The sequence below is a fragment of the Mycolicibacterium chengduense genome, from assembly GCF_033741155.1.
Classification (GTDB): domain Bacteria; phylum Actinomycetota; class Actinomycetes; order Mycobacteriales; family Mycobacteriaceae; genus Mycobacterium.
Window position 1 is genome coordinate 336,456 of the sequence record NZ_JAWQNH010000006.1, and the last position, 113,459, is coordinate 449,914.

A 113,459-nucleotide genomic window follows, 5' to 3' on the forward strand; every position below is an offset into this window, starting at 1 on the left:
TTCGACCTCGCCTTCCACGTTCGCCGGGTGGGCGCACCCGGCGCCGGTGACCTCGCTGCGGTCCTGGAATTGGCCCGGGTAGCCGCGATGGCAGATTTCGACCCGGCGCGTCCGCTGTGGGAAGCAACGCTCATCGAGGAGATGGCCGGTGGGGGAGCTGCGCTGCTGTGCAGGATGAACCATGCGCTGACCGACGGCGTGGGTGCCGTCGAGATCAGCCGGTACCTGTTCGATGATCCGCGGCAGATCGGTTGCCGGGGCCGGTCTGTCGTCACCGCCCCGGCCGAAGCCGCCTCGCCTCAGGTGCGGAGCCAACTCGGCGAGGTTGTTTCCGCCTCGGTCGGTGCGGCTATGCGGGCACTTCACGGTTCGGTGCGCACCATGCCGGGGCTGCTCCTGCACGCCACCCGGCATCCCGCCGGCTCGGTACGGTCGGCCGGCGCGACCGCCACATCACTGTGGCGCGCCGCCGGCCCGCACCGGCGTGGATCACCGTCGATGTTCGCGCGCAGCAGCCTTCGCGCGGTCTTTGTGCACGAGGTGCCGACCCAGGCGCTGCACCGGGCCGCGGCGGTCGCCGGTGGCTCGCTCAACGACGCCTTCCTCGCCGCCGTCACCGCGGGACTACGGGGCTATCACGCCGACCGTGGCATGGTCGCGGAATTCACGGTGACCATGCCGATCAATCTGCGGAACGCGACGGATCAGCCAGGCGGAAACCGAACAACGTTGATGCGGTTCCGCATTCCCGCCGGACCGGCCGGCCCCGAGGTGCGCATGCGTAACATCCACCGGTTGGCCGGTGCCCAGCGCGCGGAGAAATCACTGGCCTATACCTCAGTACTGGCCGGCGCGGTGAGCCTGGCGCCGCGGTGTTACATCCGGTCCCAGTTCGAGAACGTCGACTTCATCGCCAGCAATGTACCGGGCCCCACGGCGCCGGTGAACCTGGGCGGTGCCGCCGTGCAGCGTCAATACGCCTTCTCGCCCACGCTCGGGTCGGCATTCAACGTCACGCTGCTGTCCTACGATCAGGTGTGCGGCATCGGATTCAACGTGGATACCGCAGCGATACCGGATGTCGAACCGTTCCGCGGGCACCTGATCGCCGGCTTCGACGAGGTGGTTGCGCCATTCAGGTGAGCTTGTGCCGTGGCGGCGGTGGACGCACGACGGAGTGCTTCACCACGGGCCATACCGAGGTGCGATGAGCACCGAGCAGTGCAGGTCGGTCAGCGCGGCGTAGAGGCCCGGGTCGCCGACTTCGATCAACTGATGGGTGGTGTCGTGCCCCAGCACGATCAGTCCGACGGTGTCGACGTTGTCGGCCAGGTAGTTGATCGGGTTGCCCGCGACCGCGACCGCCTCGATGTCGACTTCCGGATACAGCCGGCGATACCGGGCCAGCGCACGCTCCAGGTTCAGTTTGGCGTGACTGTCATGGATGTCGGTGAACCCGGGGCGCCAACCGGTCGCGACTCGCAGTGCGGCATGGCGCAGTCGGGCTTCGTCGACCGCGTGTCCGAGAACGGTGGGACATTCCGGGGAATCGGTGAATCCCGTGACGACGGAACTATCCCGCTGTCCGGTCTGCTCTCCGTTGATGACGGCGACCAGGCAATGGGATTCGTCGAGCAGTTGGGCAAGCACCGCGCCGCGGTGCATGTCCGGAGTTTCGCCGACGCAGCCGGAATGGACGCAGACCATGGCGGCAGACTGCGATGCCTTTGCCAGTGCGGTGAGCAGGCGCTCGTAGACGATTTCGACCTCGATCTTCACCGGGCGGCTGGTCGATTCGATGGCCATTGCCGCGTGCCGGACGGCGCTTTCGGCGACGGCGAAATCATGGGCGGTGCAGAGGCTGTCGAGCCGCACCGTCTCATGCGGCTCGATCGCGTACAGGAGTCGCAGCGGAAGGTCCCTGACCAATGCCTCGTCGACGGCCCAAAGAGCGACATTGATAGCCCGGCGGGATCCGTCGATGGCGACGACGACGGCCGTGGACGGGGGTGCGATATCGCGCATCTGGAACTCCGTGGAGGGCTTGCTGGTGCTTGCCCTTGAACCTAGATTCTGCGCCGCGGCGGGACGAGGGCCGAAAGTCCCTTCGAGGACGCCGTCGAGCACCGCGCGGCGGCATCAACGGGTGATTGAGGACTTTGGTCCCTCGCCGCCTCGCGTGCCGGGGACCAGAATGCTCCTCAAACCTGCCCGCGCCGACCGAAGGTGCTCGTCATGAATCTCGCTGATCAAGTGAACGGGAACCGGTTCGGCGTCATCGTCGGAGCCGACGGATCGCCGGCGTCGCGGGTGGCGGTGGACTGGGCGGCACGCGAGGCCGAGTTACGCCGCAGCCCACTCACCGTGGTTCATGTGGTCCCGACGGGCACGATGGTGTCCTGGATGGACGTTCCGATCACCGAGCGCTACTGGGCCGACCGTGACCGACGCGCCGAGCAAGTGATCACCGACGCCCTGACGCTGGTTGCCGACGCGATTTCGGATCGGCCGGCCATCCCAGTTGCGCACCGCATCATGGACGCTCCCACCGTTCCCACATTGGTCGAGATGTCCGCGACAGCCGAGATGGTCGTGGTCGGTTGCCGTGGTGAGGGCGGCGTCGGCCGACTGCTGCTCGGTTCGGTCTCCACCGGCTTGGTGCACAGGGCACATTGCCCGGTCGCCGTCGTGCGCGATGAGGATCCGTTGATGCCGGATCCGGCGCATGCGCCGGTGGTGGTGGGCATCGACTGCTCGTCGGCTTCCGATCGCGCGACCGGGATCGCGTTCGACGAAGCCGCTTGGCGTGGCGCGCCTCTCGTTGCTGTGCATGTCTGGAGTGACCACATCGACGACCTCGCCGATTACCTCTGGACCGATGCCGAGCAATCGGCCCGACGTGCACTCACCGAGTACCTCGAACGGTGGACGCATCGGCACCCGGAGGTGACGGTGCGCGTCGTGGTGGAACGCGATCACCCTGCCCGACGACTGCTCGATCATGCCGACAAGGCACAGTTGCTGGTGGTCGGCAGCCATGGCCGGGGCGGCTTCGAGGGCATGTTGCTCGGTTCGGTGAGTTCTGCGGTCGTGCACGGCGCACGGATGCCGGTGATCGTCGCCCGGGGTTCGTGACCTGCGCGTGCCTTCCGCGTTCAGCTATCGTCGCCGTCCTGCCTGAAATCGTCGGTCCGCATCTCCTCGTCTTCCTCATCGACGGCTGTCCGCTGTTCGAGCACATCGGCGGGATCGGCTTCGAGGTCGGCGGTCGGCTCGTCCGTGAACAACGTGTGGGTGATCGCCCCGTCCGATTGCTCGGCGAGGTCGGCATCGTCGGCGCGCGGGATCGCTGAAACGTGGTTCATGTCGTCCGCTCCGTTCTGCATGGCGGTGTGATGCCGCTAGTCGTTGCGTGCAACGATCAGGGGGGTGTCGATCTCGTGGGCGATCACTGAGCTCACCGACCCGAGTAGCATGCCGGCGAAACCGCCGCGACCGTGACTGCCGAGGACCACGAGCTGGGCCGTCTTCGCCTGCCCCAGAAGATGTTCGACCGGGTGATCACGCACGATGATCCGATGTACGGTGACGTCGGGGTAGCGCTCCTGCCATCCGGCCAGCCGTTCGGACAGGATCTCGCCGGCCTCGGCTTCGACCGCTGACCACGGGATGGGCACCACCTCGGGCCACTCCACATCGCTGAAGGCGTGCAGCGCGATCAGTTCGGCATGGCGCCATGAGGCCTCGTCGAACGCCAGCGCCGTCGCGCGCTCGGATGCGGGTGATCCGTCGACACCGAGCACCACCGGCCCGTTCGCGTGCTCTGCGGCGACACTGCCGCGGACGATCGCGACCGGGCAATGTGCGTGGTGCAGCAGCGCGGTGCTGACCGATCCCAGCAGTGCCCGGCCCAACGCGCCCATCCGCCGGCTACCGACCACCACCATGCCGGCCTGCTTGGTCAGGTCGATCAGTGTCGGTACCACCGCGGCGACCGGTGTCTCGGTAGTGATGTGCAGCTCGACGCCGGGCACGCTTTCGCGGGCGATGCGCACCGAGTCGGCGATGACTTGGTCGGCTTGCTGTTGCTGCCAGAGGCCGAATTCCTCGCTGATCGGCGAACCGAACATCCCGGGGCCGGACCAACCGGCGCTGAGGGTGCTGATGACGTTGACGATGGTCAGGTCCTGGCCGCGCCGGGCGGCCTCGGCGGCCGCCCACCGCACCGCGTCATCGGAAGCTTCCGAACCATCGACCGCGGCGAGGATGCCCTGCTGGAGTGTGGTGTTGAGGCTCATGAACTGTTCCTTTCATTGTTGGGATCGATGGTGTTTTCGCTGGACGTCAGCGCGGATGTCACCGCACGACCAAAACCGAGCAACGGCCGTGCGGGAGAAGTGAATAACTTTGTGGGCCAATCACTGTCGTTACCTTGTCGGCGTCGTCCGCGCCGAGCACGGCCAGTTGAATCTGTCCGTCGGCGTTGTCGGCGAGAAACCGGGGCAGGTCGGCCAGTGTCGGCACCGGGTAGACATGGACATCGGGGTAGCGCTGCGTCCACTGCGCGACGGTCTGTTCAAGCTCCGCGTACGGGGTCTTCCCGAAGTCGTCCTGCCAGACTCCGACCGCGATGAGCGCCACGTGCCGATTCCTGGCTTCGTCCAAGGCCGCACGGAACACGGCATCGTCGCGCTGCGCGCGTCGGAAGCCGACCACGATCACCCCACCGTTGCGGTCCGCCGTGACGGTGTCGCCTTGCCGTACGACGGCCACCGGGCAGTGCGCGTGTTCGGCCACCGCCTGGGCCGTGGAACCGAGCACCTTGCCGGCCACCCAGTCGATTCCGGTCGATCCGACAGATACCAGTGCCGCATCGCGCGATTCCGCGATCAGCGCGGCCGCGGGATGTCCGCGGCGCACCACGGGATCGGCGGCGACCGGTTTGCCCGTTGCAGCAATCGCTTCGACGGCGCGGTGCAGCGCCCGGTCGGCGAATTCGTTGTCGACCTGGGTATCGCTGTGCACGGTTCCCGGCAAACGTTCGTCGTCCACAACATAGATCAGTCGCAGCGGGGCATCCCGCCTGATCGCTTCGTTGACGCTCCACAACGCCGCATGTACCGCGGCGTCAGATCCGTCGATACCCACGACCACCGGCGGGTTATCGGAGCGCCGTTGCATCAGCAACTCCTGTACTCCTGTTGCAGTTGGCGACTCGACCGACATCCAGGACGGTCACCGGCCTCGGAGGCTCGGTGCGGTGGTCGCCGCCAGGGTGCTCACCATCGGCCGTCCGCGGCCGGTGATGGGCGTGGTACAGCACCGCAATGCCCACGGCTGCCATCAGGCCGGCGAGAACGGGACGTTGTCTGCCCATTGTGACCCCACATCCGTCTTACTCCCATTGGCGTTCCGCCACATCCACATTCGACCACCGCGAGCAGTGCCTGACTAGGGACCGAAGTCCCTCGTCTGGAGGCCATTTGTCGAGCCAATCGGGACCTCGATCGGTTGGGATGCGTTGCCGCACCGCAGCGGCGTACTCGCCGGTGACCTTCGGCCCTAACGATGCGAGCGCGTACGGCGTACCAACAAAGACATGACCGACGGGCCACGGGCCGTACCTGCCATCGAAATCGAAGTTGAGATCTCCACCGACGGCGACTTCGCAGATGTCGCTGACTACGCGCGCACCCAGCTGGGAAAACTCGCGCGGCTCACCCATGTGCCGGTATCACACGCTCGGCTCAGGCTGAGCAGACACCGCGATCCGGCTGTCGACCATCCTGTGGTTGCGCAGGGTCGCCTCGACGTCGGCGGACAGGTGATCTGCGCGGAGACCGAAGCATCGACAGCGGGCGCGGCGATCGATGAGTTGGAATCACGGTTGCGGGTCCGGCTGATGCGCGTGTTGGACGCCAGGGGCTGGCGGCACCGCGGCGAGGACACCCAGCCGTGGCGGCGACCAGCCGGGCACGTCGGGGCAGCTTCGGAGGCGGTTTCGAACATCGTTCGGCGCACGTCCTTCGCGATGGCCCCGTGCACCGTTGATGTCGCCGTGGGTGAGATGGAGTTGCTTTCCTACGACTTCCACCTGTTCCACGAGATCGGTTCCGGCACAGCGGCGCTCGTATACCGCGGTGGTCCCACCGGCTACCGGTTGGCATTGGTGGCACCGGAGCTGGCTGCGCAGGTAGCCGAGTACCGCGGGCTGGTGACCATCAGCCCCCATCCGCTGCCGTGCCTGACCGAGTGCGAGGCACGCGATCGCATGGCGCAGCTCGACGTCCCCTTTCTGTTCTTCATCGAGGCCAGTCAGGGGCGGGCCTGCGTGCTGTACCGCCGCCACGACGGCGATTACGGACTCATCACCCCACCGGCCCCGGCGCAGCCGGTGGTCTACAACACGAAAACACCGATGACGAAACGGAGTGACTCATGACCAATGCGCGGGCTCTGGGCGGACATCAGCCCAGGCGAATGTTTCGGGATCGCCGCGAGGCCGGTCGAGTCCTCGCCGAGTTGCTGGGTGGATACCGCGGCAAGGAGGGCGTCGTCGTGCTCGGCTTGGCCCGTGGCGGTGTGCCGGTGGCATGGGAAGTCGCCGCCGCACTGGGTGCTCCGCTGGACACGTTCATCGTGCGGAAGTTGGGCGCGCCCGGGCACAACGAGTTCGCGATGGGTGCGCTGGCCACCGGTGGTCGGGTGGTGGTCAACGACGACGTCGTCCGGGCACTTCGGGTCACCCCCCAGCAATTGCGTGATGCCGCGGAACGGGAGGGCCGCGAACTCGCGCGGCGTGTCAGCGCTTACCGGGCCGACCGTCCACCGGTGGAATTGGCAGGTAAGACGGTGATCCTGGTCGACGACGGTCTGGCGACCGGGGCCAGTATGCTGGCCGCCGTCGAGGCGTTGCGCGAGATGGATCCCGCCGAGATTGTCGTAGCGGTACCTGCCGCCCCCGAGTCGACATGCCGCGAGTTCGCGGCGTTGGTGGACGATCTGGTCTGTGCGTCGATGCCCACGCCGTTCCTCGCCGTGGGGGAGTCGTTCTGGGACTTCGAACAGGTCACCGACGACGAGGTGCGTGAGCTTCTTGCCACACCGACCGTGGGTATTGCCACCACCAGGCTTCGGATCGCCGAAACACCGGCAGAGGTCATCGCCCGCTGCGCTGTCGATGCGCCTTCGGGTATGCCGCCGATCGAGGCGCTCGAGGAAATCGTCGGTGACGCACGGGTTGTCCTGATCGGTGAGGGCTCACACGGCACCCGCGAGTTCTACGAGGCGAGGGCGGAGATCACCAAATGGCTGATCGAGGAGAAAGGCTTCTGTGGAGTGGCCGTCGAAGCCGACTGGCCGGACGCGTATCGGGTGAATCGGTACGTCCGTGGCTACGGCGGCGACACCTCTGCAGACGAGGCCTTGAGCGGATTCGAACGCTTCCCCGCCTGGATGTGGCGCAACACCGTGGTGCGCGACTTCGTCGGATGGCTTCGTCTGCACAACAACGAGAGTCGGGCGCAGGGCCGCCGCCAGACCGGTTTCTATGGGCTCGACCTTTACAGTCTGCACCGTTCGATGGAGGAGGTGATCAACTATCTGGAGAACGTGGATCCGGATGCCGCGCAACGGGCCAGGGACCGATACGCCTGTTTCGATCGCACCTCTGGCGACGACGGACAGGCCTACGGTTTCGCCGCCGCCTTCGGCGCCGGTATGTCCTGCGAGCGTCAGGTGGTCGAGCAGTTGGTCGAGCTGCAACGCACTGCACTTCAGTACGCGCATCGAGACGGGCTGTTGGCCGAGGACGCGCTGTTCTACGCGCAGCAGAACGCGCAGACCGTCCGCAATGCCGAGGTGTACTACCGGGCTATGTTCGGCAGTCGCGTCACGTCGTGGAACTTGCGGGACCAACACATGTTCCAGACCCTCAAGACGTTGCGTGCCCATCTGCATCGACACGACCACGACGAACCGGTCGGGATCGTGGTGTGGGCACACAACTCGCACGTGGGGGATGCCAGGGCGACCGAAGTCGGTGCGGACGGTCAGCTGACGCTCGGTCAACTGGTGCGGGAAGGTTATGGCGAGAAATCCCGACTGATCGGCTTCACCACGTACAGCGGCACGGTGACCGCCGCCAGCGAGTGGGGCGGGGTCGCCGAACGCAAGACGGTCCGGCCGGCCCTCAACGGCAGCGTCGAAGAACTCATGCATGAGGTCGACAGGCCCGAGTTCCTGGTGTCGGCACTGATCGGTCGCGACGCCACCGGTCCGCTGGACACCCTCCGTCTGGGACGGGCGATCGGCGTCATCTATCTGCCCGCGACCGAGCGGCAGAGTCACTACTACCACGTACGGCCCGGTGACCAATTCGACGCGATCATCCACATCGACCGGACCACCGCGTTGGAGCCCCTTGAGCCCACCAGCACGTGGGTTGCCGGGGAAACACCGGAAACCTATCCCACCGGTCTCTGAGGGATACCGGTGATCCTCACCCTGACGATGAATCCTGCTCTCGATGTCACCGTCGAAGCTGATCGCGTCCGTCCAACTGACAAGATCCGTTGCCGCGCAGAGCGATACGATGCCGGCGGTGGTGGCGTCAATGTGGCGCGATTCGCTCACGCGATGGGCGCCGACGTCCTCGCCGTGCTGACTGCGGGTGGGCCGACGGGGACACACGTCGTGGAACTGATCGACGCGGCACACGTGCCCCATGTGCCCGTCGCCGTCGAGGGGATCACCAGGCAGAGCCTCACCGTCAACGAGTGTGCCACCGGGCAGCAGTACCGTTTCGTGCTACCCGGACCCGTTCTCACGGCAGAGGAGCAGCGGCGGTGCCTCGACCTGATGGTGGATGCCGCAGCGCCGGCGGACTTCGTCGTCGCCAGCGGCAGCCTGCCGCCCGGCGTGCCGCCTGACTTCTATCAGCGGGTGGCCGACATCTGCCGCCGGCGGAATGCCCGCCTGGTCGTCGATACGTCCGGTGGGGGATTGACACACCTCACCTCGGGCGTGTTCTTGCTGAAACCGAGCGTGCGGGAACTGCGCGAATGTGTCGGTCGCAGGCTTGACTGCGAAACCGACCAAGTGGCTGCGGCACGTGAACTCATCGATGCGGGTACGGCCGAGATGGTTGTGGTCTCGCTCGGCGCGGAGGGCGTTCTCGTGGTGACGGCGCGAGACAGTTCACGGCTGTCCGCCATGCCGGTCACCGCAGTCAGCGGGGTGGGTGCCGGAGATGCCTTGGTCGCGGGTACGGTCGTCGGGCTGGCCCGGGGATGGCCGCTCCCTACGGCGGTGCGCTATGGAATCGCGGCAGCGACGGCGAAACTGCAGACAGCGGGTACCTCGGCGTTCCACCGGGCCGAGGTCGACTGCCTCTTCGACGGTTTCGACGCTACAGTGGGGCGCTGAGCGCAATCGCCGTCACGACGTCCAGCCAAACCGCCGGAACGTTGTGGAGGGCGGGTTGCCCTGTGCAAGCGCCACATCCGGGCAGGGCTTGGGCAATCGGGGGGTCATGGTGCGCCACGTGGTGCACCACCGCTCCGGTGCTGCGGATCATCAAGCCGCCACGGCGACATCGATCGACAGGGCGTCGGCCAAGGCGTGCGCCGCGGCCCAGTTGCCTTCACAGACGGTGCGAGCGAAGTCCGCTGCTATCCCGCTGTGCACCCCCAGCTGTGCCAGCCAGAGCGCTACCGTCGTGTCGAGCTGATCGGCCGACACACAGACGCAACGTTCCTGGTGCAGTCGATCGGTGAGAACATACTTTGCGGCCGAGGCCGTGCTCTTGCGCCGGCTCCGAGCGTTGAGAGTTCTCATCGGTAGCTCCTCGGTCGGTGTGTCTCCTCAATCACATCAAGTCGGGCCACCGCCGAATACGGTCGTATATCCCTGTCTTCGAGTGTCTTTGGTCCCCAGCCCGGTCGACCAAATGCCGGATGAACCAGTCTCGTGCCAATTGCGCTGCCCGCTCCAGAGTGCCGGGCTCCTCGAAAAGGTGGGTGGCGCCGTCGATCACATCGATGCGGCATTCGGCGGTCATCGCTGCCTGAGCGCGGCGGTTGAGTTCCAGCACGATCTCGTCCCGTCCACCGACGATCAACAAGGTCGGCGCGGTGACATCGGCCAGTCGCGGGCCCGCCAGATCGGGACGACCTCCGCGGGATACCACGGCCGCGATGTCGATCCGCTCGTCGGCGGCGGCCGCCAGCGCCGCACCGGCTCCCGTGCTGGCGCCGAAGAAGCCGATCGGTAATCCGGCGGTACCTGGTTGGCTCGTGAGCCAGCCGGTGACGTCGACGAGCCGGTGCGCCAACAGCCCGATATCGAAGACATTGGCGCGGTCGGCTTCCTCGGTCGGGGTGAGCAGGTCGAACAGCAGCGTTGCGAATCCTGCGTCGTTCAGGACTCCTGCCACGTACTGGTTGCGCACACTGTGCCGGCTGCTACCGCTGCCATGCGCGAAAACGATTGCACCGTGTGGATGTTCTGGGATGGCCAGCAGACCGTTGAGGTCGGCGGTGCTGGTTGGCACCCGCACCGGCTCGGTTGTGACAGCGTGGGACTGCAGCATGTGGGTGCTCCCTGGTAATGCCCGGTCCAACCGGGGTCATTCATCGACCACAGGACCTTGGTCGGCGTTCTCGATGACGTGCACAGCGGCCTCCTCCGCAGACGCCGCTCCACCACAGATGCCGACGTCAGTCGCGATCAGCTCCGCTTCGGTGTCCGCACCGAACCCGCGGTCGGGGGCGACGAGTCGTCCGGCACGGTCGCGTCCGACCTCCTCGTGCCGGGGAAATTCGGCCTCCTGCTCGGCGGCATCGGATCGGCGCACTTCGGCCTCGTCCAACGGAACGTTGATGCGTGCTGCCGGATCGGGCTCCTCCTGCGCAAGAAGACGATCCACACCGCCTGACGGGATGAGAGCGTCCGTTCCCACCGGCCGTTCTGCCGGCGAGAACCCCTCGTCGAGCGCGTCGGGGACGCCGCGATCCACCAGCGTGTCCTGGGGCTGCAGCTGGTCCTCCATGTCAGAGGTGTCTGGACCGGTGACGGGAGCGCCTGCCAGTTGCGAGTTACTCATCTGCTGTTCCTCGTATGTCAGCGTCAGTGACTGGTTATTTCCCCATTCTGGGTCGTCGGCGAGGCGCCCCTCTAGGGTCCTTAGACCCTCGATGGGTTGACCCTTGGATACCGCAACAGAGCCGCCACCCCGTCGGCGAGCGGCGGTCCGTCGTGCACCTGCACCACCGATGCGTCCGAGGACAACGCCAGGAACGGTAGGACCTCATCGGCCGGCGCTACCACCTCGGGTGCTTCGCCGAACTCGGAGAGCGAATCGGCATCCGGTGCGACGATCGTTAGGTCTTGCCCGCTGACCACCGTGGCGCTGCCAAGAGTTCCGACGATCAGTGTTTCCACGGCACCGTCGGACAACGCCGCGCACACGTCCGGTAAACCCTGGACTGCCATCCCAGACCGGCGGGCGGCCTCGAATCGAGCCAGGGTGTCGGCGGCCCGGTCATGTTCTAGCCGTTCGAATTTGGGACGCTGCGCGCAACGGCACGTTGCACGGTGGCGATCACGTCCGCGGATACCCCGTTGTCCTCCAGTGCCCTGGCGATGACCGTCCAGCGGGCATGTGCCTGTTGTTGTGCGTCGGGTGTCTCGTGGCTGTCGTCGATGAGCAACGACACGAACGGCCCGCGTGCCTTGGTGAGTGTGTGCAGGGCGTTATCGGTCATGTCCGGCCTCCTTCGGTTGCGTCGCCCGGTCGAACTCGGCGAACTGCTCGATCCCGAAGCGTGCGAATACCTGTCGGCGTCGGCCAGGCAGCGCTTCTGCAGCTTCGGCACTGTCGATGACGTGTGGGTTGACCACCTCGTAGCGTTCGCCGCCGGCAGTGACGGTGGCAGTCCCTGCGGTGCGGGCGTTGCGCAGCCAGTCCGTGTCGGCGCCGTAGGGCAGCGGGATGAGCAGACCGGTCGGGGTGGGGATCGCCACGAGCGGGGTCCGATGAACCTTGCCCGTGTTGCGCCCGACGTGCTCGATCACCGAGGCGTACCAATGCCTGCGGCCCGCAAGTTTCAACATCAGCGGATTGAGCAGATGGTTGTTGAACCTGCGCAGCGTGCGATGGGCCGGGTGAGTGGAGTTGTTCGGCATCTCTTGATGGTGATAGAACCGGACTCCGAGGCGCAGGGGTAAAGAGCACGCACCGTTGAGGACCAAAGTCCCTTCGGTGCACCGGTGACTTTGGCCCCTAGGCGCGGATCGCCGTGCCGGCAGACCATGAATCAGGACATTCCGGAAGGAGTGACATGGGTTCCATGACCACCCGCCCCTGCGCGACCCGACGCCAGCTCGACAATGTGGCGTGGCAGTTTCTTCGGTCGGAGTTCACCGGCGACGTCTACGCACACTGGCCCATCGAACGCCGGCTCGAGACATTCCTGCCGCATCGCGGCTACCGGCATTTGCGCGACGACGGCACGGCTTTCAGCGACCTGCTCGACCGCGTGATGGCCAATTTGCCGGTCGCCATCCAGATCGGCGTACTACCGGCACATAACGCCCGAGCATCATCACCAAGGACGCCCACGATTGGCCCGTCACCCGCGCGGCCATGACGGGCACGTTACCCGGGGATGCGCTCTGAGCTGGGCATTTGCCGAGATATTGACGGCCGTGACTCTTTTCCTCTGGCTGAATTGATGGCAGACTCGGGTAAGGAGCAGTCCAGCCCGGGGGATCGGATGACGGAGGACAATGGACCGAACTCGGCCTTCGCGCGGCGGCGGCCGGATGAACTGAGGCGCATCCATGACCAGCTCGACGAGCTGGCGGCCGATCGCGATCAAATGGGATTGCTGCTCCAACTGGCCATCGAGATCAGCTCCGACCTGGAGCTGGATCCGACGCTGTATCGGATCATCCGGGCAGCGCTCACCCTCACCGGTGCGCGCTACGGCGCGATCGGCGTGTGGGGTCCCGAACACCTGCTCACCTCCTTCGTGCACGAGGGCATGGACCCGGGCACCGTCGCGCACATCGGTCACCTACCGGTCGGTAAGGGCATACTCGGCGCGCTCCGAGAGCGGACCGATCTACTGCGCCTCGATGACCTGACCAAACACCCCGCCTCGGCCGGTTTTCCGGAAGGGCACCCGCCGATGAGGTCGTTCCTCGGCATGCCGATCCGGATCAGGGGCGCACCGTACGGCAGCCTCTATGTCGCCGATGACCGGCCGGAGCACAGCTTCACCGCCACCGACGAGTTGACGGCCCGGGCGTTGGCGTCGGTGGCAGCGGTCGCGATCGACAATGCGCGATTGTTCAACCAGATGCGGGTAACCGCGTCGTGGACGAATGCCAGCCGCGAGATCACCGCTGCAGTGCTTTCCGACGAGTATCCCGAGCTGTTGCGACCATTGAGGCTCATCGCCGAGCGCGCGCTGGAGCTCACCGAAGCGGAGCAGGCCATCGTGCTGGTCCCTGACGATCCGGATGCAATCGACGACGGGGTGGAAACGTTGGTGGTGTCGGCGGCCGTGGGTAGCTACGCCGATGACGTGCTGGGCCAGCGCATCCCGGTCGCCGGGTCCACCACCGGGGAGGTGTTCCGTTCCGGCGAGCCGCTGATCACCGAGACGTTCCGCCGTCCGATCGAGTCGTTCACCGGCGCCGGGGGACGACCGGCGATTGTCGCCCCGTTGTGCGCCGAGCAGCGCACCATGGGTGTGATCGCGTTGGCGCGCAACGCTTCTGATCCGCCTTTCGACTCTTCATATCTCGATCTGGTGCGTGACTTCGCCGGCCACGCGGCGGTCGCGCTCACGATTGCCCGGGCCCGGCACGACGCGGCCCAACTGACCCTGCTTTCCGACCGGGAGCGCATTGCCCACGATCTGCACGACCAGGTGATCCAACGTGTTTTCGCGGTCGGAATGGACCTGCAAGGGGTCATCGCCCGGATGCGAAACCCTCAGTTGGCGCATCGGCTTTCCCGTTCGGTCGACGAACTGCAATCGGTGATCACCGATATCCGAGCCACTATTTTCCATCTGCAGAAGTCGTCAGCTGCGCACGAGGGCTTTCCTTCGCGAATCCACGACCTGTTCGAAACCTTGACCGAAAACACCGACGTGACTGCGACGCTGAACGTGAGCGGTCCGCTGAGCGTGGTAACGGCCGAGCTCGCCGACCATGCCGAAGCCGTTCTCACCGAGGCACTGAGCAACGCCATCCGGCACTCCGGGGCCGCCGAGATCAGCGCGAGCATCACCGTCGCCGACGACCTGTCCATCGTGGTCTCCGACAATGGCAAAGGCATACCGCCGGACAACCGGCGGAGCAGCGGGCTGCGTAACCTCGCCAGCCGCGCCGAATCAGTGCAAGGTCGGTTCACCGTCGCAGATCGCCCAGGCGGTGGCACCGAAGTGGTCTGGAGTGTGCCCCTTACCGTGGAATGACGTGCTGTGACCAAGGTCCCTGCGCGCAGAGACCAAAGTCAGTCGTGACGAAGCCCCACGCGGCCATAGCCTCAGGTGATCACTGACTTATTCGGATGACCGAAGGTCTTGCCCATGGACGTCTGTACTCTGCCGGTCGTTGCGTACGTCGATGGATCATCGTCCTCGAACGCCGTTGTCCGATACGCAGCACGGGAGGCGATCGGCCGTGGCACCGCCCTGTTGCTGCTAGCCGCGGTGCCACTTCTGGACGGATCTCCTACCGCCCACGAACGCCGGGCGGCCGAGGCGCTCCGCTCGGCAACGACCGAGGCCCTCGATGCGGTGGGCACCGACCTGCAGATCGGTACGCGCATCGATGCAGGCGGTGAGGCAGACGTTCTCGTGGCCGGATCGCGCTGCGCTGAGCTGCTCTGCCTCCCGGCGCGTGGTGCCCGAGGATCAGCGGTAGTGGGTCGGGCGCGATCACCGCTGCTGTTGGTGTGGAATCCGCAGCGGCAATGTGGGACGTCAGAGGACGGGTGGGTGGTCGCGCTCAGCGCAGCGGAAGCGGTCGCAGGGCGGGTGCTACACGCGGCGATAACCGAGGCGCGCCTGCGGGGGAGCGCCGTGATGGTGCTGGCTCCGCACGGAGCCGAGCTCGATGAGTATGTGCGCATCACCGAGTCGGTCTGTCCGGAGCCCGATCTCGATGTGTGGGTACTGCCGGGACCACCCGACCTGGCCGCGATGGTCTTGCAGCATCCCGACCTGGATCACCTGGTCGTCACCACAGCCGATGACACCGCACTGCTGGTGTCGCTGCTCGGAAACCGGGAATTGGACACGCTGCAGGCTCCGCTGGAGACTGGTCCTGCCACCGGACAAGGTGTCTAGGCCGGAGGTGACATTCGGCCCTGTTCGGCCCGACCGCAGCGCGATTAATTTGCACGACAACCGGATAGGAGGGCTGCGGCGATGAACGATTCGAACCCGCAGGGCAGAGAATGGGCCGTCGGCGTGTGCGTCGACGAGCATGATGACCACACCAGGGTCACCGCATGGTTGGTCGGTGACACCCGTGATCTGACGGGAAGCGTTGTGGCCCGGCGCAATCCGGTCGACCGGGATGTGCCGGCGATCGGTGATGAGCCCGCGGTGGCACGGACCCTGCACGACCTCGCCGAGAAACTGCTCACGGCCACCGCCGGTGATATCGAGGATGTCACGTTGAAAGCCGCGGTAGCGGACGCCGACAAGTACCTTGCCGGGGAATCGACGGAATCGGCCGGGCAATGACCGCCGATGGTGCGGTCGTCCGGTCGGGGTTGGCTGTCTGAGTCCAGACGAGAAGTCAGCGTGAGCGCACCACCAGGACCGGTGCCGTCGCTGCCTGGGCGACGGTGCCGCTGACGGAGCCCAGAAGGGCTCCTGCCACCGCTCCGTACCCGTGGCTCCCGACGACGACAAGCTGCGCGGTATCGGACAATTCGACCAACCGACGGCCGGGCTGGTCGCAAACCACCACGCGGTGCACGTTCACCCGAGGGTAGCGGCGCTGCCAGGAGGCCAGCTGGCCGGCCACCTCACCGTCGACGTCGGGCCGCAGTTGTTCCCAATCGAATCCGGGTAGTTCGAAGGCACCCGCAGACCACCACGCACGCAGGGCGATCAGGTCGACACCGCGGCGACCAGCCTCCTCGAATGCCAGAGTGGTCGCTTCCTCGGACGCCGCGGACCCGTCGTAACCCAGCAGCACCGGAGCGTCGGAATCCGGTGGTCGGTGACTGTCGTGGATCACCGCCACCGTGCAATGGGCGCGATGCAACACGGCGGTGCTGACACTGCCGAGAACGGTGCGGGTGAGCGCGCCGCGGCCGCGCGAACCCACCACGACCATTCCCGCCGTGCGCGACGCGTCGGTCAACGCGGCGGCCGGCGCTGCGTGCGCGTACTCGGTGACCATCTCGACCGATCCGTCGGTCATCTCGTGCACGGTGCGGGCGGCCGCGTGCAGGATGTCCTTGCCGCGATCGCGCAGCCATTCCAGATACCCGTTCGGAGCCGGGGCCACCGGCCACGCTGCGATCGGCGGTGCGGCAGCGTGCAACAGGACCAGTGTTGCACCGTGTAGAGCCGACTCGCGTGCGGCCCACTCCAACGCGACGTGTCCGGATTCCGAGCCGTCCACGCCGACAACGATTTTCTCGAACTTCACGTGGTGTCCTGCCGTTCTCTGTCGGTTGCGGGAACGAGTGGCTGCCCAGGACTCTAGTGGTAGCGATCGACCGGGCTCCAGTGCCATATGTCCCTACCTGCGGCCACGCCCGGCAAAGGACTTCAGGCCCTAGTGGCCGGGTCGCACGGGGTGATGTGATTCCCCGACATCCCGCGACACGCCTGGGGCGAGTGGACGGCGATTGGACGGCGAGTGGACAAGGAAGTGAGCTGATGGATACCTCGACTGGCGTCTCGGCAGGAAAACCTGTGTCAGAGCGGCGCGGCGGAAGCCCGGTGTGGCTCAACTGGCTGTTGGCGCTACTGACCGTGCCGGTCGCGATGGCGGTGATGTTGTTCGCTTTCGGCGCCGTGATGGGACTTGCCCGCTGTACCGAGGGGGCGTGCCCCCATATGGGCCCCGGGGAGTTCTGGTTCGGGATTCTCGGATACGGGCCGCCCTTCGTTGCCGTGGCGGCAATCGTTGCGTCCTTGTTCACCGCATCACGCAAGCACGGGGTCTGGGTTCCGGTGGTGGCACTCGGGTTGCTGGTCACTGATCTCGCCGTCCTGGCCATCACCTTCCGGACATAAGTCCTTCGTCCCGACAACTTCCGGCCCTGACGATGCCGCATATCGAACGCGCATCGTCGAAGGGCATCACGACTCGAAGCAGAGGTATCGCCCCATGTCCCGTTATTGTCTCGACGCCGAAACGGCGAACGCCGCGTTGTCCTTGGCAACGCGGGCGCCGTCGATACACAATTCACAGCCCTGGCGCTGGCGAGTGGGGCCGCACAGCGTGCACTTGTTCGCCGAGCGGTCGTTACGGCTGGAGCACACCGATCCCGACGGACGTGAACTCCTCGTCAGTTGCGGTGTCGCGTTGAACCATTGCGCCGTTGCCCTGGCGGCACTGGGCTGGCAGACCAAGATTCATCGGCTGCCCAACCCGGAGCAGCCAGATCACCTCGCGTCGCTCGAGCTGCACCGGAGCCCGGCCGGCGAGATGGACATCTCCCTGGCGTCGGCGATCCCGCGCCGCAGAACAGACCGGCGGCACTTCAGCGCGTGGCCGGTACCGCCCGGGCACGTCGCCATGATGGGTGCCCGTGCGGCGAGAATGGGTGTGACGATGCGGCGCATCGATCCAGACGAGGAGTTCCGCGCGATCCTGGAGTGGGCGCGGCGTCGGCATGGTGACGACGCCGGCTACCTGAGCGAACTCGCCGCGTGGAGTGGGCGTTACGGCGCGGTGGCCGGGGTGCCGGCGCGTAATACCCCGGCACCGGACCCGGGCGCTCAGGTTCCCGCGCGCGTCTTCGCGGGCACGGCCCTGTCTCAACCCGAGGACTCGACCGCAGCGGACGACCACGGCGTCCTGCTGGCGCTCGGGACCGCGGCCGATGATGTGGTGGCACGTCTGCGAGCCGGTGAAGCGACCAGTCAGATCCTGTTGACCGCGACATCGATGGGGCTGGCGAGCTGCATCCTCACCGAACCGCTTGAGCTCGTCGAGACACGTGAACAGTTGCGGGACAAACTGTTCGGCGGCAGCCATTGCCCGCAGGTGCTGCTGCGCATCGGTTGGCTGCCGCCGAACGCCGACCCGTTGCCTGCGACACCCCGGCGTGCGCTCGGTGACGTCGCACGACGGCTGGACGGTGAGCCGCTGGACTAAGCCGCCTGGTCGAAGGTCGATTCAGCCGGTGACCTTGGACCCTAAGTCTCTCGGTCCCCATGGGACATGCTGGGAACATCACCACCGGGCGGCTATCGGAGGAGCGGACGTGGACAGTTTCATCATCGGTCTCGGCGGTGCCGCCGGAGCCCGCTTGCTCAGCCGTAATCCGCTGGTGCGGATCAGCGACCGAATCGAGGATCTGGCAATGGTTCTCGCGATGGTGTTCGTCGTCCTGGCCGCACCGGTTGCGGCGGCCGTCGGCACCGCGGTGCACGACACCCAGGCGCACCGCTACGCCGACCAGGCGGCGACCCGCCACCTGGTTCAGGCCACCGCCCAAGACGACACCACGGTCGTCATGCAGCACACCCAGAGCACGTACACCGTCCGGGCCCGCTGGACCGCCGCGGGCACCGACCATCTGGACGTGGTGCCCTGGCCGGAACCGGCCAAAGCCGGAGCCAAAGGGGATATCTGGGTGGATGCAGAGGGCCTGAACACCACGGCGCCGACCGATGCCCGCCAAGCCGTGGCCGATGCGGTGGCGGTCGCCGTGCTGCTGTGGGGCGGTGTCGCCGCCGCATCGGCCGGCATCGTCTGGGCGGTGCGTCGGCGCCTCGACCGAGTCCGACATGCGACCTGGGATCGGGAGCTCGCCGCGGCGCTGGACGGACCCGGCGGTCGCGCACCACATCGGTTCGACAGCTGATGAGTCTCACCGTCGCGGTCCACCTGCCGGAACCGGCACTGCTGCGGGATGAACTGGACGGCTTGGTATCCATGTTGGCGACGAGGTTTCCCGGGCACTCCCGGATGGAGATCACCCAACTGGTGACGACGACGTATCACCGGCTGGCGGCCGACGCGCGCATCACGGCCCATCTCATTCCGCTCACCCTCAATGTCACCCGGCGCATGCTGACCCGGCAGCAGCGGTCACCGGCGTGCTCACCGGATATGGATGGACTGCCCCGACGCCAAACGCTGAACGTGGCCCCGGCACTCGACCTCGATCGCGGGCACCCCCGTGGGATCGGCGGTGACGTCAGCCTCCCGTCCGCTGATCACCAGATGTAACCGATGGCCGCGATACCACAGTGAGCACGTCAGCTGACCTTGAGCCTTCGGCCACATCGGGCCCAGCACCAAGCGGTCGCCCCGGGTCTCCAAGCCCGTGAAGCAGCGCTGCAACAAATCGACACTGCCCGCCATGGCCGCCAGGTGGACGCCTTCAGCCGTCGAACCGTGTTGAACGTCGGAGATGTCGGACTTGAGCACTTCGGCGAAGTAGCGCATGGCTTGATCGCGGTTGCCGCGCGCCGAGACCCAGGAATGCACGACAGCGCTCAATGTGGACCCGTGTGACGTGCGGGCCGCGTAATACGCGACGGTTTCGGGTATCTGCCGCGGTCGGAACCGGTAGCCCAGCCGGGCGAAGATGCCACGGAGCTCATCTGCGGACAACAGGTAGAAGAGCATCAGCACATCGGCCTGCTTGGCAACCTGATACCGGTTCACATCGTCGTTCTCCGATTCCAGAATGCGGTCCAGCCGGGCGATATCACCGTAGCGTCGGCGGTAGGCGGACCAGTCGAGCTCGGCCAGGTTCTGATACCCCTCGAATTGGCTGATGACACCGTCATGAAACGGAACGAACATGCGCCTGCTCACCGCATCCCACTGCGCCAATTCCGCTGCGGTGACGTGTATCCGGTCCAGTAGATCTAATCGGTCCGGCAGCGGTAGAGCGTCGAGCGCATCGAACGCGCGCAGGATCACCCACACCGCCATGACATTCGTGTAGGCGTTGTTGTTGATGCCGTGGCCGGGTGCATCCGGGTAGCCGGAATGGAATTCGTCGGGTCCGATCACACCGTCGATGACGAACCGGTGCCGCTCGCCGTCGTACCGGGCCCGGCTGGCCCAGAATCGGGCGATCTCCACGATGATCTCGGCCCCACGGTCGATCAGGTACTGACGGTCACCGGTGATCTGGTAGTGGTGCCACGCGGTGTAGGCGACAGCGGACCCGATGTGGTGGGCCAGGTGACTGCTGTCCGGAATCCAGCGTCCTGACAGCGGATTGAGGTGTAGCCGCTGGCTCTGCTCGCTTCCGTCGCTGCCGGATTGCCACGGGAACATCGCACCCGTATATCCGGCGTCGTGCGCGGCCCGGCGAGCCTGCGGCAGCCGCCGGCTGCGGTAGGCAAGGGCGCTGCGCGCTGCCTCGGGTAGACGCAGGCTGAGCAGGGGGATGATGAACAACTCGTCCCAGAATATGTGGCCTCGGTACGCCTCGCCGTGCAATCCGCGCGCGGGTACCCCGGCGTCCAGGTCGGCGCCAGGGCCGGGAACCGACTGCAGAAGGTGCATGATGTGCAGGCGCAGTATCGTCTCGGATTCCGTTGCGGCCGGCATGCCGAAATCGAACTTCTGCCAGAGCTGCGTCCAGATCGTGCGCTGGTCATCGAACAGCTGGGCGTAGCGGCCGAGATGGGTCAGCCGCTGACCGGCGGCCTCCCCAGGAACCGATATCGCGCGAGCGTGACCGGTGACGATGACGGCGCACTTCTCGACGGTCAGCGGTCGGCCGGCGACGACATCGGTGGTGAAGTCGTGCCCCGCGCCTGACGGATCGTTGCGGAAACGTGCCGTGACCTCGGCGGCTCGGTCGAGCTCCCACAGGGTAGTGCGGGCCGCGACCGCGATCGGTATGTGCGACTGCGTCGTTCGGGCCTCGACAAGCACCGCATCTCCGGGAAGTTCACCGATCGAGACGGTTTCGAGATGCCGGCCGGACAGCGCTCGGTACCGCGCCACGCCGGAATTGGTGGTGGTCGAGTCGATGGTCGAGCGGATATCGATGCTGCCCGACCAGTTTTCGGCGACCAGCGTCATCTGCAGCGCACAGACATGAGGGTCGTGCATGGAAACGAACCGTCGTTGGGTTATGGAGGTGCGACGGCCCGCCTGGTCCTGAAACCGTAACTCACGCAGGCATTCCGCAGTCCGGATATCGATTGTTTGACGATAGGAGAGCAGCTCGGCGGTGTCCACGTCGAACCACCGCCCGCCATCGATGCGGAAGGTCAGGGGCAGCCAATCGGGCAGATTGACGATGCTCTCGTTGCTGACCGCTATGCCGTCGACGACATCGGTCAGCCGGTTGTAGACACCTGCGGCATAGGTGCCGGGGTAGTGGGCGGCCGAATCACCACCATCCGGTGCTGCGGCACGGCTCGCCAGAGCGCCGTTACCGACGGCACACAACGCCTCATGCAATCGCTCCGCCTGCGGGTGGTACCCCTCGAACGAGAGGGACCAGCCTTCGGTGACCGACTGTGCGGGGGACAACGCCTTTGTCAGGCGGGTCAGCAGCCTGGTGGTGCCATCGGTCCCGTTCAGGGTGAAGTCGGCGGCGGTAGCGCGATCACCGTCTCGAGACCGGACCACGATGCCGATGCCGTCGCGTCGGATGGCGTCGAAGGCATCCTCGTCGGCCAGGTTGGCACCAATGTAGATCGGCAGAAGCCTGCGATCTGTGGTGAGTTGGCCGACGAGGCAGCGCACCGCGTCGCCCCTGCCCCAGCTGGCATCCGGGCCGTGGTTGATACCGTTGCGGTGGAGGAGGCCGTCGGGGTCGAGCACTGCCAAACCGTGTGAACCGGCGTACCACAACCCGGGTATCCCCACCGTGGCTCTGATATCGGACAGGGTACGGCCGCTGATCACCGCGACGGGGCAGACGGCGCTCAGCGCACGCACCGCCCCGGCGACTCCCGGCGCCAACGTCACGGCGGTCGGATCTGTGCCTGCGCAGGACAGCGCCCCGTCGAGATCGAGGAGCACGACCGGCGTTCGGCCGGCGAGGACCGAATCGATCTGGTCCAGGCTACCCAGGGCGTCGGGCAGCGTGCCGATACGGCGATCGGCCCGGTCGGTGCCGATGCGGGGGGCCTCAGCGATCACGCCGCCGGCTCCCGCGGCGGGTAACTCTCGGTCATGACGGCTGTGCTCACTCCCGTACGACGATCACCGGTACCGCGGAGAGCTGTGCCACGGTGGAACTCACCGAGCCCAAGAGCAAACCGGAGAAGCCGCCCCGGCCGCGGTTCCCGACGATCACCAATTGCGCCGTGCGGGATTCGGTGACCAGCCAGTGCGCGGGACGGTCACACGGCAGTCTGCGCTCCACGTGGACATCGGGATACCGCTCCTGCCAGCCGGCGAGGCGTTCGGCCAGCGTCTCGTGTGCTTGCTCTTGATAGAGGTGCCAGTCCATCTCGACCGCCGGGAACACCTCGGTATCGCTCCACGCGTGCATGGCCACTAGGTCGACCCCCCGCAGCGACGCCTCTTCGAAGGCGAGCCGGGTCGCGGATTCTGACGTGGGCGATCCGTCGACCCCCACGAGGACGGGGGCGCTGGTGTCCACGTCGACGCCGGCGCGAACGACCACAACGGGGCAGTGGGCATGATGAAGCAGCCCGGCGCCCACCGATCCGATCGGCAGGTGCCGGTGCGGGCCGGTACCGCGATTTCCCACCACGATCATCGTTGCGTCCTTCGACACCTCGTACAGGGTGGGGATGACCGGCGAGGGCGCGGACTCCGTGCGCACCGGGGGAGCATCGGCAGCACCGGTGGCGGCGTGGAAGATCTTCGCCGCCTGTTCGAGGACCTGCCGCGAGTTGTCGTCCTGCCACTCGGCGATCTCCAGCTGTGCCGTGGTGATCGGCCATGTCACGATGAGCGGTGCGATGACATGGAACAGGGTGACCGGAATATGGCGCAGTGCGGATTCCCTTGCGGCCCAAGCCACGGCCGCATCCGACGCCGGTGATCCGTCGACGGCGACCAAGATGCCGTATTTCGTTGTGGACGTGGACATCGGGGTGCTCCTTCGCTGAATGTTATTGACGCTCATCGTTTCGCGGATCCGATACCGGCCGATAGGGCAAAAAGTCATCACCGCGAAGCGGTCGTCGTGTGCTGCAGGAGGGTGAAGTAGTTCTCCTCTTCGGCAACGAAATGCACGGCCAGCAACTCATCCAGGCCGTACAGGCAGGCAACCAGGTCCTCGTGCTGGGCTTCGCCGATCGCACCGCGCTCGTCGGCGACCGTCACGTGGGTGTGTAGTCGGCGCACCAACCGGTCGATCTCGGCGTGCATCCGGCTCATCGTCGCGGTGGCTTCCGGTCCACCCAGCGGGGCTGCCAGTGCCGGATAGAGGCCGCGGTCCTCGGCGTGTTCGTGCGGGAGGATGACCTGTTGGGCGAAGGCGTCGGCGCGTCGCACCAGCGGCAGCGCCCCGGTGAGATCGCCGTCGGACAGGCGGTGTGCGGCCGCACGGAAGACCCCCAACTCCCCGCGCATGCGGTCGTGTTCCTCGGAGAAGCGACGAAGCAGTGCTTCGGTGTCAGGCGCCAAGACCGGTCCACCGACACCAGGTGTGCGCAGCGCCCGCAGTGCGTTGAGGATGACGGCCAGATCGATCATCTCCTGCAACAAAGCGCCGATGGTTGGCGGCAGCAGCCCCACCGCGGCCACACACATGGCCAGCAGGGACAACCCCATACCGATGCCGGCGCTCTCGATGGCGATGCGCCGTGCCCGACGCGCGATCAGCATCGCATCGGCCAGCCGGTCGATGCGCCCGGTCGCCAAGACGACGTCGGCCGTCTGTGAGCTTGCCGTCGAACCGAATCCGCTGAGCGCGATTCCGACCGAAGCCGCCGCGAGGGCCGGCGCATCGTTGACGCCGTCACCCACCATGGCCGTGACGGCTTTGGCCCGTTCGGCCCGCACGCCTGCCACCTTGTCGGCCGGGGTCTGGTCAGCCCGCAGTTGGTCGAGCCCCAGCACCGCGGCGATGTGTTCGGCAGGGGCGAGGCGGTCGCCGGTCAACATGACCATGCGGTCGATACCTGCCGCACGCAATCGGCGAAGAGTTCGGGGTGCGTCCACCCGCAGCGGATCCTGCAGCAGGATCGCGCCGACCAACGCATCATCGGCCGATACCCACGCAATGACCGATCCGTCGAATGCCGCGCGGGTCACTGCATTACCTGCCCACGCTGGTGGGTTCGGCGGCAGCGACCGGTTGCCGACCGTCACACGTGTCGCCTCTACGGTGGCCGTCGTGCCGGTCCCGGCGTTCTCCACGACGTCGTGCGGCATACCGAGGACGATGTCGCGGCCGTTGGCTGCCTCGACGATGGCCTGGGCCAGCACATGTGGCGAGAACCGGTCCGCGGTGGCGGCCAGCCGCAGCACGTCGGTCTCCGTCCACCCCGGTGCGGTGAGGACGTCGGATCCGATCGGCCGGCCGGTGGTGAGTGTCCCCGTCTTGTCCAGCACCAAAGTGGTTGTCCGCCCCAGGTTTTCCAATGCGCCACCGCTGCGGACGATCACGCCGATTCGAGCTGCCCGCGACAATCCCGACACGATCGCCACCGGAGCCGCGAGCAACAGCGGGCACGGTGTGGCGACCACCAAGACGGCGACGGCACGTTCGGCCGATCCGCTGAGCAACCACGCGGCACCGGCCACCGCGAGTGTCAACGGTAAGAACCAGGCCGCCATCCGGTCGGCCAGGCGGACCACCGGTGCGCTCTGGGCGGCAGCTTCCTGGGCCAACCGTACGATGCCGGCGTAGGTGCTGCGCTCGGCGGTGGCCGTGGCCCGGATTTCGATTGCCGCGCCGGCGTTGACAGCCCCGCTGCGCACCGCATCACCGGATCGGCGTTCGGCATAGACGGATTCGCCGGTGAGCACCGACTCGTCCAGTGTCGCCGCGTCGGAGCTGATCAGTCCGTCGACGGGGACCACCTCGCCGGGACCGACGATCAGCCGGTCGCCGGCGACGACATCGCGCAGCGGCACAGTCGTCACACCATCGGTGTCGATTCGTCGCGCGTGCGGTGGAACCCGGTCGGTGAGGGCGGTGAGGTCGCGGCGGGCCCGCCGTTCTGCCGCGGCGTCCAGCGCACGCCCGGTGGCAAGCATGACGGCGATCAATGCACCGGCGAGGTGCTCACCGATCCCAAGCGTGCCGACCAGGCTCAGCACGGCGATGATGTCGGCCCCGAATCGGCGACGCTGTATCGCGGTGATCACCCACCACACCGCCGGTACCAGAGCCACCAGGGTCCCTGCGCTCCAAAGCCGCTGGGCCAATAGATGTTCGCCCAACCACCAAGCGAGCCCACCGCTCCCCAGAGCGACGAGCGTGATCACCAACAGCGTGGCGGGACCGCCTCGGGCAGCCCGGTCGGCTAGCGCCTTCCAGCGCATCGTCACGGCGCGGCCGCGCCCGCCGCGGCGGGCTGCGTCGATTGTTGTTCGGCAGCATGTTTGACGGCCAGCAACAGTCGGCGATTGAGGGCTGAGATCAGCGGGCCGCCCAGTGCGGTCACAAGGAACTCGGCCGGATGCCGCAATCCGACCCGGGTGCGCACGAGCAAGCGGCACCGGTCATCCCAGCGTGGCACCAGGTGGATGGACCACACCACCTCCCACGGGGCCGATGGCGGGGCTCCGCGCAGCACGATCTCCGCATCGGGGGTCACGTCGACCACCGATAACGCGATACCGTCGCGCGAACCGTACCGGCCGGGCGGGACCAGCCAGGTCACGTCGCCGACCGCGAGTTTCCCGGCGCCGTCGGCGCACAGCCGCCGGGTCACCGACGGCCACACCTGCTCCACGGGCCGGTCGACCCACACGCCCTCGGTCGTCGTCACCCGCGGGGCGTGCAGCCGTTCGTCACCGGTGAGTGCCGAATCGCACTCGTCCTTCGTCGTACCCCAATTGCGCCAATAGCGCCGCGCCCCGTAGAGCAGCACCGCCAACGCTCCCAGTCGCGCCACGTTGATCCTCATGCTTACACCATGGCGCGCCGGGCCGGTCGGCCACTAGGGCCACTGGTCCCACACTGGAAGCCTCGCCGGGAAAGGACTTCTTTCCCTAGTGCCCTCGCAGCGGGTGTAGTCGGATAGAGCTATGAATCCTTCCGGCGCGTGGTGCCCACACACCGATGGCGACGATGGTGCCAAGCACTGGACCATCGACGTGTGCTTCGACGAGTACCAGGGACAGACCCGCGCTCGTGCGGAACTGCACCGGCTGGGCAAGATATCGACCGGTGTGGGGTTCAGCCGGGTCGGGAACCGTAATCCCAGGCTTGTCGCCATCGACGACGAGCTGGCTGCGGCACGAGCCCTGGCCGATCTGGCGAGCCGGTTGACGGCCGCAGGTGCACATGACCTGGATTCGGTCACCGGCACACCGTGATTCCCGTGGGATCGGCGGACGCCGATTCGGGGTCGTCGTTGCTGGGCTGATCCAACGTGGAGACGAACACCGCCGCCTGGGTGCGGCGTTCCATCCCCAATTTGGTCAGCAGTCGGGACACGTAGTTCTTGACGGTCTTCTCGGCCAGGAACATCCTGGCGGCGATCTGTCTGTTGGTGAGCCCTTCACCGATCAGTTGGAGCAGCACACGCTCCTGCTCACTGAGCTTCGCCAGGGGATCGGCGCGTTGCGCCGTGCCACGCAGTTTGGCCATCAGGACGGCGGCCGCTCGATTGTCCAGCAGCGAACGGCCCGCCCCCACATCTTTGATCGCCTGGGCCAGTTGCATGCCCCTGATGTCTTTGAGCACGTAGCCGCTGGCTCCGGCGAGGATGGCATCCAACATGGCCTGATCGGAGGTAAAGGACGTCAGCATCAGGCAACTCAGTTCGGGCAGGTCCGAGAGCAGATCGCGGCACAGCTCGATGCCATTGCCGTCCGGTAGGCGCACGTCGAGGACCGCCACGTCGGGCCGGGCGGTGGGTACCAATGCCATGGCTTGTGCCACCGAACCGGCCTCGCCGACGACGCGCAGTTCGGGGTCGGTGCTGAGCAGGTCGATCAACCCGCGCCGGACCACCTCGTGATCGTCGACGAGGAAGACCCGCAAGGCCCCCGACTCTGCGGCGTTGCCCGCACTCATGGTGCTGACGTCAGCGGGCTCTCGCGGGCGTGGCGGCGGAATATGGCAGGCGGTGATCATGAAGGGTTTCCCACTCAGCGGACCGAAACTCGTTCGCCGGTCACCAGCTGGATCTCCGACGCGGTCGCGGCGTAGAGCTTGCCGGCGATATCCGACAATGCCCGTGCGATGGCGAGATTCTCGCCGACCTCCGCGGGAAAGTGATCTTCCGGGTCCAGGGTGGTCCGGCCGCGACCGATCAGTTCGCCGTCTTCCCAGTCCATCCGGGCGACTGCCGTGGTTCCTTCGCCCACCCGATCAACGTCGATCTTGACGGTCAGATTGTCGAGGTGTTTCTTGGAATGTTTGTGGCCCATGCCATTTCCTTTCGAGTGACTGGCCCGTGGGTTCAGCGATTGACAATCAGGACTTCGGCCAGCGGCCGGCGCGGGGTCGGGGGAGGAGTTTCCTCATCGGTGGGTACGCTGCCCACCCTGATCAATATCTCGGGCAGCGCACGGCCCGTCAGCGAGCTGACGATATCCCTGCCGGCCGGGGTCTCGGTCAGATGGGTCAGTGTGCACGTCGCGAGCCCGTCCATGGTGGCCGTCAGCAGCAACGCGGAAAGCGCTTCGCCGCAGCGGAGTACGTCTTGGCGGGTGTCGTCGTAGGCGGACAGCACCAGGATCAACGAGCGGTCTTCCGGTACCTCGCGCCGTTGCTCTTCGTGGTGGGTGACCGGGAAGCGGCGGCCGAGCGCGACCCGGTCCCGTTCGGGAGCCGAGACCAACGCGCTGTGGGGTATACCGGCGGTCGGGTCGAGAGAAGAAGTCCACCAATCCAATTCGGCATGGTAGGCGGAGTCGTACAGTCGCGCTGCCTCGGTTCCGGCCGCGGCTTCGACGAGAGCCGGTCGGGCGTCGTCGCCGAGGACATCGAGAATGGCGGCATCGGTCACGGCTTGCCGCAGTGCCGTCTCGACGGCAGCGGGATTCTTCGGGGCGGCGAATGGGAGCCGATCCGTGCGGCGCCGGCCGATGGCCTGCGCCCGCCGATGGTGGCCATCGGTGACGTATTCCATCGGGGCGAAGTCGATCGACGCGAGATGGCGGTGGTCGTTGGGGTTGGGGAAGCGGTCCACGAACGATGCCCATCCGGCGGCTGCCATCGCCACTTGCAGGTGGTCGAGCACGGCACCGCAACTGATCAGGGCCTGGCGGCCCGAGGAATCGGACCTGACCAGCCGGCTGACATCGAGATGGAGTTCCAGCGTGCTGGCACCGGCGATCCAACGCCACGGCTGGCTGTTGTGTATCGACGGAGCCCGGCATGCCAGGTGCACCGCCTCCTTGAGCACGTCGGTGCTCACCGTGGTCTGCGGCATGATCGCTCCCTTCATCGTCGTTGTCGGCACGTGTTCAACCCTGGCGTCGATGTGAAGCCCGCGTAAGGGCCATAGGTCCCACAAATCGGTGAAGCTCGCGGCAGCCGCGATGAACAGAGTCTTTGTGCCCTGAACAACGAGGACCATCGGCGCACCACCTGGGTCCCTCGACCGCTGTCGGTGGCCGGACCCGGCGGCGAGCATGGTGGATATGCAACCAGCACCTGACACCGCGGCCGTTCACGAAACCCACACCGGTGTCGTGGTGTTGGTGGGTGACCGGGCGTTCAAAGCCAAGAAACCGGTGGTCACCGACTTCCTGGACTTCCGCACCGTCGAGGCCCGCGAGGACGTCTGCCAACGTGAGATTCAGTTGAACCGGCGGTTGGCACCGTCGAGCTATCTGGGAGTCGCACACTTCAGCGGTCCACAGACCGGCCCTGCGGAGCCGGTGATCGTGATGCGCCGGCACCCCGATTCGATGTGCCTGGCGACCATGGTCAGCGGTAGACGCTCGGTGACTGCGGAGTTGGACCGGATTGCCGCGGTGCTGGCGGCCTTCCACCGCGACGCCGAGCGCGGTGGCGCGGTCGACGCCTGCGCAACCGTGGATGCCGTTGCCGACCGCTGGCGGGAAAATCTCACCGAGTTGACCCGTTTCACCGGCGACATCCTGGCCCCCGACGCCGTGATGGAGGTCGAGCGGCTCGTCGAGCGGTTCATCGCGGGCCGCCAGCACCTTTTCGCGCAGCGCATCGCGGATCGGCGGATCGTCGACGGTCACGGCGACCTGCTGGCCGCCGACGTCTTTTGCCTGCCCGACGGTCCGGCGCTGCTGGACTGCCTGGAATTCGACGACCACCTGCGCTATGTCGACGGCATCGACGATGCCGCATTCTTGGCCATGGATCTGGAATTCCTGGGCCGCAGAGACCTCGCCGAGCACTTCATCGCGCAGTACGGCATGCTGGCCGGCGACCAGGCGCCGCCGGCGCTGACGGACTTCTATATCGCCTATCGCGCCGTCGTACGGGCCAAGGTGGACTGCATCCGGGTACAGCAGGGCCGGCGGGAGGCGCGCGCCGACGCCCGCCGGCATCTTGACATTGCGCTCGCCCATCTCATGGATGGCGCGGTCCGGCTGATCATCGTCGGCGGCGGCCCGGGCACCGGGAAATCAACGCTGGCACAGTCGCTGGCGGGTGAGATCGGCGCGCACGTCGTGTCGACCGATGACGTCCGCCGGGAACTTCGACGCTCCGGACGCATCGGCGGGGCCACCGGAGCCTTGCATGGCGGGCTGTACACGGCCGAGAACGTCGACCTCGTCTACGACGAGGTACTGCGGCGGGCCCGGCTGTTGCTGGACGGCGGTTACAGCGTGATCCTCGACGGCACCTGGCGCAATCCCGAACACCGCGCCAAGGCTCGCCGACTCGCCGCCCGCTGCGCGGCAGCGATGTTGGAGTTCGTCTGCACCACAACGCTCGACGATGCCAAGGCGCGCATCTCGGGACGTGGAGTCACGTCGTCGGATGCGACGGCGGAGATGGCGGCCCCCCTGGCGGTCGATGCCGACTCCTGGGCCGGCGCGCACCGCATCGACACCACCAAGCCGATACAGGACAGCATCGCCGAGGCGCGAAAGCTGTGCTGTGTCACCATCTGACACCCGGTCGAACACGTCAGTCGGAAGGATTCCCACGCATGAAAGCTCTTGTCTACCAAGGTCCCGGGCAACGGTCGTGGCAGGAAGTGCCCGATCCGCGAATCCAGCATCCGACCGATGCGGTCGTCCGGGTCGATGCGGTCACGATCTGCGGCACCGATCTGCACATCTTGAAGGGTGACGTCCCCGAAGTCGAGGCCGGTCGAATCCTCGGTCACGAGGCGGTGGGCACCGTCACCGCCGTCGGCTCCGCGGTCCAGAACCGCAAGGTCGGAGACCGTGTCTTGGTGTCCTGCATCAGCGCCTGCGGACGGTGCCGTTACTGCCGGGACGGGCGCTATGGGCAGTGTCTCGATGGTGGGGGCTGGATCCTGGGGCACCTGATCGACGGCACCCAAGCCGAATATGTCAGGGTTCCGTTCGCGGACACCTCCACCCATCTGGTGCCGGCCGGGGTGACCGACGATCAGATGCTCATGCTCGCCGATATCCTGCCCACCTCCTACGAGGTGGGTGTGCTCAACGGGACGGTGCGGCCAGGGGATGTCGTCGCCATCGTCGGAGCCGGCCCGATCGGCCTGGCCGCCATCCTCACCGCGCGGTTGTACAGTCCCCGCACCATCGTCTCGATCGACGTGGCTGACTCACGATTGGAGGCGGCGCGCAAGTTCGGCGCCGACGTCATCGTCAACCCCGGCAGGGAATCGGCCCGCGCGGTTGTCGATTCACTGACCGGCGGGCTGGGTGCGGATTGCGTGATGGAAGCCGTCGGTACGCCCGGCACGTTCGAGGAGTCGGTCCGGTTGGCCCGAGCCGGCGGCCACATCGCGAACATCGGGGTGCATGGCGCGCCGGCGACGCTGCATCTGGAAGACATCTGGATCAAGAACCTGACCATCACGACGGGGCTGGTGGACACGTACTCCACCCCGACGCTCATCGACCTGGTCGCCGCACACCGTATCGACACCGCACCGATGATCACCCATCGATTCACCTTCGACGAGTTCGAAGACGCCTACGACGTGTTCAGCCGGCCGGCCCAGACCGGCGCGCTGAAAGTGCTGCTGGCGGCATCGAGATGAGCACATCAGTGACACCGGTGCGGAAAGCGGCAGACACCGGCGCGCTCGTCCGGGACCTTGCCGATATCCGGCTCGTCGACGCCGACCAGGCCGGCGGGAAGGGCGCCAATCTGGGGGAGCTCATCGCCGCAGGATTACCGGTGCCACCCGGTTTCGTCGTGACGTGTGACGCCTACCGTTCCTCGATGCGTGCCGGTGGTGTCGACGCCGAACTGGCTGCGCTGCATCATGAGGCGTTGGGAAGTGTCGACGACCCGGCACGTCTTGACGAATTGTGCCGGCGCATGCGCGATGAGGTGCGCAGTGGCAACCTGACCGCCGAGCTCCGTGACGCCGTCGTGGCGGCATACCGCGCTCTCGGACCGCATGTGGTGGTGGCCGTTCGTTCGTCGGCGGCCGGTGAAGACGGCAGGGATGCGTCGTTCGCCGGCATGAACCGCTCGATTACCAACATCACCGGAGAGCAGGACCTCGTCGACGCGGTGGCCGGCTGCTGGGCGTCACTGTTCACCCCGAGAGTGCTCACCTATCGGGCCGCGCGGGGTTTCACCGAAGCGCCCGAGATGGCCGTCGTCGTTCAGCGCATGATCTCTGCGGATCGGGCGGGTGTTGCGTTCACCGCCGATCCCAGCACCGGAAATCGCGACCATCTCGTCATCGAAGCCGCGTTCGGTCAAGGCGAAGTCGTGGTATCCGGGAAGGTGCAACCCGACACCTACGTCGTCGACAAAACAACCGGGCGGGTCGTCGACACCAGAATCGGCGTCAAACCGTTCAAGATCGTGCGCGGTGACGACGGGCGCGACGCGGTGGTGGAACTGGACGCCGACCACGTCAACGCTCGGGTGCTCTCCGAGGCGGATCTGCGCCGCATCACCGAACTGGCGATCACCGCCGAGCGGCATTATCGGGACCCGCAGGACATCGAGTGGGCGATCGAGGGCGAGGCCGTGTGGCTGGTGCAGGCCAGGCCGATCACCACCCTGGGGCCGGCACCGACCGCAGCGCCCAATGAGCGTCCGTCGCGTGACGGTGTACTCCTCAACGGTTTACCCGCTGCGCCGGGCACCGCCAGCGGCCGGGTGCGGGTGCTGCAAACCCCTGCGGATGGTTCCTTGTTGCGGGACGGGGAGGTTCTGGTGGCGCCGATGACCAACCCCGACTGGCTGCCAACCATCCGTCGCGCCGCTGCAGTCGTCACCGAGAGCGGGGGGATGACCTGTCACGCGGCGATCGTGGCCCGCGAGCTGTCGGTGCCGTGCGTGGTCGGTGCCCGGTCGGCGACCACGCTGCTGCAGACCGGCGCGATGGTGACCGTCGACGGCACACACGGCCAGATCCGCGACACCGGTCCGGCCGCACCGGTCGCGGTTGTCGCCGCTCCGGCCGGCGCGTCGGTGGCATCGGCCACGCCGGTCACCGCCACCCGGATCTATGTGAACCTGGCGATGCCCGACACTGCTGAGGCGGCGGCCACCGCCGATGTGGACGGCGTCGGACTGCTCCGTGCGGAGATGATGCTCACCGACGCGCTCGGGGGCCTGCACCCGCGGGCACTGATGGCTCGCGGCGAGCAGTCCACGTTGGTCACCGCGATGACCGACGCGATAGGCCGGATCGCTGCCGCCTTCGCGCCCCGCCCCGTCATTTACCGGGCTACCGATTTTCGGAGCAACGAGTTCCGCAACCTCACCGGTGGACAGGACTTCGAACCGATTGAGCACAATCCGATGATCGGCTACCGCGGTTGTTACCGCTACATCAAAGAGCCGGACCTGTTCGCGTTGGAACTGACCGCACTTGCCGAGGTGCGGGATCGATATCCCAACGTGCACTTGATGGTTCCGTTCGTGCGGACCCGCTGGGAGCTCGACGAATGCCTGCACCTGGTGGATGGCTCGCGGCTGGGAAGGCAACACGGACTGCACCGGTGGATCATGGCCGAGGTCCCGTCGGTGGTGCACTGGCTTCCCACCTACATCGGGATGGGCATCGACGGGGTGTCCATCGGCAGCAATGACCTCACCCAGCTGATGTTGGGAGTGGACCGCGACTCGGAAACCTGTGCCGAGGTGTTCGACGAAGCCGACGCCGCGGTGCTGGACGCCATCGGCCACATCGTCTCCACCGCGCGCCGATTCCATATCCCGTCCTCGCTGTGTGGTCAGGCGCCGTCCACCAATCCGGCGTTCGCCGAGCATCTCGTTCGGATGGGGATCACGTCGATCTCGGTGAACCCGGATGCCGTACCCAGGACGCGTCGCGCGGTGGCGGCAGCCGAACAGCGGCTGCTGCTCGACGCGGTCCGGTACCAGGTCGACAGCCTGGAAGGAGATCAGCCGAAATGACCGATCAGCCAACGCCTGTCGTGGTGGGAGTCGACGGCTCGATCACCTCCCTGCATGCCGCACGCTGGGCCGGCGCGCTCGCCGCCCGGCTCGGCGCGCCGCTGCAGATCGTGCACGCCAAACCGTACGCCGCGCACAATCTGACCGATGCGATGGCCGCCGTTCGCGCCGCGTACATCGACGTGCAACAAGAGGCGGCGCCGAGGATCTTGGAGGCAGCCGCAGGCCGGGTGCGTCACGCGTATCCCGATCTGGAGGTCACCACCACCTCGTCGACCGATCCGGTGGAGGAGACGCTGCTGGCCCTGAGCCGGCATGCACGCCTGCTGGTGTTGGGCGGCGACGACATCGCGCCGGCGTCGGCACTGCTGGTGGGTTCGCTCACGCTGGAGATGACGACCCGCGCCGAGTGTCCGGTCGTCGCATGGCGCGGCGAAACATTGCATCCGACAACACAACCTATTGTGGTGGGAGTGGACGGATCCAGCTGCGCCGCGCTTGTGCATGCATTCGAATTGGCGGACGTGCTGGGGGCCCCCTTACGGGTCGTGCACGCCTGGTCCACTCGGATGCCGCCCGGTGAGGTGTCCATCCCCTTCCTGATCGACTGGGAAGCGCTGGAAACTCTGCAGCACGAGGAACTCGCCCGTGCCGTCGAACCTCACCGTCGGTTGCATCCTGACGTGGAGGTCAGCCTGGTCGTCGATCCGTCGAAGCCGCGCCGGGCGCTGCTGCAGCGCCTGGACGATGCGCAACTCGTCGTTGTCGGGGCCCGTGGCCGCAATACGGTCGCTGCCACGGTGCTCGGGTCGACCAGCCTCAACATGCTGCACCACTCGCCCGTGCCGGTGCTGGTTTGCGGGCCGAAAAGCAACGACCGGTGACGGAGCTCCCCACCCGGCGACGGGGCGATGACGTCGCCACGCCGCCCACGGGCCAATTGGGCGCCGACCAGGCCGCCGCGCAGCCGCTGGAGACGGTGTTCGCCGCCCTAGGTGCCACCGCAGCAGGGTTGACGTCGGGCGAGGTACTGCTGCGGCAACAGCGCTTTGGCCCCAACGCGGTCCGGACCCATCGGGTCAGCGCGGTGGCCGTGCTGATCCGCCAACTGCGCAGCGCCCTGCTGCTCCTGCTGGCCGCGACCGCGGTCATGTCGTTCTTTCTCGGTGACCCCACCCAGGCAGTCATCATCGGGGTCATCCTGTTGGCGAGCATCGGGTTGAGTTTCGTCAACGAGTACCGCGCCGAACGGGCTACCGCGCAGCTGCATTCGCAGGTGCACCACTTCGCCTTGGTTCGCCGCGACGGCCAGTTCGTGAAGGACAGTGTGACGCATCTGGTGCCGGGGGACGTGGTCCGGTTGACGCTGGGTGAGGTGGTACCCGCCGATATCCGGTTGTCGGACGTCGACGGATTGGAATGCAACGAGAGCATCCTTTCGGGTGAATCCACCCCGGCGCAGAAATCCACAGACACCGACCACGATCCGCGCGGCCTGGTGGATTACCCGAACCTGGCCCTGATGGGGACCGTCGTCACCGCCGGTGAAGCGGTGGGCGTGGTGTACGCCACGGGGGAGCATGCGCAGTTCGGGCGGCTCGCGGCGGGATTGGGAGAGCGACACCCCGAGACGGATTTTCAGCGTGGCCTGCGCAAGTTTTCGTACCTGCTGCTCTGGGTGGCGTTGACGCTCACCGCCTTCATTTTGGGCATCAACATCATGCTGGGCCGCCCGCTCATCGATTCGGCCCTGTTCGCGCTCGCTATCGCGGTGGGCATTACACCGCAACTACTGCCTGCCGTGGTCAGCACCAGCCTGGCCACCGGCTCACGTCGGCTCGCCGCGCTGCACGTGCTGGTGAAGCGGTTGGTGTGCATCGAGGACCTCGGCGATATCGACGTGCTGATCACCGACAAGACCGGCACGCTGACGAACGGGCGAATCAGCTATATCGGTGCGCTCGATTGCCATGGGGCACAGGACCTCACCGTGTTGCGCCACGGCCTGCTGGCCAGTGATGTCGACGATGCCGGCGGCGCCAGCGGAAATCCGCTGGATGCGGCTCTGGCCGAGGGCGCGGTTGGTTCCGTGACGCTCGGCGACGTACGTCGAATTGCCACCTTGCCGTTCGACCACGTTCGGCGGGCTACCTCGGTGCTCGTGGACGACGATGTGCGGCGGCTCATCGTCAAGGGCGCTCCGGAACAGGTTCTCGACCGTTGTGCGGTGGTGCCCGACGGTGCCCAAGCCACCCTGGACAGACTGTTCGGCGACGGCCGTCGTGTGGTGGCCGTCGCGAGCCGGCCGGCACCCGCGCTGAACCTGCTCACCGCCGCCGACGAATGCGGTTTGACCCTCGAGGGCTTCCTGTGCTTCGCCGACGAGCCGAAACCCGCTGCCGCCGAATCGCTCCAGGCTTTGGCCACGCTGGGTATCGAGGTGAAGGTGGCCACCGGCGACAATCCCCGGGTCGCCGAGAAGGTGTGCGCCGAACTCGGATTGCCCACTCGCGGCACGATCACCGGAACGGAGCTGCAGCGCCTCGCTCCGGACGAGTATGCCGTAGCCGTGCAGAACAACACGATCTTCGCCAGGATCTCACCCGAGCAGAAGGCGGCTTTGATCGCCGCGGCCAGGCGCACCGGCCGATCGGTGGGATTTCTCGGCGACGGGGTGAACGATGCGCTCGCACTTCATGCCGCCGATGTGGGCATTTCGGTCGACACGGCCAGCGATGTCGCCAAGGATGCTGCGGACGTGGTGCTGATCGAGAAGGACCTGAGCGTGCTGGCCGCCGGTGTTGCCGAGGGACGACGCATCTTCGCCAATACCATCAAGTACGTATTGATGGGCACGTCAAGCAATTTCGGCAATATGTTCAGCGCGGCGGCGGCCTCGTCGATTCTGCCGTTCCTGCCCATGCTGCCCAGCCAGATCCTGCTGAACAATCTGCTCTATGACAGTTCCCAACTGGCCATTCCCACCGACCGGGTGGACGCCGAGCAGCTGCGGGCTCCGTCGCATTGGAATATCGCCTTCATCAGGCGGTTCATGCTGACGTTCGGCCCGGTCAGCTCGCTCTTCGACTTCCTCACCTTCGGTTTGATGCTGGGCGTGCTGCACGCCGCGCCGCCGGAGTTTCGCACCGGATGGTTTGTGGAATCGCTGGCCACCCAGACCCTGATCATCTTCGCGATCCGTACCAGACGGATTCCGTTCGTCCGTAGCAGGCCGGGCGGGCTGTTGACCCTGTCGACGGCGTCCGTCATCGCCGCCGGTATCGCCATCACCTACTGGCCGCCTGCTCGGCAGCTCGGATTCACCCCGCTGCCCTGGCAGTATTTCGCGGCGTTGGCCGGCCTCACCGTCGCCTACCTGATCCTGGTCGAGGTCACCAAGTCGGTGTTCTACCGGGAACCTGTCGGAGCCCCGGCCGGCCGAACGCGAGGCGTCGAGAATCGGATACATCGTCGTGCCGCTCGGTTCAGCCACCACGGCAGGCTGTCGGCGAAGGACTGATGCTCCCAGGTTGGGGACCAAAGACCGTACCGGGGCGTTCGGTGCGCGCCTAGCGTGAAGGTGACCGCAGTCGTCCAGCCAGCCGGAAGTGCATCATGACCTCCTCGCAGTCCTCATCGCCATCGCTGCCCATTGTCGTCGGGATCGACGGATCCAAGTTCGCTCGGCGGGCCGCTTTCTGGGCCGCTGAGGAAGCGGTGAGCCGCCAGGTCCCGTTGCGATTGATCTCTGTCGTGGAGGCTGACGAGGCCGACCCGGACGCGGCGACCGCGGCGGCAGCCGCCGCGCTGCGTTCGGTCGCCGAGGCGCTGAACGCCAGCGGACTGCAAGTCAAGGTAGAGACCGACATCCTGCAAGGAGATCCGGTCGACGTGCTCGCCGAAGCGTCGCGTTCGGCAGGGTTGATATGCCTGGGCTGGAAGGGGACTCACGATTCCGGGCCGGGACGTCGGGGGTCGACCGCTGCGTTGGTGACGAAGGCGGCCGAGTGCTCCGTGGCGGTCGTGCACCGGCGGCATGCGCGTGAGGCGGTGGGACCGCACCGGTGGGTCGTGGCCATCCTCGATGACCGGCCCCACCCGCGGGCGATCCTCCAGAGGGCAATCGACGAGGCCAGCCTGCGGGACGCCTCGATCTTGGCGCTCACCCCGTGGCCCGCGGAGTCAGAGCGTTCCGAGTACATCAGAGCCAAGATCGAGTCCTACCTCGGCGAGCGCAGCCCGGGCTCTGGTGCCCTGGTGTGTGTGCTGCCCAGACCGAGCGATGTCACCGATCTGCTCGCGCAGAGTGCCGACATCGACCAGCTCGTCATCGCCCAAGCCGACGACCCGCAGCTGATCGCCCAACTCGTCGACCCGGCGACCGCGGCGATTCTGCGTGGCACCGAGTGCTCACTACTGGTCTTGCGGGATCGCACCTAGATCGGCGTCCACATTGAGAACGGACTCGCAACGCTGGATCGAGATCGGCAGATGCGAGCCCGTCAACAGCCGCAGCATCGCGTTGTTCTCCGCGAGCACCTCGGCGACGAAATGCTCGATCCCGGCTTGCCTGGCAATCCCGATGAGCCGGCTCAGCAATGCCGTTCCCACACCTCGATCGTGTTGGTAACGCGCCACCAGAACCGCCACCTCCGCGCGCTGTGGCTCGGCCGTGGGGATGTAGTTGGCGACGCCGACCAGTTCGCCGTGGTCGTAGGCGCCCAATGCGACAGCGCCCGCCGCGGGATCGGTCAGTGACCTGGCCCAGTCGGCGACATGGGAAGGGTGCAGGGTGAAGAAACGCAGATAGCGTTCCTCGTCGCTGAGCGCATCGGCCAGCTCGACAACCGCGTCGAAGTCCGCGGCCTCCAGCGGGCGCACCATCGCCGTTGTCCCGTCGAGCAAACAGACGTGTTGGGTGTGCATTCACCCAGCCCTGGCGATGATCACCGGAACATCGGCGCGTTCGGCAACCGCGGTCGCAACCGAGCCATTCAGCAATGCCGACACGACTCCTCGTCCATGACTGCCGACGACCACCAGACCGGCGTGCTCGGCTTCCTTGATGAGCCAGTGGGCAGGGCGATCACAGAAGACCTTTTCGGTCACCGTCACGCCGGGATATCGCACCCTGGCCTGCAGCAGGGCCGTGTGTAGCGCCGTCTCGGCGTCCGCACGGTAATGATCCCAGTCGGCCCCGATCAGCTGGAGGACATTCTCGTCGCTCCAGGCGTGCACCGCCACCAAACCGACACGGCGGCGGGCAGCCTCTTCGAAGGCCACGGACACGGCGTGGTCGGAGGCCACGGATCCGTCGACCCCGACGAGGACTGGTGCGGTTTCCCTTTCATGGCGATGCGTGTGCACAACGGCTACCGGACAGTGCGCGCGGTAACACAACGCTGCACTGACCGACCCGAGGCGCCGTCCGCCCCACGAGCCGTGGAATCGACTGCCCAGCACCAGCATTGCGGCGTGTTGGGAAACCTGCGTGAGAATATGGACCGGATGGGCCACTTGCAGGACCGTTGCCACCGCGTCGGCATCCAGCTGCGTGCGCTGCACGAGGTCGGCTTTGGTGTCGGCGAGAAGCTCTCTGGCCGAATATATGCGCCACCGCTGAATGCGTGCACGCAGAACGGGGTCGTGGGTATCCACGTACACCGGGGCGACGGCGTGCACCAGCGTCAACCGCCGCCCGTGCAGGAGTGCTTCCTCGGCCGCCCATTCGATCGCGGCCCTGCTCGCCGGTGACCCGTCGACGGCGACGATGATCGGCTGGTCGATGTTCGACCGGGACATCGTGTCGTCTGACATCAGTGGCCGGGTTCGGGACCGAAGACGAAGCGCCGACCCGTGATCCGCAGCGGCCGGATGCGCACGAAATGCGGCTTGGGAGTAGCGGTCCACGGATACAACCAAGCACGTTCGGCGTCCTGGATATCGTCGTCGGTCCGGGGCGTCTGTGCCATGCCTTTGAGGATGACACTCCAGCCTTCGCTGATCGTCGTATCGTCGGCCTCGAACAGCACATTCCTGTTGATCGCCGCGCTCGTCAGCTTGGTGCCTTCGGCCGTGCGGAAAAGCACCGTGCGGTGTTGCACAACGAAGTTGATGGGGAAGATCTCTGGCTCTCCATCGACATCGGTGACGAGGCGGCCCAGCGTCACACTGCCCAGCAGGCTCCAGCATTCACTCTCGGACAGAATCGTGACCGGTGTGGTTTCAGACATCATGTAGGTGACGGTACGGATCCGGTCTACGCTGCGGCAGGGCCATAAGTCCCCACCGGCGGTGTCTTCAGCCGACCCGCAACACCGCTGCGCCCGCGATCCGGCCGCAGCTCAGGTCATCCAGCGCCGCGTCGGCACGATCCAGCGGATACTCGGGTCCGCTGACGGCGAGGTGGTGGCGCCCGGCGAAGTCCAGGAATTCGCGTGCGTCGGCGCGGGTGTTCGACGTCACCGACCGCACCTGCCGTTCCTGGAACAGATGACGTTGGTAGTTGAGCGTCGGGATGTCGCTGAGGTGAATACCGGCGATGGCCAGGGTGCCGCCGCGGTCGAGCGCCTCCAGCGCAGGGAGAACCAGATCGCCAACGGGCGCAAAGAGAATGGCGGAATCCAGTGGTACCGGGGGACGATCGGCTGCACCCTGCGCCGAGGCAGCGCCCAACGCCAGGGCGAGTTCGCGGGCCGCATCCCCACGGGTCATCACATGCACTTCGGCTCCTTGGGCCAGCGCCACCTGAGCGGTCAGGTGCGCGCTGCCGCCGAAACCGTAGATACCCAAACGCCCGCCGGGCGGCAAGTCGGCGCGCAGCAGCGACCGATAGCCGATGATGCCGGCGCACAGCAGGGGAGCGAGTTCGGCATCGGAGTAGCCCTCGGGTAATCGATGCACATATGGTGCCGGCGCAGTGAGGTACTCAGCGTAGCCGCCGTCGGCGTCCCATCCTGTGTAAAGTGATTGCGGACAAAGGTTTTCCCGGCCGGCCAGGCAGTATCGGCATTTCCCGCAGGTGTGCCGCAGCCACGCCACCCCGACCCGGTCGCCGACGGACAGGCCGGTGGCTTTCGGTCCCAGGGTGACAATTTCACCGACGACTTCGTGACCTGGCGTGACATGAGGCCGGTGGACGGCCAGATCACCCTCCGTGACGTGCAGATCGGTGCGGCACACTCCGCAGGCGTGCACGGCGATCAACACCTCGTCGCCGTCGGTTTGCCGACCGCGGTGGTGACGAACTCCAGTGGTCGGGTGGGCATGGGTCCAGGTGTGCGGACCCGCCAGGCCCGCATGATTGGTGCAGCCATGAATCCCACGCTAGCGCTGGACGTGGTCTCGCAGTGTGTTGATGCGTTGGCGATATTCGGCCTCGTCGATTTCGCCGCGGGCGAACCGAGCGGCCAGGATGTCCTCGGCAGTCCGCTGATGCCCGGTGGACGCAGGGGACCGGCGTTCTCCGACGAGATACACCGCGGTCACGATGATGCCGAACAGGACGGCCGCCCAGAACACCGCCATGCCGATACCCATCCCGGCGAAACCCCACCAGCCCATATCGTGGTCGTAGACCATCGTGTGTCTCCTATTCGCTTGTGCCGTCGGCTTAACCGGCCAGGAGCAGCAGATTGCCCAGCCGCCGTGAGTGCCGCGCGGCAGCGGCGATGGACACCACGTGCGCAACGCCGGCTTCGATGCCGCGGGCCAATTCGTCCGGACCGACGGGACTGTCCGCGTCGGCGATCACGCCGAAGACCAGTTCGTCGGCGTAGCTCAGGATGGCGATGCCGGTACGCAGGTGCACCGCGATCGGCGGGACAGGGAGCAGCGCCTGAATATCGTGCCCCGCGAACGTCAGCCGGCGATGCGGCCCAGGCACATTGGTGGCGACGGTGACCACTCCGCGTTGCGGCAGTCGGCTCAGCAGCCGGACCACCGGCGCGGTGACCGCGTACGGCAGCAGCCCGGCCGCCGCCACGGCGAGCGCACCGGCGCTGATCTGGCCGCCCGATTTCACGGCGTTCATCCGCTCATGGACTGCCTGCAGTCGGCGCAACGGGTCGGCATACTCGACCGGCAATTGCGGCAGTGTCACCGCGATCCGGTTGTCGGGGATGTGCAATGCATCCGGAGTACGCAGCGAAACCGGCACCGCCGTCCGCAGGGAGTGGGCCCGTGGAGTGTGGCCGCGCCGCAGCATCGCCGACCGAAAGCTGTCGGCAACGGCGGCGAGCGCCACGTCGTTGATCGTGACTCCCAATCGCTCACTGACCATACGAACATCCGCCAGCCGCACCCGCGCAGCACTATAACGACGCAGATCGCTCAACGGGCCGGTGTAGGACCGTGGTGTCGACGCGAACAGAGCGGAAGCCAATTCGGTTGCACCGGTCGCCACTCTCAGCGCGGTCCGGGACACATCCGTGGAGACCTGCAGGGCCGTTCGCAACCAGTCGACCGGGTTGAGGCTCCAGGCATGGCCGCTGTCGGCCGCGGGGCAGGGCTGCTCCGCGGCCGGAACCACTGCCGCAGCATCGTCGCAGATCTGCTCCAGCATCGCCGACGCCGCGATACCGTCGGCGATGCTGTGATGGATCTTGATCAGAATCGCCCACTGGTTACCGGCGAGGCCGTCGATCACCCAGCATTCCCACAGCGGCCGCGAGCGATCCAGGCGCCGCTCCATTGCCTGCCCGACGACGGCGAACACCGCGGCATCGTCACCGGGCGCCGCGACGGTCACCCGCCGGACATGGTGGGTGATGTCGAAGGAGCGGTCGACGACCCATTGCGGCGCGGCCAGGCTCATCGGCACTTCGTGCAGCACCTCGCGGCACCGGGGAAGCCCGGCGGTGCGTTCTTCCAGCACCGTCAACAGGGTGGGCATATCCGGGGCCGGGCCGTCCAGCACGGCAAGCGCAGCGAGCGCCAAGCTGACATGACCATCGGCATCCTCGGCCTGCAGGTAGCCAGTTTCCAGGACGCTCAGGCGGCGACCGGTCATCACTTCTCCTCGTTGTCGAACACCCTCAGCTTTAATCGAGTCGCCACCGGCGGCTAGGGCATTTGGTCACCCGGTTGCTCCCGTCGCTTCGCTCGCCCTGGGTCTTTCCCCCGTCGCTTCGCTCGCCTCAGGTCTCCTATGCTCAACGTGAAGGGAGTGGGCGGTGCGCAGAGACCGAGGCGATCTGGAGAGTGCGGTGATCGCCGTCATGGCCGGGGGAGCGGCGATGACGGTGGCCGAGGTGCGCGCGGAGCTGGATGCCGAGCTGGCCTACACCACGGTGATGACGGTTCTCACCAGGCTGGCCGACAAGGGGGCACTGACCCGTCACCGTACGGGCCGCTCGCACCGGTACCGCCTTGTAGCCACGCCGGGTGATATCCCGGCCCTGCAGGCGGCGCTGCGCATGCGCCGTGAGCTCGACGGCGAGCATGCCCGTGCCGATGTACTGTCCAGCTTTGTGGCCAGCCTCTCCGCGGAGGATGAGGCCCTGCTTCGAGAAGTCCTGTCCCGCAATGAATCCAGTGGTGATCAGCGGTGAACGTCGGCATACTGCTCAGTGTGCCGTGGCTGGTCGCGGCGGTTCTGACGTGGCAGTTGCCCCGCCTGATATCGAGGTTCCACCCCGACTGGCTGGTACCAGTGGTGGCCTGGCTGGCGGTCACGGTGTCGGTGAGCAGCTGGATATCGCTGGCCGCGGGCGCCACGGTGCTGTCCAATCAATGCGATATCGCCTGCCGCGCAGCTGGTTCGGTGTTGGCGGTGGCTGCAGCCGCCGGCGTCTTCAGTGCGGTTCGGCATGCCCGAAACGTGTGGTCGTCGGTGCGGGTGAATCGTGCCTTCCGGGACCACCGCGGCGATGACGCCGGGGTGCTGATACTCGATGATGATCGAGCAGATGCGTTCGCGGTGCCCGGCCGCGGCGGGGGACTGATCGTGCTCACGACCGCTCTGGCGGGGGCTTTGACGGCCGACGAGCGCCGTGCCGTGATCGACCACGAACGCGCACATCTGCGCCACCATCACCATCTGCATGTGCAAGCGGTCGAATTGGCCACCCGGATCAATCCGATGCTGCGGCCGTGGTGCCACGTCGTGCGGTTGGCGGCCGAACGCTGCGCCGACGAGTACGCCGCACGCCGCGATCGCCGCACCGCCGCACAAGCCGTCGCACGTGCGGCACTGTTGTGTGCGCGTGTGGTCAGGCCGGGCGTTTGTCACATCACCGGCCCCCCGAGCGACGCGCGCGTGCGGGTGGTGGCACTGGTGGGCGCGCCACCGGTGCGCCAGCGCCGCAGTGCGGTGCTGGCCGCGGGATTGGTCGCCTTCGTGCTCAGTGGTCAGAGTTACTTGGCGGCCGATGTCATCCAGGACCGGTTGGCCCCGGAAGTCGGCGAGACGCTGTCCACGGTCATCGGCTGAGTGCTAGGACAATCACTGTCCCGCGGTGTCGGCCACCGCGTCCCCCCACGCCGATCGGGCGCCCGAGTCGCCGATCCGCACCACCTGCACCGTGGTGGCGACGGCGGTGATGACGATGATCGCCGCGAGAACCCAGCCGACAAGCGGTTTGAGTGGGCGCTCGCGGGTTTCACGGATGTGGACAACGGCGAGCAGCACCGCCGCGACCAGGAGTGCTACCGCGAAATACACCATGGTGTCGCCGAGTTCGGCATGTTCATGCAACAGCGGGGTGCGTTGCGTCTGGTGTTCGAGCCATTCCCCGGCCTCAGTGGTCAGCGGTGTGAGGATGGTGGTCGCCGCGGCCAACGCGACGACCAGCCACACCAGCCGCCGACGCGCCGCGGGCCATACGGCGCAGAGGATGGCCAGCACGGCGGTGAGCGGGGCCAGCACCACGATGAAGTGCACGAACAGGACGTGGGCGGGCAGCCCTTGAATAGTCGACAACCGTTGCCTCCGTATGACTGATCCGACACGGTGATACTACACAGTTAGTAGTAGTCCAGCCTGTGACGAAGCTGGCCTGCCCCTGGCTGCACTGATGGTGTTCGCGAGTTACGTGGTGCAACGCCAGGAAACCCGTCATCCTCCGGCGGTCAGGCCGCTCGGCGGAGGAGGGCGTCGATCGTGCCACGAAGCGCGTCGAGCTCGACATGCTCGGCGATCAGCCCGCACGCGACGACGTCGCCACCGCACATGATGTCCAGCAGTAGGTGCTCGGACTCGATCACCGACACCTTGTGCGCCAACGCTTCTCGCAATCCGAGTTCAAGTGCCTTCTTGGTGGCCTTGGCAAAGGGCAGCGTGCCGCGCCGGGGTGGCCGACCTGACCTGGAGGCCGCGTTGTCGAAAGCTCCCGCTCCGAAAGTGTGATCGACACTGTCCCGCACCGCGTGCAAGTCGATTCCTATGGCCCGCAGGGCGTCGGCGTCGTCATCGAAAGAGGGGGCACTTGCACTCGCGGTCACCCTTCTGCGCACCGCGTCGGTGGTCACTCCACTGGCTGCCAGTGCGGCCGAGAATTCCCGGCTTGTGCTCTGCAGCACCCCGACCAGCAGATGCTGCGGCTCGATCGCGTTGGCCGAGTTCCTTGGCCTCTTCCTGTGCCAGGACCACCGCGATTCGGGCATGGCGGCTGAAACGTTCGAACATGATCATCTCCGCCGGTTGAACTTCTGGTGAACGGCCTGTCGGCTGACCCCCAGCGCGTCGGCGATCGCCTGCCAACTCCACCCTTGAGCGCGCGCATTCGCGACGTGGACGGCCTCCAATCGCTCCTGAAGTCGTTGTAGTGCTCGCACCGCGCGTAGGCCTTCGGCGGGGTCCGTACTGGCGGCCGCATCGGCCAACGCGCTGAGTTCGGTCATATCTGTCAACCTATGTTGACGCAGTGCGCATGTCAAGAAATATTGACAACGGTGGGGAGGCCGCGGCACGTCGTCGCCGCGTCCAGCAAATCGACAGGTTTACCTCCCGGGTGACGGGTTATCCCGGCTTTCGGGCGGGGGCTCAGCCGTTGGCTACAGGTCAAATGTCGACGGGTCACATGCAGAAAGTGCACGTCGAGTGCTGCACCGACTCAGGTCGCACTCCAACGTATTTCGGAGGTACATGTGATGCAGATGAAGACTTTCGCAGCTGGAATTGCCACCGCTGGTCTGCTCGGCTTGGGCGGTCTCGGGGTGGGTTTGGCGCAGGCCGATCCCCACACCCCGCCGCCGAGTCCGAGCCCCGGCAACTCCGACAACGCCGGCGGCGGTGACCGGACGCCGGCGCCGTGGCCGACCGCGGTGACCGGGCCCGGGGCGAACGCCGGCCAACCGGGCACCCCGCTGCCTCCGGGGCAGGGCTACCTGCCGCCGCCGGGGCACGGCGGCCCGATGCCGCAAGACCGGATCTCGTTCCCCACGGCACCGGTGTGGGCAACGACGCCGGTGACCCCGCCGATGGATGCGCCGGCTCAGCCGGAGCTGCCGGATTGGGCGACCGGCATGACGATCGTCTGGAACCCGGATCTGGGGACATGGGGCGTGTGGGATGGCCAGATGAATACCTTCGCCCGGCTCTAGCGTGTCGTGGTGGCCGTCGCACCTTCGTGGTGCGGCGGCCGTCGCGCTACCGGGGGATGCGCCGGCGTGCTCACCGCGTCAAACGTACTGCTGGCCACCGTCGATATCGTAGGTCGCACCGGTCAGCGCGGTGTTGACCATCAGATGCACGGCCAACGCCGCGACGTCATCGGGCTGCACCACCCGTCCGATGGGCAGCGTTGCGGCCAGTTCCTGCCGTCGTTGGTCCAGGCCCTCGCCCAGCAGCGCTGCCGAAAGCGGCGTATCGACGAATCCTGCGGCAATCAGGTTCACCCGGATCGGTGCCAGTTCCAACGCCAGCGCCGCGGTGAACGGCGGAAGCACCGCCGTTGCGGCAGGGACGATGCCCAAGCGATGATCGATGCGGCGTCCGCCGGTCCCGCCCATCAACACCAGGCTGCCGCTGGGCCGCATCCTCGCCTGAGCGTGGCGGGCGACTTCCAACCCCAGCATGGCGTGGCCGCTGAGCGCCTCACGGATCTCTTCGCGGCCCATGTCGAGCATTGGCCGGTAGCGCGGCCCTCCTGCGGTGATCAGCACGTGGTCGATCGGTCCCGGTAGGTCATCGAAGAACCGGGCCAATGCCGGACTGTCAGTGGCGTCGAACGCGGCGGTGCGTTGGGCGTCGACCTCGGCTGCAGCCGCGGCCAGCCGGTTCGGGTCGCGCCCGGTGAGGATCACCTCGGCGCCCTCGGCTCGGACTCGACGCGCGGTCGCGCGCCCGATGCCGGCACTTCCCCCGACGAGCACGACCGTCTGCCCGGTCATCGACGGCCCGTGCGACATCGTCAGCCCGCGGCCCACTTCGCGGCCTCGGCGAGCTCGTCCAGGGTGAACAGGGCCAGTTCGCCGGGGACCATCCACGCCAGGGCGTGCAGTGTGTGGCGCACCCATTCCTTGTCCGACACCACGGCTATGCGCTTGAACGCCGAATGGTGCTGCAGAAGCGCGCCGAAGCCCAGCTTGAGGTCGGCCGCGAGGCCGCCGGGGCCGAAGCCTTCGTAGTCCGGTGCGATGACTTCGACGATCCGGATCTCGCCGGACCCGCCGAGTCGTTGCATCGTCGGGGTGAAGGCGCGTAGATCGTCACCGCTGATCCGGCCCGACACCCGGATGCCCGTCACGCCCGCGGGCATGTCCGACATCACCTCGATCATGGGACCTCCCTGCTCGTCTCCCTGTTCGTCTCAGTGGCCGCGCCGACTCGACGTTCTCGCGAAAACGTCGTATGCCGAAGCTATCTGGCGGGTACTCCGTCGTATCGGCGGACATGGAGCGGGGCTGGCCGGCGTAACGGATACCGCCGGCGCAGCGAAGAGACACCGGGGGACGTCACGGGAGCGCAGTGCCGCACCCGCCGAATGATACGGCCGTTTCTCGTGTCGGGGGCTCGGTTATAACGATTCCCACGCCCCTTGGTTGCTATTCGATAAGCGGGACCTCAAGGAGAGTGTTGGCAAACTATGTTCGGCAAGTGGATCGTCGTACCGCCCTCAAACTGCCTCTGTTCCTGGCCACCGGAGCGGCGCTTGCCCACATCCCCCTTGCCTCGGCAGATCCCGTGCGGTGGCCGGCCGAACGAGCCAATGCCTGGTACAAAGCTCAAGATTGGCTGGTAGGGGCCAACTACATTCCGGCAAACGCCATCAACCAGATCGAGATGTGGCAGTCAGGCACCTATGACCCCCGGCGAATCGATGGCGAACTACGGGTGGCCAGGCAGATCGGGTTCAACACCATGCGGGTGTTCCTGCATGACCAGCTTTGGACCCAGGACCGTTCGGGTTTTCAGCGTAAGCTGGCCCAGTTCGTCGGTATCGCGGCCAGCCACGGGATCAAGCCGCTGTTCGTGTTCTTCGACTCGTGCTGGGATCCCAACCCCAAGCTGGGCCCACAGCATGCGCCGGTTCCCGGTGTGCACAACTCGGGCTGGGTGCAGAGTCCGGGTGCGGCGCTGCTGGGCGACCAGCGTTACCGGAATGTGTTGTACGACTATGTGACCGGCGTCATCAGCCTCTTCCGCAACGACAATCGGGTGCTGGGCTGGGATCTGTGGAACGAACCCGATAACCCCGCCAAGGTCTACCGCACGACGGAACGGTCCGACAAGATCGCGTTGGTGACGGCGTTGCTGCCGCAGGTGTTCCAGTGGGCACGTGCGGCCAATCCGGTCCAACCTCTGACGAGCGGGGTCTGGCAGGGGAGTTGGGCACCGGGCAAGCTCAGCGCGATGGCCCGCATCCAGTTGGATAACTCCGATGTCATCAGCTTCCACTCCTACGGCAAGCCGGCCGACTTCGAGGACCGTGTCAACGAACTCGTCCCGCTGGGGCGTCCGCTGCTGTGCACGGAATATCTGGCTCGCCCGGAAGGCAGCACCATCGAGGCCATCTTGCCGATTGCCAAGCGCCGCAATATCGGAGTGTACAACTGGGGCTTGGTGGCCGGTAAGACACAGACTTACTTCCCGTGGGATTCGTGGGACCACCCGTCGCCGGCGGAACCCAAGCTGTGGTTCCACGACCTGCTATATCCCGACGGACGCGCGTACCGGGACAGCGAGATCCAGACGATCCAATCGCTGACCGGACGGGTCGGACAGACCTAGCCGAGATACTGCAGAATAGCCGCGGTAACCGCCTCGGGTTGGTCTATCTGCAGGAAATGCCCTGCGCCCGCGATTATTTGAATCTTGCTGCCGGGAGGTAGCAAGTCCTGGGCGCCGTCCAGGTAACCCGCCTGCATGCAGCCGTCGGTGTCGCCGTGCAACAAGAGCACCGGGACGCGCGGCAGCCTCAGCCGGTAGCGGTGCAGCTGCTTGTAGGGCTTGGATGCCGGTGTGAACCGCATATTGGCGCGGTAGTACCCGACGGCGGCGCGACGATGTGCGGCACTGGGAAGCGCGGTGAGTGTCCGGGCGGCATCGTCGTCGACGTCGGTGCCCGGCGGGGACCAGTCCTTCCACAGCCGGGGGATGACGCGGTCGAGCACCCGCTCCGGCACCAACGGGGTTTGGAAGAACAAGATGTACCAACTCATTCGGAGCTGGCGCGCTCCCATGGTCACCGTCCGGGTCAGGCGCAGGGATGCCTTCGCGATGGCGCGGATAGGCGGCAGCGCCAGGGAGATGTGAGCGGCGAAGGGGGAGTCGGGGGAGGCGGCCAGCGCGTTGGCCGTCCACCCGCCCCAGTCGTGTCCGATCAGCACAGCGTCAGCGGGGGCCCCGAGCGCGGCGTGCAGTTCGACGAGATCGGACATGAGTGCGCCGAGGTGATAGTCGCCGTCGGGCGCGGGCCCGGTGGGCGCGTAGCCCCGGGTGAAGGGTGCGATCACCCGAAACCCGTTATCCGCCAGCATCGGAGCCACATGGCGCCAACTGTGCGCGCTGTCCGGGAAGCCGTGCACGCACAGCGCGACCCGGCCGTCGGACGGACCCCACTCCAGGGCCGTCAGGCGCAGGTGCGGCAGGTCAAACTCCAGGACGCGGGGGTCGGCCATGGGTTGACCATACAAGGGCGATCCTGTGTCGGGTCGGATTTGATGGGTGGGCATGGGTGGCCGGCGCGCCTCTGGTTCCACTCTTGCTTCGTTTCACGCATTCGCCCGGTGTCCTCGGCGCACCCGCGAGTCAGCAGGCTCGCCAAGGCTGTGCTCATCGCGCACCTGTCCCGTTTTCTTCGATGGTGGCTGGAATCCTTTGTACTTCGGGTCGTATACGAGGCTCTGCCATTTCGGGTTGTGGCCCACCGCCGGCCATTTCGGGTCGTAACCAAGCGCTCGCCACCGCGGATCATTCGGTAGCGGCAGTCCGCCGGTCTTTGGCGGAGTCGTGGTGAAGGCAGCCTGTGCAGTCGCAGTGCAGATGTCGGTAACGGCGGTTGCTAGGCAGTCCCGGCGTGCAGGCGGTTCGGATGCTGCTGTCACCACGAACGCCGACATCACAGCTGCTGCCGACAATGCCCAGGACACCGCGCGCACTGCCGCAGTCATATTCCCGGGTGACGCGAGCTGACTGACGACAGGATCTCGCCACCGCCGGGACCACGTCGTGGCTCGTCGCAATGACCTTGCCGGTCCGGCGCCGATGGCGGTCCACCGAGGGCTGGTGACTGCATGCGCGTGTGCTCCTTCAAGCTGGGTGGGTCCAGCACCACCGCGGTGAAGCTCTCGCGGTAGGCGTCTGGCACCGAAAGGACTGCACAGCTATGGTTGCGCCGGCGAGCGCAACACGGTAGTCGCGCTGATGTTGTGAACTCACAAATAGTGTTTGTGAGTTGACCCAGCAGGCAGGGCGAGTCGCAGTCCATAGGGTCGCAACCGAACCCGAGGCGGTTGCGCAGCTAGGCTACGTCGCCGCCGTGAGATGTGCGATCAGCCAGTTTTGGGAATGGTCGAGCCAGTCGCGGTAATGCCGCATGGCGCAGTGGTCGTCGTCGGGATAGAGCAGCAATTCTCCTCGCGGCGCAGCGCCCGCGAGGTCGATGGTGTCTTGGGTGGCCATGAGAGTGTCGTGGTCGCCGTTGATAGCAAGTAGCGGAATGGTGATGTGCGCGTAGCGATCCCGAATGGAGAGGGCTTTGAGGGTGCGCAGGAGGTGGAGGGGACTGGTGGCTCCGAGGGTGTCGGACAGTGCGCTGATGATGATTTCGGGGGTGCCCAGCGATCCGCCGCTGAAAGAGTGGTCTGTGGGGGCTCCGCATGCGATGGCACATGCCAGTCGGTCGTCGGCGGCGGCCATCCGGGCAGCCCAGTAGCCACCGAAGCTGACCCCGACCATGGCGATGCGGTCGGGGTCGAGCCTGCGGTCGGCACTGAGATGATCGATGACGTGGTGGTAGATCGTCTCGGATGCGGCGCCCATGGGATTGGTGTAGGAGTAGCTGCCGGGCATTTCCATCATGAACACCGCGAGGCCGGATGCACGGTAGCGCAATTGCCCGACGGCCAGTTCTTGCACGGTGCCTTCCAGCCCGTTGGTGATCAACGCCACGGGGTGTGGGCCGGGGCCCGATGGTAGGACGAGCCACCCGCGGACGACATCACCGCCGGGGACGGAAATCTCGATGTGCTCTGCGGTGATATCGATCGCTGGGGCGATGGCCGTGATCAGGGTGTCGAACAGCTTTCGTGAGCGTCGGTAGGCCTGCATGCGCTGAGTGCTGTGTCCGGGGAAGGCGCTGATCTGGTAGTAGGTGATGGCTTTGACCCAAGCGTCGATGGCTCTGAACGCCAATGTAATTCGAACGCTGTCAGCCGGCTTGGCATATCTGTCGACAAGGGTGGTGATGAAGCGTTGGCCTGGTTGTGGTCCATGGTCGGCGAACAGCGTTGCCGCGGGGGCGATCAAACTGGCCAAGATGGTGATCTCCTCGGCGGCCGGGTCGGCGAGGTCGGAGGTGACGGCAGTGCTTTTGCCGGCGAGCTCGCGCAGTAGGTCGGTGGCGCGGCGGGCGTGTTGGTCGGCAATGCGGTCCCAGTGCGCGCACCAGCGGTCGTCGCGGAACGACCGCGCTCGGCGGATCTGACGGGCGAACTCGGTGTGGTCGAGGCCGCCCATGTTGGCGTAGCGCAGGACGAACAGTTTCGGCAAGAACGGGGCCGCGCCGGTCCAGCGCGTCGCGAGGTTGGTGGTGCGGGTGGCGGCGCAGGCCGTCACGAACAGCTTTTGCGGCAGGGTGGCGTCGGTCATGGTCGTAGTCCGAACACCCCCATCGGTGGTCTTGCCCATACTGAGCCTCATCGTTTACGGAACAATCGTTCCGAGGCTAGCATCGAAGCGGCGGAGTTCGGAACAACTGTTCCGACACGATGGGAAGGCACGGCATGAAGCTGCGACGCGTTCGCACCCGCACCGGTCTACAACTGCAGACGCTGACCGGCGGGGATGACTGGCACCCCGTCGACGACCGCTCACCGGTGGGCGGGCAGATCTTCGACGAAGCCTGGGAGATGGCCCGCGCCGACGAGCACCTGCAGCGCAGCCAACTCTTGCTGCCGTTTCAGCCGGTGTCGTTTCGGGACTTCATGCTCTACGAGCGTCACGTCCTGGATGCGAGCCGGGGCCTGGTACGCCGGTTCCATCACGCTCAATACCGGGTCATCGCGGCCGCCGAAGCGATCACCGGGCGCCCCTTCCCGCTACTGAAACCCCACAAGCTCTTCTATTCGCAGCCGATCTACTACATGTCCAACGCGATGACGTTCGTGCCGTCGGGCACCCCGATCGCTCCGCCGTCTTATAGCCGAGCCTTGGATTTCGAATTGGAGATCGGGTTCGTGCTCAGCCGCGGCCTGTACAACGCGACACCGGCCGAGGCGATCGGTGCGATCGGTGCGTTCGTGGTGCTCAACGACTTCAGCGCCCGCGACGTACAGCGCGCCGAGATGGACAGTGGCCTGGGCCCGCAAAAGGCCAAACACTTCGTCAGCTCGATGTCTGACGTCGCGGTCACTGCCGAGGAGATACTGCCCCGCGTTGATCAACTCGAAGGACGCGTGTCGATCAACGGCGCGGTGGTCGAGACGGTGTCCAGCGCCGGTATGGCGCACAGTCTCGGGGAGGTGTTGGCGCACGCATCCCGAAGCGAATGCCTGTACCCCGGTGAATTATTCGGCACCGGAACACTTCCCGGCGGCAGTGGCATGGAATCCGGGCACTGGCTGCGCAGCGGGGATGTCCTGCACCTGAGCATCGACGGCATCGGCAGCATCGAACACCGGATCATCGGGTCATGAGCACGCGTGCGGCGGCCTGCGCAGGCGCGACGTCGCGTGAAGCCGGCCGTGCCGATCTGCGCAACCGGCTGCTCGACAGTGCCGAGGCACTCTTTGCCGACCAGGGCTACTTCGGTATCAGTGTCCGTGACATCACCGACCATGCCGGAACACGCCTGGCAGCGGTCAGCGAACAGTTCGGCGGGAAGGAGGGGCTGTTCCGCGCAGTGGTGTCGCGTCGCATCCTGCCGCTCAACGCCGACCGTCGGTCGCGTTTGGCAGCGTTACCCACGCGGGGCAGCCGCGCCCGGCGTCTGCGCGCCCTGATCGAGGCGTTCAGTGAGCCGATGCGCGAGCGTGCCGGTGATCCCGGTTGGGACAACTACTTTCGCTTGATCGCCCAGCTCGCCAACTCCGGGCATCCGATTCGCGGCCTGGTCGCCGAGGAGTTCAACGGCATCGCCGCCGACTTCATCGCCCGGTTGGGCGACGTGTTTCCCGACGCCGGCGATGCCGCTCTTCATGACGCCTACCTACATCTGGTCGCGGCGTCGATGCACACCTATTCCAACAACATGCGCCTGGACAGCCTCACCAGCGGTCGCGTGCACGCACACGACATCGATGAGCGTCATCAGGCGATGGTGCGTTTCGCCGAGGGCGGCATCACCAGCGTGGCCGGCGCTACAAACCAAGGTCTCGCCCGATGAGTTCTTTCATGATCTCGTTGGAGCCGGCCCAGATCTTGGTCACGCGGGCGTCTTTCCAGGCGCGGGCCACCCGGTACTCGTTCATATAGCCGTAGCCCCCGTGCAGCTGCACGCAGTGGTCCAGGACTTCGTTCTGCACCTGGGAACTCCACCATTTGGCCTTGGCGGCGTCGATCGCGGACAACTCGCCGCGGGTGTGGGCCAGCACGCAGTTGTCGATGAAAGCCTGTGCGACGTCGAGCTTGGTGATCAGCTCGGCGAGCAGGAACTTGTTGTACTGCAGCGAGCCGATCTGTTGGCCGAACGCCTTGCGTTCCTTGGTGTATGTGATGGTGTCTTCGAGGGTGCGGCGAGCGTGTGCCAGGTTCTGCACGGCACCGCTGATGCGCTCCTGCGGCAGCAGCTGCATCATGTGGATGAAGCCGCTGTCGAGTTCACCGATCATGCGCGAGGACGGCACACGCAGATCCTCGAAGAACAGCTCGGCGGTGTCGGCCTCGGGCTGGCCCACCTTGTCGAGTTTGCGGCCGCGGGAGAAGCCCTCGTCGGTCGCTTCCACCGCGAACAGGGTGATGCCCCGCGCCTTCTTCTCCGGCGACGTGCGTGTGGCGACGATGATCAGGTCGGCCTGGGTGCCGTTGGTGATGAATGTCTTGGACCCGTTGATGACGTAGTCGTCGCCGTCGCGCACGGCGGTGGTCTTGAGCGCGGCGAGATCGGAGCCGCCCGACGGCTCCGTCATCGCGATGGCTGTGATCAGCTCACCGGAACAGAACCGCGGCAGGTACTTCTGCCGCTGCTCCTCGGTGCTCAGCTTCACCAGGTACGGCGCGACGATGTCGAACTGGATGGAGAACGCCGAGGCGACCGCGGCGCTGGAACGCGCCAACTCCTCGTTGAAGATCGCGTTGAAGCGGTAGTCCTCAGCACCACTTCCGCCGTATTCCTCTGGCACCTCCAGACCGAGGAACCCGTTGCGACCCGCCTCGAGCCAGCTGTCCCGGTCGACGAAGCGCTGCTCGATCATCTTCTCTTCGTTCGGCTCCAGGGTCCGCGTGACGAACTCGCGGGCCGACTCGCGGAACGCCTCGTGGTCGGCGTCGAACAATGTGCGCTTCATGGCTGACTCCTCGTGCGGCAACTCTGCCTCGAAGCTTAGCTACCGGCCGGTAGCGCGGACCGGGCGCCGGCCTCGGCCGCTGGTCAGGCGCGGGATGTGGCACGCTGGCCGCGTGCCTGTTGAATCCCTCACTCTCGAACGCTCGGCGACTGCCAGTGGCGCCGACGTCGCCGTGCTGACCTTCGCGCACGGCCCGCTGAACCTTTTCGATCAGTCGATGTTCGACGCCTTGACTGCGCGGCTGCACGAGTTGACCGCCGAGCCACCGCGTGCGCTGCTGCTGCGAGCCGAGGGCAAGGTGAACTCGGCGGGCGTCGACGTGCACGTCTTCGACGGGTTGACGCCACAGCAGGCCGCCGACCTATGGCGGCGGCTGTTCGACGGGATCATCCACCCCATCGAAGCGCTGCCGTGCCCGGTGGTGTTTGCCGCGCACGGGCTGACGCTCACCGCAGCGTTCGAAGTCGCACTGGCCTGCGATCTGATCCTGGCGGCCCCGCGGGCGAAGTTCGGTCTCGTCGAGACGGTCGTCGGACTGACGCCGTCGATGGGCGGCCCGCAGCGGCTGGCCGAGCGGGCCGGTTCGGGACGCGCCCGGGAGTTGGTGATGACCGGGGATCTGTATGACGCAACGACGCTCGCCGACTGGGGAGTGGTGAATGCGGTGCACGACGATGTCGACGCGGAGGCCCGCGCACTCACTGAGCGCCTCGCCGACGGCCCGACCAAGGCGCACGCGGCGACCAAGGCGATCGTCGCAGCGTGGCGTTCGGGCGGTGTGGCCCATGCCGACATCATCACTCCGGACGTTTCGGGTGCATTATTCGCCACCGACGACCTGCGCGGCGCGGTGCGCAGCTTCCTCGATGTCGGCCCGGGGAAGGCCACCTACACGGGCCGTTGACCGACCGAACGTGAGCGACCCTGTCCAGGACAGCGCGGCCACTACGGATTATCGCCGGGACCGCCGGCGGCACATCGATGGCCTGAATGGCGTTGTCGGCAGCGGGTATCCGCGGATGCGGCGGCCGTTCAGAAGGGCACGGTCGGCAAGTACTTGCCGTCCAGCGTGATGACGGCGCGTTCGCCTCCGTCGGGGTCGGCAACTTTCTTCACGTCGAGTCGGAAGTTGATGGCCGAGATGATGCCGTCGCCGAACTGCTCGTGGACGAGCGCTTTGAGGGTGGTGCCATAGACCTGCAGCATCTCGTAGAAGCGGTAGATGGTCGGGTCGGTGGGTATGCCGCCGGGGATCGAGCCGCGGGTGGGGATGGTCTGCAGAAGGCGCACCGCTTCCTCGTCCAGTCCCAGCAGGGCGCCGACGGCCCGCGCTGATGCTTCCGGCAGCGCGTGCTGGCCCAGAACGGCTGCGGTCGTGAAGGCGACGGACAGTTCAGCGGCATCGGCGATCTGCTGCCAGGACAGGTCCTTGCGAGTTTTGGCCTCGACGGCCGCGGCGGCGAGGAGTTGGCGAGTGGTGGGATCGATTTGGGCGTGAATCACGATGTGGGTTTCCTTCCGTGGTGGCTGACTACTTCACCATGCTCTACGGGCGTCTATAGCGTCCAATAGAGGGATGTAAGTGTGTCGATCGATGGCATCTATAGTTGGTGGATGGCGGCTGTCGAGTTGCGTCACCTGCGTTATCTGCTGGCCGTGGCCGAACACGGCAGTTTTTCCCGGGCCGCAGAAGTGCTCTACGTCTCTCAACCCACGCTGTCTCAGCAGATCAAGCAGTTGGAGCACGTTGTCGGCGCCCAACTGCTGGACCGGAGCAGCCGTGCTGTGCGGCTCACAGATGTCGGCGTTGCCTATGTGGACCACGTCCAGCGCGCACTGCGTGAAATCACCGCGGCCGAACGAGCCGTCAATGACGTCCAAGACTTATCCCGCGGTCATCTACGGCTGGGTGTCACGCCGACGTTCATCGCCTACCTGGTGGGCCCGCTCGCCGCAGGCCTTCAGCTCAGGCATCCGGGCATTCGGCTGACGGTGTCCGAGAGGTCCCAAAACGACATCGAAGCGTGCCTGCTCGCTGACGACCTTGACGTAGGAATCGCCTTCGCCGGTTCACATGCGCCGGGGATTGCCGCCGATGTGCTGTTCAGCGAGACACTGGGTTTGGTCGCCAGCCGCTCGCACGCCGATGAACTGCCCGATCCGCTGCCGGTACGGGCATTGGACAGCGAACATCTGGCGCTACTGAGCGCCGACTTTGCCACCCGGAAGTACGTCGACGCATTTTTTGCCGAACACCGCGTCGAACCGCGGATCACGCTGGAGGCCAACTCGATTCAGGCCCTTATCGAGATTGTGCACCGCACATCGTTAGCCACCGTGCTACCTGATGCCGTCGCGCACGACCATCATCATCTGGCCCCGGTGCCGCTCGATCCGCCCATACCAGCCCGCTCTGTCGTCCTTCTGCAGCGCGAAGGCGCCTACCAGAGTGCGGCGGCCGCCGCCTTCAGGCGACTCGCCCACGACCTCGTCGAGTCGCGTGGCTACCGCCCGCCCCCGGCGTGACGCCGGCATCAGGATGGCCGAGCGGGCCCCAAGGGTCACAGGCCCAGTTCGGACAGGCTGGGATGATCGGCTGGTCGTGGCGCATTGGTGTCCCAGAAGAACTTGCGTTGTCCTTCCTCGATCCGGAGGTCGTTGATGCTGGCGTGGCGGTGTGTCATCAGGCCGTGTTCGTTGTATTGCCAGTTCTCGTTGCCGTAGGCGCGGAACCACTGGCCTGAGTGATCGTAGTATTCGTACGCGAACCGGACCGCGATGCGGTCGTCGCTGTGCGCCCACAATTCCTTGATGAGGCGGTACTCGTGTTCGCGGTCCCACTTGCCGCTCAAGAAGTCGATGATCTGCGCGCGGCCTGTCACGAACACCGACCGGTTGCGCCAGACGCTGTCGACTGAATAGCCCTGGGCTACCCGCTGCGGGTCGCGGCTGTTCCAGGCGTCTTCGGCCAGCCGGACCTTCACGGCAGCCGATTCGTCAGTGAACGGTGGCACTGGCGGTTTGATGCTCACTGCAGAAGTCATGTTCATTGTCTCTCCTTGGGGCGACGATCTATGTAGACGGATCTGTCTACATAGAAGGAACGCTAGCGCATGTAGACAGAGTTGTCTACTCTGATGGGGTGAGCATCACCCAGCCTCTGGATCCGCAGATCGACGTGCCGGCCCTCCCGGCTCGAGAGCGGATACTGGCCACCGCGTACCGGCTGTTCTACCGCGACGGAATTCGAGCCACCGGTATCGACAAGGTGATAGCCGAAGCCGGCGTCACCAAGGTGACGTTCTATCGTCACTTTCCCAGCAAAGACGCTCTGATCGTGGCGTTTCTGGAGTTGCGACACCGGCGTTGGATGGACTGGTTTGTCGACGCGCTCGATCGCCACGGAACCGGCAATCGCCGCCGGCCCGCGGTGGTATCCGCGATCGAAGAATGGCTGACGTCAGACGCGTTCCGCGGCTGCGCATTCATCAACAGTGTCAACGAAATCGGCGCCGAGCTGCCCGAGGTGCACGCCATCACCGCGCGCCATAAGGCCGACATGGTCGCTGCCATCAAAGCGACACTTCCGCCGGGTGCGAACCGAACCCGAACGGCACAAGCGCTCGGCGTGGCAGTTGATGGCGCTATCGTGCAAGCGCAGTATCAGCGCGACGCCGCAGCCGCGGTGAAAGCACTGGGCACAATCGCGTCAACGCTGCTGCCGACTCATCACTAGCGCGCCGTGTCGATGCGTCCGAGTAAAGACACGGGCGACTAGTACATCGATCATCAGCTGGGCGTGGTTCCGAATCCCTGCATCTCCCTAGTGAATTCGAGCGGCTCGTCATCGGCGAACGCATCGGTCGAGAAGTCGCGGTGCGCCATGGCTCCCCAGGCTCGGCGGCGCTGCATGGCCAAGTTTCCTGCGTCGTACAGCGGGAATACGACGGCCTCACGGTAGAGCTTGGCGAGCGGGAACCGTTTGTCGAGCGCGTTCACCCCCACAATCCTCATGCAGTCGAACACCACGCTGTGCATAAGATCTCCGCAGAACGTCTTGTTCATTCCGCTCAGCGCATGGCCCTGGCCGGGATGACGGTCCAGGTAATGCGCTGCCTTCCAGGAAAAGTACCGGGCTGCCTCGATGCGGGCTGCGACCTCGGTGAGTAGATTCCCCACCGCTTGGTGGTGGATGATCGGAGCGGAACCACCGCCGGTGTAGGTCTTGGCCCACTTGAGCGCGAATTCGTAGGCGCAGCGCGCCGCACCTACCGCGGCGATGCTGGCTATCGGTGCAGACCAGCTGAAATTTCGGTTGATCAACAGATCGCCGTCGCCGCGGGCCAGCACATTCTGCTCGGGCACCTTCACATCACGAAATGTCATGGTGACGTTCTGGCAGGTGCGGTGTCCAAGCTTGTCGATGACCTCGTATTCGATACCGGCCGTGCCGCGTTCGACGACGAAGACGCTCAGGGCGCCGGCGCTACCCTTCGAGCAATCAGTCCGCGCGACGCAGACATTGAGGTCGGCGCCCAATAAGTCCCAGCCGCCCGCGTTGCAAGGCCAGTGCTTCTCGCCGTTGAGGGTGTATCGCCCTTGACGGGGGTGGTGTCGGGCCAGCAGCTGGATACCCGCTGAAGAGCTCGGGTGATCGAAGTTGGCGGTACCACCACGTTCGCTGACCACCCAGCCGGCAAGGAAGGAGCCATCGCGGTCGGACGCGGCCCGGGTGATCCAGCGGTCGCGTTGTTCGTCGGTGCCGTGCCACAGGATTGGCATCAAGGCCAGGCCGTTGACGAGGATTGTCGTCGGGAACCCGGGATCTGCCGCGCACAGTTCCTCGATCGCGATGAGGAAGTCGACATGGGAGGCTCCACCTCCTCCGTACTCGCGGGGCAAGAACATGGTGGTGAAGCCCGCCTCCGCCGCCTGCCGGTATACCGGTCGCATGGCAAGGAACGCCGCCTGCGGGTCGGCCAATGCGTCTGCACGCTCCGCCGCCGGGCGCAGCACTTCCGTCGCGAACTCCCGTGCCCGGCGTTTGATCGCGCTCTGTTTCGCAGTCATCGCGAAGTCGATGGGCATGCCGGGCTCCTTAACCGCCTGTGATGCGATGCGTCGACGCTCAACCGCTGGTCAGTCCGAGGGCGCCACGCAGTCCGAGATCATTGCTCGCGACATCTTCGAGGGTCGATCGATCGAGCACCTCGAAGTAAGCCTGTAGAGCATCGGAGAAGACGTTGCGAGCGCCGCACACCCCCGCCACCCGGCAAAAGCGTGCCGGACCTAGGCACTCGACGACGGCGAAGTCCGATTCCATCGTTCTCATGATGTCGCCGATGCTGATCGTGGCGGGGTCACGGACCAACTCGACGCCGCCGGACCGTCCGCGCGTCGTGCGAACCAAACCCGCGGCCGACAATCGTTGAACAACTTTGTCCAGGTGGTTTCGCGAAACTCGGTGCGCCTCGGCTATCTCCGCGACCGATCCACGTCGGTCGGGTGCGACGCGCAGATAGAGCAGCACGCGTAGTGCGTAGTCTGCGTGGTTGGTGTGCTTCACGTGGCCGCGGCTTCCCTTGACGATTGCACCGTCCCACTCTGCCACGGCAACTCCGCGGCTGCGCGGCTTGCCCGTGGCTGCTCAACGGCAACGGGATGACCCACCCAGGCTCGAGGGCTCAACCGTCGAGCCCGGGTGGCTACCTTAACCTCAACCGGCCATGGTGCCGATGCCCTCGTGCTGCTTACCGAACATGACGTACTCGTCCTCCATAATCGCGCGTGGATTGAAGTCGGGATCGGCGATGATGCCGTGTACGCGACGACGTTGCATCCCCATGTTGCCGCCGTCGTAGATCGGCAAAACCGCTGCCTCGCGCAGGATCTTGCCGAAGCCGTTCTTGGTCTCGAGGCTGTTGACGCCGACGATCTGCATGCACTTGTAGACACAGTCGAACATCAGCTCGGTCACCTGGATCTTGTTCATTGCACCGACCAGTTCGGCGTGTTGATCGTGCTTGTCGAGATAGTCGGCGGCCCGCCAGGAGAAGGTGCGGGCCATCTCGATCTTGGCAGCCACGTCGCCGAGCACGTAGCCGACGTTCTGAAAACCGATGATCGGGGCGAGGCCGCCGGCCGTGTTGTTCTTGGCCCAATCCAGCGCCATTTCGTATGCGGCTCGCGCCATGCCGACGGCCGCGATCGCAGCGACCGGACCCGACCACGCAAAATTGCGATTGATCACGAGATCTCCGTTCCCTTGCGCGCCAGGTAGCAGGTTGGCTGCCGGAATGCGAGCGTCCTCGAACACGATCTCGGCGTTGGACGCGAGCCGGTGACCGATCTTGTCGAGATGGCGGAAAGTCACTCCGGGGGTATCACGTTCCAGAACGAGCGCCGAGAGTCCTTCGGTTCCACCCTTTTCGGAGTCCGTTCGAACGATCAGCGTCCCGGCGTTGACGCCCCTCTCGTCCCAGCCGGCCGACGACGGCCAGTACTTGCTTCCGGTGACGATGTAGTCGTCGCCGTCGCGAATCGCGGTCAACCCCACGCCCGCAGGCCGCGGCAGCGGGATATCGAAGTTCGCGGTCCCAGATGGGTTTCCCGGCGGCTCGCTGGCGGTCCAGCCGCCGAGATATTCGCCGGTCGGGTCGGAGGTGGCCGCGCGGAGGAAGCGCTCCTTCTGTTCTTCGTTGCCATACCACGCGATCGGCATGAGTCCCAGTCCGTTGCACAGCACGGTACATGCGAACCCGGGATCGACCACGCAGATCTCTTCGGCGGCGATGACCAAGTCGACGCAGGAAACTCCTCCGCCTCCATAGGCTTTCGGCAGCATGCACATCGCGATGCCGGCGTGATAGGCCTCGATGTAGGCGGGTTTGGTCAGTTGGAAGCCCTTCAGCGGATCGGGCTCGGCGTCGGCGGCCGCCACCGCGGGCGCCAGTACCTCTTCGGCGAAGGTGCGCACCTCGTGCTGAAGCTTTCGTTGGTCGTCGGACATGGTGAAGTTGAGTGTCATGGCTACTCCCGGTGTGTGACGGAAACGTGCTGGCGATGGTCTGCCGCGCCGCAGGGCGGACCACCACAGGTTGCTAAACCGGTATTTCAAATACCGTGTTTTTGGGTTTCGTTGTCGTTGCCGCGGATTACGCTCGCCTCACCGCGGCCGTCACGGCCATGTGAGGCCGGGGGGTCCAAGGGTCTGCCGGCCAACTCGATGGCGGTAGCCGATATGCGGTGTTCTTCAATCGCCAGTGGGTGCGGCGCAAAGGATGCACACTGATGTCGTAAGCGTCAATTAGCCAGAGGGGGTAGGTATGAGATCTCGTATGCGCAGCTTGGCTGTGGGGGTGATGTTGACAGGCGGTGCACTCTTGAGCGCGCCGGCCGCGAATGCCGGTCAGGTTGTCGACACTCCTCGGATTCCTGCGCCTGCGCCCTCGCCCGTGCCTGGGGTGCAGATGTTCGACTGCCAGGGTTCGACCGGCGATCGCGGGTGCGGCGCCGGCTTCTTCTGGCGCGACGGATGGCACGGATTCGGTTGCTACCCATGCTGACTCGGCGCACCTCCAGAGAGACTCGCCGCTTCGTATTCTCCGGCGCCGTCGGTATTGCGATCGCTACCCTCACCTGTCCGGCCGCGCTGGCGGACTCAGTGAACTACGACGGTTTGCCGGTCGATCCCAACGTGATCACCGATTCCGTTGCGTATCAAGCTGATGCTCCGGTAATCGATCCCGACGGGCAACCCGGCATCAAGGTCGTCTACACCCATCGCGACGGCACTCGGGCCATCACCGATACGGTAGTCATGCTCTCCGATCCGCAGGCGGCAACGGCAGCGCTGGACGCGCGCCGCGGTGACGCTCTTGCCGACATTCCGGGCGCTTCATCACGTCCGATGGCGATTGGTGACAGTGGAACATTGATCACCGGCCAGGCGACCAACGGGCAAGCGGAGAGTGTCTTGCTCTTCACTCGGGGGCCTGCCGTCGCCGCGGTGCGGTTCAACGGCAGCGCTGGTGATCCTGTCCCGCTCGATTTGGTCACCGACTACGGCAAGCAGCAGGACGCCAACATCCGCGCCGTGCTCAACACCGCCTAGCGCTGCCGCAGCCGGGCCGGCCGACTAACGCGCCTTTTTCGAACTGGGCGTGAAGACGCTCCAGCCGACCAGGGTGCCGAGTGCGATGGAGAAGATGGCGCCGACGGTCTGGCCCAGGCTCGTGGCGTCAGTTCCGTTTCCGGTGGCTACTTCGCTCATCGACTGGAAGCTCAACGCGCCGGGGACCAACGACCAAAAGGCTGCCAGCAGCATCACGATGGCCGGTGGTGAGGTCTTCAGTCGTGATGCCATGGTGGCGAACGGGACCACGAGGAAGCCTCCGATGACCCCGGAGAGCTCCGAGCCGATCAGGATCCCGCCAATCTTTTGGCCTACCAGGGCAACTGCCACGGCAGAGGTGATCCAGAACAGTGATCCTTTCGGCGCGGACAAATAGATATAGAGTCCAAAGCCCACCACTACGATTGCCGCGTACATCGACCATGACCCCATCTGCGGAGACGGGGTTTGGGGCGCCACTTGGCCGGCGACGTGGATTCCCAGCGCCACGCCGAAGACCAGCAGCATCAGCTGCACCACGCCGTAAACGAGCCGGCTGGCTCCCGAGATGATTTGAGAGCTGGCCAATTCCATGGCGCCGATCGTGAGCGACATTCCGGGGAGAAGCGCAACGAGAGCGGGACTGATCACTCTCAGTAGTCCGTCATTGGCGGCATCGGCCACGAACCAGGTGGCCAGCACAGTCACGATCATGGCAGCCAGAGTCGGCAATACCGCGGTGAGTGACGGGAGAGGCCGGCCGATGGCGATGACGGCGCCTACGACGAGTCCTAGAAACAAATACCCTGGCAACGAAGCCCACGTGGGGTTGATCACCATCCCGAAGCCCACGGAGGTCACCGCATAACCCACGATCGTCGTGATCGGGTTGAAGCGTGGCTTCATGACCCGGGCTGCGGCGACGGTCTTGATCGCGTCACTTGGCGTGATGGCGCCTGCCTCGGCGAGAGCGGCGATGTCGTCGATGCGACCGGCGAGATCGAGCTGGACCGTGGAGTGCGTCGAGGTCTCTACTTCGTAAGCCACGGTGCCGACCTGGATCACCAATACGGTTGGCAGCACGATCATTCGAACCGTATGAGCGGTGTATTGCGCCGCGATCCTCTGCAATCGGGCAGTGACGAGCAGGGTGGGCTGTTGCACTTCGACCAAGGCTATGCCGATCTCCCGCAGCATGCCAGCGACCTCGGTGTCGTTGTATGCTCCCGGTTCGGCGAGCCGATCATGAGCCTGCTTTCGGAGCGATCGCAGTCCCAGGCGCGAGCGGCCGAGGCCAGATTTCATCTGGTCACCGCCGAGAAGACGTCTCATGGGGATATTTCACCATCATCGTCGCCCAAAGTCGGTCTAGTTCGGTCGACGCAGCGCACCCCTGGCCCCACTTCGTCGGAGCCTAGGGCTGCGAGGGATTTGTGCTGTCGTCCCGGCTCGCCAACACAATGCGGTCTCCGCCTTGACCTTTCGCTTCGTACATCGCCGCATCGGCGGCTGAGATCACCTCGGTGAGCGTCTGGTTGGCGTGCGTCGCCGTGGCGAGACCGATGCTCACGGTGACGGTCGGTTGTGCGGCGGCTGATACGGCGAGGCGAATGCGCTCGGCGACTACGTGGGCGTAGTGGTCGGCGATGCGGTCCACCACCAGAAACTCTTCCCCGCCCCAGCGCACCACCACGGCGTCGCGGCGCACACTGGATCTGATGCACCGTGAGATGCGGATGAGGACCTCGTCACCGACGGCGTGGCCCAAGGCGTCGTTGATGCGTTTGAACCCGTCGACGTCGATCAACAGCGCACACAACCCGGAGGTCGGCGGCGCCGCCTCGTTGAGTCGCTTCATCGCCACCGACAGGCCGCGCCGGTTGGTCATCTCGGTGAGGGGATCGATGAGTGCCAGCCGGGAACTGCTCTGCAACAACCAGAAACCGAAGTGCAGCGCAGGCAGGATGCACACTGTGACCAGAAGTGCGATGACCGCTCGCGACACCGCGATCTGAAGACCGTACTCGGGTGTGGTCTTGGCCAACCAGATCGCGACGCCGACGACGGATGCCACGGACCACAAGATGTGGGCCAGGTGAAGCCGCGGACCGTGAAAGAAGACCACGTACCCGCCGGCGCAGAGCAGCAGCGGCATGCTCGACATGGCTAATTTGGCATCCCCGAAGAGCAGGGTTGACACGGTCATGATGATGTCGACATAGATAAGAAGGACAGCCGATTGCCGCTCGTTCGGCCACTCCCAGAAGGCCCATCGCGCAGACCACAGCAGCGAGCCGATGCCGACGGCGGCCCACCCGATCCTGATGAGGGCAGTGTCGGTGACCGGCGGCGCCGCCACGTTGATCGCGGCGAGCAAGCCCATGGTCACGCCAATGCCGGCGATGATTCTGCGCAATACGGGGAGCATCCCTCGGCTGCGCAGGAACTCCGTCCGCCATTCGTAGTCGTCACTCTGACGCCACCACTGCATCAGCAGGCCGTCGACAGGGCCGCCCGACATTACGACGGGAGGTTGTCGGGGTTCGCTCACCGCGGGTCGCCCTTCTCGGTAGTAGAGACCCAGCATGGCAGTCCATGTTGCCCGAGGTACGAGGTTTGCCATGTCGGCCGAAAAATCATGGGTTCCGGCTAGGTTTGGTCCTGAAGAGGGAGCGGGTCCGGCGCACAAGGAGTTTGGGTTCGCCGCGAGACGGGCGCGACCGCAGGTTCGCGTGCGCCGGCCTGGTGGAGGGGCGCAGGCGCAGGTTTGCTGCGTTCGTCATGCACGCGACCGGGGTCAGGTGGCCGCAACGGTGATGCACGTTCTGGCAACGGTCGCGAGGAGGCGCGTCGATGGCGCAGACATCAAGGAGCGAAGGGGTTTCCGGAGGTTCTTCGCCGGGGACCACCTGGAGTTCGAGTACCGCGGCGAGGAGTCCAATGGTCTGTGACAGGTGTGCCGATGGCTGATGGTTCGACCGTGTCGGCGTCCCGCATCGAAGGCGAACGGGTGGTGCTGAGGATGGCCCACCGCGGTGATGTTGAGGGTCTGATCGAGATTCAGGTTGATGCCGCCGTGCGTCGCTTCTTGGGCGGCCCCCGGCCCGAAGGTGAGGTCAGGGAGGCGTTCACATCCGTGGGCGTAGCCGGGTTGCTGGGGGCCGCTGGCAGTTACGTCGTGGCCAACAAGGAGACCGACCAGATGTTGGGGACGGTCGTCCTCGACCGCCGCGGAAGGGACGTACCGGGTCATGTCCAGGACGGTGAGAACGAGCTTGAGTTGTCGTATGTCTTCCGGCGGCATGCGTGGGGCCGGGGTTTGGCAGGCGAGGCGGCACGCGCCGTGTTGGAGGCGGCCGCGATAGAGCTTGCCGATCAGCCGGTTCTGGTTGTCACACAGACGGCCAATCATGCGTCGCTTCGCCTGGCGGAACGCCTGGGGTTCAGGGTCGTTGACACGTTCGTGCAGTGGGGTGCGCCCCAAGTGTTGGCGACAGCGTGGCTGCACGCGTTCCGGATCGAGTGACCGTCGTAGGCCGTTCGGGGTGTGACACTGGGGTGGTGGGTTCGGGGTTCGTTTCGCAGATTCGTTGTGTCGTGTTCGACGTCGGGGAGACGCTGGTTGACGAAACGCGGATGTGGACAGGTCTGGCTCAGCAGGTGGGTGTCACCCCGTTCGCGCTGTCTGCGGTGGTGGGTGCGCTGATCGCTGCGGGCAAGGATCATCACCACGCGTGGGAGATCCTCGGTGTCGAGCGGCCAGCCAGTGGCCTGGACCCTACTTTGGGGCAGCTGTACCCCGATGCGTTGGAATGTGTATCAACAGCCCGTGGCCTGGGGATGATTGTCGGTGTCGCGGGGAACCAACCGGCGGGCATCGATCAGATGCTGTGCTCGGCCGGTCTGGAAGTGGATTTCCTGGCTTCGTCGGCGGGGTGGGGTGTGGCCAAGCCGGATCCGGCGTTCTTCGCCCGACTGATCTCAGAAGCAGGTGTGCCAGGCGAGTGCATCTTGTATGTCGGGGATCGGCTCGACAATGACGTGTTGCCCGCCCGGGCGGCCGGTATGCGCACGGCCTTCGTCCGGCGCGGCCCGTGGGGGTATCTGCATTCGTTGCAGGACGCCGCAGCGCTTGCCGATGTGCGGGTGGACTCGCTGTCAGATCTCAGCATCGTGATGCGCACGCAACGCGGCACGGGCATATAGCGCTCGTGGCGGCGGAGGGCCGCGCGCCCACGCACGAAGGACTGCAACAAGATCAAACCGTCGCCCGATCGCCAACGAGTGTTTATCTTTCTCCTATGGACGGCGTTCGTGATGACGACCTGCCCATCGAGCAGGCAGTCGCTGGCGGATCACCGCAGGTTGTCGGCACCTATGCCTTCTACTTCGCCGAGGATGCCGCCGACGAGCGTTGGGTGTGGTCACCGGAGGTAGAACGCATCCACGGGTATGCGCCGGGCACGGCCCGCCCTACGACGGAGCTGGTGCTGTCACACAAGCATCCCGACGATCTCGCTCACGTCGTAACCACCCTCAACGACATCCGCCAAACACGCCGGCCATTCAGTACCCGGCACCGAATCATCGACACCCAGGGTCAGATCCACGAGGTTGTGGTCATCGGGGAACGTATCCGCGACGAGGCCGGCACGGTGATCGGCACGCGCGGGTTCTATCTCGATGTGTCATCCAACCGCGAACAACAAGATGCCCGGATCACAACCGCGGTCAACGACATCATGGACCGCCGCACCGGAATCGAACATCTCTGCGGCATGCTCATGCTGATCTATCGCATCGACCACAACTCCGCATTCGGCCTGCTCAAGTGGCGATCGCAGGAGACCAACACGAAACTGGCGACCTTCGCCGCGCAGCTTCTGAAAGACATCCAGGAGCTCGCTTATGGCGAGCACCTGCCCGAACGATCGGTGTTCGACAACCTACTGATGACCGCGCACTGGCGCGTTACCGAGTAGGTCAGCGACCCGGGATCACTTGTCTGCCGGGGCTACCGCTGCGTCGAATCCACGATCCCATCAAGCCAGTTCTCGGCTGCTTGCAATAACTCGTCGCTCGAAACCGACTCGAAGGCAGGCAGTTTGAGGAAGTGCCGGGCGATGGTCAGCCCGAGGATGCTGCTCACTGCCAGGGTCGCACGAAGCTCGGCATCTTCGGCCGACAGCGAGCCCGTGAGGTTCTCGATGCGCTCCTGCAGGAATTCGCGCATGTGCGCCTCGGCATCGGGATTGGTCAACATCGAGCGGACCAGGGCGCGGGTTTCCGGGGCCAGGCTGGTCAGTCGCACACCGAGGACGTCGATCAGGTGCTCCGAGGCGCTATGATCATCGCCTCGCGGTAACTTCGCGACGACCGTGAACAACGCCGCCTTCGAACCGTAATGCTGCATCACCAGCGACGGATCCACGCCGGCATGCTCGGCGATCGACCGGATCGTGGTCCCGTCATAGCCATGTCGCGCAAACTCCAACTGAGCCGCTTCGAGTATCCGCTGAGCCGTCGCCGCACGTTTGGCGGCTCGCGTCGTCGCCACGCTTTACCTTAACGCCCACCCCGGCGCGGTGGTACTGTTTCACTAAACACCTGTTGAGCGAAGGGGTGAGATGACCGTCATCGCCATCGAGGAGCATTGGACGTCGCCGAGACTCGCGGCCGCCCTCATGCAGGTGCCACCGGAGCGCCGCGACGACAGCCTCGCGCTGAACGACGGCCACGGCATCACCGAGCGACTCGAGGATCTCGGCGACGCCCGCATCGCCGACATGGACGACCAAGGCATCGACCTCGCGGTGATCTCCCTCGCTCCGCCGGGAACCGGGCCGCTATCGCCGGCCGACGCCGTGCCTTTCAGCCGCGATATGAACGACATCGCAGCCGAGGCGGTCTCGCGACATCCGACCCGCCTGCGGGCGATGGCGACCTTGCCGATGTCCGATGCTGCTGCCTGCGGAGCTGAACTGGACCGGGCGACGGGCCTGGGTCTGGTCGGCGCGATGGTGTACGGCAGGACCGGCGACGTCATGCTCGACGACCCACGTTATGACGATCTGTTCGAGACGGCCGCGGCCCTGGGGCAGCCGATCTTTATTCACCCGCAGATCCCGCCACGCGTGGTGCGCGATATCAGCTACAGCGGTTTCGACGAGATGACCGATCTGGCGCTGTCCACCTTCGCGTGGGGCTGGCACATCGAGGCGGGGCTTGCCGCGCTTCGGCTGATCGTCCGTGGCACGTTCGACCGTCACCCCGATCTGCAGATCGTGCTGGGCCATTGGGGCGAGCTGCTTCCCCTTTGGTCTGATCGGGCCAACGGGCTCGCCCGCTTCGCCGGACTGCAGCGCTCGGTGACCGAGACCATCAGATCCAACATCCACATCACCAGTTCCGGCATGCTCAGCGTTGCTCTGCTGCGCCACACGCTCGCTGTCACCACGATCGATCGGTTGATGTTCTCGACCGACTACCCGTTCCAACGTCCCACTAAGGAACAGGTCGAGACGTTCCTCGGTGAGTTCGCCACCGAGACCGATCGTCAGAACTTCATGAGCGACAACGCGCGCCGACTCTTCAATATCGACGGTGTGAGCTAGGACCAGGACTCGTCCAGTTCACCCAGCGATGCGATCAAGGCGCTGTTCGCGCCATAGTCGACCGGACATGCGATGACGCTGACGGTATCGGCTGCCAGCGCCTCGCGCAGGGTGGGCAACAGCTCGTCTGCGGCGGAGATACGGTAGCCGCGGGCACCGAAACTTTCTGCGTACGAGACAAAGTCGGGATTGCCGAAGCGGGTGTCGACGTAGTGGCCGATCTCCAGGTCCATCTTCCAGCTGATCAGCCCGTAGGCATCGTCGACCCAGATCAGGATCACCATGGGCGTTCCGACGCGCAGTGCGGTCTCGATTTCCTGGGAGTTCATCAGAAACGATCCGTCACCGGTCGCCACGAGAACCTTCGCCGCCGGGCGCGCGATCTTCGCGGCGATGGCACCGGGCAATGACCACCCCATGGTGGACAGTCCGTTGGAGATGAGGCACGTGTTCGGTTCATAGGTCGGGTACAGCCGGGCCATCCACATCTTGAGGGCACCGGTGTCGACCAAGACGATGTCGTCCCGGTCGAGCGCCGCCCGCGTATCGGCGACGATCCGTGCCGGGGTGAGGGGAAAGCTGTCGTCGGCGCGACCCCGGTCGAGTTCGGCGGCGAGTAGACCCCGTATGCGTTCGTTACCGGAGGAAGCCTGCTGGTCGGTGCCCACCGCGCCGGCCAGCACGTCGAGGCTGCGGCCGATGTCGGCATGTAATCCGACGGCGACGTCGTAGTGAACGTCGACCTCGGCCGGAAACCGATGCACGTGAATGATTTTGGCGTCACCGCGTGGATTGATCCGGACCGGATCGAACTCCTGCAACTCGTAGCCCACCGCGACGATGACATCGGCCTGGTCGAACCCGAAGTTGACGTAATCGTGGCGCATGAACCCGACGGCCCCCAGGGCGAGGGGGTGGTCGTCCGGTATGACGCCCTTGCCGTGGAATGTCGTTGCAACCGGTATGCCGAGCGAGTCGGCGAACCGCCGCACGGCGGCCGACGCGTCACTGCGCACCGCGCCGTGCCCGGCGAGCAGCACAGGGTTGTGTGCACTTCGCAGGATCTCGGCGGCCCGTGCGATCTGCGCGGCCGACGGATCATCCGAGCGCGGCACATTGACACGCAGCGGGGTCGAATCGGTGGGGGCGTCGGCCTCCTCGACGTCCTCGGGGACGGCAAGGTACACCGCACCGGGCCGCTCGGTCTGGGCGAGCTTGAACGCCTTGCGGACCATTTCCGGAACTGACTCAGGCGTTGCCACCAGCGCCGACCACTTGGTGACGGGTGCGAACATCGACACCAGGTCGACACTCTGATGTGATTCCTTATAGCTGCGCTGCATTCCCACCTGTGCCGAGAGTGCCAGCACCGGAGCCGAATTGGTGGTTGCGTCCGCCACGCCGAGAAGCAGATTGATCGCGCCTGGACCCAGCGTGGCCGAACACACCCCGGCTCGCCCGGTGAGCCGGCCGTACACCTCGGCCATGAACGAGGCGCCCTGCTCGTGACGGGTGAGCACGTACTCGATCGACGAACGGGACAATGCGTCGACCAGTCGGATGTTCTCCTCCCCGGGGATCCCGAACACGTGGCTGACGCCTTCGTTCTCCAAACATTCGACGATCAACTCGGCGGTACTGCGCTTGCTCTCCGTCATGCCTCCAGCGTGTCATATGGCGTCGCGCGGAACAGTTCACCCTGGCCGCGATCGGCGGACCGGCACAGTTCATCGTCCGTCGCATACGCTCGGCGCACGCGAGCTTCGCCGACAGGGCGCGGAGCGCCTGACCAGCATCCCCAGGTTGAATGCGAGCCGCTGCACGGTCGCCCGGCGGAAGCGAGTGGGCCGGCCAACCGTGGCCCCAATGCGTCCCAGACGGCTGCTTGAACTGCGACCAGGGGAGTCCCACACGGTGTGCCAGGTCAAACTGTCACCTGGTCGTGCGCACACCTCGCAGTAGCGGCGAAATCTATTGCGAGGGAACACACGTGTTCACGCCGGCATCCCAGGCGTAGTTGGAAGGCTTGGGCCCGTTCCGTCGCGACCGCTTCCTGTGCGGCCGTCCAAATCCCACCATGACAGGACTCGTGTGCCGATCAGGGTTAGCCACTTGGACGGTTGCCCGGCGGGTACGTCGACGTCAAACCACACTCGGCCGAGATGCCGATCACCCTGCAGCCATGTGCCGTCGGGCTGTTGGGCAGCGCGGATGAGTTCGATGGCATCTGCCATGCGTGGGTCGGGCCGTGTGCCGTCAACCAATGACGCCTGCCGGAAGTAGTCGGCGGCGTTGAGGACGTTGTAGGACCAGCGGAAGGGATAGGCGAATTGGGTCACCCATGCAGCTACCGGCTCGCTCGTTGAGAGACGGCGGAAAAGATTGCGTTGCAACAAATATTCCTGTCCAAGATGCCGCGCGGCCCTGGATTCCTGGGTACCTCCGGTTGCCGTGTCGTAGGCGAGTAGCCCTTTCAGCGAATTGAGCGTCGAGTGATATGACGATCGGGTTGAGCCGTCGACCCAGTCGCAGTTCCAGCCGCCGTCTGACATTTGATGTTCGATGAACCAGTCGACGATGGCCGTGATATCTGCACCGAGCCACACCCCATTGGCGACTGTCCAGGCATTGATGCAGCAGTCGACCTCACCGCTCCAATACGGCAGGCCTTCGTACTCCCAGCGACTGTTCTCGGCCAGTAGTTCGACGGTACGGCGCTCATGAAGGATGCCGGCATCAACTCCCCATTCCCGAAGCGAGTTGAGCGTCCACGTCGTCGCTGTCCAGGGCTGGCCGGCGCCGTCGGTAGCTTCCGGGCCGTCGAAATCGAAGTCCGCGGGGAAGAAGGCGCCTCCGGCCCATTGGCCGTCCGGATCCTGCCTCGCGAGGAGGCGTGCACCGAAGCCTTCGGTCGCGGTCCGTGCCCGTGTCGCTTGCCAGGTCTCAGCCGGTTCGCCGGTGAGATCACGCTCCACTTGCCAACGCAATGCCGGATCGGAATCCAACAGCCACTCGATCACAGACCTAACCCCCATGGGCCGGACTATAGCGATATCGACGTGAAGAAGATCGGCCTCAATATGGGCAGCGAAGTGAGCACCGACGTCGCGCGTGGCTGAGACGCCCACAGTGCGAGCAACATTGGCACCGGGGGCGCGAGAGGCATTCAGCGAGTGGCGGAGTCACGACACGCATATCCGCCGACCGTTCCGGATAACCGAGTTGTAGAGTTCGTAGCCAACTTCTGGTCCGCCCGCGGCGCTCGTGGTTATGGTTGCGCTTCTGGCTCGATCGCGTCCTCGGATCGAGATTCAGTCCGGACGGTGGCTGGGTGGTGATGCTGCTGCGCTCCGCTCGGGATGTGCCGTGTCGTCACCGCGGACGTGCTCTGCGGCAAACTATACTCTTGAAATTCGGATGCCGCCCCAACTGGGTAAACACGCTACTAATCCAGGTTACAAACAATGCTGGCAACAATACATCGCTATGGTGGCCGTGCTAGATTTCTTGGGGTCAATCAGTCACCACGCTCTGGGGAAGTATGCAAATAGCCGAATGCGACCAGGTCGATGACACGTGGCGTGGTAGGTCGGGCGTGCGGTCGGGATGTCGGGTTGGTGCTCGACCAGCAAACAACTATTCGGCCATCGGTACGGTTCTTGGCCATCATGCGCGGCGCCACGACCGATCGCTGAGGCGTCTTCTTGCCGTCGCCCTCGGCGGCGGTGCGATCCTGATCTTCGGCGCCGGACCCGTCTGGGCGGATTCGCCAGGACCTCGTGCGCAGAAGTACATCGACCTGCTGACGTCCAAAGGACTAGGGTGCTCGACGAGTGTCCCTTGCAAGACCACGGGCACCGGCCAGGATCTGCTGGAACTCGGGCACATGATCTGCGCGGCGCTGCGCAGCGGACGATCCGAGCTGGGACTCATCGACTACCCGCCCGGCGGTGTCACCTTGGACCGGTATCACGCCGGACTGCTCGTGGGTATCAGTGAAGCAGCCTTCTGCCCAGGCATCTCCGCGCCGCCAGCTCAGCCTGCCTGACTCCGGCCGGCACCGGAGATCCGCTCGAGTGGTGTGGTGTCGGCGTCAGTCGGCGAGCTGAATTGCGCCGGGCTGGTTTGGGATTGAGTGGCGCATGATTTCCGGCGTGCCACGTGTCAGCGGAGAATCGGCATCGCGTGGATGTACGACCGCACGGGTTTTGTTCAAGATATGCGGCGTCATGGACATCCGACCTGTCACTGGTTGCCCGCCGGGCGCGCGTCAGGACCCATCGCGGCAGGGCTAGACTGTCGACCGCAGACGGCGCTGGCAAGATTGACGGGCAATTGTTGGCGGCAGTTCCCGAGCAAATTCTGGGAGTGGCGATGGCTCGGTGGGGACGCGTGCCGGACCAGTACGACTGGATCAGCGCCTACCTGTACGACCGCGGCCTGCAGCTGCTGTGGCGGGTGACAATCTTCATCGCCACAGTGTTGCTGGCGGGTTCGACGGCGTTGATGGGCTTCAGCCCCCAGGGGCCTGGCAACCGGCTGACGACCGGCATCTGCTTCGTGGCGGCCGGGTCGGCTGTGGTCGCGGCGCTGCCTTTCCTCCTGCACTGGCCAACGCGGCGGCAGTCGATGGCTTTTTCGCTGACCTCGTCGGCGACGATCGCCGCGGCCTGCTTGTCGTACTCGAACCCTTACGTAGGGTTGGTGGGTTGCGCGACGTTCTCGGTGGTCGGCGGATTCGTCGCCTATTTCCACACCCTGCGGGAGGTAATCCTCAACTGCGCGGTCGCCGCGATCTGCGCCGCTGTCCTGGCTGGTCGTGTCGTCGCCCAAACCGGCGACGCCTATCTGACGGCCGCTGCGCTCGCGGTCGTGGCGGCGCTCAACGTGAGCCTGCCGTTCGGCATCGAGTCGCTGGTCCGCACCTTGCGCGTCGACCTGCGAAGCTCCGGCCGTGACCCGCTGACCGGACTGCACAACCGGCGGTCGTTCCACTACTCGGTCTACGAACTGATGATGCGCCACCACGGCAGCGGTGCCCATCTGATCATCACGATGATCGACCTCGATAACTTCAAGCAGCTCAACGATACCCAGGGTCACGCCGCCGGCGACGCCGCATTGATCGGGGTGAGCGAAGCGCTGGAGAAGAGCTGCCGGCGCTCGGCCGTGATCGGACGGGCAGGGGGAGAGGAGTTCCTCGTCGCCGATGTCGTGCGCCAGCCGGTACCGGAGATCCACGCCGAGCAGGTGCGCCAGGCCATCGCCAACCTTCCGGTATCGGTGACCGCGAGTGTCGGTACTGCGAGCGCGCCGATCGACGGTGACACGGCCACCCCCAGCTTGCAACTCATCGACGACCTGATCCGGGCCGCCGATGACGCCATGTACCAGGCCAAGCGGGCCGGCGGAAACCGCTTTCATCACAACGGAGAACTCCTGTGACCGGCTCAGGCGGCGCGCCAGACTGACCCTTCGGCGCTGGTTCGCCCTGGCAAGAGTGCCTGGAACCACGCCCGGTTCACCCAGGGTCAGTCGCGATAATCCGGCTGCGTACGACCGAGCATCCGCAGCATGGCCGCCCAGGCCAGGTCGTATCCCACATCGTCGGTGAAGTCGTCGTCGGCGGCATCGCCGACGAGCTGCTGGGCGGCGTGTTCGCTGATCCGGGGGTCGGGGATCACCAACTCGCCCAGTTGGGACGCGGCGACCTGGATCTCGCAGGCCTTGTTCAGGTAGTACATCCGCAGGAAGGCCCGCGCCGGGGTTGCGCCGACCGTCAGCAGGCCGTGGTTGCGCAGGATCAGCGCGTCGCGTGTCCCGAGATCCTCGACGAGCCGCTTCTGTTCGTCGAGGTTCAGCGCCACGCCCTCGTAGTTGTGATAGCCCACGCGACCGAAGAACTCCATCGAGATCTGGTTCACCGGCAGCAGCCCCGAAGCCGATGCCGCGACCGCACAGCCGGCGAGTGTGTGCGTGTGCAACACGCACATCGCATCGGGACGTGCACGGTGGATCGCGCTGTGAATGACGAAACCGGCGGGATTCACCCGATGGGGCGACTCGCCGATGACGTTGCCGTCCAGGTCGATTCGCACCAAGCTCGATGCGGTGATCTCATCGAAGAACAACCCGTAGGGATTGATCAGGAAATGATCCTCATCGCCGGGCAGTCGCACCGAGATGTGCGTGAACACCAGGTCGGTCATCCGATAGTGGGCGACCAGACGGTACACCGCGGCGAGCTCCTGGCGCAGCTGCGCCTCGGTCGCCTCCGGGTCCCCCGAATCGATGCCCATGCTCAGTCTCCTTCGGCGGCAGGGCCGGCCATGCGGTCGGCAACCAATTGCTGGAACATGGCGGTCACCTGATCCCAGTGTGGCACCAGGCTCGTGCGATCCGATGCCGGCGAATGCCGCCCTGCCTGAAGCTTGTCCAGGATCGGCAAATCCTGTTCGTTGACCCCGAACAAGACCTCGGCCAGCCGCTTGCGGTTCACCGAGTGATCCTCGGTTGCGCCGTCCCGGTCGACGAAGATTGCCATGTGCTCGACGGTACGGTCGGCGCTCAACGCTTCGAAGCCGATCACCTGAAACCAATCGGCCTCCAGGAACAGCAACGCGTTGGGGAACACGCAGAAGATGTCCTGGTTCTCGGTCTTCTCCTGCGGAACCTCGCCCAGGAACGGCAGCGCCTCGGACGTCTTGGCCGCCTTCCCCGTCGCGCCTCGCGGATAGCAGCCGCCGATGATCTCCGGTGCCAGCACCTCGTCGTCGACGTCCAGCGATGAATTCACCGGGCCGACTTGGGGGTGGATGAACGGCAAGTGGTAGAAGTCCAGGAAGTTCTCGACGACGAGTTTCCAGTTGGCGGCGACGTCGAACACGCGCTCCTCGGCCAGGCTGATTCTACCGAAGTCGATGTGTGCCCAGCGTTGCGCCAGTGGCGCGATGAATCGATCGAAAGATGCTGCCGCCGAGTCGATATCGCGTTCAGCAAGGTCGACGAAAACCATCCCGGCCCACACCCGGCTCGCCACTGGCAGCAGACCGAGCGCTCGCTTGTCGGCCGGCCCGCTACGCCCCTGGCGTTCACGCCGGAAGTAGGGAGTGGTTGCCAGGCTGCCGTCCAGGTCATAGGACCAGCAGTGGTAAGCGCATTGGATGCGGTGTTTGACCCTGATGGGTTCCGCTGTCAGCGCCATCCCACGGTGCCGGCACGAATTGTGGAAGACGCGAAGCTCGCCGTCCTCACCCCTGATCATCAGAAGCGGTTGGCCGGCAACCGCAGTCGGCTTGACCTCTCCTGGTTCGGCCACCCAGTGCGCATAGCCCGCCCAGACCCAACCGGCGGCGAAGACTCGCTCACGTTCGAGTTCGTGGACCGCGGCGCTGGTATACGCATGCGCGGGCAGCAACGCGTGCTGCGAACTGTCGCTGGTGAGCGGGCCTGTCGCCACCCGATTGCCGGTGGAGGTGGTGTTGAAGTCGACATCGTACATCGTGTGCCGTCCAATTCTCATGGTGCGGTCGCCGGCCGTACGCCAAGCGCTGAGTTGAAGGCGTCTGCCGCCCAACGCATCAACGTCGTCGACTCCGCCCAGCGGTCCGAGATCTGCACTCCCTGCGCGTCGGTGATCGCGTACGGCGCGGTGCCCAGCTCAGTGACGAAGCGAGCCGGCTGGTCCGGGTGCCGACGGAGCAGCGACTCGAATCCCCGTGTCCACCAATCCCGGAAGCGGGACTCCCAGGGCTTCGCCATCGGGTGCCCCAGCGGCACCTGGATCTGGGCGCGCGTGGCGATCCGTCCTTGCAGGGACCCCGATCGGTCGAGGATGGTCGTGATGAGGGATTCGTACTCCGGTTCGGGTGCCTCGGGGATTTCGTGTGCGCAAACGTAGTGCGATAGATCGGCCGCGAGCCCGACCGGCTCGTCCAGGTAGTCGAGCAGCAAGCACGTGAACCGCAGATCGTTGGTGACGGTATTGCGGTGCGTCTCCAGCTCCATGTCGATTCCGGCATCCGCGCACATCCGGTGCCACTTGCCGAGCAGATGCGCCAATGCGGGCGCGTCGAAGCCGAACACCCTGGCACAACAGATGATCCAGTCGGCGGCGATGGTTTTCGCGTATCGGATCGCCTGTTGGATATCCTCGTCCGAGGCTGCGAACACCAAGACGCAGCCACGAAGGCCGTGCGCGGCCATCAAAGGGGCGATGTCGGCGGCCGCGGGTGCCTGACGCGCGCCCAGATCGACCCCGATGCCCGCGTAGCCAGCGCCGGCGATGCGCGCCATCTGCTCGGATAGGGTCCATGGTGCGCCCTGCCGCGGCAGGTCCTCCATTGCCCACATCGATTGGTAGAGGTGCAATTCCGTCACGACGGTACCGCCACCCGGTTGATGGCGCGATTGGGCCTGCCGTTGAGGTGCCACGACACCACGGCATCGGCCTGCCGGCGCACGTATTCGGCGTCGGTGGCGTCGGACAGAAATCCGATGTGCGGCGTCGTGATCACCCGGGGATGGCTGAGCAGCGGATGCGACGCGGGCAGCGGCTCCTGGACGAACACGTCCAGCGCTGCTCCGGCGAGCTGCCCCGAGTCGACGGCGGCGAGCAGCGCCTCGGCATCGACCACCGCACCCCGCGAGACGTTGACGACATGCGCACCGCAGGGCATCCGCGCGTAGGCGGCGGCGTCGAGCAGTCCGCGGGTGTCGTCGGTCAACGGCAGGAACACGCCCAGCACGTCGCTGACGGCCAGCACCTCGGGGTAGGGCACCATGTCGACCCCTGGCACCGTCACGGCGCCGCGGCGCTCGACCGCAACCACGCGACGGGCTGCCGCAGAGGCGAATTCGGCGTATCGGCGGCCGATGGAGCCGAGCCCCAGGATGCCGACCGTCAGTTCGGACAGCCGGCGCGGGGACTGCGCAGGACGGGCGTCCCAGGGGTGCGCGACGCCGGAGCCCATGAAGTAGGGGAGGCGACGGATCAGCGCGAGGGTGAGCGCCCAGGCGTGGGTGGCGACCTCTTCACTCGCCACGGGGCCGACCGTCGCCACCCAGATCCCGCGATGCGAGGCAGCCTCGACGTCCACGTTGTCCGAACCGTTTGAGAGCAGGGAGATGATGCGCAGCTTGGGTAGCCGCTCGAGCAGGGCATCATCGACCGGCGCATACCCGACCAGCAGTGCCTCGGCGTCCCGCGCTGCGGCGGCGATCTCGTCCGGGTCGCGCGACTGCGCGTAGGCCACCTCGAAACCGTTGGCTCGTAACAACTCCATACCGGGTGTGGGGTCATCACCGTCGTCGAGATCGGTGTAGACCGCCAGCGGTGCGCTCATCAGTGGCCCACCTGGCGCAGGTGGGAGAGGAACTGGCGGGTGCGATCGTGACGAGGGTCGTCGAAGAACTGGTCGGGCGGTGCCTGTTCGACGATGACGCCGCCATCGAAGAGCATGACGTCGTCGGCCACCCGTCGGGCGAACCGGGTCTCGTGAGTCACCACCACCATGGTCATGCCGCCCTCGGCGAGTCCTTCCATCACTTCCAGCACCTCACCGACGAGTTCCGGGTCCAGTGCGGACGTCGGTTCATCGAATAGCATCACCGATGGGTTGGTCACCAGGGCACGGGCAATGGCGACGCGCTGTTGCTGACCGCCGGATAGTTCGCTGGGGTAGTGCCGCAGTCGGTCGGCCATACCCACGCGCTCCAGCATCGCCTCGGCGCTGGCGGTCGCGTCTGCCTTGCTCATCCCGATGACCTCGGTGAGCGCAAGGGTGACGTTGCGCAGGACGTCGAGGTGGGCAAACAGGTTGAAACGCTGGAATACCATCCCGATATCGCGGCGCTGTGCCGCCAAGTGGCGCTCGGGGAGTCGGCGGGTGGAGCCGTTCGGCGATGTGGAGACGCCAACCTGCTTGCCGTTCAACAGAATCTCCCCGGCATCGGGATGTTCCAGGAGCGCCATCAACCGCAAGATCGTCGACTTGCCCGAACCCGATGGTCCGAGCAGGGCTTTGACTTCCCCTCTGACCACGGAGAAATCGACGCCCTTGAGGACCTCGGTGTCTCCGTATCGGCGATGCAGGTTGATCGCCTGCAGGACGGGTGCACTCATGCCGGCACCGCCGCGCCGACCTGGTTGCCGGGAACCTGGCCGACGCGCCCCGCGGAGATCCACCGGTAGCGGCGCTCGACGACGTGCTGCACGGCCATCAACGCCGAGACGATCACGAGGTAATAGACCAGCGCAGCCGAGTAGTACTCGGCGTAGCGAAAGGTCACCGACACTTGCGATTGGGCGGTGGTCAGCAACTCGCGCAAAGAGATCACCGATGCCAGCGACGTGTACTTCAGCATCGCGATCAGTTCGTTGCCCGATGGCGGAATCGCCACCTTGATGGCCTGGGGGAGAACCACTTTGAACAAGACCTTGTGCGGTGGCAGGCCGAGTGCGCGGGCCGCCAGGTGCTGCCCGTCGTCGACCGAGAGCAGGGCCGACCGCAGGATCTCGGCCATGTACGCGGCCTCGACGATCGAGAATCCGATCAGCGCCGCGAGGAAGGGCGTGAACCAGTCATCGCGTAACGCCGGCAGCAGCTGAGGTCCGGCGTTCCAGATCAGCAGCAGGACCAGCAGTGTCGGAATGGCCCGGAAGAACCAGACGTACACACCCCCGACGGCGGTGGCGAACCGGTTGGAGGCGATGCGCAGCAGTGCCACCCCGAAACCGATGATCGATGCCAGGACCATGGCGCATACCGCGAGCGTCACCGACAGCAGGGCGCCCCGCAGGAAGGCGCTCGACGTCAAGGCCGCGGTGAAGATGTCCCAATCGAAGTCCATGGCGGTCAGGGGCTGACGAGTCGGGACGGATCCAGACCGTACTTCTTCGCCAGGTCGGGCAGCGTGCCGTCGGAGATCAGCTGTTTGATCCCGGCGGTCACGGGCTGCGTCAGCTCCGACCCCTTACGGGTGAACACGCCGAATTGCGTCTCGGTGGGGAAGATCCCGGGTTCGGAGACGAGCTTGCCGCCCGACTTACCGACCATGTCGACGACGGCGACGTCGGTTTCGATGAGCGCATCGGCCTTGCCGTTGGTCACTGCGGCAACCGTTTCCGCGGTCTTCGGATAGGGCTGGATCGTGATGCCCGGCTTGCCGGCGGCGGTGAACTTGTCCGAGAGTGCCTTGAGCGTCAGCTCATTCGATCCACCACCCTGCACGGCGACGGTCTTGCCGGACAGGTCGTCGGCGGAGCGCATCGACTCGTCACCGCTGCGGACGATCAGCCCGGGGCCGGTGGTCATGAACGGGATGCCGTCGGCGACGCGCTGGCGCTCGGGGCTGACGTAGAGGGCAGACCAGGTGATGTCGCAACGCTTCGCGTTCAGAGCAGGGATGAGCCCATCGAAGGAAGTGTTCTGAAACACCACCTTGACGTCCCAGAGCTTGCCGAGTGCGCGGGCCCCGTCGGAATCGAACCCCGCCGGGTTGGCCGTGTCCCCGTTCTCCAGGTATTCCATCGGCGGATACTCCGGGTCGGTGCACACTGACAGCTGCCCCGCCTGGAGCAGGCCGGCCGGCGCCTTGCCCGAGGCTTCACTCGTACCGCCCCCGCCACTACAAGCGCCGAGCAGGACGGCGCTCAACGCCGCGCCCATGATGGTGGCGACATGGGCAGGCTGGCTCCGCCGATTCATGGGAACTCCTGTGATGGGCTGCGGGGGGCTGTGAAAACACGTGCGGTGAAAACACTAGAAGTGCCGCCACGAACCATCAACACCAAATATGCACTCCGCCCTAGCAATTTGGATAATTAGTGAAGCAAGGCTGGTCAATAACGCACGTATCTGCTTCTCTGTACTGAGATGCTGAATAATTGTGTAGTCGAGGTGAGGTGTTCGGCGTTTGTTAACTTCAGATGACTCGCGCTTCGGCAGCCGACTCGATGACCTCGACGATCAGATCCTCGCGGCGTTGCGCGTCGACGGACGGATCGGCCCGGGGGAGTTGGCCACCCGTCTGGGCGTGTCCCGGACGACGGCGTCCAAGCGGTTGGCCGCTTTGTTGAACACGGCCGACGTGCGCGTGGTCGGCATGGTGCACCCAGAGACGGTCGGCGTGCGCTCACTGGCGCATGTGTCGATCGCCACCGAGGCCCCGGCCATCGAGGTCGGCAGGCGCCTGGCCACCCGACCCGAGGTTCCGTTCGTGTCGCTGGTCAGCGGTGCCTACCCGTTGATCGCCGAGGTTCGCGCTCATGATGACGCCGAACTCTCCGAATTGCTCGACGTCGTCCGCTCCCTGGACGGCGTCGAATCGACCGAGACACTGGTCTACACCGATCTGGTGCGCGACTTCCTGGGGCCGACCAAGGTCTCGGTGGCGTGGCTCGACGGCGTCGACCGGAGGCTGCTGTCGCTGCTGCAACGCGACGGCCGGATGCCCTACACCGCGCTGGCCGCTCGATCCGGCGTCTCGGTGGGGACTGCGCGGGCGCGCACCTTGCGCATGATCGAGACCGGGGTGGTCCGCATCGGTGCGATCGCGGCTCTGGGCCGAGAGGGTCGTACGGTCGACGTCGGACTTGGGATCAGGACGCGGGGACGGGCAAGCGAAGGCGTCGAGCAGATTCGCCAACTCTCGGGAATCCGATTCCTGGCCACCACAATCGGGCGGTACGACGTGGTCGCGACACTGCATGCGGATAGCCTCACCGAGGTCGTGACCGCACTGGAAGGGGTTCGGGCGCAGACCTCGGTGACACAGCTGCATAGTTGGGTGCACCTGCACACCCTTAAGGAGAGCTACCGCTATCCGATCGAGACGGGCCGGTGACGCCGGCCAAAGTGCAGCGGCTGCTGCGGTATCGGCGCCTCGCCGGAGCCCGTCATGCCGCTCCGGTGCTCGCCGCCGCGTCGAGTTGGCGTTTCGTCTCGTCGTCCAGCTCGATGTCACGCACTGCGGTGTTCTCCTCGAGATGAGCCACCGACGATGTCCCCGGGATCAGCAGCACATTCGGCGCCACCGTCAGCGTCCACGCCAGCGCGATCTGCGCCGGGGTGCGGCCCAGCTTCTCGGCCTCGCGTCGTACCGCGGGATGCCCGAGCACCGGGTTGTCCGCAGTGAACGCAGAGCCGAGCGGGAAGAACGGGACGAAGGAGATCCCGCGCTCGGTGCACAGATCGAGAACCGGCTGCGCCGAACGGTCGACGAGGTTGTAGGCATTCTGCACGGTCACAATGTCGGTGCGGTCCAATGCGATGCGCAGATGCTCCTCCGAGATGCTGCTCAATCCGATGCCCTCGATCAGCCCCTCGTCGCGTGCGGAGATCATGGCGGTCAGCTGGCGGTCGAACAGCTCGCGGTCCACCGGGCCAACGGCACTCGGATCGCCGGAGTGAATGCGTAGGTTCACCGCCGCCAATCGGTCGACGCCCAGCGTGGCGAGGTTCTCCTCGATATCGGCCCGCAACTCATCGGGCTCCTGCGCGGCGATCCAGTTCGCGTTGCCGTCGCGGCGGGCGCCGACCTTGCTGACCAGGGCCAGGTCGTCGGGGTAGGGGTGCAGCGCCTCGCGGATCAGCTCATTGGATACCCGTGGCCCGTAAAACTGGGCGGTGTCGATGTGGTTGATGCCGAGTTCGATTACCCGCTCCAGGACGGCGATCGCCTGGTCGTGGTCGCGGGGCGGACCGAAGACCCCGGGACCGGGGAGCTGCATGGCGCCGAATCCGACGCGGCCGACGGTGTGGGTGCCGAGCGAGAAGCTGTCCATGCTTTCTGTCTACATTCCGCGTCGGCAGTTTGTTCCGCATTGAGAGGCCAACAACTGCTTTCGCGACAAACAGAGAAAGATGTGCCGCACAGACTGCACGGTTTGGGTGGTCGGGCGGCGCCCCGATATTGCTAACGTCGAGCCGCATGAGACGTCTTGCGCTGCGGGCACTCGCGATCGGCGCGGCCGGCTCTCTCGCGCTGGCCGGCCTCCCGCCGGCGGCTGCCGTACCCGAAGCACCGGTGATCACCAGCGCCGTGTTCTTCGGCGACAGCCTCACCGACGCCGGAACCTACGGCTTCCGGTTCACCACCAATCCCGGGCGGACCTGGGCCCAGCATGTCGCCGACACCCTCGGCCAGCCGGACACCCCCAACGAACACGTCGACAGTTACGACGAGGTCTATCAAGGCAGGCCCGGTCGCCCCGGTCCAGGCGGCCTGAACTACGCCGAAGGTGGCGCACGTGCCGAATTGCCCTACTCCGTCGTGTCGAAAAACCCGCAAGGGACACCCATCTCGGCCGACGTCCAGGTTCAGCGCTACCTGGCTCAGCACGCACGGTTCAGGCCGGATGAGCTGGTGACCCTCTGGATCGGTACCAACGACGTGGCGCTGAACTTCGATCCACGATTCGGCAAGAGCCTTGCCGACGACCTGCGCGCCGACCGGGCGCCGTCCCCGCAAGCGATGGACGCCGAACGAGCCCGGGTCCGCCAGGCCGCGGCGGCCGAAGCGCGCACGGCATCGACCGTCCTGAGGCACGGCGCCCAGCACCTCGTGGTGTTCACCCTCTTCGACCTCGGCGTCCTCCCGTGGTTCGAGACGACGGCCGCACGCAACTACGTCAACGATCTGACCGCCGCCTACAACGGCGCGCTGTTGGACCAGCTGCCCAAGGATCCGCGCCTGCAGATCTTCGACACCGGCGCATTCGTGACCGATCTGCTGACCGACCCGGCACGCTATGGGTTCACGCATGGGGCGAACGAGGACGCCTGCGCCCAGCCCGGACAAGATTATTGCGACGCGGACACGCTGAAGGAACCCGACGCCGATCACACGTATGTGTTCGCCGCCGCCGAGCACTTCACCACCCATGCCCACGAACTACTTGCCGAACAAGTGCAGCAGCAGGTGGGTGTGCGGCCCAAACCGTGAATCGTCCGCAGGCAACAGTGCGCGTTTTGTGTAGTTCGCCGGGTCGGCGTCATCTCTAACGTCAGAGAAGACAGCAATTCGGCTGGCTGACAACACACTTGACCCAAGCGAGGCGGCGACGTGAAGGTATCGCAGGAAACAATCCATGAACGGTCGAAGCTGACGTTCACCGCGATGGGGTACGGCGGGGCGCCGATCGGCAACTTCAACGGCACGTTCACCGAATCCGCGGCGGCGGACATGGTCACACAGTCCTGGGAACAGGGCGTGCGCTACTTCGACACCGCGCCCGGGTACGGCAACGGGCTGAGCGAATACCGGTTGGGCCATGCCCTGCGCAACTACAACCGCTCCGAATTGGTGCTGTCCACCAAGGTGGGTCGCGTACTCACCCCGAGTTTGAACGCGCCGAACCAGGATGGCCAGTACCAGGACATCCCGCCGCTGGTGGCGTCCTACGACTACAGCTACGACGGGGTGATGCGCGCTGTCGAGCAGAGCATGCAGCGGATGCTCACCGATCACTTCGACGCCCTGTTCATCCACGACTGCGACCGATTCACCCACGGCTCAGGGCAACCCGAGTACTTCCGCCAGGCGATCGTCAGCGCGTTCCCGGCCCTGGAAGCGCTGCGCGAACAGGGCGTGGTCAAGGCGATCGGCTTCGGTGTCAACGAAACGGACGTGATGACCGAGGCGGTCAAGACCACCGAGTCGGACCTATGCCTGTTGGCGGGCCGGTACACCCTGCTCGAGCAGGAACCTCTCGACGAACTGCTGCCGATCTGTGCGGAGCGCGGTATCGGGATCGTGCTGGGCGGCGTCTACAACAGCGGCGTGCTCGCCACCGGGCCGATCGAGGGAGCCCGTTTCAACTACGGGCCGGCGCCGAAGGACGTGCTGGCCAAAGCCGGCCGCATCCAGGAGATCTGCGGGCGGCACGGTGTCGCGCTGCCCGCGGTGGCCCTGCAATTCGCCTACGCACATCCTGCCGTCGTCAGTGTGTGCATCGGCGCCCGCAACGCCGATCAACAGCGGCGAAACGAACAGCTATTCGAAACTGCTGTCCCGCAGCAGGTATGGGACGACCTCCGGGCGGCCGGACTGATCCGCGAGGACGCGCCCACCCCGGCCGCCTGACCGCGGGTACTCAGCCGGTGCACCGGTGCGGTGCCTTGAACGGGTTCATCGCACCGGCGTCGATCACCAGGGTGGTCCCGGTGATGTAGCGGCCGTCCTCACCCGCGAGATACACCACGGCATTGCTGACATCCACGGGGTCGAGGAACGGGATTGCCAGCGCATGCATCGCGGTGAGCGCCGGCAGCGCCTGCTCCTGGGTGGCACCTTCGACACCGCCGGCGAACAACCGGTTGTAGCGCGGGTTGTTGATCATCAACGTGTTGACATTGGTCGGGTTGATCGAGTTCACCCGGATCCCGTACGGCGCGAGTTCACCTGAGAGCGTGCGCATCAGACCGTTCACGCCATGCTTGGACGCCGCGTAGTGGCCGACATTGAGCTCCACGGTCAAGCCGGATATGGAACTGATCAGAATGACCGCGCCGCCCTCGTTCTGGGCGAGCAAGGTCGGGACGGTGGCTTTGATCGTCTTCCACACCCCGGTGAGGTTGACGTCGATCTGATCCTGGAACTGCTCTTCGGACAACTCCCACAGGGGCGCGGTGTCGTTCAGTGTTCCGGCGTTGGCCACCACCACGTCCAGCCGCCCCAGCTCGGAAACACCCTCCTGTACCGCCTTTTCCAGGCCCGCCAGGTCGCGGACGTCCACCTCGGCGGCAAAGACGCGGCGGCCGCGGCTCTTCACCAGATCGACGGTCGTGACCAGGTCATCGGAATCCGACATCGGATAGGGCACGGTGCCGATCTGCGCGCACACATCCAGCGCGATGATGTGGGCGCCCTCGTCGGCCAGACGTAGCGCGTGGGAGCGGCCCTGCCCGCGGGCGGCGCCGGTGATCAGGGCGACCTTGCCCTGCAGACGAGACATGACTACCTACCTTCGATATGGACAGGTCCGCCGTCGCCGCTGCGGGGGACAGCGGCGACGGCGGACCTGGGATGAGCCGGTGCGGCGGCGGGTCTTACCTACTGGTGCTGCTCACGGGCCCGCAGTTCGCGGTACTCGTCGGCGCGCTCGTCGGTGATGTGCGGCAGCGGCGGGAAGTCCAGCCAGCCGGGAACGAACGGGCTGGCCAGATCACGGTCGGTCGGCACCTCGACCAGCACCGGCGCCTGGGCGTCGAACGCCCGCTTGAACGTCGGTTCGAGATCGCCCGCCGATTCCACCCGGAAGGACTCCAGTCCGAAGGACTTTCCGACCTCCTTGAAGCTGGGGCTGTACGGCGAACCGTCCGGGCGGTTGAACTCGGTGCCGATGATCCGATCGGTGGCGTTGCGCTGCCCACCGCGAATGGAGATGTATCCGGAGTTGTCCTGCACGATGAACACCACCGGGATGTTGTGCTGAACCGCCACCCCGATCTCCTGCACCGTCATCAGGAAATCGCCGTCTCCGGTGATACTGGCCACCTGGCGTTCGGGTGCGGCCAGTTTGGCGCCCAGTGCCGCCGGCACGGGCCAGCCCATCGACGAGAATCCACCGGTGGTCAGGTGGGTACGCGGTTCGTACACGGGGAAGGTCTGCTTGACCGCACCCTGCGTGTTGCCGGAACCGACGAGCACGATCCCGTTGCGGTCCATCACATTTCGCAATGCGGCGAGTGGGCGCTGCAGGGTGAAGGGGAAGCGGTCGGTGTCCCGGCGGGAGGACAGCTCGATCTCCCACGCCGCCTTGCGCTCGGCCACCTCGGCCAGGTATTCGGTGCGGTCTGGCTTGGCCGGCAACGAATCGACGATGGCGGCCACCGTCGGCTTGGCGTCGGCGACGATCCCGACCTCGGCCGGGTAGATCTTGCCGATCTCGTGCGGGTCGATATCGATGTGGATGAGCTTGGCGGGCGGGAACGAGAACGACTTGCCCTGCGCGTAGCTGGATGCCGACCAGTCGGTGAAACGGCAGCCGATGGAGACCACCACATCGGCGTTGGCGGCCAGATAGTTGCCGTGGATGGTGCCGGTCTGCCCGACGCTGCCGACGAACAGATCGTGGTCTTCGGGGAAGGCGCTCTTGCCATTCCACGTCGTCGCCACCGGGATGTCGAATCCCTCGGCCAGTGCCCGCACCTCGTCGGTGGCGTAGGCGCTGATCGCCCCGCCGCCGACCACGATCATCGGCCGCTTGGCGGTCGAGAGCACGTCGACCGCGCGCGCGACGGCCTCCGGGTCGGGGTACTGCAAGCCGACCGGCAACCGACGGGCCAGGTCGTGGAAGTTCACCTCGGCGGTCTCGGCATGCAGGTCCCATGGCACCTCGATATGCGCGGGGCCGCGGCGGCCGGTCAGCATCGTGGAGAACGCTCGATGCATGATGAACGGCAGATCCTCGATGCTGTTGGCCACCCAGCTGCGCTTGGACACCGCCTCGGCCACCTGCGGAAAACCGTTGTCCTTCTGGCGATCCAGCTCCTGGAGCACGCCGCGGCCGCGCATATGGCGCGGCGGCCCACCTGTGATCACCAGCACGCTGGTCGAGTCGCTGTAGGCGGTCGCCAGGCCGAGGACCGTGTTCGATGCCCCGGCGCCGATGGAGGTGACCGCGCACATCGGCCGGCCCGACACCCGGTAGTAGCCGTCGGCCAGGTGCACCGCGCTCTGCTCGTGGTAGGTCTGGATGAACGGGATCTTCGATTCGTTCTCGTTGAAGGCGTCCATCAGGCCCCAGATGCCGTGGCCCGGGATGCCGGCGACGTAGGGGACTCCATACTCCTTGAGAATGCGGGCGATGACCTGTCCGCCGCTGAGTCTTGGCATCAACTATCCTTTCGTACTTTCGCGCCGTTGCCTCACAGTCTGCCCAGGGTGACGCAGCTCTCGTCAGACGCAATCTGAGCAGTGAACTCAAGTTTTCCTGCACAATGTGACCCGGAGGTGTGTTCGGCATGGCAATGACGGTCAAGACTGCCCTCGAACTGGAGGTATTCACCCGCGTCCCGCTCAAGGTCTACGCCGGCGAGGAGAATCTGAACCGCCCCATCCGCTGGGTCCATCCCACCGAGATCCCCGATATCGCGACCTTCCTCAGCGGCGGCGAGATGTTGCTGACCGCGGGTCTGGGCATCGGTTCCACCGCGGAGCAGCAAGTCCGCTACCTCGACGAGATCGCCGACGCGCAGGCCGCGGTGCTGATCATCGAACTGAGCGGGCGTGCGTTCGCCGCCATGCCCGATGCGTTGGTCAACGCCGCGCGCGAGCGCGGCTTCCCCCTGGTGGGGCTCGACGGCGAACTGCCGTTCGTCGAGGTGTCGGCGCAGGTGCACGAGTCGATCATCGATCAGCGGGTGCTGGATCTGAGCGCCTACGAGCGGCTCAACGCCACCTTCATGCAATTGTTGCTGGCCGGCCGCGACCCGGTGCTGTTCACCGATGCGCTGGCCGCCGAAGTCGGCCACCCCGTCGTGCTGGAGGACGCCACCTGTCAGGTCGTCGCCTACTCGGGACCCTCCGATTCCGGCGACGCGGTGCTGGCCGAATGGGAGCATCATTCCCGCATCGACCACGACTCGGCCGCCGGGGGCGGCAGCCCCAACGAAGCGCACAACTGCAGCCGGCGGGCGGTGGTGCTGCGCGGGGAACGGTGGGGCTGGCTGCATGTCCTGCACGACGGTACCGCGGTGTCCGGCACGGCGGGCTATGCGCTGGACCGGGCCACCGACGGCATCGCCATCACCCTGCTCGGCGCGCGGGAAAGCGGAGCGAAATCCGCGCAGCGGCAGAACGCGCTGGTCAGCCGGCTTCTGCTGGGCGACATCTCCGGCGATGCGTTCGTCACCAGGGCCCTGCGGATCGGTCGCGACTTCCGCGAACACGCGCTGGTGGTCATCTTCGTCTGCCGGGAGAACCCGATCGGGAATTCCGGTGACGAGGCGATCGAGGAGTTGTGCCGCGGCATGCGGGTACCCGCCGTGGTCGCCGACCTCGGCGAGCACACCCTGGCGATCGTCGGTCTGTCCAGGACGAGTTCGGAAAAGCAAGTGGTGCAACGGCTTTCCGCGCTGAACGTGCGGGCCGGGATCAGCCGTCCCGTCAGCGCCAATCAGCTTCCGACGGCGGTCGACCAGGCCCGCAGCGCGGCCTCGGTGGCGGCGGCCCGCCCGGAGAAGGCGGTGCACCGATTCGACGATCTGGGTGTGCTGCGACTGCTGGCCTCGCTGGCCGGCGGTCCCGAGTTGGCCCGCTACATCGAAGACGAACTCGGCCCGGTGCTCAAGCACGACGCCAAGGCCACCAATCCGCTGCTGCCCACCTTGCGTACCTACCTGGCGTGCGACGGGAACAAGTCCCAGGCCGCCGCGGAACTGTTCGTCCAACGGCGCACGCTGTACTACCGGCTGGAGCGCATCACCAGCCTGCTCGGCCGTTCGCTCGACGATCCCGACACCCGGCAGGCGCTGGTGTTCGCGGTGCGCGGGCACGATCTGCTGCACCGCGGCAACCGCTGATCGGCATTGCATGGTGTGAGCAGGCATGCGCACCAGCGCTGCACACTATGGCCCTCCCGGCGGTGGGGGTAACCGGCCTAGTTTTGGAATGTGGCCCATCACATGGGCTCATCCCATACGTCCTCTCAGCCCAGAGGAGCGCCACATGGCCATTTCCGCGTCCGCCGTGCAATCGCACGTGATCACCGACCCGCCCGACGTCCTCGACACCGACATCGCGATCGTCGGCTCCGGCATGGGCGGGGGCACCCTGGCCTACGCGCTGCGGGAATCCGGTGCCCGCGTCGTGATCATCGAGCAAGGGGACTTCCTGCCCATCGAGCGGGAGAACTGGTCATTCGACGCCGTGCACACCGCAGGCCGGTACAAGAACTCGGCGGCATGGCGCGACGCCAGCACCGGCACCGACTTCGTGCCGGGCAACTACCACTACGTGGGCGGCTCCACCAAGCTGTACGGCGCGACACTGCCGCGCTTCCGGGAGTGCGACTTCGGTGAGATCGAACACGTCGACGGCGTCTCCCCGGCGTGGCCGGTGTCCTACGACGAGTTGGAGCCGTACTACTGTCAGGCCGAGCGGATGTTCTGGGTGCACAGCAACAAGGGTGAGGATCCCACCGATCCGTGGCGCTCGCAGGACTACCCGTTTCCCGGTGTGCCGCACGAGGGCGCGATGGCCCGGCTGGTCCAGAGCGCGAAACGGCAAGGATTGCACCCCTTCTCGGCCCCACAGGCGCTGGACCGCCACCCCGGTGGTGCCTGCGTCCTGTGTTACACCTGCGATTCGTTCGCCTGCATGGTCGACGCCAAGGGCGACGCCGACGTCGCCGCGGTGCGCCCCGCGCTACACGGAGGGGCCGGCAACATCCGATTGCTGACCAACGCGGAGGTCACCAGACTGGACACCGATGCCGCGGGCCGGCGCGTCACCTCGGCATCGATCATGCATCGCGGACGCCGCATCCAGGTGCGGGCCAAGCGTTTCGTGCTCGCCTGCGGCGCGGTGAACACCGCGGCCCTGCTGCTGCGCTCGGCCTCCGATGATCATCCGAACGGACTGGCCAACAGCTCCGATCAGGTGGGGCGCAACTACATGGCGCATGTCACCACCTTCTTCCTGGCCATCGATCCGCGCCGCAAGAACGAAGCCGTCTATCAGAAGACGATCGGCATCAACGACTGGTACTCCGCCGGGCCGACCAACAAGTACCCACTCGGCAACGTCCAGGGATTGGGCAAACTCCGTGGCCCCCAAGCCAAGATGGGCAAGCCCTGGGTGCCGATGCCGATCCTCGACGAGGTCACCAAATACACCCTGGACCTGTTCATCCAGACCGAAGACCTGCCGCTGCCCGAGAACCGGGTCACCCTCGGCGGCGGCGGCCAGATCACCTTGACCCGGCGGGAAACCAACCTGGCCGCCCACCACGAACTCATCTCGAACATGAAGACCGTCGTACGCAAGGCCGGCTTCCCGGTGGTCATGACCCGCAGCCTGGGCGTCGAGGCAACCTCACATCAGTGCGGCACCGCCGTGATGGGTGACGACCCGGCCACCAGTGTCGTCGACGCCGGCCTGCGCACCCACGACCTGGACAACCTGTGGATCGCCGACACCTCGGTCTTCCCGTCCTCGGCCGCGGTCAACCCCGCGATCACGGCGGCGGCCCTGGCTTTGCGGCTCGGCCACTCCGGGGAGCTCACGGCGTAATCACCTCTGACACAGCACGTTTTCTTTCACTCGACGATGGAGAAGCTCGCCGTGAAGACCGACCCTGCCCTGGCCGCCCTGTTCGAGCCGATCACGCTCGGCACCGTGGCGGTCCGTAACCGCATCGTCATGACCGGGCACGGCACCGGGATGGCCAAGAACTACCTGCCCACCGACCAGCACGTCGCGTACTACCGGGAGCGCGCCATGGGCGGCGCCGGCCTGATCGGGATGGCGTTCCCGCAAATCCATCCCACCTCGCAGGACGTCCCCGGGGAGCCGCAGGCCTGGCTCCCTGAGATCGTGCCGGGTCTGCGCAAGATCACCGACGCCGTGCACCAGTACGGTGCCCGCATCGTCATGCAGCTCGGACACGGTGGACGCCAGGGACATTCCACCTTCACCGAGCGTGCGCTGTGGGGGCCGTCGAACACGCCGTGCCCGTTCAACCTCGAGATGCCCAAGGAGATGGAACTCGAGGACATCGACGAGATCGTCGCCGGTCACGCCATCGGCGCCCGGCACGCCAAACAGGGCGGCATGGACGGGGTGGAAATCCACTCCGGCTACGGCGGTTACCTGCTGGCGTCGTTCCTGTCACCGTTCTCCAACCACCGCGACGACGAGTACGGTGGCTCACTGCAGAACCGGATGCGCTTGGTGCTGCGGGTGATCGACGCCGTACGCGACGAGGTCGGACCCGACTACCTGGTCGGCATCAACCTGCAGGGCGACGATTTCAGTCCCGGCGGGCTGACCATCGGGGACGCCCAGCAGATCGCCCAGGCCATCACCGCGACCGGCAAGATCGACTACATCTGCGTCAAGGCCGCCACCTACAACGAGGCACACCAAAACGTCCCGGACATGCAGCACCCGAAGCGGATCTGGGAGAGCCTGGCCGCCGGGGTGAAATCCGTCGTGGACGTGCCCGTCATCGCGGTCGGCCGGATCAACGACCCGCACGATGCCGCCGATATCCTCGACCTCGGCCACGCCGACCTGGTGGCCATGACCCGTCAGCAGATCGCCGACCCGGAAACCGTCAACAAGATCGCCGAAGGGCGGCTCGACGAGATCCGCCGCTGCATTGGCTGCAACCAGGGCTGCATCGACCGGTTGTTCGCCATCACCCATTCGTCGTGTGTGCACAACCCAGCCGCCGGTTACGAGCAGGAACTCGGTGCGGGCACCCTGATCCAGGCCACCTTCCGGCGCCGCGTCGTGGTGATCGGGGCCGGTCCGGCCGGCATGAAAGCCGCCGAGGTCGCCGCCCGGAAGGGACACGAGGTCATCCTCATCGAGCGCCGCGACCGTACCGGCGGGCAGCTGCGCATCGCCGAAAGGATCAGAGGCCGTGAAGAAATCCGCGGTGTCATCGACCACCTCGACGTGATGATCCGCAAACACGGCGTGGACCTGCGGCTGGGCTGGGCACCCAGCGCCGAGGACGTGCTGGAGCTGCGGCCCGATCACATCATCGTGGCCACCGGCTCGGCCCCCGGACCGGACATCGTCGGCAATCTCGCCCAGGGCAAGCCCTTCACACCCGGCCTCGACCAGGACCATGTGCTGTCGGTGTGGGACGTTCTCGAGGACGACAAGCCGGTCGGCCAGCACGTGGTGATCGTCGACGACGGAGAGGGCGGCTGGAAGGGTATCGGCCTGGCGCTGCAGCTGCGGGCCGACGGTCACCAGGTCGACTTCCTGACCCCGCTGCCGTACGTCGGTGCCAAACTCGGACCGTTCAGCGCGAACCTGGCGGTGCCGCGAATTCACGCCTCCGGCATGGTGACTCACCCGTTCACCCGGCTGGAGGCGGTCACCGGGCGGACCGTGGACATCCTGGAGAAGGGCGTCGCGGCCAGCATCGCCGGCGTGGACACGGTGATCCTCGCCGGCTGGCACCGCCCCGTCACCGATCTGTACTTCGCGCTCAAGGGCCGCGGCGTGCCCATCGAGCGCGTCGGCGACGCCATCGCCAGCCGGACCATGATGGACGCCGTCCACGAGGGCGAGCGTGCGGCGCGCCGGATCCGCGGCAGCGCAGCCGATATGGAGGCAGCCACGACCGCACCGGCATTCGCCGGGCACTAGGCGGCATGGTCTCGGCGCCCGCCGAATGCCGGCTGCGGAAGGTGCGCACCGGCGTCAGCCTGCTGTTCGTGTGCTTCGGCATGAGCATGGCCACCTGGGCCGTGCATCTGCCGTCGGTGCAACGGGCCACCGGGATGTCCACGGCCATGGTCGGCACGATCCTGCTCGTCTCCGGGCTGGGCGCCCTGACAGGGATGCAGGTCTGCGGGCCGCTGGCCGACCGGCTGGGCGGTGCGAGGGTGGGTCTTTACGCCGCCGGCGCCATGGCGGTGAGCGTCCTCGCACCGCTCGCGGCGACCAGCACGGCGTGGGTGGCCGCGGGAGCCCTGCTCTTCGGTACGGCCACCGGTGCCGCCGACGTGGCGATGAACACTGCGGCGGTACAGGTCGAACGCGCCTACCGGCGACCCATCATGGGATCCTTTCATGCCCTCTTCTCCATGGGCAGTGTCGCCGGATCGATCTTGGCGACAATCGGTTTCACCCTGCACCTGACCACCCCTGCGGCATCGGCGGCGGTCGCCGCGGTTGTTCTGGTGATGCTGCTGGCGGTGGTCCGCCCGCTGCGCGGTGCGCAGCTGGGCGGCCCGGCGCCCGCGGCAGCCGACGAGATGGCCGCGCCGGCGTCGACACACCGGCTCCGGGTGATCGTGCTGGGAGCGCTGGCTTTCCTGCTGCTGTTGTCCGAGGGTGCGGCGATGGACTGGTCGAGTCTGCACGCCCAACGGCATTTCGGGGCCTCCCCGGCGCTCGGGTCGATCACCTTCGGCTGCTTCGTCGCCGCCATGACCGTCGGCAGGTTCTGCGCCGACGCCGTCGCCGGCCGGTTCGGTGCGGTGGCCACCATTCGGTGGGGCTGCGTGGTTGCCGCGCTGGGGATGACCACGGTGCTGCTGGCCCCGGACATGCGGATGGCCTTGGCCGGCTGGGTGCTGTTCGGGGCCGGACTGGCGGGCGGCATTCCGCAGGTGTTCACCGCCGCAGGCAATATCGGCCCAGGGGCAGGGGCGGCGCTGGCCCGCGTGGTCGGCATGGGTTATGTGGCGCTGCTGGCCGGGCCCGCGTTGATCGGCTGGCTTGCCGAACTCGGCTCGATCAACACCGCTTTGGTGCTCCCGTTGGGTGCGGTGGTGGTCTGTGCCCTTGCGGCGACAGCGGTGCGCGCACGGTCGGGGCAACCGTAGGGACTGTGCAGCGAATCGGCGACGTATTGCACAGCTTGGGTCTCCCGACGGTGATCCACACCGCACAGACTTGGTTTACGTCGCAACGCGTCGCGCGTGACGTTTCAGCCACAGCAGTACAGCGCAAGGAGAACACGGTGTCGGTTCTACTCAAGGCGCCGGCCGCCCAGGCCGGCACACCCCACAAGAGCAACCCGCAGGTCGTCGAGACGGTCGCCAACGTACTGGACGACATCCGGGCCAACGGTGATGCCGCGGTGCGCAAGTACTCCGAACAGTTCGACAAGTGGGCGCCGGAGTCGTTCCGGCTGACCGAGGACCAGATCGCCAAGATCGTCGCGGATCTGCCGACCACCGTGATCGACGATCTGTCCTTCGTGCAGCGCCAGGTCCGCAATTTCGCCCAGGCGCAGCGGGACTCGATGCACGATGTCGAGATCGAGACGCTGCCCGGTGTTCGCCTGGGACACAAGCATGTTCCGGTGTCGGCATCCGGAGCCTATGTGCCCGGCGGGCGGTACCCGCTGACGGCATCGGCGCACATGACCGTGGTCACGGCCAAGGTGGCCGGCGTGGAACGCGTCGCCGCGACCACGCCGCCGAATGTGGGCACTCCGCCGCCGATCAGTGTTGCCGCGATGCACCTGGCCGGAGCCGACGAGATCTACGTCCTCGGCGGGGTCCAGGCCATCGGTGCTCTGGCCCTGGGCACCGAGACGATCGCACCCGTCAACCTGCTCACCGGACCGGGTAATGCCTATGTCGCCGAGGCGAAGCGCCAGATGTTCGGCGAGGTCGGCATCGATCTGTTCGCCGGGCCCACCGAAGTGCTGATCATCGCCGACGACACCGCAGATCCGTTCGTGGTGGCCGCGGACCTGCTGAGCCAGGCCGAACACGGGCCTGACTCGCCGTGCGTGCTGATCACCACTTCCGAGCGGGTCGGGCGTGAGACCATCGCCGAGGTGAACCGCCAGCTGCAGAACCTGCCCACCAGCCCGGTGGCGGCCGTTTCCTGGGAGAACCACGGTGAGGTGCACCTGGTCGAGACGCTGGAGGACGCCTTCGCCCTTGGTGACACGGTGGCCAGCGAGCACGTGCAGATCCTCACCGCCGACCCGCGCCGGGCGCTCACCGAGATGCGCGACTACGGTGCCTTGTTTCTGGGGGAGAAGACCTGTGTTTCGTTCGGCGACAAGGCGATCGGCACCAACCATGTACTCCCGACGCTCGGTGCCGCCCGGTACACCGGTGGCTTGTGGGTGGGTAAGTTCCTCAAGACCGTGACGTACCAGGAGATCGACAGCGCCGAATCCAGCGCCGAACTTGGCAGGATCTGTGGCCGCGCGGCGCGCCTGGAGAACTTCGAGGGGCACGCCCGTTCGGCCGACGTCCGGGCCGCGAAATTCGGCGCCGACGAACTGCCGTGGACCGAACACCGCTTCACCTCGGAGGCGGCGACGGTTGGTCAGTAGCCCGAGCCAGACTTCCAGGAGGAATAGATGACCGCTCCCACGCTGCCCACGTTGCGGGCCGTGGATCACGTCGCCTATACCGTGCCCGACCTCGACGAGGCTGTCCGGTTCTTCGTCGACCACTTCGGGGCCGAGCTCGTCTTCACCGACGGTCCCTTCGTCGACGAAACCGGTGACGGGATGCGCCGCCGGCTCGATGTCGATCCACGGGCCCGATGCACCATCGCGATGATCCGGATCGGCAAGCACCACAACGTGGAACTGTTCGAGTACAGCGCGCCCGGTCAACGCACCGAACGCCCCCGCAACAGCGATATCGGGGGGCATCACCTGGCCTTCTACGTCGACGACATCGAGGCCGCGTACGCCTACGTGCGGGCGATCCCGGGCGTCGTCGTGCAGGAGGGTCCCAACGGTGTCGACCCGGCGGCGCCGGTTGCCGGGCAGCGTTGGTTCTACTTCCAGACACCGTGGGGTATGCAGTTGGAGCTGACCACGAGCGGCACCGAGGGTTTCTACGACAGCCTGCCCGGCGCCGCCATGGCCCCGCCGAGCGCGCGATGGCGATGACGGCGCAGGCGCCGCCGGTCGAGCTGCGGCGCGAGCGCGACTCCCTCGGTGACTACGATGTCCCCGCGTCGGCGTACTACGGCGTGCACACCGCCCGCGCCCTGGACAACTTCCCGATCTCGGGTATCGCAGTGTCGACCTATCCCCATTTCGTCGATGCCCTGGCCGCGGTGAAACAGGCTGCCGCGCAGGCCAACAACGAGCTGGACCTGCTCGATGCGCGGCACGCGCACGCGATCGTGTCGGCGTGCGTCGAGATCCGGGATGGCCGCCTGCACGACCAGTTCGTGGTGGACGTGGTCCAGGGTGGCGCCGGCACCTCGACCAACATGAACGCCAATGAGGTGATTGCCAACCGCGCCCTGGAGTTGATGGGACACCGGCGCGGCGACTACGACCGGCTGCATCCGCTCGAGCATGTGAACCGCAGCCAGAGCACCAACGACGTCTATCCGACCGCGATCAAGGTTGCCTTGCATGTGCAGATCCGTACGTTGCATGCCACCCTGCTGGCGGTTGCGGAAGCGTTCGGGCGCAAGGCGACCGAGTTCGCCTCCGTCTTGAAGATGGGCCGCACCCAGCTTCAGGATGCGGTGCCGATGACGCTGGGCCAGGAGTTCAGCACGTACGCGGTCATGGTGGCCGAGGACGCCGACCGGCTGCTGGAGGCGGCGCTGCTGGTATCCGAGATCAACCTCGGCGGCACCGCGATCGGTACCGGCCTCAACGCTCATCCCCGGTATGCCGCTCTGGCCTGCGAGAAGCTCTCCGATATCACCGGTTTCGCGCTGTCGACCGCGGGCAACCTGGTCGAGGCCACCCAGGATGTCGGCGCCTTCGTCCAACTCTCCGGTGTGCTCAAGCGCACGGCGCTCAAACTGTCCAAGATCTGCAACGACTTGCGGCTGTTGTCCTCGGGCCCGCGCTCTGGCTTCAACGAGATCAATCTGCCTGCGATGCAGGCCGGTTCGAGCATCATGCCGGGGAAGGTGAACCCGGTCATCCCGGAAGTGGTGAATCAGGTCGCCTTCGAGGTCACGGGTAACGACGTGACGATCAGCATGGCCGCCGAGGCCGGGCAGTTACAGCTCAACGCGTTCGAGCCGATCATCGCCCACTGCCTTTTCCAGTCACTGGCGCACCTCGATGCGGCCTGCCGTACCCTCGTCGACCGCTGTATCGTCGGGATCACGGCCAACCGAGACCGGTTGCACGACTCGGTGACCCACTCCATCGGGGTCATCACCGCCCTGAGTCCCTACATCGGTTACGCCGCTTCGGCCAGAATTGCCAAGGCAGCGTTACGCACGGACCGATCCATCCCGGATCTGGTGGTCGAGGAAGGATTGCTGACCGCCGAGCAGGTCGACCGGCTCCTCGCCCCGGAGGCTCTGGTAGGCCCCCGGGAATTGCTGTCGATGACTACCGCGATCGAGACGATCGCCGAGAAGAAGGAAGGCCTGACATGACCAACGTCTTGTATCTCTACGGTGGATGGCCCGGCCACAGCCCCTACAACATCGCCGAGTGGACCCGCGGGTTGGTCGCCGAGCTCGGCTTCGACATCGAAGAGTCCCATGACATCTTCACTCTGGATCGCGACCTCACCGGCTACGACCTGATCATCCTGGGCTGGAACAACGCGCTGACGACCGAGGACCTGTCGGACTCCCAGGAAGATCACCTGCTGGCGGCGGTCGAGGCGGGCACCGGAGTGGCCGCCTGGCACGGCGCGGCGGCGGCGTTTCGGTCCAGCCTGCGCTACCACCTGATGCTGGGTGGCGACTTCCTGGCTCATCCTGCCGGCGAGGGTTATCCGCAGCCCTACACGGTGACCATCACCGATCGCGACCACGAGGTGACTTGCGGCGTCGGCGATTTCCCCGTGGCCTCCGAGCAGTACTACATGTCGGTGGATCCCAACAACACCGTGCTGGCCGAAACCACCTTCAGCGGTGAGCATTTCGCGTGGTTCGACGGACTGACGAGTCCGGTGGCCTGGGTGCGGCAGTGGGGGAAGGGCCGGGTTTTCTACCACTCGATCGGCCATGCCCGGCAAGATCTCGCGGGTGAGGACGTGCGACGCCTGACCAAGCAGGGTATTGCCTGGGCCGCGCGCCGGTAACGGGTTGTCACGCCCGGAAGGCGCGCAGCGCCTCGATGACGAACCGGTGATCCTCCTCTTCGGCCAACCCGGACACGCCGACGGCTCCGACCAGCGAGCCCCGCACCCGCAGCGGCACGGCTCCGCCGGCCAGGGCGATCTCGCGGCGCCGGTAGCCGCCCGTCTCGAAGTAGTCCGCCGGCTCGGCGCGCTGCGCACAGGCCAGCGCCCACGACGAACAGTTGTGCTTGGCGACGGCGCGGAACTTGCGTGCCAACCAGTCGTCGTTGGTCGCCGCCGACCCGGCGAGTGCGGCGTGGAAGACGCGTTGCTCGCCGAAGTTGATGGCGATCGCGACCGGCAGGGTGCGGGCCGCTGCCGCGCTGACCATCGCGGTACCCAGTGCCCACGCGTCGCGGTATCCGAAGGACGGGAAATCGAGCGCGGCCTCGTCGGTCACTGCCGCCAGGTGCCGTTCACGCCAGTCGGTCTCGGGCATCGGCCGGTCCTTTCATCGCGGGTCTCCCGAGACGACGGTAGGTCCGCGGGCGGCCGCAGGGAATGCGCACAGTGAGTAAGCAAGGTGCACTCAATTGCACAGGTTCGCCGCTTCGCGACGAACCGACGGGCGGCTGGGCAGGACTGACGCGACCGATCCGCCGCGCACCCCGAGAAGTGCTATTTGACCTGCATATTTGCGGCGAGTTACGGCCATATTGCGGGGCGCCGGAGGTAATCACTGCGTGAAAACACTTCGACATTGCTTGCACGTATTGAGTCTGTTTGCGGCCATCCCGTTCATCGACACTTCATCTGTGGCCATGGTCACAGGCACCCCGGCGCCGGGCACCTCGCAAACGCTCCCGCCGCCGGTACGCCAAGACCCGTGGTTGACCAATCCAGCCGATCACCAGACCCTTAGTGCAAGGAGACCACGATGTCAGTGACCAACTCCGGAGGGCAACCGCTCTCCGGTGACAATGCCCACCTGAGGGTGCTGGGCTACGAAGAGAAATTCGATCGCAAGATCGGCATGTGGTCGAACTTCGCGCTCGGCTTCCTGTACCTGTCACCGTTGGTGGGCGTCTTGTCGATGTTCACCCAGGCCCTCACGACAGCGGGTCCGCCGTCGATCCTGTGGTTGGTCATCGCCGCCTTCGGGCAGCTGTTGGTGGCCATGGTGTTCGGCGAGATCGTGTCCCAGTTCCCGATCGCGGGCGGCCTCTACCAATGGGCGCGGCGGCTGTGGAACGGTCCGTATGCCTGGATCATGTCCTGGATCTACATCGCGGGTGTCGTCGTGGGCTGCACCACCACGGCGATGTTCAGCGCCGATTTCGTGCTGGCCCTGTTCAATCCGGACTCCAATATCTCGTCGACCCCGCTGCAGAAGCTGATCATCGCGACCATCGTGGTGGTGATTTGCGTGTTCTTGAACTCGACCGGTTCGAAGACGTTGGCCACCATCGCCAAGGTGGGATTGGCCGCCGAACTGGCGGGCATCATCGTGGTCGGGCTGTACCTGCTGATCTTCGCCCGTAAGAACGATTTCTCGGTGCTGTTCAACACCTTCGGTACGGGTGGAGACGGCGACTACATGAGCGCCTTCGTCACCGCGGCGATCATCGGCCTGGTGCTGTACTACGGCTTCGAAGCCTGCGGCGAGGTGGCCGAGGAGACGCCCAACCCCAGCCGGTCGATTCCGCGTTCGATGATGCTGACCGTCGTGCTCGGTGGTGCCGCGGCGATGTTCGCATTCATCGGCTACATCCTGGCCGCACCGAATCTGGCGGCCATCGTCGCCGGCGACGTGGCCAACCCGATCACCGCGATCCTCACCGACAACTTCGGCGAGATCGGCACCAAGGTCTTCCTCGTCATCGCGCTGACGTCGTTCCTGGCCTGCATCATGGGACAGCAGGCGGCCGGCGGACGGCTGATCTTCTCGTTCGCGCGTGACGACATGTTCCCCGGCGCGCACATCTTCAAGAAGATCTCCAGCCGCAAGATCCCGCTGAACTCGACCATCCTGGTCGCGTCCCTGTGCTTCTGCCTTTTCCTGCTGCTGTACTTCCTGCCGGACGCGCTGTTCCGGGTGGCCGCCTTCCAGATGCTCGCCGGTTACTTCGCTTTCCAGATGGTCGTGTTGGCGTCCATCCGGGCTCGGGCCAAGGGCTGGAAGCCAGGCGGTCAGTGGACGCTGGGCAGGTGGGGCTGGCCGGTCAGCATCGGTGCTCTGACCTACGGTGTGCTCTCGATGATCGTGCTCGCTCGCCCCAACGGAGATCCGAGCCTGCACTTCGCCGACCGCTGGATCGCCCTCATCGGCTTCCTGGTCGTGGTTGCCGTCGGATTGCTCTACATGGTCGTCGCCAAGCCCTACCGGAAATCGACCGCGCCCGAGGGCGACGCCATCGAAATCGCCGATATCCTGCGCAAACACCGGGCTCAGCACGACATGGCCTCCTACGCCGAAGAGGTGCCGCTGGCCGAGCCCACCCCGCCGGTGGCTCAGCCCCATCGTCGCCGGGCCGATCGCGAGGAAGTCGGCGCCGCCGACTAGCGCGATGCACGAAGCGGCCCTGCCGGAGAACCTCGGACTCCGGCAGGGCCGCTTCGTCTTGCTCAGCCGGCGGCGGGCCCGGTGGTGGTCCGCACGATCAGCTCGACCGGTTTGACAGACCGCCGTCGTTGCTGGCCACCGATGACGTCCAGCAGCATCTGCGCTGCCGTGCGTCCCTTGTCTTCGAGCGGCTGCCGGATGGTGGTGAGTCCCAGGAGGTCGGCAATCGGGGCATCATCGAACCCGATGACCGAGACGTCACGGGGCACCTCGATGCCCTGTCCGCGAAGCACTTTCAGGGTGGCCGCGGCGTGCACATCTGAGGTCGTCACTACGGCCGTCGGCCTGGCGCAGGCGATGAGCTCGGCCGCCGCGGCCATTCCGCTGGCCATATCGATGTCGGCGGCCTCGATGATCGTCACGTCGGCGTCGTCCGCCGCGTGCGCGTGCAGTGCGTCGCGATAACCGGTGAAGCGTTCGGCCAGGTACGTCTCGGCCACCGTCGGCACCTGCGCCAGCGAGCGGCAGCCTGGGAAGTGCCGGTCACCGATGCGGTCGGTGAGTACCGCGATGCGACGATGGCCTTGGGCCAGAACGTGATTCATCTGGTCAGTGCCACCTTGCCGGTGGTCGGCCGTCACGTACGGCAGATGCGGCAGACGCGGGGAATCGATGGCAACCGCGGGCAGCCCGCGAGTTCGGATCGCCTGGACCACCTCGTGATCGTTGGGCAGGCAGTGCAGGACGACCCCGTCGACCAGGCCCCGCAGCACTGCTGGTGTCGCCGGGCGCGCCGTCGTGTCCGGGGCAGCCGTGCGTGGAACGGGCAGTAACGTCAGCGCGACATCGGCGAGCTCGCCCACCTCGACAATCCCTTTGAGTAGCAGGGCCGTCGATGGATCCTCGACGGCGGTGGCCAGGGGGCCGGGCACCAGCACGCCGACCGCGCCGATCCGGCCCGAACGCAGGAAGCTCCCGGCGATGTTCGGCCCGGTATAGCCGAGTGCGGCGGCCACGGTGAAGATGTGGTGACGCTGGGTTTCCGATACCCGCGGAGAGCCGCTGTAGGCGTAGGACACCGACGCTTGGGAGACGCCGGCGGCTTTGGCGACATCCTTCATGGTGACCATCGGGTTGCTTTCTGCTGCGGGGCCGGCATGACGGGCGGATACGAGAGTAGCCCTCCCGGCCGGAAGGGCTACTCAGGCGAGCTCATCGTGTGATCAGGATTTGACGATGAATCCGGCGTCGATGACCAGGGGAGTGGCGGTGATGTACCGGCCCGGTTCGGTGACCAGGTAGAGGATGGCGTTGCTGACGTCCTGTGGCTGTATCCACGGCGCCGGAAGGATATGGGTGCCGGCGAAAGTGTCCAGCACATCCTCGCGGGTGGGCTTGTCCAGGTCGGGACGAAACAGCCCGTAGACGAAATCGTTGTTGATCATGTCGGTGTCCACGCAGGTCGGGTTCACCGAGTTGACCCGGATGTTGTACTGACCCAGTTCGCGCGCCAGCGAGATCATCAACCCCGTCACGCCGTGCTTGGAGGCGGCATACGACGAAATGTTCTCGGCTCCCTTGAGGGCCTCGGTCGATCCGATGAATACGATTGACCCACCCTGGTTTTGGGCGATCATGGTGGGTATCGCGGCCTTCACGGTGTGGAAGACACCGTTGAGGTTGATGTCCACCATCTCGCGCCAATCCTGTGGATCGATCTCCCAGGTCTTGGCGCCCGAGCAGATCCCGGCATTGGGTACCACAATGTCGACGCGACCGAATCGCTCAATCCCACGGTCGAATACGGCCTTGACCTGTGCGTAGTCCCGGGTGTCTGCGACGTCGACGAAGATCTGACCGCCGAGCTCTTTGACCTGGTGCACCGTTTCCTGCAGGTCGGATTCGGTGGCGCCCGGGTAGGCGGTGGTGCGGGGTTTGCCGCACAGGTCCAGACCGATGATGGCAGCGCCTTCCCTGGCCAGGGTGAGGGCGTGGGAGCGGCCCTGTCCACGGGCGACCCCGGTGATGAATGCGACCTTGCCGTCGAGTTGTCCCATGAATGACTCCGATGATCGGGGTGAGTTGTCGAGCCTCGTTCGAGGTGTGGTGAATCGTATCATCAAGGGAGGTTTCCTAGGACTGATCAACTGGGCTGATACGATTCACTTGTCCGTGTCAAACGCGTGCGAGGAGGCATTGATGAGCACCGATCCCGCGAACACCCGGTTGGGAATCGTCTACCGGCCGCAAATCGCTCCCGAGCATCTGGCGGCCGCTGCCAGAGCGGCCGATCGGGCCGGCGTCGACGAAATGTGGCTGTGGGAGGACTGTTTCCTGGCCGGAGGCATCTCCGCTGCCGCGATTGCGTTGTCGCACAGCGACAGTCTGACGGTCGGAGTCGGTGTGCTGCCGGTCCCGATGCGCAATGTGGCGGTGACCGCCATGGAGATCGCGACACTGGCCCGGGCTTTTCCCGGCCGTGTCCGGATCGGCTTGGGGCACGGCGTGCAGGAGTGGATGGGCCAGATCGGGGCACGGGTGGATTCCCCGATGACGCTGCTGCGCGAGTATCTGACGTGTCTGTCCGCCCTGTTGCGTGGCGAGCGGGTGACCTTTCACGGACGCTACGTCAACCTCGACGCGGTCGCCCTGGACTGGCCGCCGCCCCAGGGTGCCGAGGTGCTGGCCGCCGCGATGGGTCCGAAGACGCTGCGGTTGGGCGGCGAACTGGCGGCAGGCACGGTGCTGGCCGGTGGCACGACGCCCGAGGGGGTCCGCGCTGCGATGGCACACATCCGGGCGGGTGGCGAGTTGCGCACCGAACCCGCCGCGCATTCGGTGGTCACCTACGTGCTCTGTTCCACCGGGCCGACCGCGCAGGCCGATCTGGCCGCCGAGATACGGTTCTGGGAGCTCGACCCGAATCAGGACGTCGGACTGGCGGGCGACGCCGACGAGGTGGCGGCCGGTGTCGGCCGGTGGGTGGCCGCCGGGGTGGACACCGTGGTGCTGCAACCGAGCGCTGAGGCGGACGTGCAGGAGTTTGCGCGCTTCGTCGGAAGCGACGTGCGGGCGGCGCTGACGCGCTGACGTTACGGGGCGCGGCCGATACCGACGATCCGGTCGATGACAGCGAGCAGTTCGTCGTCGCCGGTGGACGGCACGGGCTTTCCGGCGACCGCGCGGGACAGCGCGCTGTAGTACCGGCCGTCACCGATGAGCTTGATGGCCCGCGCCAGCGCCAGATCGCCCAACGCGTCATCCAGGACGGCCAGCCAATTACCGGACGCCTCCTCGATGGCGGCACGGGCCTGCGCATTACCGGCTTGCTGCAACCGGGACACCGCGACCAGTACCCGGTCCAGTGGTGTGCCCGCGTAGCGCGACGTGCGGACGTAATACCGCGCGGGACCCTCTTCGGCGCTGCGCATCCGATCGAGGTCCACGGCGGCGAGCGAACGTAGCCGCTCACACAAGGCGTTGCTCAGCTCTTCTTTCGCGGGAAAGTGGTACAAGAGGCCGCCTTTGGACACACCGGCTTTGGCCGCGACGGCGTCGAGGGTGGCGTACCGCTCGCCCTCGACGGCGAGCAACTCCTCATACGCGTCAAGGATGCGGTCGCGTGCCGAGCTCATCGGCAGAGCGTACATTCTCGCTTTCGAACTGTACCGTCTGGACGGTACAGTTCCGGGAGTGAAGGTCTATGCAGGGCTGTTGCGCGTCCCGGGTGTGCTGACGCTGGTGGCATCGCAGACCTTCGCGAGGCTGCCGCTGGGCATGCTGTCCCTGGCCGTCCTGCTGCACGTCCAGGCCAAGACCGGCTCGTATGCGCTGGCCGGCGCTGTGGTCGCGTGCGTCAGCATCGGTGAGGCGCTCGCCATGCCACTGATCGCGCGGATTGCCGGCAAGCTCGGCCGCGCAACGACGTTGATGGCCGCGGCCATGGTGAACGGCGGCGCCTTGGTGGCTCTTTCCGTCGCGGGTTCGGCACCGGTGCTGCTGCTGCTGTTGGGTCTGGCGATCGGCGCCTCGGTGCCCCCGCTGGCGCCGGTGGTCCGCGCGCTGTACCCCTACATCGTGTCCGGCCCCGGCCTGCGGGCGTTGTTCGCGCTCGACACCACGGCGCAGGAGGTGTGCTGGGTGGTCGGACCGCTGGCCGCCACCGTGCTGGCCTCGGCTCTGTCGACCGCCCTGCCCTTGGTGGTCGCCGGGGCCGTCACGGTGGTGGGCACCGCGTGGTTCCTGTACAGCGCCCGCAATGTGCGGCCGGTGCCGCGGCACAGCAGTGCGGCCTTCGGCCGGGTGCTGGGCAATGGAGCCGTCGCGCTGGCCATCGCGGCCAGCCTGCCGCTGATCGCGTCCTTCACCGCGCTGGAGGTCGGCGTGGTCGCGCGTTACGGCACGAGCAGCGTCATGACCGGTGCCGCGATCGCCGTGGCCAGCCTCGGCTCGCTGGTTGGCGGAATCATGTTCGGGCACCGCCGATTCGGGGTGCGTGGCCTGGTCGCCGCGTTGGCGACCGTCGCCGTTGGGACCGCGCTGTTCGGCGTGGTCGGCCAGCACGGGCTGCAGTTGGCGGTGCTGTTCGCCTCCGGCCTGGGTTTCGCGCCGGCCCTGGCCACCCTGTATCTGATGGTGTCACGCTCCGTCGACGAGCACGCCTCTGCCGAGGCGTTCGGCTGGCTCAACAGCGGGAACCTCGCCGGCGGAGCGGTCGGCACGGCAACCGGGGGCGTGGTGACCGACGCCCACGGCTTCGCCGGCGCTGTCGTGGTGTCGGTTGCCCTGGCGGCCGTGGCAGCGCTCAGCCCGCTGGTGGCTCGCGCCCGGGGGCCGGTGCGAGGACTCGGCGACATTGCGCATGAGGACGAATTGGCCTCGTGCGCTCCGTGACGCGACGAGTCCAGCCGCGAACCGCTCAGTCCTCTTTACGGATCAGCTTGCCCAGTGCCACCCGGTCGGCGTTCAGCAGTTCGTCGATCCTGGGCTGGTTGACATCGGCGACGATGATCTCGCCGACCTCCTGGTAGACGTTGCTGAAGATGCCGTGCTTCTTCATCTTCTCCGTCTGGTAGACGTTGTCGTCGGTGGGTGTCACGTAGTAGACGATCTCCGGCTTGAACCGGTGGATCAGCCACAGGTGGATGACATCCATCAGGCGCTTCTTGCGCAGCTTTTCGGCGTAGGTGTTCTGGTCACGGACGGTCAGGATGTTGCGGCCGTGCCGATCCTTGATCGGGTCGACCACGACGTCGGCCAGCTTGTCGTCGCCTTCGCCGTAGATACCGAGCTCCAGCACATCCGACCCCGCCCGGCGCGGACGCAACTGCACTCGCAGCGTCTCCCCGAGCTGATAGTGCTCGCCCCACAAGGCCAGCCATTCCTCCAGCAGCTTCTTGGGCACCTCGGTCTGCACCAGATGCTGATGCTGGGTGGAGCCCTTACCCATGGACTTGGTGGTGGCCGTGCGGCCCGACGACGCGGCGAGCGCGGCATCGCTGCGCGGGCCCCCGACCAGCGTCTGTGGTGTGCGGTAGGGAGACTCGACCAGCCGCATCTTGCGCTGCAACCGGGCCAGCGCCAGCATGCCGTCCTGACGCAACGCTGTCGCGAACTCTTCGGCCGCCACCCCGTCGATCTGATGGCCGCCGTAGGTCATGAAGTTGAAGACGAACCCCATCTTGCCGAGTTCCTCAGGGAAAGAACGCATTTCGTCATCGGTCATGCCGGTGGTGTCCCAGTTGAACGACGGCGAGAGGTTGTAGGCCAGCATCTTGTCCGGATACACCGCGTGGATGGCGGTGGCGAACTCACGGGCATCGGCCAGGTCGGCAGTCTTGGTTTCCATCCACAGGATGTCGGCGAACGGGGCGGCGGCCAACGACTTGGCGATCGCATACGGGATGCCGCCGCGGATCTGGAAGTATCCCTCCGGCGTCTTCACCCGCTCGGGGTCCCACGCGACGTCGGCGCCCAGTTCCTTGGCCTTCTCCCGGGCCGAGTACAACGACGCGGTCTTGGCGAACTTGCGCCACTCCTTGGCGCTGGTGGTCGGCGGCTCGCCCTCGCGCTCGCGGAACTCCAGCAGGTCGGCGACCGCGTCGGCGTAGGTCTGCAACCCGGCGTCGTCCTGCCAGGCATCGACGAACGCGGACTCCACGCCGTCGAACAGCTTGTCCAGCGACTGCCGGGGATTGTCTTTCCACGATACTGCGGCATCGGCCACCAACCGCAGGATCCCGTGCTGATCGAGCCAGGCCTCGGCCGCGGCGTATTCGCCATCGGGCAGCGCGTAGAGCTTGTGCCCGTTCAGCTCGGTGACGCCCAGATCGAAGAACCGCCGCGTCATCGCCAGGAAACAGGATTTGTACGACGGGATACGCAGATTGGTGGCACCCAGCAGGAAGGGCTGATCCCGTTCGTCGGCGCGGCTGTCGATCAGGTTGGCCGCCTCGGCGTCGGTGCGGGCCACGATGATGCCGGGCACCCGCATGATGTCGAGCTGGAACCGGGCGGTGTTGAGCCGCTTGATCTGCTCGTCGGACGGCACCAGCACCTTGCCGCCCTGGTGACCGCATTTCTTGGTACCCGGACGCTGGTCCTCGATGTGGTAACCCGGCACGCCGGCCTCGACGAAACGCCGGATCAGATTGCGCACGTGCGGATCACCGCCGTGGCCGGTGTCCGCGTCGGCGATGATGAACGGCCGGTAGTCCACCGGCGGGGTCGCGGCCCGTTGCTCCTCCGTCATCTGCAGCCGCAGGTACTGCTGGTTGCGATCGGCAGTCAGCAGCGCGCGTACCAGGCCCGCCGCCTCGTCCGGCACCTGACTCAGCGGATAGCTGGCCAGGTCCGGACCGGGATCCTCACTGATGGAGCCCTTGGCCGAGGTCGCCCAGCCGCCCAGGTAGATGCCCTTGATGCCCATCCGCTTCATCACCACCGCCTGGCCTGGCGAATAGGGGCCGAAGGTGGTGATGCTCTTCTTCTGCGCGAACAGCTCACGCAGCAGCGGGTAGAACGCGGTGGCTGCCTCCCGCGCCACGGGGTAGTCCGAGGGGATGGTGCCGCGTTGCTCGGCGACCTGCCGGGCCGAGTACAGCCGGGTGATGCCCTCGAACCGTCCGCTGTCGAAATAGGCCTGGGTGGCCGCGACGTCGTCGTCGAAAGCCGAGGTGGAAGTGACGTTGTTTTCGATCGCGGTCATGTCAAGCGCTCCTCGTCGAGCTCGGGTCCGGTTCCATCATTGCCGCCGCAGCCGGCCGTGACATCCCGTTCGCCGAAATAGGTACGGTGCCGCACTCCACAGTAGGAGGCGCCGCGGCTGCCGGGTCCGAGCCCGCGGTACGGGTCAACCCAATGGGACGGGCGTCATCTCGGTGAGCACGTTGAAGTCGAAGCCGTCGGCTTCGGCCAGGTAAGTTCTGGGGGCCGTGTGTCCGGCGTCGAGGCGCTGCACGCCGCGAGCGCACTCGTATACCAGCGAATTCGACAACCTGTTCATCAAGTTCACGTCGAGGGTGCCGGCGGTACGCGCGAGCGCCGCCAGCAGATGCAATCCCTCGTAGCACGATTCGCCCATCGTCCCCACCAACGGGGCGTCGGGGCCGAACCGGCGGGCATATCTCCCCACGAAGTCGAGACTGTCGGAGGTGCACAGCGACGAGAAGTAGCCGGCGCCGACGTACAGGTCGCGGCAACTGCGATCGCCAGCGGCCAACAGCATGTTCTCGTCCATCAAGGGCGTCAGGCGAACCGCCTTGGTGTCCAGTTGGCGTTCGGCGTACTGCCGGTGGAATTCGACGGCGTCCTGGCCGACGAGCAGGACGACCACTGCTGTGGCGGTCGAGCGCTCGAGGCGCTCGAGATGGATGTCGAAGTTCGACGTGCCCAGCGGCACGTACATCTCGTCGACGAGGGTCCCGGCTCCTGTCGTGGCGAGATGCCCTCGGATGGTGTTCGCGGTCCCGCGTGGCCACACGTAGTCGTTGCCGATCAATGCCCAGCGGGAGATGCGCCGCTCCCCAGCGAGCAGCGTCATTGCGGGCAACAGCTGTGTTTCCGGCGTCTCGCCTGTGACGAAAACGCCCGGGCGCCGCTCACCACCCTCGTACAGCGAGTTGTAGATATAGGGGATCGCGCCGCCGATGGCCGACGCCAATGATTCCCGCACAGTGGACGTGTGTACGCCCGCAACCGCTTGTATCCTGCCTGCCATGGCGAGTTCAAGCACCTCCGCTCGAACCTTGTGCACCTGCGCACCGCCGTCGACGTGCACGAGTTTGACCTCGCGGCCGAGTATGCCGCCGTCGCGATTGATCTCCTCGGCAGCCAGTTCGGCGCACAGTTGCGCCGACGGACCGATGATCCCGAGTGGTCCCTGTAGCGGATTGACCACGCCGACGACGACGGCGTCTGCTTCCGCGCGTGCGTTGCTGTTCATGCGACCCATCTCCACCGCGAGGTCGGGGTTGTCGTTCGATTACCCTGAACCACCCGCTACGGTAATCCACGGCGGGAGGTAACGACAGTTGGGAACGGTGAGCCAGGCTGCGCTGGCGTTGAGCGCGATTCAGAATTCGCTGCTGGATCGGGTTCGCGAGGTGCTCGCCGCAGAGGGATGCACTCTGGAGGAATGGCGGATTCTGGATTGTCTCAAGGACTCTGGAGCGCTGGCCATGTCGGAGATCAGCGAGACGGCATCGATTCCGCCGTCGGCGCTGACAAAGATCGTTGACCGCATGGTGACCAACAATCTGGTGTATCGCCGGGCGGACAACGCCGACCGGCGCAAGATCAACCTTCGGCTGACGTCGCGGGGCGCCAGTTCGTACCGGCAGCTGGCTGAAACCGTCGATCGCTGCGATCTGCTGTACAGCCAGGATCAGCTGCAGAAGCTGACGGCGTTGTGCGACTTGGTGCGTGACGTGGCGGATTCCGCCCCGAGCAAGGGTGGGATCCCGGTTTAGGATCCCACCGCCGGGATCGGTCACCAGGCATAGATCTCGTCGTAGATCGCTGCGATGTCATCGGCATCGGGAACGAGCGGATTGTTGGCCGGGGAGCCCGAGGCCAGGGCTTGCTCGGCCATGGTCGGGATGAGCCGATCCCATTCGGTGCGAGAGATGCCGTACTGCTGGGGCGTCGGCACGGTGAGGTCGCGGCACAGTTCGGATATTCCCTCGACGAACTTCGCGGCGGCGACCGCGCTCGGATCGTGCTCGGTGGCCAGACCCATGGCACGGGCGCAGTCGGCGTAGCGATCGGCGGCACCGTCGATCGAGTACCGCGTCACCGCGGGAAAGAGCATGGCATTCGAAAGGCCGTGCGCCACATGAAAATGCGCGCCGATCGGCCTGCTCATGCCGTGAATGAGGGCGACGCTGGAGTTCGAGAACGCCATTCCGGCCTGCGTGGCCGCCATCATCATGGCGGCACGTGCTTGCTCGTCGTGTCCGTCGGCGACCACCTGCCGGATGTTCTGACCGATCGCCCGGATGGCAAGGAGGCACAAACCGTCGGAGAACGCGTTGGCCTTGCGGCTGACGTATGCCTCGACCGCGTGAGTGAGTGCGTCGATGCCGGTGTCGGCGGTCAGTCGCGCCGGCATCGACATGGTGAGGCGGTAGTCGATGATCGCGGCGACCGGCAGGAACGACGTCCCGATGCAGAGCATCTTCTCGTCGGTGGCACTGTCGGTGATGACCGTGAACTGAGTGGCCTCCGATCCACTGCCTGCCGTGGTCGGGATCGCCACGATCGGTAACGCAGGACCGGTGTAGACGTTGGGCGCCTTGAACTCTCGCATCGGCTTGTCGTTGACGCCCAGCACGGCCAACGCCTTGGCGGTGTCCATCGGGCTGCCGCCACCGAAACCGACCACGCAGTCGGCGCGATGTGCGGCCAGCGCCGCCTTGGCGGGGGCCAACGAATCCGTGGTCGGATCGGGCACGGTGTCGGAGTACACGGCGACATTCGCCCCGGCGGCCTCAAGTACGGCGACGAGCCTGTCGACCTGGCCGGTGCCGACCAGGAACGCGTCGGTCACTATCAGGGGACGCCGGGCGCCGAGGTCGGTGAGCACGGCGCCGGTCTGGTCGACGGAACCGCCGCCGATCCTCATCGTCCGCGGCACTGAAATGGCATGTGTCATAGGTGTCCTCGATCTCGATTGCTGATTCGGTTCGTAGCAGTTCGGGCAGATGGCCCGCGCCGACCGACAAGGGAATCGGTATCAGCTTCCTGGGCGAATATGCACCAGTCAACAGTCAGATCCGCACGTTGCCCGTGCAGATCTGCACGGCAAGGATGGGGCTATGGAATCTGCTGACAACCTCCGCTATCTGCTCGAGGTGACGCGCTCGGGCTCACCGCAAGATGCCGCACGACGTCTCGGGGTCGACCGCACAACCGTGACCCGACGTATCGCCAGCCTGGAGAGAGCATCGGGCGAGCGGTTGTTCGATCGCTCCAGCGGTGCCTGGCAGTTGACCGACGCCGGCCGGCGGATGCTGCCGCACGCCGAGGCGATCGACGCGGCGGTCGTATCGGCTTTTCAGGACTCCGATCGGCACCAGGGCCTGCGCGGACAACTGCGGATCGTCGCGTCCGACGGGTTCGGGGCTTATCTGCTGGCCCCCGGGCTGCGACCGCTGACCGACGAACATCCCGACCTGGAGGTCGCCGTGGTCACCGCCACCGCCCACGGCGTGCTCACCATGCGCGACTTCGATCTGGCCATCACCCTGGAGGAACCATCTCGCCACGCGGGAGTGGTACGCCCGCTCGCCGACTATGAGCTGGGCCTGTATGCGGCGTCGGCATACGTCGGCGAACATGCCGAAGTGCGCAGTCTCGGTGACCTCGCTTCGCACGTCGTCATCTGGTACGTCGAGGCCTTGCTCGACGTTGCCCCGCTGCGGTTCCTGGCCGATCTGCTACCCGGTATCCGTGCCCGTGTGCAGACCACCAACATCACCGGGCATCACCATGCGGTGCGCGCCGGTTTGGGTATCGCGCCGCTTCCCACCTACATCGGTGATGCCGATGACACGCTGACCCGTTTGCTGCCAACGGAATTCGCCGTTACCCGGCACTACTGGGAGGTGGTTCCGCGCGAGATATCGCGGCAGGTGCGCGTGCGTGCGTTGCGCGCCTTCTTGGACGACCTGGTCCTGGCGCACCCTCAGCTGAGGGCGCCGGGCGGACCCTGATGTTCACCGACGCGATAATTTCCGAGATAGAAAAACCACTGTTCAGACCGATTAACGTAACGTGGACGAAACATACTGATGAGTAGTTAACCTTTAAGTAACGTAAATGTCTTCAGTGTTGACCGTGAACTGGCTAGCCTGTGCTTTCGATCACGAGCGGATCGGGACGCCTATTCCCGGCCGGAAAGGCTTACACGTGAAAGACATTCAGGTCGCTGCCGTTCAGTTCGAGCCCACACTGTTCGACAAGCCCGGCAACATCGACCGCGTCGCAGAGCTCGTCACCCGCGCGGCCGCCGACGGCGCCGAACTGATCACCGCTCCCGAGATGTGCACCACGGGCT

The 113,459-nt window shown here is 66.0% G+C and carries 109 protein-coding genes and 3 pseudogenes (2 of these 112 cut by a window edge); 53 read left to right on the plus strand and 59 right to left on the minus strand.

Annotated elements, in window-relative coordinates; all coding sequences use genetic code 11:
- Window positions 1–1,143, plus strand: partial view of a wax ester/triacylglycerol synthase domain-containing protein gene (locus tag SBI67_RS23640; protein WP_318982883.1) — the 3' portion only. Its footprint begins 222 nt before the window's first position; only the last 1,143 of its 1,365 coding nucleotides appear in the window; its start codon lies off the left edge, out of view; its stop codon occupies window positions 1,141–1,143.
- A 39-nt stretch (window positions 1,144–1,182) separates the two neighbouring features.
- On the opposite strand, the gene SBI67_RS23645 is transcribed toward SBI67_RS23640, so the two are convergent.
- A complete protein-coding gene (locus SBI67_RS23645) occupies window positions 1,183–2,025 on the minus strand; it encodes a universal stress protein (protein ID WP_318982884.1) in 843 nt (280 codons plus the stop codon).
- 210 nt (window positions 2,026–2,235) lie between these two features.
- On the opposite strand from SBI67_RS23645, the gene SBI67_RS23650 reads away from it, so the two are divergent.
- A complete protein-coding gene (locus SBI67_RS23650; protein ID WP_318982885.1) occupies window positions 2,236–3,135 on the plus strand; it encodes a universal stress protein in 900 nt (299 codons plus the stop codon).
- A gap of 20 nt (window positions 3,136–3,155) precedes the next feature.
- Here SBI67_RS23650 and SBI67_RS23655 read toward each other — a convergent pair whose 3' ends face one another.
- The 3 genes from SBI67_RS23655 to SBI67_RS23665 are packed head-to-tail and all read right to left on the minus strand — an operon-like array spanning window position 3,156 to window position 5,181.
- Window positions 3,156–3,386, minus strand: a complete 231-nt coding sequence (locus tag SBI67_RS23655) for a hypothetical protein (RefSeq protein ID WP_318982886.1) — start codon at window positions 3,384–3,386, stop codon at window positions 3,156–3,158.
- Window positions 3,387–3,401: 15 nt separating this feature from the next.
- The gene (locus tag SBI67_RS23660) at window positions 3,402–4,298 is read right to left on the minus strand and encodes a universal stress protein (RefSeq protein WP_318982887.1); all 897 of its coding nucleotides are present in this window, start codon (window positions 4,296–4,298) and stop codon (window positions 3,402–3,404) included.
- A gap of 58 nt (window positions 4,299–4,356) precedes the next feature.
- Complete coding sequence (locus SBI67_RS23665) at window positions 4,357–5,181, minus strand: universal stress protein (protein WP_318982888.1); 825 nt, start codon at window positions 5,179–5,181, stop codon at window positions 4,357–4,359.
- Between the two features lie 418 nt (window positions 5,182–5,599).
- Here SBI67_RS23665 and SBI67_RS23670 point away from each other — a divergent pair, with 418 nt between their 5' ends.
- From SBI67_RS23670 to SBI67_RS23680, 3 genes are read left to right on the plus strand one after another with little or no spacing between them, the layout of a single operon-like run.
- Window positions 5,600–6,442 carry a sigma 54 modulation/S30EA ribosomal C-terminal domain-containing protein gene (locus SBI67_RS23670; RefSeq protein ID WP_318982889.1) on the plus strand — a complete coding sequence of 281 codons (843 nt, stop codon included), beginning with the start codon at window positions 5,600–5,602 and terminating at the stop codon, window positions 6,440–6,442.
- Window positions 6,439–8,484 carry an erythromycin esterase family protein gene (locus SBI67_RS23675; RefSeq protein ID WP_318982890.1) on the plus strand — a complete coding sequence of 682 codons (2,046 nt, stop codon included), beginning with the start codon at window positions 6,439–6,441 and terminating at the stop codon, window positions 8,482–8,484. Before SBI67_RS23670 ends, SBI67_RS23675 begins: the two co-directional genes overlap by 4 nt.
- A gap of 3 nt (window positions 8,485–8,487) precedes the next feature.
- On the plus strand, window positions 8,488–9,426 hold the full coding sequence (locus SBI67_RS23680; RefSeq protein WP_318983044.1) for a 1-phosphofructokinase family hexose kinase: 939 nt from the start codon (window positions 8,488–8,490) through the stop codon (window positions 9,424–9,426).
- Window positions 9,427–9,576: 150 nt separating this feature from the next.
- On the opposite strand, the gene SBI67_RS23685 is transcribed toward SBI67_RS23680, so the two are convergent.
- The 6 genes and pseudogenes from SBI67_RS23685 to SBI67_RS23710 all read right to left on the minus strand — a co-directional run bounded on the left by SBI67_RS23685 (window position 9,577) and on the right by SBI67_RS23710 (window position 12,186).
- Window positions 9,577–9,837, minus strand: a complete 261-nt coding sequence (locus tag SBI67_RS23685) for an Rv2628 protein family (RefSeq protein ID WP_318982891.1) — start codon at window positions 9,835–9,837, stop codon at window positions 9,577–9,579.
- 31 nt (window positions 9,838–9,868) lie between these two features.
- A pseudogene (locus SBI67_RS23690) lies at window positions 9,869–10,618 on the minus strand (dienelactone hydrolase family protein); the annotation flags it as partial.
- A gap of 9 nt (window positions 10,619–10,627) precedes the next feature.
- Window positions 10,628–11,104 carry a DUF5709 domain-containing protein gene (locus SBI67_RS23695; protein ID WP_318982892.1) on the minus strand — a complete coding sequence of 159 codons (477 nt, stop codon included), beginning with the start codon at window positions 11,102–11,104 and terminating at the stop codon, window positions 10,628–10,630.
- 80 nt (window positions 11,105–11,184) lie between these two features.
- Window positions 11,185–11,493: a hypothetical protein gene (locus tag SBI67_RS23700; RefSeq protein WP_318982893.1), complete on the minus strand. Its 309-nt coding sequence runs from the start codon at window positions 11,491–11,493 to the stop codon at window positions 11,185–11,187.
- 56 nt (window positions 11,494–11,549) lie between these two features.
- Window positions 11,550–11,765 (minus strand): hypothetical protein, encoded by a 216-nt coding sequence (locus SBI67_RS23705; protein WP_318982894.1) that lies wholly within the window; start codon window positions 11,763–11,765, stop codon window positions 11,550–11,552.
- Window positions 11,755–12,186, minus strand: coding sequence for a nitroreductase family deazaflavin-dependent oxidoreductase (locus SBI67_RS23710; RefSeq protein ID WP_318982895.1), 432 nt, complete (start codon window positions 12,184–12,186; stop codon window positions 11,755–11,757). Before SBI67_RS23710 ends, SBI67_RS23705 begins: the two co-directional genes overlap by 11 nt.
- 155 nt (window positions 12,187–12,341) lie before the next feature.
- On the opposite strand from SBI67_RS23710, the gene SBI67_RS23715 reads away from it, so the two are divergent.
- The 4 genes from SBI67_RS23715 (at window position 12,342) to SBI67_RS23730 (ending at window position 15,770) form a co-directional block, all read left to right on the plus strand.
- Window positions 12,342–12,650, plus strand: coding sequence for a hypothetical protein (locus tag SBI67_RS23715; RefSeq protein ID WP_318982896.1), 309 nt, complete (start codon window positions 12,342–12,344; stop codon window positions 12,648–12,650).
- Between the two features lie 231 nt (window positions 12,651–12,881).
- Window positions 12,882–14,492 carry a sensor histidine kinase gene (locus tag SBI67_RS23720; protein WP_413232558.1) on the plus strand — a complete coding sequence of 537 codons (1,611 nt, stop codon included), beginning with the start codon at window positions 12,882–12,884 and terminating at the stop codon, window positions 14,490–14,492.
- A gap of 114 nt (window positions 14,493–14,606) precedes the next feature.
- Window positions 14,607–15,368 (plus strand): universal stress protein, encoded by a 762-nt coding sequence (locus SBI67_RS23725; RefSeq protein WP_318982898.1) that lies wholly within the window; start codon window positions 14,607–14,609, stop codon window positions 15,366–15,368.
- A gap of 81 nt (window positions 15,369–15,449) precedes the next feature.
- Complete coding sequence (locus tag SBI67_RS23730) at window positions 15,450–15,770, plus strand: DUF1876 domain-containing protein (protein WP_318982899.1); 321 nt, start codon at window positions 15,450–15,452, stop codon at window positions 15,768–15,770.
- 55 nt (window positions 15,771–15,825) lie between these two features.
- Here the strand turns inward: SBI67_RS23730 and SBI67_RS23735 are convergent, their stop codons facing one another.
- Window positions 15,826–16,689 (minus strand): universal stress protein, encoded by an 864-nt coding sequence (locus SBI67_RS23735; protein WP_318982900.1) that lies wholly within the window; start codon window positions 16,687–16,689, stop codon window positions 15,826–15,828.
- A gap of 269 nt (window positions 16,690–16,958) precedes the next feature.
- Between SBI67_RS23735 and SBI67_RS23740 the strand changes: the two genes are divergently transcribed.
- The 4 genes and pseudogenes from SBI67_RS23740 to SBI67_RS29165 all read left to right on the plus strand — a co-directional run.
- Window positions 16,959–17,282 (plus strand): hypothetical protein, encoded by a 324-nt coding sequence (locus tag SBI67_RS23740; RefSeq protein ID WP_318982901.1) that lies wholly within the window; start codon window positions 16,959–16,961, stop codon window positions 17,280–17,282.
- 94 nt (window positions 17,283–17,376) lie between these two features.
- On the plus strand, window positions 17,377–18,369 hold the full coding sequence (locus tag SBI67_RS23745; protein ID WP_318982902.1) for an Acg family FMN-binding oxidoreductase: 993 nt from the start codon (window positions 17,377–17,379) through the stop codon (window positions 18,367–18,369).
- Window positions 18,370–18,478: 109 nt separating this feature from the next.
- Window positions 18,479–19,081 (plus strand): Rv1733c family protein, encoded by a 603-nt coding sequence (locus tag SBI67_RS23750; protein ID WP_318982903.1) that lies wholly within the window; start codon window positions 18,479–18,481, stop codon window positions 19,079–19,081.
- Window positions 19,081–19,245, plus strand: a pseudogene (locus SBI67_RS29165) (three-helix bundle dimerization domain-containing protein); the annotation flags it as partial. The gene SBI67_RS23750 and the pseudogene SBI67_RS29165, both read left to right, overlap by 1 nt.
- Window positions 19,246–19,320: 75 nt before the next feature.
- On the opposite strand, the gene SBI67_RS23755 reads toward SBI67_RS29165, so the two are convergent.
- The 4 genes from SBI67_RS23755 to SBI67_RS23770 form a co-directional block, all read right to left on the minus strand.
- Window positions 19,321–22,341: a trehalose-phosphatase gene (locus tag SBI67_RS23755; protein ID WP_318982904.1), complete on the minus strand. Its 3,021-nt coding sequence runs from the start codon at window positions 22,339–22,341 to the stop codon at window positions 19,321–19,323.
- A gap of 46 nt (window positions 22,342–22,387) precedes the next feature.
- Complete coding sequence (locus tag SBI67_RS23760) at window positions 22,388–23,263, minus strand: universal stress protein (RefSeq protein WP_318982905.1); 876 nt, start codon at window positions 23,261–23,263, stop codon at window positions 22,388–22,390.
- A gap of 77 nt (window positions 23,264–23,340) precedes the next feature.
- Window positions 23,341–25,668 (minus strand): heavy metal translocating P-type ATPase, encoded by a 2,328-nt coding sequence (locus tag SBI67_RS23765; protein WP_318983045.1) that lies wholly within the window; start codon window positions 25,666–25,668, stop codon window positions 23,341–23,343.
- A 2-nt stretch (window positions 25,669–25,670) separates the two neighbouring features.
- On the minus strand, window positions 25,671–26,255 hold the full coding sequence (locus SBI67_RS23770; protein WP_318982906.1) for an SRPBCC family protein: 585 nt from the start codon (window positions 26,253–26,255) through the stop codon (window positions 25,671–25,673).
- A 121-nt stretch (window positions 26,256–26,376) separates the two neighbouring features.
- On the opposite strand from SBI67_RS23770, the gene SBI67_RS23775 reads away from it, so the two are divergent.
- Window positions 26,377–26,667, plus strand: a complete 291-nt coding sequence (locus SBI67_RS23775) for a dsRBD fold-containing protein (RefSeq protein WP_318982907.1) — start codon at window positions 26,377–26,379, stop codon at window positions 26,665–26,667.
- On the opposite strand, the gene SBI67_RS23780 is transcribed toward SBI67_RS23775, so the two are convergent.
- The 3 genes from SBI67_RS23780 to SBI67_RS23790 form a co-directional block, all read right to left on the minus strand.
- Complete coding sequence (locus tag SBI67_RS23780; RefSeq protein WP_318982908.1) at window positions 26,651–27,370, minus strand: response regulator; 720 nt, start codon at window positions 27,368–27,370, stop codon at window positions 26,651–26,653. The two genes, SBI67_RS23775 and SBI67_RS23780, sit on opposite strands and share 17 nt — an antisense overlap.
- A 74-nt stretch (window positions 27,371–27,444) precedes the next feature.
- Window positions 27,445–27,726 (minus strand): dsRBD fold-containing protein, encoded by a 282-nt coding sequence (locus SBI67_RS23785; protein WP_318982909.1) that lies wholly within the window; start codon window positions 27,724–27,726, stop codon window positions 27,445–27,447.
- A 32-nt stretch (window positions 27,727–27,758) separates the two neighbouring features.
- A complete protein-coding gene (locus tag SBI67_RS23790) occupies window positions 27,759–28,733 on the minus strand; it encodes an Acg family FMN-binding oxidoreductase (RefSeq protein WP_318982910.1) in 975 nt (324 codons plus the stop codon).
- Between the two features lie 211 nt (window positions 28,734–28,944).
- Here SBI67_RS23790 and SBI67_RS23795 point away from each other — a divergent pair, with 211 nt between their 5' ends.
- From SBI67_RS23795 to SBI67_RS23820, 6 genes are all read left to right on the plus strand, one after another.
- On the plus strand, window positions 28,945–30,402 hold the full coding sequence (locus SBI67_RS23795) for a bifunctional aminoglycoside phosphotransferase/ATP-binding protein (RefSeq protein ID WP_318982911.1): 1,458 nt from the start codon (window positions 28,945–28,947) through the stop codon (window positions 30,400–30,402).
- A 38-nt stretch (window positions 30,403–30,440) separates the two neighbouring features.
- Window positions 30,441–31,487 (plus strand): zinc-dependent alcohol dehydrogenase family protein, encoded by a 1,047-nt coding sequence (locus SBI67_RS23800; protein ID WP_318982912.1) that lies wholly within the window; start codon window positions 30,441–30,443, stop codon window positions 31,485–31,487.
- On the plus strand, window positions 31,484–33,835 hold the full coding sequence (ppsA, locus tag SBI67_RS23805; RefSeq protein ID WP_318982913.1) for a phosphoenolpyruvate synthase: 2,352 nt from the start codon (window positions 31,484–31,486) through the stop codon (window positions 33,833–33,835). Before SBI67_RS23800 ends, ppsA begins: the two co-directional genes overlap by 4 nt.
- On the plus strand, window positions 33,832–34,719 hold the full coding sequence (locus SBI67_RS23810; protein WP_318982914.1) for a universal stress protein: 888 nt from the start codon (window positions 33,832–33,834) through the stop codon (window positions 34,717–34,719). The genes ppsA and SBI67_RS23810 overlap by 4 nt, the downstream gene beginning before the upstream one ends.
- Window positions 34,716–37,355: a magnesium-translocating P-type ATPase gene (mgtA, locus tag SBI67_RS23815; RefSeq protein ID WP_413232552.1), complete on the plus strand. Its 2,640-nt coding sequence runs from the start codon at window positions 34,716–34,718 to the stop codon at window positions 37,353–37,355. The genes SBI67_RS23810 and mgtA overlap by 4 nt, the downstream gene beginning before the upstream one ends.
- A 95-nt stretch (window positions 37,356–37,450) precedes the next feature.
- Window positions 37,451–38,275 (plus strand): universal stress protein, encoded by an 825-nt coding sequence (locus SBI67_RS23820; RefSeq protein ID WP_318982915.1) that lies wholly within the window; start codon window positions 37,451–37,453, stop codon window positions 38,273–38,275.
- On the opposite strand, the gene SBI67_RS23825 is transcribed toward SBI67_RS23820, so the two are convergent.
- The 6 genes and pseudogenes from SBI67_RS23825 to SBI67_RS23850 form a co-directional block, all read right to left on the minus strand.
- Entirely contained in the window at window positions 38,249–38,761 is a 513-nt protein-coding gene (locus SBI67_RS23825) for a GNAT family N-acetyltransferase (protein WP_318982916.1), read from the minus strand. The two genes, SBI67_RS23820 and SBI67_RS23825, sit on opposite strands and share 27 nt — an antisense overlap.
- Window positions 38,762–39,652, minus strand: a complete 891-nt coding sequence (locus SBI67_RS23830) for a universal stress protein (RefSeq protein ID WP_318982917.1) — start codon at window positions 39,650–39,652, stop codon at window positions 38,762–38,764.
- On the minus strand, window positions 39,652–40,068 hold the full coding sequence (locus tag SBI67_RS23835) for a pyridoxamine 5'-phosphate oxidase family protein (RefSeq protein ID WP_413232560.1): 417 nt from the start codon (window positions 40,066–40,068) through the stop codon (window positions 39,652–39,654). Before SBI67_RS23835 ends, SBI67_RS23830 begins: the two co-directional genes overlap by 1 nt.
- Window positions 40,069–40,135: 67 nt before the next feature.
- Window positions 40,136–41,151 (minus strand): annotated as a pseudogene (locus SBI67_RS23840) (zinc-binding alcohol dehydrogenase family protein).
- Between the two features lie 10 nt (window positions 41,152–41,161).
- Window positions 41,162–41,416: an SHOCT domain-containing protein gene (locus SBI67_RS23845; protein WP_318982918.1), complete on the minus strand. Its 255-nt coding sequence runs from the start codon at window positions 41,414–41,416 to the stop codon at window positions 41,162–41,164.
- Window positions 41,417–41,447: 31 nt separating this feature from the next.
- Window positions 41,448–42,845, minus strand: coding sequence for a wax ester/triacylglycerol synthase family O-acyltransferase (locus tag SBI67_RS23850; protein ID WP_318982919.1), 1,398 nt, complete (start codon window positions 42,843–42,845; stop codon window positions 41,448–41,450).
- A gap of 163 nt (window positions 42,846–43,008) precedes the next feature.
- On the opposite strand from SBI67_RS23850, the gene SBI67_RS23855 reads away from it, so the two are divergent.
- Both SBI67_RS23855 and SBI67_RS23860 read left to right on the plus strand, forming a co-directional pair.
- Window positions 43,009–43,386 carry a BlaI/MecI/CopY family transcriptional regulator gene (locus SBI67_RS23855; protein ID WP_318982920.1) on the plus strand — a complete coding sequence of 126 codons (378 nt, stop codon included), beginning with the start codon at window positions 43,009–43,011 and terminating at the stop codon, window positions 43,384–43,386.
- A complete protein-coding gene (locus SBI67_RS23860) occupies window positions 43,383–44,267 on the plus strand; it encodes a M48 family metalloprotease (RefSeq protein ID WP_318982921.1) in 885 nt (294 codons plus the stop codon). Before SBI67_RS23855 ends, SBI67_RS23860 begins: the two co-directional genes overlap by 4 nt.
- Window positions 44,268–44,279: 12 nt before the next feature.
- On the opposite strand, the gene SBI67_RS23865 is transcribed toward SBI67_RS23860, so the two are convergent.
- The 3 genes from SBI67_RS23865 to SBI67_RS23875 all read right to left on the minus strand — a co-directional run bounded on the left by SBI67_RS23865 (window position 44,280) and on the right by SBI67_RS23875 (window position 45,676).
- The gene (locus SBI67_RS23865) at window positions 44,280–44,756 is read right to left on the minus strand and encodes a DUF2231 domain-containing protein (protein WP_318982922.1); all 477 of its coding nucleotides are present in this window, start codon (window positions 44,754–44,756) and stop codon (window positions 44,280–44,282) included.
- Window positions 44,757–44,905: 149 nt separating this feature from the next.
- The gene (locus SBI67_RS23870; protein WP_318982923.1) at window positions 44,906–45,439 is read right to left on the minus strand and encodes a Clp protease N-terminal domain-containing protein; all 534 of its coding nucleotides are present in this window, start codon (window positions 45,437–45,439) and stop codon (window positions 44,906–44,908) included.
- 24 nt (window positions 45,440–45,463) lie between these two features.
- A complete protein-coding gene (locus tag SBI67_RS23875; RefSeq protein ID WP_318982924.1) occupies window positions 45,464–45,676 on the minus strand; it encodes a helix-turn-helix domain-containing protein in 213 nt (70 codons plus the stop codon).
- A 255-nt stretch (window positions 45,677–45,931) separates the two neighbouring features.
- Between SBI67_RS23875 and SBI67_RS23880 the strand changes: the two genes are divergently transcribed.
- Window positions 45,932–46,378 carry a hypothetical protein gene (locus SBI67_RS23880; RefSeq protein ID WP_318982925.1) on the plus strand — a complete coding sequence of 149 codons (447 nt, stop codon included), beginning with the start codon at window positions 45,932–45,934 and terminating at the stop codon, window positions 46,376–46,378.
- 78 nt (window positions 46,379–46,456) lie between these two features.
- On the opposite strand, the gene SBI67_RS23885 is transcribed toward SBI67_RS23880, so the two are convergent.
- The gene (locus tag SBI67_RS23885; protein ID WP_318982926.1) at window positions 46,457–47,167 is read right to left on the minus strand and encodes an SDR family oxidoreductase; all 711 of its coding nucleotides are present in this window, start codon (window positions 47,165–47,167) and stop codon (window positions 46,457–46,459) included.
- 20 nt (window positions 47,168–47,187) lie between these two features.
- The gene (locus tag SBI67_RS23890) at window positions 47,188–47,556 is read right to left on the minus strand and encodes a SpoIIAA family protein (protein ID WP_318982927.1); all 369 of its coding nucleotides are present in this window, start codon (window positions 47,554–47,556) and stop codon (window positions 47,188–47,190) included.
- 317 nt (window positions 47,557–47,873) lie between these two features.
- Here SBI67_RS23890 and SBI67_RS23895 point away from each other — a divergent pair, with 317 nt between their 5' ends.
- Complete coding sequence (locus SBI67_RS23895) at window positions 47,874–49,007, plus strand: glycoside hydrolase 5 family protein (protein WP_318982928.1); 1,134 nt, start codon at window positions 47,874–47,876, stop codon at window positions 49,005–49,007.
- Here SBI67_RS23895 and SBI67_RS23900 read toward each other — a convergent pair.
- Both SBI67_RS23900 and SBI67_RS23905 read right to left on the minus strand, forming a co-directional pair.
- Window positions 49,004–49,897, minus strand: coding sequence for an alpha/beta fold hydrolase (locus SBI67_RS23900; RefSeq protein WP_318982929.1), 894 nt, complete (start codon window positions 49,895–49,897; stop codon window positions 49,004–49,006). The genes SBI67_RS23895 and SBI67_RS23900 overlap by 4 nt on opposite strands.
- Window positions 49,898–50,744: 847 nt before the next feature.
- Complete coding sequence (locus SBI67_RS23905; protein WP_318982930.1) at window positions 50,745–52,088, minus strand: alpha/beta hydrolase family protein; 1,344 nt, start codon at window positions 52,086–52,088, stop codon at window positions 50,745–50,747.
- A 134-nt stretch (window positions 52,089–52,222) separates the two neighbouring features.
- Here SBI67_RS23905 and SBI67_RS23910 point away from each other — a divergent pair, with 134 nt between their 5' ends.
- Both SBI67_RS23910 and SBI67_RS23915 read left to right on the plus strand, forming a co-directional pair.
- A complete protein-coding gene (locus SBI67_RS23910; RefSeq protein ID WP_318982931.1) occupies window positions 52,223–53,134 on the plus strand; it encodes a fumarylacetoacetate hydrolase family protein in 912 nt (303 codons plus the stop codon).
- Window positions 53,131–53,823, plus strand: a complete 693-nt coding sequence (locus SBI67_RS23915) for a TetR/AcrR family transcriptional regulator (protein ID WP_318982932.1) — start codon at window positions 53,131–53,133, stop codon at window positions 53,821–53,823. Before SBI67_RS23910 ends, SBI67_RS23915 begins: the two co-directional genes overlap by 4 nt.
- Here the strand turns inward: SBI67_RS23915 and SBI67_RS23920 are convergent.
- Complete coding sequence (locus SBI67_RS23920; protein WP_318982933.1) at window positions 53,798–54,943, minus strand: acyl-CoA dehydrogenase family protein; 1,146 nt, start codon at window positions 54,941–54,943, stop codon at window positions 53,798–53,800. The genes SBI67_RS23915 and SBI67_RS23920 overlap by 26 nt on opposite strands.
- 112 nt (window positions 54,944–55,055) lie before the next feature.
- On the opposite strand from SBI67_RS23920, the gene SBI67_RS23925 reads away from it, so the two are divergent.
- On the plus strand, window positions 55,056–55,847 hold the full coding sequence (locus tag SBI67_RS23925) for an enoyl-CoA hydratase/isomerase family protein (RefSeq protein ID WP_318982934.1): 792 nt from the start codon (window positions 55,056–55,058) through the stop codon (window positions 55,845–55,847).
- 128 nt (window positions 55,848–55,975) lie between these two features.
- Here SBI67_RS23925 and cynS read toward each other — a convergent pair whose 3' ends face one another.
- The gene (gene cynS, locus SBI67_RS23930) at window positions 55,976–56,446 is read right to left on the minus strand and encodes a cyanase (protein ID WP_318982935.1); all 471 of its coding nucleotides are present in this window, start codon (window positions 56,444–56,446) and stop codon (window positions 55,976–55,978) included.
- Between the two features lie 111 nt (window positions 56,447–56,557).
- Here cynS and cynR point away from each other — a divergent pair, with 111 nt between their 5' ends.
- Complete coding sequence (cynR, locus tag SBI67_RS23935; protein WP_318982936.1) at window positions 56,558–57,469, plus strand: transcriptional regulator CynR; 912 nt, start codon at window positions 56,558–56,560, stop codon at window positions 57,467–57,469.
- Between the two features lie 35 nt (window positions 57,470–57,504).
- Here the strand turns inward: cynR and SBI67_RS23940 are convergent, their stop codons facing one another.
- A complete protein-coding gene (locus tag SBI67_RS23940) occupies window positions 57,505–57,987 on the minus strand; it encodes a nuclear transport factor 2 family protein (protein WP_318982937.1) in 483 nt (160 codons plus the stop codon).
- Window positions 57,988–58,085: 98 nt separating this feature from the next.
- Here SBI67_RS23940 and SBI67_RS23945 point away from each other — a divergent pair, with 98 nt between their 5' ends.
- Window positions 58,086–58,679, plus strand: a complete 594-nt coding sequence (locus tag SBI67_RS23945) for a TetR/AcrR family transcriptional regulator (RefSeq protein ID WP_318982938.1) — start codon at window positions 58,086–58,088, stop codon at window positions 58,677–58,679.
- 53 nt (window positions 58,680–58,732) lie between these two features.
- Here the strand turns inward: SBI67_RS23945 and SBI67_RS23950 are convergent, their stop codons facing one another.
- From SBI67_RS23950 to SBI67_RS23960, 3 genes are all read right to left on the minus strand, one after another.
- Window positions 58,733–60,031, minus strand: a complete 1,299-nt coding sequence (locus tag SBI67_RS23950) for an acyl-CoA dehydrogenase family protein (RefSeq protein WP_318982939.1) — start codon at window positions 60,029–60,031, stop codon at window positions 58,733–58,735.
- A gap of 40 nt (window positions 60,032–60,071) precedes the next feature.
- Complete coding sequence (locus SBI67_RS23955) at window positions 60,072–60,554, minus strand: RrF2 family transcriptional regulator (protein WP_318982940.1); 483 nt, start codon at window positions 60,552–60,554, stop codon at window positions 60,072–60,074.
- Between the two features lie 105 nt (window positions 60,555–60,659).
- Entirely contained in the window at window positions 60,660–61,970 is a 1,311-nt protein-coding gene (locus SBI67_RS23960; RefSeq protein ID WP_318982941.1) for an acyl-CoA dehydrogenase family protein, read from the minus strand.
- Between the two features lie 531 nt (window positions 61,971–62,501).
- Between SBI67_RS23960 and SBI67_RS23965 the strand changes: the two genes are divergently transcribed.
- Entirely contained in the window at window positions 62,502–63,056 is a 555-nt protein-coding gene (locus tag SBI67_RS23965; protein ID WP_318982942.1) for a hypothetical protein, read from the plus strand.
- 24 nt (window positions 63,057–63,080) lie between these two features.
- On the opposite strand, the gene SBI67_RS23970 is transcribed toward SBI67_RS23965, so the two are convergent.
- On the minus strand, window positions 63,081–64,388 hold the full coding sequence (locus SBI67_RS23970) for a threonine/serine exporter family protein (RefSeq protein ID WP_318982943.1): 1,308 nt from the start codon (window positions 64,386–64,388) through the stop codon (window positions 63,081–63,083).
- 82 nt (window positions 64,389–64,470) lie between these two features.
- Complete coding sequence (locus tag SBI67_RS23975) at window positions 64,471–65,577, minus strand: GGDEF domain-containing protein (RefSeq protein WP_318982944.1); 1,107 nt, start codon at window positions 65,575–65,577, stop codon at window positions 64,471–64,473.
- A 441-nt stretch (window positions 65,578–66,018) separates the two neighbouring features.
- Here SBI67_RS23975 and SBI67_RS23980 point away from each other — a divergent pair, with 441 nt between their 5' ends.
- From SBI67_RS23980 to SBI67_RS23990, 3 genes are all read left to right on the plus strand, one after another.
- Window positions 66,019–66,582 carry a GNAT family N-acetyltransferase gene (locus SBI67_RS23980; RefSeq protein ID WP_318982945.1) on the plus strand — a complete coding sequence of 188 codons (564 nt, stop codon included), beginning with the start codon at window positions 66,019–66,021 and terminating at the stop codon, window positions 66,580–66,582.
- 35 nt (window positions 66,583–66,617) lie between these two features.
- A complete protein-coding gene (locus tag SBI67_RS23985; protein ID WP_318982946.1) occupies window positions 66,618–67,262 on the plus strand; it encodes an HAD family hydrolase in 645 nt (214 codons plus the stop codon).
- Window positions 67,263–67,357: 95 nt separating this feature from the next.
- On the plus strand, window positions 67,358–68,038 hold the full coding sequence (locus SBI67_RS23990; protein WP_318982947.1) for a PAS and ANTAR domain-containing protein: 681 nt from the start codon (window positions 67,358–67,360) through the stop codon (window positions 68,036–68,038).
- A 32-nt stretch (window positions 68,039–68,070) separates the two neighbouring features.
- On the opposite strand, the gene SBI67_RS23995 is transcribed toward SBI67_RS23990, so the two are convergent.
- Window positions 68,071–68,613 (minus strand): TetR/AcrR family transcriptional regulator, encoded by a 543-nt coding sequence (locus tag SBI67_RS23995; RefSeq protein ID WP_318982948.1) that lies wholly within the window; start codon window positions 68,611–68,613, stop codon window positions 68,071–68,073.
- 70 nt (window positions 68,614–68,683) lie between these two features.
- Here SBI67_RS23995 and SBI67_RS24000 point away from each other — a divergent pair, with 70 nt between their 5' ends.
- The gene (locus SBI67_RS24000) at window positions 68,684–69,670 is read left to right on the plus strand and encodes an amidohydrolase family protein (RefSeq protein ID WP_318982949.1); all 987 of its coding nucleotides are present in this window, start codon (window positions 68,684–68,686) and stop codon (window positions 69,668–69,670) included.
- Here SBI67_RS24000 and SBI67_RS24005 read toward each other — a convergent pair.
- The gene (locus SBI67_RS24005; protein ID WP_318982950.1) at window positions 69,667–71,328 is read right to left on the minus strand and encodes an acetolactate synthase large subunit; all 1,662 of its coding nucleotides are present in this window, start codon (window positions 71,326–71,328) and stop codon (window positions 69,667–69,669) included. The genes SBI67_RS24000 and SBI67_RS24005 overlap by 4 nt on opposite strands.
- 336 nt (window positions 71,329–71,664) lie before the next feature.
- On the minus strand, window positions 71,665–72,690 hold the full coding sequence (locus SBI67_RS24010; protein WP_318982951.1) for a squalene cyclase: 1,026 nt from the start codon (window positions 72,688–72,690) through the stop codon (window positions 71,665–71,667).
- Between the two features lie 575 nt (window positions 72,691–73,265).
- On the opposite strand from SBI67_RS24010, the gene SBI67_RS24015 reads away from it, so the two are divergent.
- Entirely contained in the window at window positions 73,266–73,718 is a 453-nt protein-coding gene (locus tag SBI67_RS24015; protein ID WP_318982952.1) for a DUF732 domain-containing protein, read from the plus strand.
- A gap of 113 nt (window positions 73,719–73,831) precedes the next feature.
- Window positions 73,832–75,115, plus strand: coding sequence for a GGDEF domain-containing protein (locus tag SBI67_RS24020; protein ID WP_318982953.1), 1,284 nt, complete (start codon window positions 73,832–73,834; stop codon window positions 75,113–75,115).
- Window positions 75,116–75,201: 86 nt separating this feature from the next.
- Here SBI67_RS24020 and SBI67_RS24025 read toward each other — a convergent pair whose 3' ends face one another.
- From SBI67_RS24025 to SBI67_RS24055, 7 genes are read right to left on the minus strand one after another with little or no spacing between them, the layout of a single operon-like run.
- Window positions 75,202–75,969: a class II aldolase/adducin family protein gene (locus SBI67_RS24025; protein WP_318982954.1), complete on the minus strand. Its 768-nt coding sequence runs from the start codon at window positions 75,967–75,969 to the stop codon at window positions 75,202–75,204.
- Window positions 75,970–75,971: 2 nt separating this feature from the next.
- Window positions 75,972–77,192, minus strand: coding sequence for an aromatic ring-hydroxylating oxygenase subunit alpha (locus tag SBI67_RS24030; protein WP_318982955.1), 1,221 nt, complete (start codon window positions 77,190–77,192; stop codon window positions 75,972–75,974).
- On the minus strand, window positions 77,189–78,049 hold the full coding sequence (locus SBI67_RS24035) for a sugar phosphate isomerase/epimerase family protein (protein ID WP_318982956.1): 861 nt from the start codon (window positions 78,047–78,049) through the stop codon (window positions 77,189–77,191). Before SBI67_RS24035 ends, SBI67_RS24030 begins: the two co-directional genes overlap by 4 nt.
- Window positions 78,046–79,014 (minus strand): C-terminal binding protein, encoded by a 969-nt coding sequence (locus SBI67_RS24040; protein ID WP_318982957.1) that lies wholly within the window; start codon window positions 79,012–79,014, stop codon window positions 78,046–78,048. Before SBI67_RS24040 ends, SBI67_RS24035 begins: the two co-directional genes overlap by 4 nt.
- Complete coding sequence (locus SBI67_RS24045) at window positions 79,014–79,793, minus strand: amino acid ABC transporter ATP-binding protein (RefSeq protein WP_318982958.1); 780 nt, start codon at window positions 79,791–79,793, stop codon at window positions 79,014–79,016. Before SBI67_RS24045 ends, SBI67_RS24040 begins: the two co-directional genes overlap by 1 nt.
- The gene (locus SBI67_RS24050) at window positions 79,790–80,521 is read right to left on the minus strand and encodes an amino acid ABC transporter permease (RefSeq protein ID WP_318982959.1); all 732 of its coding nucleotides are present in this window, start codon (window positions 80,519–80,521) and stop codon (window positions 79,790–79,792) included. Before SBI67_RS24050 ends, SBI67_RS24045 begins: the two co-directional genes overlap by 4 nt.
- 5 nt (window positions 80,522–80,526) lie before the next feature.
- Window positions 80,527–81,378 (minus strand): ABC transporter substrate-binding protein, encoded by an 852-nt coding sequence (locus SBI67_RS24055; RefSeq protein WP_318982960.1) that lies wholly within the window; start codon window positions 81,376–81,378, stop codon window positions 80,527–80,529.
- Between the two features lie 208 nt (window positions 81,379–81,586).
- Between SBI67_RS24055 and SBI67_RS24060 the strand changes: the two genes are divergently transcribed.
- Window positions 81,587–82,516, plus strand: a complete 930-nt coding sequence (locus SBI67_RS24060) for an Lrp/AsnC family transcriptional regulator (protein ID WP_318982961.1) — start codon at window positions 81,587–81,589, stop codon at window positions 82,514–82,516.
- A 52-nt stretch (window positions 82,517–82,568) separates the two neighbouring features.
- On the opposite strand, the gene SBI67_RS24065 is transcribed toward SBI67_RS24060, so the two are convergent.
- Entirely contained in the window at window positions 82,569–83,456 is an 888-nt protein-coding gene (locus SBI67_RS24065; RefSeq protein WP_318982962.1) for an oxidoreductase, read from the minus strand.
- A 146-nt stretch (window positions 83,457–83,602) separates the two neighbouring features.
- Between SBI67_RS24065 and SBI67_RS24070 the strand changes: the two genes are divergently transcribed.
- Window positions 83,603–84,616 (plus strand): SGNH/GDSL hydrolase family protein, encoded by a 1,014-nt coding sequence (locus SBI67_RS24070; RefSeq protein WP_318982963.1) that lies wholly within the window; start codon window positions 83,603–83,605, stop codon window positions 84,614–84,616.
- Window positions 84,617–84,736: 120 nt separating this feature from the next.
- Window positions 84,737–85,756, plus strand: a complete 1,020-nt coding sequence (locus tag SBI67_RS24075) for an aldo/keto reductase (protein ID WP_318982964.1) — start codon at window positions 84,737–84,739, stop codon at window positions 85,754–85,756.
- Window positions 85,757–85,766: 10 nt separating this feature from the next.
- Here the strand turns inward: SBI67_RS24075 and SBI67_RS24080 are convergent, their stop codons facing one another.
- Window positions 85,767–86,627 carry a mycofactocin-coupled SDR family oxidoreductase gene (locus SBI67_RS24080; RefSeq protein ID WP_318982965.1) on the minus strand — a complete coding sequence of 287 codons (861 nt, stop codon included), beginning with the start codon at window positions 86,625–86,627 and terminating at the stop codon, window positions 85,767–85,769.
- A gap of 98 nt (window positions 86,628–86,725) precedes the next feature.
- Window positions 86,726–88,510, minus strand: coding sequence for a thiamine pyrophosphate-binding protein (locus SBI67_RS24085; RefSeq protein WP_318982966.1), 1,785 nt, complete (start codon window positions 88,508–88,510; stop codon window positions 86,726–86,728).
- Between the two features lie 128 nt (window positions 88,511–88,638).
- Between SBI67_RS24085 and SBI67_RS24090 the strand changes: the two genes are divergently transcribed.
- The 8 genes from SBI67_RS24090 to SBI67_RS24125 all read left to right on the plus strand — a co-directional run bounded on the left by SBI67_RS24090 (window position 88,639) and on the right by SBI67_RS24125 (window position 99,360).
- Complete coding sequence (locus SBI67_RS24090; RefSeq protein WP_318982967.1) at window positions 88,639–90,198, plus strand: PucR family transcriptional regulator; 1,560 nt, start codon at window positions 88,639–88,641, stop codon at window positions 90,196–90,198.
- A 145-nt stretch (window positions 90,199–90,343) separates the two neighbouring features.
- Entirely contained in the window at window positions 90,344–91,909 is a 1,566-nt protein-coding gene (locus tag SBI67_RS24095; RefSeq protein ID WP_318982968.1) for an FAD-dependent oxidoreductase, read from the plus strand.
- A 51-nt stretch (window positions 91,910–91,960) separates the two neighbouring features.
- Window positions 91,961–94,006 carry an oxidoreductase gene (locus SBI67_RS24100; protein WP_318982969.1) on the plus strand — a complete coding sequence of 682 codons (2,046 nt, stop codon included), beginning with the start codon at window positions 91,961–91,963 and terminating at the stop codon, window positions 94,004–94,006.
- A 5-nt stretch (window positions 94,007–94,011) separates the two neighbouring features.
- Complete coding sequence (locus SBI67_RS24105; RefSeq protein WP_318982970.1) at window positions 94,012–95,190, plus strand: MFS transporter; 1,179 nt, start codon at window positions 94,012–94,014, stop codon at window positions 95,188–95,190.
- Window positions 95,191–95,327: 137 nt separating this feature from the next.
- Window positions 95,328–96,665 (plus strand): histidinol dehydrogenase, encoded by a 1,338-nt coding sequence (gene hisD, locus SBI67_RS24110; protein ID WP_318982971.1) that lies wholly within the window; start codon window positions 95,328–95,330, stop codon window positions 96,663–96,665.
- 27 nt (window positions 96,666–96,692) lie between these two features.
- Window positions 96,693–97,235 (plus strand): VOC family protein, encoded by a 543-nt coding sequence (locus SBI67_RS24115; RefSeq protein ID WP_318982972.1) that lies wholly within the window; start codon window positions 96,693–96,695, stop codon window positions 97,233–97,235.
- A complete protein-coding gene (gene aspA, locus SBI67_RS24120) occupies window positions 97,232–98,704 on the plus strand; it encodes an aspartate ammonia-lyase (protein ID WP_318983047.1) in 1,473 nt (490 codons plus the stop codon). Before SBI67_RS24115 ends, aspA begins: the two co-directional genes overlap by 4 nt.
- On the plus strand, window positions 98,701–99,360 hold the full coding sequence (locus tag SBI67_RS24125) for a ThuA domain-containing protein (protein ID WP_318982973.1): 660 nt from the start codon (window positions 98,701–98,703) through the stop codon (window positions 99,358–99,360). The genes aspA and SBI67_RS24125 overlap by 4 nt, the downstream gene beginning before the upstream one ends.
- A 7-nt stretch (window positions 99,361–99,367) precedes the next feature.
- Here the strand turns inward: SBI67_RS24125 and SBI67_RS24130 are convergent, their stop codons facing one another.
- A complete protein-coding gene (locus SBI67_RS24130) occupies window positions 99,368–99,838 on the minus strand; it encodes a heme-binding protein (RefSeq protein ID WP_318982974.1) in 471 nt (156 codons plus the stop codon).
- Window positions 99,839–100,276: 438 nt separating this feature from the next.
- Here SBI67_RS24130 and SBI67_RS24135 point away from each other — a divergent pair, with 438 nt between their 5' ends.
- Window positions 100,277–101,902, plus strand: a complete 1,626-nt coding sequence (locus tag SBI67_RS24135; protein WP_318982975.1) for an APC family permease — start codon at window positions 100,277–100,279, stop codon at window positions 101,900–101,902.
- A 62-nt stretch (window positions 101,903–101,964) separates the two neighbouring features.
- Here the strand turns inward: SBI67_RS24135 and SBI67_RS24140 are convergent, their stop codons facing one another.
- Window positions 101,965–103,032 (minus strand): LacI family DNA-binding transcriptional regulator, encoded by a 1,068-nt coding sequence (locus tag SBI67_RS24140; protein WP_318982976.1) that lies wholly within the window; start codon window positions 103,030–103,032, stop codon window positions 101,965–101,967.
- Window positions 103,033–103,125: 93 nt separating this feature from the next.
- The gene (locus SBI67_RS24145) at window positions 103,126–103,959 is read right to left on the minus strand and encodes a mycofactocin-coupled SDR family oxidoreductase (protein ID WP_318982977.1); all 834 of its coding nucleotides are present in this window, start codon (window positions 103,957–103,959) and stop codon (window positions 103,126–103,128) included.
- A 142-nt stretch (window positions 103,960–104,101) separates the two neighbouring features.
- On the opposite strand from SBI67_RS24145, the gene SBI67_RS24150 reads away from it, so the two are divergent.
- Entirely contained in the window at window positions 104,102–104,992 is an 891-nt protein-coding gene (locus tag SBI67_RS24150; protein ID WP_318982978.1) for an LLM class flavin-dependent oxidoreductase, read from the plus strand.
- Window positions 104,993–104,994: 2 nt separating this feature from the next.
- On the opposite strand, the gene SBI67_RS24155 is transcribed toward SBI67_RS24150, so the two are convergent.
- Window positions 104,995–105,537 (minus strand): TetR/AcrR family transcriptional regulator, encoded by a 543-nt coding sequence (locus SBI67_RS24155; RefSeq protein ID WP_318982979.1) that lies wholly within the window; start codon window positions 105,535–105,537, stop codon window positions 104,995–104,997.
- Window positions 105,538–105,595: 58 nt separating this feature from the next.
- On the opposite strand from SBI67_RS24155, the gene SBI67_RS24160 reads away from it, so the two are divergent.
- A complete protein-coding gene (locus tag SBI67_RS24160) occupies window positions 105,596–106,795 on the plus strand; it encodes an MFS transporter (protein WP_318982980.1) in 1,200 nt (399 codons plus the stop codon).
- 25 nt (window positions 106,796–106,820) lie between these two features.
- Here the strand turns inward: SBI67_RS24160 and aceA are convergent, their stop codons facing one another.
- Together aceA and SBI67_RS24170 are read right to left on the minus strand one after the other, a co-directional pair.
- The gene (gene aceA, locus SBI67_RS24165) at window positions 106,821–109,109 is read right to left on the minus strand and encodes an isocitrate lyase ICL2 (RefSeq protein WP_318982981.1); all 2,289 of its coding nucleotides are present in this window, start codon (window positions 109,107–109,109) and stop codon (window positions 106,821–106,823) included.
- A gap of 144 nt (window positions 109,110–109,253) precedes the next feature.
- Window positions 109,254–110,345 (minus strand): substrate-binding domain-containing protein, encoded by a 1,092-nt coding sequence (locus SBI67_RS24170; RefSeq protein ID WP_318982982.1) that lies wholly within the window; start codon window positions 110,343–110,345, stop codon window positions 109,254–109,256.
- Window positions 110,346–110,442: 97 nt separating this feature from the next.
- Between SBI67_RS24170 and SBI67_RS24175 the strand changes: the two genes are divergently transcribed.
- Window positions 110,443–110,871 (plus strand): MarR family winged helix-turn-helix transcriptional regulator, encoded by a 429-nt coding sequence (locus SBI67_RS24175; protein WP_318982983.1) that lies wholly within the window; start codon window positions 110,443–110,445, stop codon window positions 110,869–110,871.
- A gap of 20 nt (window positions 110,872–110,891) precedes the next feature.
- Here SBI67_RS24175 and SBI67_RS24180 read toward each other — a convergent pair whose 3' ends face one another.
- A complete protein-coding gene (locus tag SBI67_RS24180; RefSeq protein WP_318982984.1) occupies window positions 110,892–112,055 on the minus strand; it encodes an iron-containing alcohol dehydrogenase in 1,164 nt (387 codons plus the stop codon).
- A 163-nt stretch (window positions 112,056–112,218) separates the two neighbouring features.
- On the opposite strand from SBI67_RS24180, the gene SBI67_RS24185 reads away from it, so the two are divergent.
- Window positions 112,219–113,115, plus strand: a complete 897-nt coding sequence (locus tag SBI67_RS24185; RefSeq protein WP_318982985.1) for a LysR family transcriptional regulator — start codon at window positions 112,219–112,221, stop codon at window positions 113,113–113,115.
- Between the two features lie 196 nt (window positions 113,116–113,311).
- On the plus strand, window positions 113,312–113,459 hold the 5' portion of the coding sequence (locus SBI67_RS24190) for a nitrilase-related carbon-nitrogen hydrolase (RefSeq protein ID WP_318982986.1). The gene runs 1,640 nt beyond the window's last position; 148 of the gene's 1,788 nt are visible here — the first part of the coding sequence; its start codon is at window positions 113,312–113,314; its stop codon lies beyond the right edge, outside the window.

Bases quoted from the DNA above. Each gene is read 5' to 3' on its own strand.
- SBI67_RS23650 (WP_318982885.1), top strand. From the start codon at position 2,236: ATGAATCTCGCTGATCAAGTGAACGGGAACCGGTTCGGCGTCATCGTC.
- SBI67_RS24040 (WP_318982957.1), bottom strand. From the start codon at position 79,014: ATGAGCGCACCGCTGGCGGTCTACACCGATCTCGACGACGGTGATGAC.
- SBI67_RS24050 (WP_318982959.1), bottom strand. From the start codon at position 80,521: ATGGACTTCGATTGGGACATCTTCACCGCGGCCTTGACGTCGAGCGCC.
- SBI67_RS23980 (WP_318982945.1), top strand. From the start codon at position 66,019: ATGGCTGATGGTTCGACCGTGTCGGCGTCCCGCATCGAAGGCGAACGG.
- SBI67_RS24130 (WP_318982974.1), bottom strand. From the start codon at position 99,838: ATGCCCGAGACCGACTGGCGTGAACGGCACCTGGCGGCAGTGACCGAC.
- SBI67_RS23695 (WP_318982892.1), bottom strand. From the start codon at position 11,104: ATGAGTAACTCGCAACTGGCAGGCGCTCCCGTCACCGGTCCAGACACC.
- SBI67_RS24025 (WP_318982954.1), bottom strand. From the start codon at position 75,969: ATGGGCATCGATTCGGGGGACCCGGAGGCGACCGAGGCGCAGCTGCGC.
- SBI67_RS24125 (WP_318982973.1), top strand. From the start codon at position 98,701: ATGACCAACGTCTTGTATCTCTACGGTGGATGGCCCGGCCACAGCCCC.
- SBI67_RS23885 (WP_318982926.1), bottom strand. From the start codon at position 47,167: ATGACCGGGCAGACGGTCGTGCTCGTCGGGGGAAGTGCCGGCATCGGG.
- SBI67_RS23830 (WP_318982917.1), bottom strand. From the start codon at position 39,652: ATGTCAGACGACACGATGTCCCGGTCGAACATCGACCAGCCGATCATC.
- SBI67_RS23730 (WP_318982899.1), top strand. From the start codon at position 15,450: ATGAACGATTCGAACCCGCAGGGCAGAGAATGGGCCGTCGGCGTGTGC.
- SBI67_RS23780 (WP_318982908.1), bottom strand. From the start codon at position 27,370: ATGAGTGCGGGCAACGCCGCAGAGTCGGGGGCCTTGCGGGTCTTCCTC.
- SBI67_RS23835 (WP_413232560.1), bottom strand. From the start codon at position 40,068: ATGTCTGAAACCACACCGGTCACGATTCTGTCCGAGAGTGAATGCTGG.
- SBI67_RS23940 (WP_318982937.1), bottom strand. From the start codon at position 57,987: ATGACTTCTGCAGTGAGCATCAAACCGCCAGTGCCACCGTTCACTGAC.
- ppsA (WP_318982913.1), top strand. From the start codon at position 31,484: ATGAGCACATCAGTGACACCGGTGCGGAAAGCGGCAGACACCGGCGCG.
- SBI67_RS24185 (WP_318982985.1), top strand. From the start codon at position 112,219: ATGGAATCTGCTGACAACCTCCGCTATCTGCTCGAGGTGACGCGCTCG.
- SBI67_RS24065 (WP_318982962.1), bottom strand. From the start codon at position 83,456: ATGGACAGCTTCTCGCTCGGCACCCACACCGTCGGCCGCGTCGGATTC.
- SBI67_RS23970 (WP_318982943.1), bottom strand. From the start codon at position 64,388: ATGAGACGTCTTCTCGGCGGTGACCAGATGAAATCTGGCCTCGGCCGC.
- SBI67_RS23875 (WP_318982924.1), bottom strand. From the start codon at position 45,676: ATGACCGAACTCAGCGCGTTGGCCGATGCGGCCGCCAGTACGGACCCC.
- SBI67_RS24045 (WP_318982958.1), bottom strand. From the start codon at position 79,793: ATGAGTGCACCCGTCCTGCAGGCGATCAACCTGCATCGCCGATACGGA.
- SBI67_RS23660 (WP_318982887.1), bottom strand. From the start codon at position 4,298: ATGAGCCTCAACACCACACTCCAGCAGGGCATCCTCGCCGCGGTCGAT.
- SBI67_RS23890 (WP_318982927.1), bottom strand. From the start codon at position 47,556: ATGATCGAGGTGATGTCGGACATGCCCGCGGGCGTGACGGGCATCCGG.
- SBI67_RS23785 (WP_318982909.1), bottom strand. From the start codon at position 27,726: ATGGGCCACAAACATTCCAAGAAACACCTCGACAATCTGACCGTCAAG.
- SBI67_RS23745 (WP_318982902.1), top strand. From the start codon at position 17,377: ATGTCCCGTTATTGTCTCGACGCCGAAACGGCGAACGCCGCGTTGTCC.
- SBI67_RS24105 (WP_318982970.1), top strand. From the start codon at position 94,012: ATGGTCTCGGCGCCCGCCGAATGCCGGCTGCGGAAGGTGCGCACCGGC.
- SBI67_RS23990 (WP_318982947.1), top strand. From the start codon at position 67,358: ATGGACGGCGTTCGTGATGACGACCTGCCCATCGAGCAGGCAGTCGCT.
- SBI67_RS24095 (WP_318982968.1), top strand. From the start codon at position 90,344: ATGGCCATTTCCGCGTCCGCCGTGCAATCGCACGTGATCACCGACCCG.
- aspA (WP_318983047.1), top strand. From the start codon at position 97,232: ATGACGGCGCAGGCGCCGCCGGTCGAGCTGCGGCGCGAGCGCGACTCC.
- SBI67_RS24055 (WP_318982960.1), bottom strand. From the start codon at position 81,378: ATGAATCGGCGGAGCCAGCCTGCCCATGTCGCCACCATCATGGGCGCG.
- SBI67_RS24030 (WP_318982955.1), bottom strand. From the start codon at position 77,192: ATGAGAATTGGACGGCACACGATGTACGATGTCGACTTCAACACCACC.
- SBI67_RS24140 (WP_318982976.1), bottom strand. From the start codon at position 103,032: ATGGTCACCATGAAGGATGTCGCCAAAGCCGCCGGCGTCTCCCAAGCG.
- SBI67_RS24080 (WP_318982965.1), bottom strand. From the start codon at position 86,627: ATGTCTCGTCTGCAGGGCAAGGTCGCCCTGATCACCGGCGCCGCCCGC.
- SBI67_RS23880 (WP_318982925.1), top strand. From the start codon at position 45,932: ATGAAGACTTTCGCAGCTGGAATTGCCACCGCTGGTCTGCTCGGCTTG.
- SBI67_RS24000 (WP_318982949.1), top strand. From the start codon at position 68,684: ATGACCGTCATCGCCATCGAGGAGCATTGGACGTCGCCGAGACTCGCG.
- SBI67_RS23645 (WP_318982884.1), bottom strand. From the start codon at position 2,025: ATGCGCGATATCGCACCCCCGTCCACGGCCGTCGTCGTCGCCATCGAC.
- SBI67_RS23685 (WP_318982891.1), bottom strand. From the start codon at position 9,837: ATGAGAACTCTCAACGCTCGGAGCCGGCGCAAGAGCACGGCCTCGGCC.
- SBI67_RS23870 (WP_318982923.1), bottom strand. From the start codon at position 45,439: ATGCCCGAATCGCGGTGGTCCTGGCACAGGAAGAGGCCAAGGAACTCG.
- SBI67_RS23960 (WP_318982941.1), bottom strand. From the start codon at position 61,970: ATGACACTCAACTTCACCATGTCCGACGACCAACGAAAGCTTCAGCAC.
- SBI67_RS23775 (WP_318982907.1), top strand. From the start codon at position 26,377: ATGAATCCTTCCGGCGCGTGGTGCCCACACACCGATGGCGACGATGGT.
- SBI67_RS23820 (WP_318982915.1), top strand. From the start codon at position 37,451: ATGACCTCCTCGCAGTCCTCATCGCCATCGCTGCCCATTGTCGTCGGG.
- SBI67_RS23910 (WP_318982931.1), top strand. From the start codon at position 52,223: ATGAAGCTGCGACGCGTTCGCACCCGCACCGGTCTACAACTGCAGACG.
- SBI67_RS23670 (WP_318982889.1), top strand. From the start codon at position 5,600: ATGACCGACGGGCCACGGGCCGTACCTGCCATCGAAATCGAAGTTGAG.
- SBI67_RS23920 (WP_318982933.1), bottom strand. From the start codon at position 54,943: ATGAAGCGCACATTGTTCGACGCCGACCACGAGGCGTTCCGCGAGTCG.
- SBI67_RS23850 (WP_318982919.1), bottom strand. From the start codon at position 42,845: ATGACCGGTCGCCGCCTGAGCGTCCTGGAAACTGGCTACCTGCAGGCC.
- SBI67_RS23675 (WP_318982890.1), top strand. From the start codon at position 6,439: ATGACCAATGCGCGGGCTCTGGGCGGACATCAGCCCAGGCGAATGTTT.
- SBI67_RS23825 (WP_318982916.1), bottom strand. From the start codon at position 38,761: ATGCACACCCAACACGTCTGTTTGCTCGACGGGACAACGGCGATGGTG.
- SBI67_RS24070 (WP_318982963.1), top strand. From the start codon at position 83,603: ATGAGACGTCTTGCGCTGCGGGCACTCGCGATCGGCGCGGCCGGCTCT.
- cynR (WP_318982936.1), top strand. From the start codon at position 56,558: ATGGCGGCTGTCGAGTTGCGTCACCTGCGTTATCTGCTGGCCGTGGCC.
- SBI67_RS23810 (WP_318982914.1), top strand. From the start codon at position 33,832: ATGACCGATCAGCCAACGCCTGTCGTGGTGGGAGTCGACGGCTCGATC.
- SBI67_RS23905 (WP_318982930.1), bottom strand. From the start codon at position 52,088: ATGACCGACGCCACCCTGCCGCAAAAGCTGTTCGTGACGGCCTGCGCC.
- SBI67_RS23790 (WP_318982910.1), bottom strand. From the start codon at position 28,733: ATGCCGCAGACCACGGTGAGCACCGACGTGCTCAAGGAGGCGGTGCAC.
- SBI67_RS23950 (WP_318982939.1), bottom strand. From the start codon at position 60,031: ATGCCCATCGACTTCGCGATGACTGCGAAACAGAGCGCGATCAAACGC.
- SBI67_RS23965 (WP_318982942.1), top strand. From the start codon at position 62,502: ATGCTGACTCGGCGCACCTCCAGAGAGACTCGCCGCTTCGTATTCTCC.
- SBI67_RS23720 (WP_413232558.1), top strand. From the start codon at position 12,882: ATGGGATTGCTGCTCCAACTGGCCATCGAGATCAGCTCCGACCTGGAG.
- SBI67_RS24135 (WP_318982975.1), top strand. From the start codon at position 100,277: ATGTCAGTGACCAACTCCGGAGGGCAACCGCTCTCCGGTGACAATGCC.
- SBI67_RS23710 (WP_318982895.1), bottom strand. From the start codon at position 12,186: ATGCCGAACAACTCCACTCACCCGGCCCATCGCACGCTGCGCAGGTTC.
- SBI67_RS23765 (WP_318983045.1), bottom strand. From the start codon at position 25,668: ATGCGCTGGAAGGCGCTAGCCGACCGGGCTGCCCGAGGCGGTCCCGCC.
- SBI67_RS23760 (WP_318982905.1), bottom strand. From the start codon at position 23,263: ATGTCCACGTCCACAACGAAATACGGCATCTTGGTCGCCGTCGACGGA.
- SBI67_RS23900 (WP_318982929.1), bottom strand. From the start codon at position 49,897: ATGGCCGACCCCCGCGTCCTGGAGTTTGACCTGCCGCACCTGCGCCTG.
- SBI67_RS23665 (WP_318982888.1), bottom strand. From the start codon at position 5,181: ATGCAACGGCGCTCCGATAACCCGCCGGTGGTCGTGGGTATCGACGGA.
- SBI67_RS24155 (WP_318982979.1), bottom strand. From the start codon at position 105,537: ATGAGCTCGGCACGCGACCGCATCCTTGACGCGTATGAGGAGTTGCTC.
- SBI67_RS24085 (WP_318982966.1), bottom strand. From the start codon at position 88,510: ATGCCAAGACTCAGCGGCGGACAGGTCATCGCCCGCATTCTCAAGGAG.
- SBI67_RS24180 (WP_318982984.1), bottom strand. From the start codon at position 112,055: ATGACACATGCCATTTCAGTGCCGCGGACGATGAGGATCGGCGGCGGT.
- SBI67_RS24005 (WP_318982950.1), bottom strand. From the start codon at position 71,328: ATGACGGAGAGCAAGCGCAGTACCGCCGAGTTGATCGTCGAATGTTTG.
- SBI67_RS23915 (WP_318982932.1), top strand. From the start codon at position 53,131: ATGAGCACGCGTGCGGCGGCCTGCGCAGGCGCGACGTCGCGTGAAGCC.
- aceA (WP_318982981.1), bottom strand. From the start codon at position 109,109: ATGACCGCGATCGAAAACAACGTCACTTCCACCTCGGCTTTCGACGAC.
- SBI67_RS23770 (WP_318982906.1), bottom strand. From the start codon at position 26,255: ATGAGGATCAACGTGGCGCGACTGGGAGCGTTGGCGGTGCTGCTCTAC.
- SBI67_RS23795 (WP_318982911.1), top strand. From the start codon at position 28,945: ATGCAACCAGCACCTGACACCGCGGCCGTTCACGAAACCCACACCGGT.
- SBI67_RS23655 (WP_318982886.1), bottom strand. From the start codon at position 3,386: ATGCAGAACGGAGCGGACGACATGAACCACGTTTCAGCGATCCCGCGC.
- SBI67_RS24115 (WP_318982972.1), top strand. From the start codon at position 96,693: ATGACCGCTCCCACGCTGCCCACGTTGCGGGCCGTGGATCACGTCGCC.
- SBI67_RS23975 (WP_318982944.1), bottom strand. From the start codon at position 65,577: ATGTCGGGCGGCCCTGTCGACGGCCTGCTGATGCAGTGGTGGCGTCAG.
- SBI67_RS23800 (WP_318982912.1), top strand. From the start codon at position 30,441: ATGAAAGCTCTTGTCTACCAAGGTCCCGGGCAACGGTCGTGGCAGGAA.
- SBI67_RS23715 (WP_318982896.1), top strand. From the start codon at position 12,342: ATGGGTTCCATGACCACCCGCCCCTGCGCGACCCGACGCCAGCTCGAC.
- SBI67_RS24150 (WP_318982978.1), top strand. From the start codon at position 104,102: ATGAGCACCGATCCCGCGAACACCCGGTTGGGAATCGTCTACCGGCCG.
- SBI67_RS23845 (WP_318982918.1), bottom strand. From the start codon at position 41,416: ATGGTCTACGACCACGATATGGGCTGGTGGGGTTTCGCCGGGATGGGT.
- SBI67_RS24145 (WP_318982977.1), bottom strand. From the start codon at position 103,959: ATGGGACAACTCGACGGCAAGGTCGCATTCATCACCGGGGTCGCCCGT.
- SBI67_RS24090 (WP_318982967.1), top strand. From the start codon at position 88,639: ATGGCAATGACGGTCAAGACTGCCCTCGAACTGGAGGTATTCACCCGC.
- SBI67_RS24170 (WP_318982982.1), bottom strand. From the start codon at position 110,345: ATGAACAGCAACGCACGCGCGGAAGCAGACGCCGTCGTCGTCGGCGTG.
- SBI67_RS23725 (WP_318982898.1), top strand. From the start codon at position 14,607: ATGGACGTCTGTACTCTGCCGGTCGTTGCGTACGTCGATGGATCATCG.
- SBI67_RS23700 (WP_318982893.1), bottom strand. From the start codon at position 11,493: ATGGCAGTCCAGGGTTTACCGGACGTGTGCGCGGCGTTGTCCGACGGT.
- SBI67_RS23705 (WP_318982894.1), bottom strand. From the start codon at position 11,765: ATGACCGATAACGCCCTGCACACACTCACCAAGGCACGCGGGCCGTTC.